The sequence below is a fragment of the Rhizobiaceae bacterium genome (assembly GCA_023953845.1).
Classification (GTDB): Bacteria; Pseudomonadota; Alphaproteobacteria; order Rhizobiales; family Rhizobiaceae; genus Arvimicrobium.
Genome location: JAMLJC010000001.1, coordinates 452,136 through 563,690 on the forward strand (window position 1 = coordinate 452,136; position 111,555 = coordinate 563,690).

Annotated in this window: 112 protein-coding genes, 1 tRNA gene and 1 pseudogene (2 of these 114 running past the window's edge); 50 read left to right on the forward strand and 64 right to left on the reverse strand. The window is 65.3% G+C overall.

Translation table 11 applies throughout. The features are described 5' to 3' along the window. On the reverse strand, positions 1-111 hold the 5' portion of the coding sequence (locus tag M9955_02275) for a hypothetical protein (GenBank protein ID MCO5080466.1). Its footprint begins 84 nt before the window's first position; only the first 111 of its 195 coding nucleotides appear in the window; it begins with the start codon at positions 109-111; the stop codon falls past the left edge of the window. 234 nt (positions 112-345) lie between these two features. Here M9955_02275 and M9955_02280 point away from each other — a divergent pair, with 234 nt between their 5' ends. Further along, on the forward strand, positions 346-1,143 hold the full coding sequence (locus M9955_02280) for a response regulator (protein MCO5080467.1): 798 nt from the start codon (positions 346-348) through the stop codon (positions 1,141-1,143). 82 nt (positions 1,144-1,225) lie between these two features. Further along, complete coding sequence (locus tag M9955_02285; protein ID MCO5080468.1) at positions 1,226-1,393, forward strand: DUF1328 domain-containing protein; 168 nt, start codon at positions 1,226-1,228, stop codon at positions 1,391-1,393. A gap of 117 nt (positions 1,394-1,510) precedes the next feature. Here M9955_02285 and M9955_02290 read toward each other — a convergent pair whose 3' ends face one another. The 6 genes from M9955_02290 to rsfS form a co-directional block, all read right to left on the reverse strand. After that, positions 1,511-2,050 (reverse strand): RNA pyrophosphohydrolase, encoded by a 540-nt coding sequence (locus tag M9955_02290; GenBank protein ID MCO5080469.1) that lies wholly within the window; start codon positions 2,048-2,050, stop codon positions 1,511-1,513. A 4-nt stretch (positions 2,051-2,054) separates the two neighbouring features. Next, complete coding sequence (locus tag M9955_02295; GenBank protein MCO5080470.1) at positions 2,055-3,251, reverse strand: divergent polysaccharide deacetylase family protein; 1,197 nt, start codon at positions 3,249-3,251, stop codon at positions 2,055-2,057. 115 nt (positions 3,252-3,366) lie between these two features. Further along, positions 3,367-4,692: a S41 family peptidase gene (locus M9955_02300; protein MCO5080471.1), complete on the reverse strand. Its 1,326-nt coding sequence runs from the start codon at positions 4,690-4,692 to the stop codon at positions 3,367-3,369. Then, positions 4,682-5,995, reverse strand: coding sequence for a murein hydrolase activator EnvC (locus M9955_02305; GenBank protein ID MCO5080472.1), 1,314 nt, complete (start codon positions 5,993-5,995; stop codon positions 4,682-4,684). The genes M9955_02300 and M9955_02305 overlap by 11 nt, the downstream gene beginning before the upstream one ends. A 170-nt stretch (positions 5,996-6,165) precedes the next feature. Next, a complete protein-coding gene (rlmH, locus tag M9955_02310; GenBank protein ID MCO5080473.1) occupies positions 6,166-6,648 on the reverse strand; it encodes a 23S rRNA (pseudouridine(1915)-N(3))-methyltransferase RlmH in 483 nt (160 codons plus the stop codon). 51 nt (positions 6,649-6,699) lie between these two features. After that, positions 6,700-7,077, reverse strand: a complete 378-nt coding sequence (gene rsfS, locus M9955_02315; GenBank protein MCO5080474.1) for a ribosome silencing factor — start codon at positions 7,075-7,077, stop codon at positions 6,700-6,702. A 191-nt stretch (positions 7,078-7,268) separates the two neighbouring features. On the opposite strand from rsfS, the gene M9955_02320 reads away from it, so the two are divergent. Further along, complete coding sequence (locus tag M9955_02320; protein ID MCO5080475.1) at positions 7,269-8,192, forward strand: mechanosensitive ion channel; 924 nt, start codon at positions 7,269-7,271, stop codon at positions 8,190-8,192. 3 nt (positions 8,193-8,195) lie between these two features. Here M9955_02320 and M9955_02325 read toward each other — a convergent pair whose 3' ends face one another. From M9955_02325 to rplU, 8 genes are all read right to left on the reverse strand, one after another. Next, a complete protein-coding gene (locus M9955_02325) occupies positions 8,196-9,470 on the reverse strand; it encodes an MFS transporter (protein ID MCO5080476.1) in 1,275 nt (424 codons plus the stop codon). A gap of 100 nt (positions 9,471-9,570) precedes the next feature. Further along, positions 9,571-10,173: a nicotinate-nucleotide adenylyltransferase gene (locus M9955_02330; protein MCO5080477.1), complete on the reverse strand. Its 603-nt coding sequence runs from the start codon at positions 10,171-10,173 to the stop codon at positions 9,571-9,573. 49 nt (positions 10,174-10,222) lie between these two features. Then, positions 10,223-11,509 carry a glutamate-5-semialdehyde dehydrogenase gene (locus tag M9955_02335; GenBank protein ID MCO5080478.1) on the reverse strand — a complete coding sequence of 429 codons (1,287 nt, stop codon included), beginning with the start codon at positions 11,507-11,509 and terminating at the stop codon, positions 10,223-10,225. A 69-nt stretch (positions 11,510-11,578) separates the two neighbouring features. Further along, complete coding sequence (proB, locus tag M9955_02340) at positions 11,579-12,721, reverse strand: glutamate 5-kinase (GenBank protein MCO5080479.1); 1,143 nt, start codon at positions 12,719-12,721, stop codon at positions 11,579-11,581. Beyond that, a complete protein-coding gene (obgE, locus tag M9955_02345) occupies positions 12,718-13,728 on the reverse strand; it encodes a GTPase ObgE (protein MCO5080480.1) in 1,011 nt (336 codons plus the stop codon). Before obgE ends, proB begins: the two co-directional genes overlap by 4 nt. 127 nt (positions 13,729-13,855) lie before the next feature. Further along, a complete protein-coding gene (locus tag M9955_02350; protein MCO5080481.1) occupies positions 13,856-14,443 on the reverse strand; it encodes a GNAT family N-acetyltransferase in 588 nt (195 codons plus the stop codon). Positions 14,444-14,562: 119 nt separating this feature from the next. Beyond that, the gene (gene rpmA, locus M9955_02355; GenBank protein ID MCO5080482.1) at positions 14,563-14,832 is read right to left on the reverse strand and encodes a 50S ribosomal protein L27; all 270 of its coding nucleotides are present in this window, start codon (positions 14,830-14,832) and stop codon (positions 14,563-14,565) included. An 81-nt stretch (positions 14,833-14,913) separates the two neighbouring features. Next, a complete protein-coding gene (gene rplU / locus M9955_02360) occupies positions 14,914-15,519 on the reverse strand; it encodes a 50S ribosomal protein L21 (GenBank protein ID MCO5080483.1) in 606 nt (201 codons plus the stop codon). Positions 15,520-15,866: 347 nt separating this feature from the next. On the opposite strand from rplU, the gene M9955_02365 reads away from it, so the two are divergent. After that, positions 15,867-15,956, forward strand: a tRNA-Ser gene (locus tag M9955_02365). 964 nt (positions 15,957-16,920) lie between these two features. After that, on the forward strand, positions 16,921-18,408 hold the full coding sequence (locus M9955_02370; GenBank protein ID MCO5080484.1) for a hypothetical protein: 1,488 nt from the start codon (positions 16,921-16,923) through the stop codon (positions 18,406-18,408). A 51-nt stretch (positions 18,409-18,459) separates the two neighbouring features. Here the strand turns inward: M9955_02370 and M9955_02375 are convergent, their stop codons facing one another. The 6 genes from M9955_02375 to M9955_02400 all read right to left on the reverse strand — a co-directional run bounded on the left by M9955_02375 (position 18,460) and on the right by M9955_02400 (position 24,608). Beyond that, a complete protein-coding gene (locus tag M9955_02375; GenBank protein MCO5080485.1) occupies positions 18,460-19,857 on the reverse strand; it encodes a coniferyl aldehyde dehydrogenase in 1,398 nt (465 codons plus the stop codon). A 301-nt stretch (positions 19,858-20,158) separates the two neighbouring features. Beyond that, complete coding sequence (iolE, locus tag M9955_02380; protein ID MCO5080486.1) at positions 20,159-21,058, reverse strand: myo-inosose-2 dehydratase; 900 nt, start codon at positions 21,056-21,058, stop codon at positions 20,159-20,161. A 75-nt stretch (positions 21,059-21,133) separates the two neighbouring features. After that, complete coding sequence (locus M9955_02385) at positions 21,134-22,114, reverse strand: NAD(P)-dependent oxidoreductase (protein ID MCO5080487.1); 981 nt, start codon at positions 22,112-22,114, stop codon at positions 21,134-21,136. A gap of 37 nt (positions 22,115-22,151) precedes the next feature. Further along, on the reverse strand, positions 22,152-22,724 hold the full coding sequence (locus M9955_02390) for a DUF1349 domain-containing protein (protein ID MCO5080488.1): 573 nt from the start codon (positions 22,722-22,724) through the stop codon (positions 22,152-22,154). A gap of 20 nt (positions 22,725-22,744) precedes the next feature. Then, a complete protein-coding gene (locus tag M9955_02395; protein MCO5080489.1) occupies positions 22,745-23,911 on the reverse strand; it encodes an MFS transporter in 1,167 nt (388 codons plus the stop codon). 157 nt (positions 23,912-24,068) lie between these two features. Continuing rightward, positions 24,069-24,608, reverse strand: a complete 540-nt coding sequence (locus M9955_02400) for a cytochrome b (GenBank protein MCO5080490.1) — start codon at positions 24,606-24,608, stop codon at positions 24,069-24,071. Positions 24,609-24,722: 114 nt separating this feature from the next. Here M9955_02400 and M9955_02405 point away from each other — a divergent pair, with 114 nt between their 5' ends. The 5 genes from M9955_02405 (at position 24,723) to M9955_02425 (ending at position 29,781) form a co-directional block, all read left to right on the forward strand. Beyond that, positions 24,723-25,451, forward strand: coding sequence for a CDP-alcohol phosphatidyltransferase family protein (locus M9955_02405; GenBank protein MCO5080491.1), 729 nt, complete (start codon positions 24,723-24,725; stop codon positions 25,449-25,451). Continuing rightward, on the forward strand, positions 25,448-26,269 hold the full coding sequence (locus tag M9955_02410; GenBank protein ID MCO5080492.1) for an FkbM family methyltransferase: 822 nt from the start codon (positions 25,448-25,450) through the stop codon (positions 26,267-26,269). Before M9955_02405 ends, M9955_02410 begins: the two co-directional genes overlap by 4 nt. Beyond that, positions 26,209-27,939 (forward strand): sulfatase, encoded by a 1,731-nt coding sequence (locus M9955_02415; GenBank protein MCO5080493.1) that lies wholly within the window; start codon positions 26,209-26,211, stop codon positions 27,937-27,939. Before M9955_02410 ends, M9955_02415 begins: the two co-directional genes overlap by 61 nt. Beyond that, a complete protein-coding gene (locus M9955_02420; GenBank protein ID MCO5080494.1) occupies positions 27,936-28,799 on the forward strand; it encodes a RibD family protein in 864 nt (287 codons plus the stop codon). Before M9955_02415 ends, M9955_02420 begins: the two co-directional genes overlap by 4 nt. Before the next feature lie 94 nt (positions 28,800-28,893). Further along, positions 28,894-29,781: a DMT family transporter gene (locus M9955_02425; GenBank protein MCO5080495.1), complete on the forward strand. Its 888-nt coding sequence runs from the start codon at positions 28,894-28,896 to the stop codon at positions 29,779-29,781. A 45-nt stretch (positions 29,782-29,826) separates the two neighbouring features. Here M9955_02425 and serA read toward each other — a convergent pair whose 3' ends face one another. After that, a complete protein-coding gene (gene serA / locus M9955_02430; protein MCO5080496.1) occupies positions 29,827-31,425 on the reverse strand; it encodes a phosphoglycerate dehydrogenase in 1,599 nt (532 codons plus the stop codon). Positions 31,426-31,618: 193 nt separating this feature from the next. Further along, positions 31,619-32,788, reverse strand: coding sequence for a phosphoserine transaminase (locus M9955_02435; protein ID MCO5080497.1), 1,170 nt, complete (start codon positions 32,786-32,788; stop codon positions 31,619-31,621). Positions 32,789-33,005: 217 nt separating this feature from the next. Here M9955_02435 and M9955_02440 point away from each other — a divergent pair, with 217 nt between their 5' ends. Genes M9955_02440 through nadE form a run of 5 tightly spaced genes read left to right on the forward strand, consistent with a single transcriptional unit; the run spans position 33,006 to position 38,912 of the window. Further along, a complete protein-coding gene (locus tag M9955_02440; GenBank protein MCO5080498.1) occupies positions 33,006-34,127 on the forward strand; it encodes a hypothetical protein in 1,122 nt (373 codons plus the stop codon). Between the two features lie 5 nt (positions 34,128-34,132). After that, positions 34,133-36,085 (forward strand): asparagine synthase (glutamine-hydrolyzing), encoded by a 1,953-nt coding sequence (asnB, locus tag M9955_02445; GenBank protein ID MCO5080499.1) that lies wholly within the window; start codon positions 34,133-34,135, stop codon positions 36,083-36,085. A gap of 26 nt (positions 36,086-36,111) precedes the next feature. Beyond that, a complete protein-coding gene (locus M9955_02450; GenBank protein MCO5080500.1) occupies positions 36,112-36,384 on the forward strand; it encodes an acyl carrier protein in 273 nt (90 codons plus the stop codon). 7 nt (positions 36,385-36,391) lie between these two features. Beyond that, a complete protein-coding gene (locus M9955_02455) occupies positions 36,392-37,912 on the forward strand; it encodes an acyl--CoA ligase (protein MCO5080501.1) in 1,521 nt (506 codons plus the stop codon). 16 nt (positions 37,913-37,928) lie between these two features. Then, positions 37,929-38,912: an NAD(+) synthase gene (gene nadE, locus M9955_02460; GenBank protein ID MCO5080502.1), complete on the forward strand. Its 984-nt coding sequence runs from the start codon at positions 37,929-37,931 to the stop codon at positions 38,910-38,912. 198 nt (positions 38,913-39,110) lie between these two features. On the opposite strand, the gene M9955_02465 is transcribed toward nadE, so the two are convergent. From M9955_02465 to ybgC, 12 genes are all read right to left on the reverse strand, one after another. Next, on the reverse strand, positions 39,111-39,803 hold the full coding sequence (locus tag M9955_02465) for an outer membrane beta-barrel protein (protein ID MCO5080503.1): 693 nt from the start codon (positions 39,801-39,803) through the stop codon (positions 39,111-39,113). 180 nt (positions 39,804-39,983) lie between these two features. Beyond that, the gene (locus M9955_02470; protein MCO5080504.1) at positions 39,984-40,826 is read right to left on the reverse strand and encodes a porin family protein; all 843 of its coding nucleotides are present in this window, start codon (positions 40,824-40,826) and stop codon (positions 39,984-39,986) included. Positions 40,827-41,008: 182 nt separating this feature from the next. After that, a complete protein-coding gene (gene glmM / locus M9955_02475; protein MCO5080505.1) occupies positions 41,009-42,361 on the reverse strand; it encodes a phosphoglucosamine mutase in 1,353 nt (450 codons plus the stop codon). Positions 42,362-42,566: 205 nt separating this feature from the next. Then, entirely contained in the window at positions 42,567-44,507 is a 1,941-nt protein-coding gene (ftsH, locus tag M9955_02480) for an ATP-dependent zinc metalloprotease FtsH (protein MCO5080506.1), read from the reverse strand. A 103-nt stretch (positions 44,508-44,610) separates the two neighbouring features. Continuing rightward, positions 44,611-45,933: a tRNA lysidine(34) synthetase TilS gene (gene tilS, locus M9955_02485; protein MCO5080507.1), complete on the reverse strand. Its 1,323-nt coding sequence runs from the start codon at positions 45,931-45,933 to the stop codon at positions 44,611-44,613. Beyond that, positions 45,927-46,928, reverse strand: coding sequence for a tol-pal system protein YbgF (gene ybgF / locus M9955_02490; GenBank protein MCO5080508.1), 1,002 nt, complete (start codon positions 46,926-46,928; stop codon positions 45,927-45,929). The genes tilS and ybgF overlap by 7 nt, the downstream gene beginning before the upstream one ends. Before the next feature lie 184 nt (positions 46,929-47,112). Beyond that, the gene (gene pal / locus M9955_02495) at positions 47,113-47,619 is read right to left on the reverse strand and encodes a peptidoglycan-associated lipoprotein Pal (protein ID MCO5080509.1); all 507 of its coding nucleotides are present in this window, start codon (positions 47,617-47,619) and stop codon (positions 47,113-47,115) included. A 200-nt stretch (positions 47,620-47,819) separates the two neighbouring features. Continuing rightward, positions 47,820-49,136 carry a Tol-Pal system beta propeller repeat protein TolB gene (gene tolB / locus M9955_02500; protein ID MCO5080510.1) on the reverse strand — a complete coding sequence of 439 codons (1,317 nt, stop codon included), beginning with the start codon at positions 49,134-49,136 and terminating at the stop codon, positions 47,820-47,822. A gap of 32 nt (positions 49,137-49,168) precedes the next feature. Next, on the reverse strand, positions 49,169-50,317 hold the full coding sequence (locus M9955_02505) for a TonB family protein (GenBank protein MCO5080511.1): 1,149 nt from the start codon (positions 50,315-50,317) through the stop codon (positions 49,169-49,171). 7 nt (positions 50,318-50,324) lie between these two features. Continuing rightward, complete coding sequence (gene tolR, locus M9955_02510) at positions 50,325-50,786, reverse strand: protein TolR (GenBank protein MCO5080512.1); 462 nt, start codon at positions 50,784-50,786, stop codon at positions 50,325-50,327. Between the two features lie 3 nt (positions 50,787-50,789). Continuing rightward, positions 50,790-51,500 (reverse strand): protein TolQ, encoded by a 711-nt coding sequence (gene tolQ, locus M9955_02515; protein ID MCO5080513.1) that lies wholly within the window; start codon positions 51,498-51,500, stop codon positions 50,790-50,792. A 265-nt stretch (positions 51,501-51,765) separates the two neighbouring features. Then, positions 51,766-52,233: a tol-pal system-associated acyl-CoA thioesterase gene (ybgC, locus tag M9955_02520; GenBank protein MCO5080514.1), complete on the reverse strand. Its 468-nt coding sequence runs from the start codon at positions 52,231-52,233 to the stop codon at positions 51,766-51,768. Positions 52,234-52,292: 59 nt separating this feature from the next. On the opposite strand from ybgC, the gene M9955_02525 reads away from it, so the two are divergent. Both M9955_02525 and M9955_02530 read left to right on the forward strand, forming a co-directional pair. Further along, complete coding sequence (locus tag M9955_02525) at positions 52,293-53,549, forward strand: glycoside hydrolase family 5 protein (protein MCO5080515.1); 1,257 nt, start codon at positions 52,293-52,295, stop codon at positions 53,547-53,549. Positions 53,550-53,573: 24 nt separating this feature from the next. Further along, positions 53,574-54,104 (forward strand): hypothetical protein, encoded by a 531-nt coding sequence (locus M9955_02530; protein ID MCO5080516.1) that lies wholly within the window; start codon positions 53,574-53,576, stop codon positions 54,102-54,104. A gap of 39 nt (positions 54,105-54,143) precedes the next feature. Here the strand turns inward: M9955_02530 and ruvB are convergent, their stop codons facing one another. The 6 genes from ruvB to M9955_02560 all read right to left on the reverse strand — a co-directional run bounded on the left by ruvB (position 54,144) and on the right by M9955_02560 (position 57,729). Further along, on the reverse strand, positions 54,144-55,181 hold the full coding sequence (ruvB, locus tag M9955_02535; protein ID MCO5080517.1) for a Holliday junction branch migration DNA helicase RuvB: 1,038 nt from the start codon (positions 55,179-55,181) through the stop codon (positions 54,144-54,146). Then, a complete protein-coding gene (locus tag M9955_02540; GenBank protein MCO5080518.1) occupies positions 55,178-55,576 on the reverse strand; it encodes a type II toxin-antitoxin system VapC family toxin in 399 nt (132 codons plus the stop codon). Before M9955_02540 ends, ruvB begins: the two co-directional genes overlap by 4 nt. Further along, positions 55,573-55,836, reverse strand: coding sequence for a type II toxin-antitoxin system PrlF family antitoxin (locus M9955_02545; protein ID MCO5080519.1), 264 nt, complete (start codon positions 55,834-55,836; stop codon positions 55,573-55,575). Before M9955_02545 ends, M9955_02540 begins: the two co-directional genes overlap by 4 nt. 63 nt (positions 55,837-55,899) lie before the next feature. Further along, positions 55,900-56,520: a Holliday junction branch migration protein RuvA gene (gene ruvA / locus M9955_02550; GenBank protein MCO5080520.1), complete on the reverse strand. Its 621-nt coding sequence runs from the start codon at positions 56,518-56,520 to the stop codon at positions 55,900-55,902. A 122-nt stretch (positions 56,521-56,642) separates the two neighbouring features. Next, positions 56,643-57,149, reverse strand: a complete 507-nt coding sequence (gene ruvC / locus M9955_02555) for a crossover junction endodeoxyribonuclease RuvC (GenBank protein MCO5080521.1) — start codon at positions 57,147-57,149, stop codon at positions 56,643-56,645. A gap of 49 nt (positions 57,150-57,198) precedes the next feature. After that, positions 57,199-57,729, reverse strand: coding sequence for a DUF1465 family protein (locus M9955_02560; GenBank protein ID MCO5080522.1), 531 nt, complete (start codon positions 57,727-57,729; stop codon positions 57,199-57,201). A gap of 489 nt (positions 57,730-58,218) precedes the next feature. Here M9955_02560 and M9955_02565 point away from each other — a divergent pair, with 489 nt between their 5' ends. Then, positions 58,219-58,770: a DUF2269 family protein gene (locus M9955_02565; protein MCO5080523.1), complete on the forward strand. Its 552-nt coding sequence runs from the start codon at positions 58,219-58,221 to the stop codon at positions 58,768-58,770. A gap of 40 nt (positions 58,771-58,810) precedes the next feature. Here M9955_02565 and M9955_02570 read toward each other — a convergent pair whose 3' ends face one another. Both M9955_02570 and M9955_02575 read right to left on the reverse strand, forming a co-directional pair. Next, positions 58,811-60,448: an acyl-CoA synthetase gene (locus tag M9955_02570; protein ID MCO5080524.1), complete on the reverse strand. Its 1,638-nt coding sequence runs from the start codon at positions 60,446-60,448 to the stop codon at positions 58,811-58,813. A gap of 57 nt (positions 60,449-60,505) precedes the next feature. Continuing rightward, positions 60,506-61,282: a sulfite exporter TauE/SafE family protein gene (locus M9955_02575; protein MCO5080525.1), complete on the reverse strand. Its 777-nt coding sequence runs from the start codon at positions 61,280-61,282 to the stop codon at positions 60,506-60,508. Positions 61,283-61,424: 142 nt separating this feature from the next. Here M9955_02575 and M9955_02580 point away from each other — a divergent pair, with 142 nt between their 5' ends. The 5 genes from M9955_02580 to M9955_02600 all read left to right on the forward strand — a co-directional run bounded on the left by M9955_02580 (position 61,425) and on the right by M9955_02600 (position 65,506). After that, a complete protein-coding gene (locus tag M9955_02580; GenBank protein ID MCO5080526.1) occupies positions 61,425-62,078 on the forward strand; it encodes a thiamine phosphate synthase in 654 nt (217 codons plus the stop codon). 3 nt (positions 62,079-62,081) lie between these two features. After that, complete coding sequence (locus M9955_02585; GenBank protein MCO5080527.1) at positions 62,082-63,236, forward strand: sel1 repeat family protein; 1,155 nt, start codon at positions 62,082-62,084, stop codon at positions 63,234-63,236. Between the two features lie 104 nt (positions 63,237-63,340). Further along, positions 63,341-63,907 (forward strand): elongation factor P, encoded by a 567-nt coding sequence (gene efp / locus M9955_02590; protein ID MCO5080528.1) that lies wholly within the window; start codon positions 63,341-63,343, stop codon positions 63,905-63,907. 17 nt (positions 63,908-63,924) lie between these two features. Beyond that, a complete protein-coding gene (locus tag M9955_02595; GenBank protein ID MCO5080529.1) occupies positions 63,925-64,722 on the forward strand; it encodes an inositol monophosphatase in 798 nt (265 codons plus the stop codon). A 91-nt stretch (positions 64,723-64,813) separates the two neighbouring features. Continuing rightward, positions 64,814-65,506: a hemolysin III family protein gene (locus tag M9955_02600; protein ID MCO5080530.1), complete on the forward strand. Its 693-nt coding sequence runs from the start codon at positions 64,814-64,816 to the stop codon at positions 65,504-65,506. A 31-nt stretch (positions 65,507-65,537) separates the two neighbouring features. Here M9955_02600 and chrA read toward each other — a convergent pair. Next, a pseudogene (gene chrA, locus M9955_02605) lies at positions 65,538-66,749 on the reverse strand (chromate efflux transporter). 260 nt (positions 66,750-67,009) lie between these two features. Between chrA and M9955_02610 the strand changes: the two are divergent. From M9955_02610 to M9955_02635, 6 genes are all read left to right on the forward strand, one after another. Further along, a complete protein-coding gene (locus M9955_02610) occupies positions 67,010-68,032 on the forward strand; it encodes a MotA/TolQ/ExbB proton channel family protein (protein MCO5080531.1) in 1,023 nt (340 codons plus the stop codon). Further along, on the forward strand, positions 68,032-69,063 hold the full coding sequence (locus tag M9955_02615) for a peptidoglycan -binding protein (GenBank protein MCO5080532.1): 1,032 nt from the start codon (positions 68,032-68,034) through the stop codon (positions 69,061-69,063). The genes M9955_02610 and M9955_02615 overlap by 1 nt, the downstream gene beginning before the upstream one ends. Before the next feature lie 78 nt (positions 69,064-69,141). After that, on the forward strand, positions 69,142-70,626 hold the full coding sequence (locus M9955_02620) for a carboxypeptidase M32 (GenBank protein ID MCO5080533.1): 1,485 nt from the start codon (positions 69,142-69,144) through the stop codon (positions 70,624-70,626). Beyond that, a complete protein-coding gene (locus M9955_02625) occupies positions 70,619-71,662 on the forward strand; it encodes a 2-dehydropantoate 2-reductase (protein ID MCO5080534.1) in 1,044 nt (347 codons plus the stop codon). The genes M9955_02620 and M9955_02625 overlap by 8 nt, the downstream gene beginning before the upstream one ends. 90 nt (positions 71,663-71,752) lie before the next feature. Next, complete coding sequence (locus tag M9955_02630; protein MCO5080535.1) at positions 71,753-73,441, forward strand: FAD-binding dehydrogenase; 1,689 nt, start codon at positions 71,753-71,755, stop codon at positions 73,439-73,441. 2 nt (positions 73,442-73,443) lie between these two features. Beyond that, a complete protein-coding gene (locus M9955_02635) occupies positions 73,444-74,592 on the forward strand; it encodes an amidohydrolase (protein MCO5080536.1) in 1,149 nt (382 codons plus the stop codon). Positions 74,593-74,608: 16 nt separating this feature from the next. On the opposite strand, the gene M9955_02640 is transcribed toward M9955_02635, so the two are convergent. Further along, positions 74,609-76,420, reverse strand: a complete 1,812-nt coding sequence (locus M9955_02640; GenBank protein MCO5080537.1) for an ABC transporter transmembrane domain-containing protein — start codon at positions 76,418-76,420, stop codon at positions 74,609-74,611. A 184-nt stretch (positions 76,421-76,604) separates the two neighbouring features. On the opposite strand from M9955_02640, the gene rpmE reads away from it, so the two are divergent. Further along, entirely contained in the window at positions 76,605-76,826 is a 222-nt protein-coding gene (rpmE, locus tag M9955_02645; protein ID MCO5080538.1) for a 50S ribosomal protein L31, read from the forward strand. Between the two features lie 185 nt (positions 76,827-77,011). On the opposite strand, the gene M9955_02650 is transcribed toward rpmE, so the two are convergent. Together M9955_02650 and M9955_02655 are read right to left on the reverse strand one after the other, a co-directional pair. Continuing rightward, entirely contained in the window at positions 77,012-77,467 is a 456-nt protein-coding gene (locus M9955_02650) for a cyclic nucleotide-binding domain-containing protein (protein MCO5080539.1), read from the reverse strand. Positions 77,468-77,805: 338 nt separating this feature from the next. Then, positions 77,806-78,489, reverse strand: a complete 684-nt coding sequence (locus M9955_02655) for a response regulator transcription factor (GenBank protein ID MCO5080540.1) — start codon at positions 78,487-78,489, stop codon at positions 77,806-77,808. A gap of 214 nt (positions 78,490-78,703) precedes the next feature. Between M9955_02655 and M9955_02660 the strand changes: the two genes are divergently transcribed. Continuing rightward, positions 78,704-79,168 carry a L,D-transpeptidase family protein gene (locus M9955_02660; protein MCO5080541.1) on the forward strand — a complete coding sequence of 155 codons (465 nt, stop codon included), beginning with the start codon at positions 78,704-78,706 and terminating at the stop codon, positions 79,166-79,168. Here M9955_02660 and M9955_02665 read toward each other — a convergent pair whose 3' ends face one another. Continuing rightward, positions 79,169-79,402: a DUF1127 domain-containing protein gene (locus M9955_02665; GenBank protein ID MCO5080542.1), complete on the reverse strand. Its 234-nt coding sequence runs from the start codon at positions 79,400-79,402 to the stop codon at positions 79,169-79,171. It abuts the gene before it with no gap. 96 nt (positions 79,403-79,498) lie between these two features. Between M9955_02665 and gcvA the strand changes: the two genes are divergently transcribed. Beyond that, positions 79,499-80,437 carry a transcriptional regulator GcvA gene (gene gcvA, locus M9955_02670; GenBank protein MCO5080543.1) on the forward strand — a complete coding sequence of 313 codons (939 nt, stop codon included), beginning with the start codon at positions 79,499-79,501 and terminating at the stop codon, positions 80,435-80,437. Positions 80,438-80,486: 49 nt separating this feature from the next. On the opposite strand, the gene M9955_02675 is transcribed toward gcvA, so the two are convergent. The 5 genes from M9955_02675 to tsaD are packed head-to-tail and all read right to left on the reverse strand — an operon-like array spanning position 80,487 to position 84,034. Continuing rightward, on the reverse strand, positions 80,487-81,143 hold the full coding sequence (locus M9955_02675) for a methyltransferase (GenBank protein MCO5080544.1): 657 nt from the start codon (positions 81,141-81,143) through the stop codon (positions 80,487-80,489). Beyond that, the gene (locus tag M9955_02680) at positions 81,140-81,571 is read right to left on the reverse strand and encodes an EVE domain-containing protein (protein ID MCO5080545.1); all 432 of its coding nucleotides are present in this window, start codon (positions 81,569-81,571) and stop codon (positions 81,140-81,142) included. Before M9955_02680 ends, M9955_02675 begins: the two co-directional genes overlap by 4 nt. Before the next feature lie 25 nt (positions 81,572-81,596). Further along, on the reverse strand, positions 81,597-81,893 hold the full coding sequence (locus M9955_02685; GenBank protein ID MCO5080546.1) for a YciI-like protein: 297 nt from the start codon (positions 81,891-81,893) through the stop codon (positions 81,597-81,599). A 45-nt stretch (positions 81,894-81,938) separates the two neighbouring features. Further along, positions 81,939-82,928, reverse strand: a complete 990-nt coding sequence (locus M9955_02690; GenBank protein ID MCO5080547.1) for an NAD(P)-dependent glycerol-3-phosphate dehydrogenase — start codon at positions 82,926-82,928, stop codon at positions 81,939-81,941. Beyond that, positions 82,925-84,034, reverse strand: a complete 1,110-nt coding sequence (gene tsaD, locus M9955_02695; GenBank protein ID MCO5080548.1) for a tRNA (adenosine(37)-N6)-threonylcarbamoyltransferase complex transferase subunit TsaD — start codon at positions 84,032-84,034, stop codon at positions 82,925-82,927. The genes M9955_02690 and tsaD overlap by 4 nt, the downstream gene beginning before the upstream one ends. An 80-nt stretch (positions 84,035-84,114) precedes the next feature. Here tsaD and hemC point away from each other — a divergent pair, with 80 nt between their 5' ends. From hemC to M9955_02725, 6 genes are all read left to right on the forward strand, one after another. Then, complete coding sequence (hemC, locus tag M9955_02700; GenBank protein MCO5080549.1) at positions 84,115-85,056, forward strand: hydroxymethylbilane synthase; 942 nt, start codon at positions 84,115-84,117, stop codon at positions 85,054-85,056. After that, positions 85,056-85,778, forward strand: coding sequence for a uroporphyrinogen-III synthase (locus M9955_02705; GenBank protein ID MCO5080550.1), 723 nt, complete (start codon positions 85,056-85,058; stop codon positions 85,776-85,778). The genes hemC and M9955_02705 overlap by 1 nt, the downstream gene beginning before the upstream one ends. A gap of 74 nt (positions 85,779-85,852) precedes the next feature. Continuing rightward, positions 85,853-87,310: a phage tail protein gene (locus M9955_02710; GenBank protein MCO5080551.1), complete on the forward strand. Its 1,458-nt coding sequence runs from the start codon at positions 85,853-85,855 to the stop codon at positions 87,308-87,310. 17 nt (positions 87,311-87,327) lie between these two features. Further along, complete coding sequence (locus M9955_02715; protein ID MCO5080552.1) at positions 87,328-88,995, forward strand: heme biosynthesis protein HemY; 1,668 nt, start codon at positions 87,328-87,330, stop codon at positions 88,993-88,995. Between the two features lie 107 nt (positions 88,996-89,102). Next, on the forward strand, positions 89,103-89,567 hold the full coding sequence (locus M9955_02720) for a TerB family tellurite resistance protein (protein MCO5080553.1): 465 nt from the start codon (positions 89,103-89,105) through the stop codon (positions 89,565-89,567). Between the two features lie 10 nt (positions 89,568-89,577). Further along, positions 89,578-90,315: a glutamine amidotransferase gene (locus M9955_02725; GenBank protein ID MCO5080554.1), complete on the forward strand. Its 738-nt coding sequence runs from the start codon at positions 89,578-89,580 to the stop codon at positions 90,313-90,315. Here the strand turns inward: M9955_02725 and M9955_02730 are convergent. Together M9955_02730 and M9955_02735 are read right to left on the reverse strand one after the other, a co-directional pair. Beyond that, positions 90,290-91,531 (reverse strand): MFS transporter, encoded by a 1,242-nt coding sequence (locus M9955_02730; protein MCO5080555.1) that lies wholly within the window; start codon positions 91,529-91,531, stop codon positions 90,290-90,292. The two genes, M9955_02725 and M9955_02730, sit on opposite strands and share 26 nt — an antisense overlap. 131 nt (positions 91,532-91,662) lie before the next feature. After that, complete coding sequence (locus M9955_02735) at positions 91,663-92,004, reverse strand: winged helix-turn-helix domain-containing protein (GenBank protein ID MCO5080556.1); 342 nt, start codon at positions 92,002-92,004, stop codon at positions 91,663-91,665. 193 nt (positions 92,005-92,197) lie between these two features. Here M9955_02735 and M9955_02740 point away from each other — a divergent pair, with 193 nt between their 5' ends. The 11 genes from M9955_02740 to ugpC all read left to right on the forward strand — a co-directional run bounded on the left by M9955_02740 (position 92,198) and on the right by ugpC (position 102,831). Next, the gene (locus M9955_02740; protein ID MCO5080557.1) at positions 92,198-92,488 is read left to right on the forward strand and encodes a DUF2934 domain-containing protein; all 291 of its coding nucleotides are present in this window, start codon (positions 92,198-92,200) and stop codon (positions 92,486-92,488) included. Between the two features lie 157 nt (positions 92,489-92,645). Continuing rightward, on the forward strand, positions 92,646-94,859 hold the full coding sequence (locus M9955_02745; GenBank protein MCO5080558.1) for an EAL domain-containing protein: 2,214 nt from the start codon (positions 92,646-92,648) through the stop codon (positions 94,857-94,859). A gap of 76 nt (positions 94,860-94,935) precedes the next feature. Next, positions 94,936-95,139, forward strand: a complete 204-nt coding sequence (locus M9955_02750; GenBank protein MCO5080559.1) for a hypothetical protein — start codon at positions 94,936-94,938, stop codon at positions 95,137-95,139. Positions 95,140-95,150: 11 nt separating this feature from the next. Next, positions 95,151-95,390, forward strand: coding sequence for a DUF2188 domain-containing protein (locus tag M9955_02755; protein ID MCO5080560.1), 240 nt, complete (start codon positions 95,151-95,153; stop codon positions 95,388-95,390). Positions 95,391-95,497: 107 nt separating this feature from the next. Continuing rightward, entirely contained in the window at positions 95,498-96,997 is a 1,500-nt protein-coding gene (locus tag M9955_02760) for a carbohydrate kinase (GenBank protein ID MCO5080561.1), read from the forward strand. Positions 96,998-97,051: 54 nt separating this feature from the next. Next, a complete protein-coding gene (locus M9955_02765) occupies positions 97,052-97,801 on the forward strand; it encodes a GntR family transcriptional regulator (GenBank protein ID MCO5080562.1) in 750 nt (249 codons plus the stop codon). Further along, the gene (locus M9955_02770; GenBank protein MCO5080563.1) at positions 97,798-98,535 is read left to right on the forward strand and encodes an SIS domain-containing protein; all 738 of its coding nucleotides are present in this window, start codon (positions 97,798-97,800) and stop codon (positions 98,533-98,535) included. The genes M9955_02765 and M9955_02770 overlap by 4 nt, the downstream gene beginning before the upstream one ends. A gap of 43 nt (positions 98,536-98,578) precedes the next feature. After that, a complete protein-coding gene (locus tag M9955_02775) occupies positions 98,579-99,862 on the forward strand; it encodes an extracellular solute-binding protein (protein ID MCO5080564.1) in 1,284 nt (427 codons plus the stop codon). Between the two features lie 178 nt (positions 99,863-100,040). Continuing rightward, positions 100,041-100,913 (forward strand): sugar ABC transporter permease, encoded by an 873-nt coding sequence (locus tag M9955_02780; protein ID MCO5080565.1) that lies wholly within the window; start codon positions 100,041-100,043, stop codon positions 100,911-100,913. Next, positions 100,910-101,737, forward strand: a complete 828-nt coding sequence (locus M9955_02785; protein MCO5080566.1) for a carbohydrate ABC transporter permease — start codon at positions 100,910-100,912, stop codon at positions 101,735-101,737. Before M9955_02780 ends, M9955_02785 begins: the two co-directional genes overlap by 4 nt. Positions 101,738-101,745: 8 nt before the next feature. Continuing rightward, a complete protein-coding gene (ugpC, locus tag M9955_02790; GenBank protein ID MCO5080567.1) occupies positions 101,746-102,831 on the forward strand; it encodes a sn-glycerol-3-phosphate ABC transporter ATP-binding protein UgpC in 1,086 nt (361 codons plus the stop codon). A 24-nt stretch (positions 102,832-102,855) separates the two neighbouring features. Here ugpC and M9955_02795 read toward each other — a convergent pair whose 3' ends face one another. The 8 genes from M9955_02795 to M9955_02830 all read right to left on the reverse strand — a co-directional run bounded on the left by M9955_02795 (position 102,856) and on the right by M9955_02830 (position 110,062). Next, positions 102,856-103,491 (reverse strand): GNAT family N-acetyltransferase, encoded by a 636-nt coding sequence (locus M9955_02795; protein MCO5080568.1) that lies wholly within the window; start codon positions 103,489-103,491, stop codon positions 102,856-102,858. Continuing rightward, positions 103,488-104,258 (reverse strand): SDR family oxidoreductase, encoded by a 771-nt coding sequence (locus tag M9955_02800; GenBank protein MCO5080569.1) that lies wholly within the window; start codon positions 104,256-104,258, stop codon positions 103,488-103,490. The genes M9955_02795 and M9955_02800 overlap by 4 nt, the downstream gene beginning before the upstream one ends. A 9-nt stretch (positions 104,259-104,267) precedes the next feature. Then, on the reverse strand, positions 104,268-105,263 hold the full coding sequence (locus M9955_02805; GenBank protein MCO5080570.1) for an ABC transporter permease: 996 nt from the start codon (positions 105,261-105,263) through the stop codon (positions 104,268-104,270). A gap of 75 nt (positions 105,264-105,338) precedes the next feature. Beyond that, positions 105,339-106,379 carry a sugar ABC transporter substrate-binding protein gene (locus M9955_02810; protein ID MCO5080571.1) on the reverse strand — a complete coding sequence of 347 codons (1,041 nt, stop codon included), beginning with the start codon at positions 106,377-106,379 and terminating at the stop codon, positions 105,339-105,341. A 44-nt stretch (positions 106,380-106,423) separates the two neighbouring features. Continuing rightward, positions 106,424-107,188, reverse strand: coding sequence for an ATP-binding cassette domain-containing protein (locus M9955_02815; GenBank protein MCO5080572.1), 765 nt, complete (start codon positions 107,186-107,188; stop codon positions 106,424-106,426). Further along, positions 107,185-108,339 carry an ROK family transcriptional regulator gene (locus tag M9955_02820; protein ID MCO5080573.1) on the reverse strand — a complete coding sequence of 385 codons (1,155 nt, stop codon included), beginning with the start codon at positions 108,337-108,339 and terminating at the stop codon, positions 107,185-107,187. The genes M9955_02815 and M9955_02820 overlap by 4 nt, the downstream gene beginning before the upstream one ends. A gap of 112 nt (positions 108,340-108,451) precedes the next feature. Then, complete coding sequence (locus tag M9955_02825) at positions 108,452-109,222, reverse strand: ABC transporter ATP-binding protein (protein MCO5080574.1); 771 nt, start codon at positions 109,220-109,222, stop codon at positions 108,452-108,454. 6 nt (positions 109,223-109,228) lie between these two features. Next, complete coding sequence (locus tag M9955_02830; protein ID MCO5080575.1) at positions 109,229-110,062, reverse strand: ABC transporter permease; 834 nt, start codon at positions 110,060-110,062, stop codon at positions 109,229-109,231. Between the two features lie 334 nt (positions 110,063-110,396). Here M9955_02830 and M9955_02835 point away from each other — a divergent pair, with 334 nt between their 5' ends. After that, positions 110,397-111,401, forward strand: coding sequence for a DUF808 domain-containing protein (locus M9955_02835; GenBank protein ID MCO5080576.1), 1,005 nt, complete (start codon positions 110,397-110,399; stop codon positions 111,399-111,401). A gap of 43 nt (positions 111,402-111,444) precedes the next feature. Here the strand turns inward: M9955_02835 and M9955_02840 are convergent, their stop codons facing one another. Then, positions 111,445-111,555, reverse strand: the final stretch of a protein-coding gene (locus tag M9955_02840) for a PfkB family carbohydrate kinase (protein ID MCO5080577.1). 783 nt of this gene lie beyond the right edge of the window; only the last 111 of its 894 coding nucleotides appear in the window; its start codon lies off the right edge, out of view; the stop codon is at positions 111,445-111,447.

Consider the following 111,555-nt stretch of genomic DNA (forward strand, 5'->3'; position numbering starts at 1 on the left):
ATCGTCGTAATATTGCTTGAGTTTCCGGCCGATCTCGCTGTTGGCCCCAAGCGGGTCCGCGTTTTTGCTTGCGCGCGCGGCCCTTGTTTCCGCATCCTGCGGTTTTTGCATTATATCCATCCGCCCTGTCCGACGCCCTTTCGGCAACCATCCGCTTCAGTCGTGCCGGCCATGTTCTTCTTGACGCCGCCGGCTTCGATCCGCGGCAGAAAACGCCTTCCGATAAATTTAGTTCCGTCCGACCGGAACTTTTTTTCGGTCTGCTGGTTTCTGCCCCGGTGGAGTGTGGCCGATATCCGCTCACGCTGGCTGCCATATAGATGTCCATTGAGGGAGACACTTTCTATGAGTTTGTCAGCACGAATCGCGCCGCACATTCCGTTCTTGAGACGATTTTCGCGGGCGGTGTCGGGTTCGCAGACAAGTGGCGATGCGCTCGTCGCCGCGACGCTGGAAGCGATAATCGCAGATATTTCCGTATTTCCCGAGGCGTCCAGCGAACGTGTCGCCCTCTACAAGCTCTATGCGAAACTCTTCACGTCTGTGGCGGTTCGCATCCCGCAGGAGACGCCGAGCGCCCTGTGGGAGCAGCGGGCTGCCGCCAATCTCGGATCGCTCGCCCCGCGCCAGCGTCAGGCCTTCCTGCTGATCGCCGTCGAGGGTTTCACTGAAGAGGAGGCCGCCGATATCCTTGATGTGCCGCAGGAGGAATTCGCCAATCTGCTGTCCCAGGCGAGCGCGGAAATCTCGCGTCAGGTGGCCACCGATGTCATGATCATCGAGGATGAGCCGCTGATCGCTATGGACATCGAGGAAATGGTGGAGAGCCTCGGCCACAGGGTCGTAGGCACCGCGCGGACGCATCGCGAGGCGATTTCCCTGTTCGACAAGACCCATCCGAAGCTGATTCTCGCCGATATCCAGCTCGCCGACGGCAGTTCCGGCATAGACGCGGTCAACGAGATCCTGACCTCTACCGCCGTGCCGGTCATCTTCATTACCGCCTTCCCGGAACGCCTGCTGACGGGCGAACGTCCCGAGCCGGCATTCCTCGTCACCAAGCCGTTCAATCCGGAAATGGTGAAAGCGCTGATCAGCCAGGCGCTCTTCTTCGATCGTCAGGCGCGCGCGGCGGCGGCCTAGTCGAATTCGTGAAGAAACTGACGCCGACAGGGAACAAGTCCTGAAAAACGGCGTTATAATTTACGAACGAGGGAGATTTTCGATGCTTTACTGGACACTTGTTTTCCTGGTGATCGCCATCATTGCCGGAGCACTTGGATTTGGCGGAATTGCCGGAACATCTGCGGGTATCGCGCAGATCCTGTTCTTCATCTTCCTGGCATTTCTGGTGATCTCGCTGCTTGCCGGCATGTTCCGGCGCACGTCCTGAGATAGTTCCGACCGACGTCGGACTTCGAAACCGGGAGCCGCACCCCTCAACCGGCTTTCGGTGGCCGCCGGGCTCCTGCTTCTTCGGAAGCGGAGGCCGGCGGAACCTTTTGAGGGCCTATCGAACGCTTGCGGGAACGGTCGAGAGAGCGGCGAATTCGGCGATCACCTGCTCATAGACCGCGCGCTTGAAGGGAACGATCAGTTCCGGCAGTTCCGCCATCGGCTTCCATGCCCATTCCTCGAATTCCGCCTTGTGTCCGCCCGGCGGGGGATCGATCGCGATCTCGCTTTCCGGCCCCATGAAGCGGAATGCGAACCAGCGCTGGATCTGGCCGCGGTACTTCCCCTTGAACGCGACGCCGACCAGATGCGGCGGCAGGTCGTACTTTATCCAGCGGCTCGCCTCGGCGACCAGCTCGATCGACTGGATTCCCGTTTCCTCGTATAATTCCCGGCGCGCGGCCGCGAAGGGATCCTCTCCGTCGTCGATGCCTCCCTGCGGCATCTGCCACAGTCTGTCGGTGCCGGTGAACTCGCTGTCAGGCTCGGCGATGCGACGCCCGCACCACACCAGCCCGCGCTGGTTCAGCACCATCATTCCCACGCAGGGGCGATACGGAAGGCTCTCGGGATCGATCGTTCCGGTTTCAGGCATAACCTCACCCACGCTCCGGATCGGCCGCGACGGCGGAAACCGGCACGATCTCTATGCCGCGTTTCCGCGCCTCCGCAACCCATGCTGCCACGGCGCCCACCGTCACGTCGAAAGCCGATCCGGTGCCGAGCGCGAAGCCCTTGGCGCGGGCGATGCGCTCCAGCTCGTCGAGCTTCTTCAGGATCGAGCCGCGATCGCGGGCGCCGTCGATCGTGGCGTCGGCGGCGGCGAAAGGCACGCGGTTCTTTACCGCGAGTTCGGGCGCAGCCGTGCGGGCGGAGGTCCCGTCGTCCAGATAGAGCAGGCCGCGCTCGCCGAGTTCCGCCATGAGCGTTTCCATGGCGCCGCCATCCGCCGTGAAACGCGCGCCCATATAGTTCATGACGCCCGTGTAGTTGGTGATGCGCGCGAGCGACTTGTGCAGGCGGACGGCATTGTCGCCGGGCGATGCGTCCACCGTCAGCGTGTTGCGTCCCGGATCGACATTGGGATAGTCGAACGGCTCCATCGGCACCTGCAGCACCAGCTCGTGCCCCTTGTGTCGCGCCGCCTGCATCCAGCGGTCGAGGCTGTTGCCCTGCGGCGAAAAGGCGAGCGTCACCTCCGGCGGAAGTTTTGCGATGGCGTCCTGCGTTCCGGTCTGCGACAGGCCGAGGCCGCCGATGACGATGGCGACGCGCGCTCCCCGCGCGCCAGACCAGGGGCGGGCATAGACGTCGAAGGGACGCCGGCCGTCGGCGGCACGGGCCGGCAGCTTGCCGTCGGCCGAATCCTCGATGAGAGCCTTGTCCGGGAGATGCGCCACACGCAGATCCTGCCCGACGGCCGACGGGTCGCGAATGACCACGACGCCCTTGCTTGCAGCACCGCCATCGTCGGGATTGACCTTGATGATGGACGGCCCGGCGGAAGGCTCCGAACGGGCGATGGAACCTACGACCTTTGGCTCCGCCGGCGCGGCCGCGGCGACAGGCTGCGGAGCCGGCTCCGGAACGGCTGCCGGCGTCGCCACCACGACCTTTGCGGGATCACGAAAACCGCGGTCCCTCGTGGCCACGAAGCCTGAAGCCACAACCAGCGCCACGCCCGCAAGCACCGCGAAGACCGTCGTGCGCGCTGGCAGGACACGTGTCCGGGCTGGCTTCAACGGCATCGCCGGCTGGCCGAGCGGACGGTCGATTTCCTTGTTCACTGACGACAAACCGCATCCTTTGTCGGCGGGAACGGAATCCTCTCAAAAACTCCGCCGAAGCTTCTGCTTCGGCGGATACACCTTTTTCCTTGCGTGAGGCCGTCCCCGTTCGGCCGCGCTGGAATTACTGATTGAAAACGGCCTTGTCGGGATTCGGCGGGAAGGCCGGGTCCGTCTTCACGCCACGCAACAGGTCTTCCGCGTAGGTGAGCTGGATATCGTCCTTCGGGTCCGGCGGCACGTAGGCGGCGGAGCCGGAGCCGGCGTCGCTCTCCTCCACGCCCTTGATATGGCCCTTGAGGTCCGATTCGCCGCGGCTGACGTCGCGTCCCTGCAGATCGGCCGGCAGCGGCTGCTCCACCTTGATATCAGGCGTGATGCCCTTGCCCTGGATCGACTTGCCCGACGGCGTGTAATAAAGCGCCGTGGTCAGGCGCAGCGCGCCGTTCTCGGGCAGCGGGATGATGGTCTGCACCGAGCCCTTGCCGAAGGACTGCGTGCCCACCACCGTCGCGCGGCGATGATCCTGCAGCGCGCCGGCCACAATCTCCGAGGCGCTTGCCGAACCGCCATTGACCAGGACGATCAGCGGCTTGCCGTCGATGTCGTCGCCGGCCCGCGCGTCGAAGCGCGAGATGTCCTTCGGATCGCGGCCGCGCGTGGAGACGATCTCGCCGCGGTCGAGGAAGGCGTCGGACACGCCGACCGCCTGGTCGAGCAGACCGCCCGGATTGAGGCGGAGATCCAGCACGTAGCCCTTCAGCTTGTCGGAAGGGATCTGCGCCTTGATCTTGGTGATCGCGTCCTGCAGGTCGTCATAGGTCTTCTCGGTGAAGGACGTGATCTTCATGTAGCCGATGTCTTCCTCGACCCGGAACTTCACCGCCTTCACCTTGATGATGTCGCGGACGATGGTGATGTCGATCGGCTTGTCGGCGCCTTCGCGCAGGATTTCCAGCTTGATCGGCGTGTTGACGAGGCCGCGCATCTTCTCGACGGCGTCGTTCAGCGTCAGTCCGCGAACCTCTTCGCCGTCGATCTTCGAAATATAGTCGCCGGCCAGCACCCCGGCCTTGGCGGCGGGCGTGTCGTCGATCGGCGTGATGACCTTGACGAGTTCGTTCTCCATTGTCACTTCGATGCCGAGGCCGCCGAATTCGCCCTTGGTCTGAACCCGCATGTCCTTTGCGGCTTCCTGGTTCAGATAGGAGGAATGCGGATCGAGCGAGGTGAGCATGCCGTTGATAGCGTTCTCCACCAGCGTCTTCTCGTCGGGCGGCGTCACATATTGCGCGCGCACGCGTTCGAAAATGTCGCCGAAAATCGCGAGTTGACGATAGGTCTCCGAGCCCGCGGCATTGGCGGAAATCCCGGGCGCGCCGTAGATCACGCCCATCGCCGTCGCGCCCATTAGCGCGCCGGTAAGCAGAAGAGACAACTTACGTATCATTTCCTGTCCTTCCAGAGAGGCGTCTTGCCCACCAAGGCGCCGGGTCGACGGGCTTTCCGTCTTTCCGGAACTCAATATAGAGTTCGCGGCCGGCCGTTCCAATCGCGCTTCCAGCGGCACTCGCCACCTTGGCATCTCCCATTGCTCCGACCGGCTCTCCCGCGAGCACGGCCTGCCCAGGGGACACGTTGATTCTGTTCATCCCGGCGAGCACGACATGATAGCCACCGCCGACATTCAGGATCAAGAGTTGTCCGTAAGAACGGAAAGGCCCCGCATAGAGCACGTTCCCATCGGCCGGAGCCGTGACTATCGCGTCCGATTGTGTCGCAACCGTGTCGCCGAGCATCACTCCGCCGTTACCGTCCGGCTTGCCGAAACGCTTGACGAAGCTACCGGAAACCGGCGTGGCGATCTGCCCCTGGAGCGTGTCGAAGGACTGCGGGCCGAGCAGCATGTTGATGTCGGGCAGCGGCATCGCAACCTGTCCGGCCGGCGCCTCGGGTGGTTGCGCGGCGGCCGGCGGCGGCGCCTTCTGCGCCTCCTTTTCCAGCGCCGCGAGCAGCCCCTTGAGACTGGTCGCCTGCGACGCCAGTTCTGCCGCCTTCTTGCGCTCCTCGATGAGGCTCGCTTCGCTGTCGTGACGGAGCTTGCGCTTCTCTTCGACGAGGATTTCCAGCCGCTTGCGCTCGACCGCCTGCTGTGAGACGGCCTCGGCGAGGCTGTCGCGCTCAGCCGCGATGGACGCCGTCAGCCGGGAGATCTTCTGGAGATCGGCCAGAAGCAGATCGGTCTTGGCGCGCATTTCCGGCACCACCGCCCCGAGCAGAATGGCGCTGCGCACCGAAGAAAGCGCGTCCTCGGGCCGGACCAGCAGGGCCGGCGGCGGGTTCAGCCCCATGCGCTCCAGCGCGCCCAGCACGTCGGCCATCACGTCCTGCTGGGCGATAAGCGACAGGCGGGCAGAAGCCTCCTGCTCCTTCAGCGTCACAAGGCGCTGCTCGATTTCCGTGATGTCCTCGGAGAGCTTCTTTTCCGTCTTTGCCGACTGGATCAGAGCCGCCGTCAGCGTCACGCTGTCCTTCTTCACCGTGGCGATGTCGGCCGCGAGTCTGGCAAGTTTCTCGTCCGTCAGCGTGATTTCGCGCGTGACGCGCTCATATTCCTCCAGACCCGACTGACGGCGCGTCTCGATCGACGAGGTCTGGTCGGCCTCCTGCGCCGCGACCGGCCAAGCGCCGGCCGCCGCCGGCAGCGCCAGCAGCAGAAGAAGGCCAAGCCTGCATTTCGATCGGGTCAGCAAGCGCGCATGCACCGGAACAAGAAGACCGCCGATTCTAGCGGCCCGTTCGTTAACGAACCATCAACCATAGCTTCCCGTCGTGGGCCTCAATACGGCAAGCTGCGCACTCAATGTGTCCGAAATCCGCCCGCCTGTCAGCATCCCGCCTCTCCGTTCGGCATGTCGGCCATTCAGGCGCGATGATAGGGATGTCCCGACAGGATCGTTGCAGCCCGATAGAGCTGCTCGCCGAGCATGATGCGCGCCATCTGGTGCGGCCACGTCATCGCGCCGAAGGACAAGAGGAGTCCCGCCCGCTGCCGAAGCGTCTCCGAATGGCCGTCCGGGCCGCCGATCGCGATGGCGAGCGCCTTCGTGCTCTCATCGCGCAAAGCGGCAAGACGGTCGGCAAACTGCTGCGAGGAGAAATTCCGGCCGCGTTCGTCGAGCAGGACAAGCGCCGCGCCGGCGGGAACCTGCGCGACCAGGCGTTGCGCCTCGTCATCCTGCCGCTCACCGGTAGAACTGGCCCGGCTTTCCGGAAGTTCGGCCACGCCGGCGAGTTCCAGCCCGAGCGACGCTCCCGCTCTGGCGAAACGGTCGAAATAGCGGTCCGCAAGTTCCTTTTCGGGGCCGGTCTTCATCCGGCCCACGGCACATATGTGGATCTTCATCCGCGTCCGCCTGCACCCTTCATCCGGGGCTTCGGCCGCGCGGGCTTCCGCCTAGTGGATCGTCTCTTCCTCGAGATCCGGAGCCTGCCACATCTTCTCGATGTTGTAGAACTCCCGAATCTCCGGCCGGAAGATATGCACGATCACGTCGCCGGAATCGATGAGCACCCAGTCGGCGCCCGGCAATCCCTCGACGCGCGCCTGGCCGAACCCCCCATCCTTGAGGGCCTGCATCAGATGCTCCGCGACCGCCGCGACATGACGGTGCGATCGACCGGAAGCGATCACCATATAGTCGCCGAGGCTGGATTTGCGTCGAATGTCTATGGAGACGATGTCTTCGGCCTTCGAGTCCTCGAGACTGGCCAAGACGGTTTCGATGGCTTGAGACGAAGCGATGTCTCGGTTCATCTCCGCCGGCGAAGGCAGAATTTCCGCCTTCTTCCGCAGTGCTGTTCTCAGTGTCTTTCCTTTCGATCCGGAACAACCAAATCACCGCGACGATCACGATGCACAATGAAGATAGGCACGGTTCCTTAACACTTTCAAGACGCCGCCTTTCTGCGGAACCCTTCCGTAGCGGACCTGTTTAGGAACCGCCGACCAATGAGGAAAGTTCCATGCAGCTCGACGACGCCTGGGCCAGGATAGAAAGCGGGTGGGGTGCGCTCACCGCGCTGGCGGTCACCTACTCCTTCTCCGTCATCGGCGCGATTCTGCTGATGATAGCCGGCTACATCGTCGCCGGACTGGTCGAACGCGGCGTCAAGGCGGCGCTCGGCCAGGTGCACGGTTTCGACAGTACGCTGCGCCACTTCTTCTCCCAGACGGCCCGGTACCTGATCCTGGCGCTGGTGCTCGTCATGGTGCTCGGCCAGTTCGGCGTCCAGACTGCATCGATCATCGCCGCCATCGGCGCCATCGGCCTGGCCATCGGGCTCGCGCTGCAAGGCACGCTGCAGAACATCGCAGCCGGCATCATGATTCTCATCCTGCGCCCCTTCCGCATCGGCGAGTCGATCAAGGTCGGCTCCATCGACGGCGACGTGGAGGAAGTGGGGCTTTTCGCGACGCGGCTGCGCGCCGTGGACGGCACCTACATCCTCGCGCCCAACTCCAAGCTGTGGAACGAGCCCGTCTACAACACGACCCGCAACCACATGCGGCGCAGCGACATCACCTTCAACATCGCCTACACCAATCACGTCGACTGGGTACGCCAGATGCTGCTCGATCTCGCCACGGCCGATGAACGGGTGAAGAAGGAGCGCCCTCCCGTCGCCTTCGTCAGCGCCCTCTCCGACGCCTCGATGACGCTGACCCTGCGCTACTGGACGCACGACAGGGATTTCCTCAAGACCAAGATCGATCTCACCCACGCGGTGATGAAGCGCTTCCGCGAAAAGGACATACGCTTCCCGCCGGCGGCCTTCGCTCCGACCGAACATCCCGATGCGGGCGAGGATGACGCGCCTCGGCTCGCGGAGCCGCCGCATCGGGCGCCCGCCGCCGCGCAGGCGAACCTTCGGTCTCCACGTCAGTAACGGCTATCTTCGCGGGGTCTCTCCGTCCGCTGGAAAGGCCAGATCGACGGCGGGCGGCGCCTGCGCGCTCATCGGAGCGAATGTGCCGGTGTCGTCCTGCGGCACGGGCGGCACCCTGAGCACCCGCCAGAACACAAAGGCGCAGAACGCCGCGGCCACCGCGATGGCGACATGGATGAAGGACTGCGTTCCGTAGAGAACCGTCAGCATCGTTCCGAGACCCGGGGCGATGAGGCCCGAAATGGACCATGCGAAAAGCATGGAGCTCGACAGCGTCACGAGGTCCTTCTTGCTGGCGCGGTCGTTGGCATGGGCGCTGGACAGCGAGTAGATGGATTCGGACGCCCCGCCCCAGATCATGTAGACCGCGATGACGACCAGCAACGTCGCGCCGTCGAAATGAAGGGCAGCGAACCCCATCAGGACCACAAGCAAAGACGTCGCGATGAGCACATAGCGCCGGTCGGTGCGATCCGATATCCACCCGAACGGAATCTGCAGGAGCAGCGTGCCGAGCGGCATGGCCGACATCAGCATGGCGACTTCCTGCTGGCTGAAGCCTTTCGCCGTGACATGGATCGGCGCAAAGCCCGAGATGAGCATCGACAACCCGCCGACCGCCAGCATGCCTGCAACCCCGACCGGCGAAATCCGCCAGGCTTTTGCGAGCGCGACGGAAGCAGCCTCCGGCGGGGGCGGCTGCGCGAGACGGGTCAGCCCGACGGGCAGGATGGAACAGGCCGTGAAGACGATGGCGAGTATTGGCGCCTCGGCGCTCCCGATATCGGCGAAACCGAGCAGGAAGGCCCCGACGCCGAGGCCGACGATATAGGATACGTAGAAGATCGCCATGACGCGGCCGCGAACGGCGTTCCCCACAGCGTCGTTCAGCCAGCTTTGCGCCACGATGAAAAGCGCCGAGATGGTGAAGCCGTAGAGAGCTCGCGCGAAGATCCACATGACGGGATCGACACGGAGCGCAACGATCGCGTTTGCCAACACGATCAGCGCCGTGAACAGCATGTAGCTGCGTGCATGCCCGACGCGGCGGACGATCGCTCCGGTCAGGAGGCAGCCCGCCAGACCGCCGGCCGAAAGCCCTGTGAGGATGGCGCCGGCCCACAATGGCGGAAAGCCTTCCGCCCCGAGCCGCACCGGGATGTAGGTGAAGAGCAGGCCGTTGCCGACCGCCGTCAGCGCCATGGACACGATGACGCTCGCCACCGCGGCTATCCGCGTCCCATGGGCGGGGATATTCTCGCGCCGAGCCGAATCCATCAGTGCAGAATGCGCCCAAGGCAGCGACGGGGCGGCGGTAAAAGCGACATTGGCGAGTAACCGCACGTCGCCGTGATCGGCCGGCTTTGGCGTCGCATTGTCATACTGCGGCGTCGGAGCCTTTTGCGATCTGCCGCAGGGCCGTCGAGGAGAGCGAGGATCGCGGCCCGTGGATGAATGTCCAGGCTGGCGGCTTCATCCGAGCGAGCCGCGGTGCGTCGCCCTCATCGATGCGCGCATAGTCGAACGTCTTGGCCACCAGCGACGACAGGAAGGAGAGCGTCGAGCCCGGCCGGTCGATCACGGCGATGGGAAAGGTCATCGCGATCTTGCGCCAGCGCTGCCAACGGTGGAAGTCGCGCAGATTGTCGGCGCCCATGATCCAGACGAAGTCGACGCCGGGATTGAGCCGCTTCACCAGCGCCAGCGTGTCGGCGGTATAGCGGACGCGATAGCTCGCCTCGAACGCAGTCACCTTGATGCGCGGATCTTCCGCGACCGCCTCCGACAGGCGGATGCGCTCGGCGAGCGGCGCGAGTTCGCGCGTGCTCTTCAACGGATTGCCGGGCGTGACCATCCACCAGAGCTGGTCGAGGGCCAGCCGCCGTAAGGCGATCTCGGCGACGAGGCCGTGCCCGGCATGCGGCGGATTGAAGGAGCCGCCGAACAGCCCCACCTGCATGCCCTTCTCGACATGCGGCATGCGGAAATATTCGTCCGCGACCGTTTCCCCCCCGCGCGCCAAGCGAAACCTATGGCCTGACCTGGCCGGAGCCGCGCACGCGATACTTGAAAGACGTCAGTTGCTCGACGGCAACCGGCCCACGCGCATGCATCTTGCCGGTCGCGATGCCGATCTCCGCGCCCATGCCGAACTCACCACCGTCGGCGAACTGCGTCGAGGCATTGTGCAGCAGGATCGCGGAATCGATCTCGTTGAAGAAGCGCGCCACGACTTCCGGGTCCTCCGCGATCACCGCCTCGGTATGGTGCGAGGACCACGTCTCGATATGCGCGATCGCCTCGCCGATGCCGTCGACCAGCTTCACCGAGATGATGGCGTCGAGATATTCGGTGCGCCAGTCCTCCTCGCTCGCCGGTTTCGCGGCCGGAAACGCCGCGCGCACCTCTTCCGTGCCGCGTATTTCGCAGCCGGCCTTGGCCAGCGCGTCGAGGATCGGCACGAGATGCGTCTCCGCCACGGCGCGATCGACCAGCAGCGTTTCCGCAGCGCCGCAGATTCCCGTGCGGCGCATCTTGGCGTTGACGACCACCTTCACCGCCATATCGAGCCCCGCCGAGCGATCGACATAGACGTGGCAGATGCCTTCGAGATGCGCGAAGACCGGCACGCGCGCCTCGTTCTGCACGCGCTCGACCAGGCTGCGGCCGCCGCGCGGCACGATGACGTCGAGATTGCCCGAGAGCCCCTTCAGCATCTCGCCGACGACGGCGCGATCGGTCGTGGGCACGAGCTGGATCGCGTTCTCCGGCATACCGGCGGCACGCAGGCCCTCGACCATGCAGACGTGGATCGCCAGCGACGAGTTGAGGGAGTCCGAGCCGCCGCGCAGGATCACTGCATTGCCCGCCTTCAGACAGAGCGCCCCGGCATCCGCCGTCACGTTCGGCCGGCTTTCATAGATGACGCCGATGACGCCGAGCGGCGTGCGCACACGCTCGATATGGAGGCCGTTGGGGCGATCCCATTCGGCGATCACGTCGCCGACCGGATCGGAGAGTCCGGCAATCGTCTTGATGCCCGCGGCCATGTCGCGGATGCGCGCGGGCGTCAGCTTGAGCCTGTCCATCATCGCGGCGGAGAGCCCCGCCTCCTCGCCGTTCTTGAGGTCGATCGCATTGGCGTCGAGGATCGCCTGCTCGGCGGCGAGCAGGGCCGCGGCCATCGCGCCAAGCGCTGCGTCCTTCTGCGCGGTCGTCGCGATCGCCAACGGCCGCGCGGCGGCCCGGGCCTTACGGCCGATTTCGGCCATCAGAGGAGCGGTGTCTCCGCGCGAAGTCTCGTTGGTCGTCAGCATCCTCGCCTCGTCGGCTTTGTCAGATCGGTTGGATACACCGCGCCGCCGATCGCGGCAACTCGCGCGGTTTCATGACTCGGCGGCGGTCTCCGCCTTGATGTCGGCAAGAACCAGATCGTCGCGATGGATCATCGCGGAACGCGGCTGATAGCCGAGGATGGCTTCGATCTCCGCCGTCCGCAGCCCGGCGATACGCACCGCGTCGGCCGCATCGTAGGCGATAAGGCCCCGCGCGATCTCGCGCCCTTCGGGCGCAAGGACGGCGACCGTGTCGCCGCGCGAAAAGCTGCCGCTGACCAGTCTGACGCCGGCCGGCAGCAGCGACTTGCCGGACATCAGCGCCCCGACGGCGCCCGCATCGACGGTCAGCCGGCCGGCGGGTTCGAGGTTGCCGGCGATCCACGTCTTGTAGCCCTTCACCGGCCGGATGCTCGGCTTGAAGAAGGTGGCGCGCTCGCCCTGCTCGATGGCCGACAGCGGGTTAAGCCGCTTGCCGGAGGCGATGATCATGGCGGTGCCGGCCAGCGTCGCGATCTTGCCCGCGTCGAGCTTGGTGCGCATGCCCCCGCGCGAAAGTTCCGACGCCGCGCCGCCGCCCATCGCTTCGATTTCCGGCGTGATGCGCTCGACGACCGGGATAAATCGCGCCTTGGGGTCGACGGCCGGCGAAGCCGTATAGAGCCCGTCTATGTCGGAAAGCAGCACGAGCAGGTCCGCACCCATCATGGTCGCCACGCGCGCCGCAAGCCGGTCATTGTCGCCATAGCGGATTTCCGTCGTCGCCACCGTGTCATTCTCGTTGATGATCGGCACGGCGTCCATCTTGAGCAGGGTCGAGATGGTGGCGCGCGCGTTAAGGTAGCGGCGCCGCTCCTCCGTGTCGCCCAGCGTGACGAGGATCTGGCCGGAGCGGATACCCTTGCGTCCGAGCTCGTCCGACCATGCGCCGGCCAGCGCGATCTGCCCGACCGCCGCCGCCGCCTGGCTCTCCTCCAGCTTCAACGCGCGTTTGCCGAGTCCGAGTATCGTGCGCCCGAGCGCGATCGCGCCCGACGACACGACCAGCACCTCCGCGCCACCCTCGACCAGCCCGGCTATGTCGTCCGTCAGCGCCGTCAGCCACTCCCGCTTCAGGCCTGTCGAACGATCGACGAGCAGCGCCGAGCCGATCTTCACCGTGATGCGGCGGTACTTCTGCAGGGAGAGGGTCATTGCGACACCGCCTCGCCACGCGCTTCCTTCACCACCGCCATCAACGCACGAAGCGTCTCCTCGACGCCCTCGCGCGTGACGGCCGAAAGCAGGATCGGCGTCCTGCCGGCAGCGCGCTTCAGCGAGGCCGCCTTTTTCTTGCGCTGATCCGCGTCCAGCGTGTCGATCTGGCTCAGCGCCACGATCTCCGGCTTGTCGGCAAGCCCATGACCGTAGGCGGCCAGTTCCGCCCGCACCGTCTTGTAGGCCTTGCCGGGGCTCTCCTCCTGCGCCGAGACGAGATGCAGAAGCACGCGCGTGCGCTCGACATGGCCGAGGAAGCGGTCGCCAATGCCCACACCCTCATGCGCGCCCTCGATCAGGCCGGGAATGTCGGCCAGCACGAATTCGCGCCCGTCGATGCGCGCGACGCCAAGGCCGGGATGCAGCGTCGTGAAGGGATAGTCCGCGATCTTCGGCTTCGCCGCCGTCACCGCCGCCAGGAAGGTGGACTTGCCCGCATTCGGAAGGCCTACCAGCCCGGCATCGGCGATCAGCTTCAGCCGCAGCCAGATCGTCTTTTCCACGCCCGGCAGGCCGGGATTGGCGCGGCGCGGCGCCTGATTGGTCGAGGTCTTGAAATGCTGGTTGCCGAAGCCGCCATTGCCGCCCGCCGCCAGCCGCACTCTCTGGCCGACCTCGGTCAGATCGGCGATCAGCGTCTCGTTGTCCTCTTCGTAGATCTGCGTGCCGGCCGGCACCTTCAGCGTCACATCCGCGCCTTTTCCGCCGGCGCGGTTTCGGCCCATGCCGTGCACGCCGGTCTTGGCGCGGAAATGCTGCTGGTAGCGATAGTCGATCAGAGTGTTGAGCCCATCCACCGCCTCGGCCCACACGTCGCCGCCGCGCCCGCCGTCGCCGCCGTCCGGCCCGCCGAACTCGATGAACTTCTCGCGCCGGAACGAGACCGAGCCGGCGCCCCCGTCGCCGGAGCGTATGTAGACTTTGGCCTGATCGAGGAATTTCATGGTCGGCAGTACGCGGTTTCGGTTCGGACGGCGTTTCCTGTAGCGCAAGGCGGCTCCCGGCGCGAGGCCGCATTTCAGCCGGCACGAAGACGGGCGGCCGCAATGTCGCCCGTCCTGATGGCATATGTCAGAATCGCGGCCAGTTCCGGAGGCTCGCCCACGCCTTGCGGTCCAGCCGGTAGCGCTCGACCGGCACGCGGCCGGCGACGATGGAATCGATCATCCCCTGCCCCGCATACTGGAAGCCGCACTTGTGCACGACCCGCCGCGACGCCGGATTGATGACGCGGCAGGCGACGTGCAGCACCTGGATGTCCGTCGCCCGGAAGGCGAGGTCGACCAGCGCATGCGCGGCCTCGGTGGCATAACCCTTGTTCCAGTAGGGTTCGCCGACCCAGTAGCCAAGCTCCAGCCCGCGCTCTGTCGCGCTGAGGCCCGCGCAGCCCACCAGCGTATTGTCGGCCAGTGTCAGCGCATAGATCACGCCGGCGCGGTCGGCTTCAGTGGCCATCGCGACGAAGGCGCGCGCTTCTGTCTCGCCGTAAGGATGCGGCATCCGCGCCACCATCTCGGCGATCGACCGGTTGTTGGCGAGCAAGGCAAGCGACGGAATGTCGCCGGCATGGGGCGCCCGCATCACCAGTCTTTCGGTCCTGAGGACGGGACGGTCGATCCTCAGACTTTCGTCCTCGACGTCCTGCTTCTCGGCAACCATGTGATCCTCCAGTCAAAGAAAAAGGGGAGATGGCGACCCATCTCCCCTGATCCTTTCTGGATTTCAGCTCCAGACACCGGTCCCGAGATGGGGCGCCGGTGTTGAAGTGCGGATACCGGCTATTCCGCTGCGTCCATGATCGGGTTGACCGATACGTAGGTTCGGCCGTTGGCTTTCTTGTTGAAGGCGACTGCGCCCTGCGAAAGCGCGAAAAGCGTATGATCCTTGCCCATGCCGACATTGACGCCGGGATGCCACTTGGTGCCGCGTTGACGGATAAGGATATTGCCGGCGAGGACCTTCTCGCCGCCGAACTTCTTCACGCCAAGGCGCTTGGATTCGGAATCGCGACCGTTGCGCGACGAACCGCCAGCTTTCTTGTGTGCCATTTCACTACTCCTTTGCGCCTTCGAGGCGCGTCACATTCCCTATGGTCGCATTCGCGACCGAATTCAACCCTCGGACGGCGCTTACTTCGCCAGATCCTTGGCCTGAGCCTGCCAGTCCTTGATCTGATCGGTGCTGAACGGCATGTTCGCGTCGATCCTGGCGATGTCCTCCTCGGTCAGCGCGGCGAGCTGGGCGAAGGTCGTGATGCCCTGTTCCTTGAGCTGGCCGGCGGCCACCGGGCCGATGCCCTTGATGACCACGAGATCGTCGCCTTCACCGGCCGGAGCCGTGAACAGCGGGGCGGCGGTGGAAGCCGCAGCCTCGGCTTTCTTGGCCGGCTTCGCCTCGGCAGCCTTCTTCGAAGGCTTGGCGCCGCCCGTCAGGATCTCGGTGATCCGCACGGTGGTCAGAAGCTGGCGATGGCCGCGCTTGCGGCGCGAATTCTGCCGGCGGCGCTTCTTGAAGGCGATGACCTTCTCGCCGCGGCCCTGCTCCACCACCTCTGCGGCGACGCTGGCGCCATCGACGAAGGGAGCACCCAGCGTGGCGCTGTCGCCCTCGCCGAAGGCCAGGACCTGGCCGAACTGCACGATCTCGCCGACTTCGCCGGCGACTCTTTCAACTTTCAGGACGTCATTGGCGGCGACGCGATACTGCTTGCCGCCCGTTTTGATGACTGCGAACATTTTTTGGCCTTTCGCTGTTCGGTCGGCCTTGTGGAACGCCCCGTGAGCGGTCCGGCCGTCTTTTTGTCAGTCGTTGCGGGTTACGTTAAAAACGAACCGGCGCGGATTCCTCCACGCCGTTCGGGCGCGTGCCTAACCTATGTGCGGCGTCCAGTCAAGGTTTCCGGGACGACGCGCCGGCGCAAGCTGCGGCAAAGCTTGTCATGGTGACATATTTTTGCGCCTGCCCGCATTGTCGTGCCTGCCGCGACGGCGCTCCACTGCACCGGCCGAAATTTTCCCGGAGAATGGCCTTGTAAGGTGAGAGTCGAGCCGTTATCTAGTCGCCGCTCAACCAAGGCACCTGTGGAGAGGTGGCAGAGTGGTTGAATGCACCGCACTCGAAATGCGGCATACTCGCAAGGGTATCGGGGGTTCGAATCCCTCCCTCTCCGCCATTTCAAGCGATCAGCATCTGAGATCTCATCGGATTTTCTAACGCCATCCGATTTATGGACAATTCGATGGACATTCAGAGCCACGCTTGGCTGCTTGAAAGCTCCGGTTCACGTTGTCATGTCCAAATCGGCATTGTAGCGTGGTGGCCGGGGCGTATCGGCTGCGTCAAAAGCGGCTTCGCCGAGATACCCGAAAGCTACGAAGTAAGCGCCTCGCGCCGGAAGGCGGCGCGGATGATACGTTTGTTTGCGACGAGATGGACAGTCATCTCCATGAACAGCGTACCGTCTCTCAGAAGAGTGAAGCGCGGTAAAAGGCTTTCCAGAGTAGGTTCTGCGCGTATTGGGTGCCAGTCACCTCTGCCACTTAGCATCGAGCCGTTCGCTATCGGTCTGACGATGGCCTTCCAATCGTTATTCGCCTGAACGGCAAGCTCCGGCCCTGGCCCCGAGATTGCGATCTGGCAGCCCGGACACTGCCCGGCGTTCGAGCCGATCTGCCGCCACATGCCATTGAAGTCGCCAGCCCATGCGGAACCGCCGAACGTAACGAAGGAGACAAAGTATATCGCGACGGCTAACGCCCGCATCCTGACACCTCAAGGCGAGAGTGTGGACGCCGACGATGAGGGATTGCTTGATTCTGACCGTCTCAATTCACTGACACGGTATCCCCCTTGATCTCGCCGGGGGTCTGCAAAAGAAAAGCCGAGCGTTAGCCCGGCCAGGTGGAAGGCTGTAGCCTCCAGAGGGGAACGCGGGCCACAATGGGAGGAAAGCGCCCGCACAGATTCAGGTAGGCCGACTGGTGCGACTTACCTTGTGGCAGCACGCTTATCCCATAGGGCCACTCGTCCTACGATTAGTGTTGCCCGATCGCCAACGTCGTTGAATGCGATGGCTTTCGCCCGACATCGCGTTGAGCTAGGATAAACCATAGCGCTCATGACATCCGGGGAATGTCATGGTGGATTTCGTTATCGGGTCCGGCGAATGGATTCTGGCCAAGCCGAAGGCATTCTGGCGGCCAGATCCGCCCTTCGTTGCGCTGAAAATCAATTTCGACAGCCGCACGGGAACTGCGGAAACCGGTACAGGCATCGGTCGGCAGCCGATCACCTCGCCACTTGCCAATCTCGTCGCGCCGACGCCCACGTCGTTTCGCGCCAATTACACGTTCGGCGCCAATAACGGGAAGATTGAGGCGACGATCGACGACTCTCGCCGTCTCGACGTGACTTTCACCGGTACGCTGGATACGTCGGTGATGGCGGAGCCGATACGCACGGGGCCGCCGGGGCGCGTCATCCGGGCGTTGGCGGAACTTCAGCAGGCGAACCGGCAGTTTGCCGACGCCGTGATGCAGGAGGACCCCAAGACCAAGCGGGAGTACCTCTCGAACAGCGATAAATACGGCGCCGCCATCCTCACGGAAATAAAGCAGAAACGCCTCTCCCAGGAGGAGGCCGTACGAGAGATAGAAGCCCTGCACAGGGCCGTGGCAGGGCTTTTGCCCGGAGGCAGACTTCTGGAGCGGATGGCGCAGGCCGCCGCCGAAGCATCAGCCGGTGCGGCGGCCTGGGGCGGCAAGGGCACGATGACGGTCATCGAAGCTTTCGGACGCCCGAATCTGCCGGACAGCGCGTGGGTTCATTTCGCGCCGTCGCAAGCGACGCAAAGTATTCGGGGAAACGGCGTCACCACCACTTCGCACTCCTCATGGGCACGATGGGGCGAGATCAAGAACGTCACCTACGGCGAGCTTGTTTTCAGAATTGGCCCGATGAGCCAGAGTTCGATGTCCGATCTCGCAGTCATGGGTGTCGCGGCGGAGAGCGCGCCGATCCGCGAGGTCAAGGGTCTCTACGGCTTCAAGGTGGAAGGAGCGGCAACCGAGACAATCAGGGTGCAGGTCATCGAATCCGGTTACGCCAGATCACTTGCCGAAGCGCAGCGTGCCGCCGGCAAGACGCTCACCGAGCTTGAGGAGACTTTCGCCGCGCGCCGTTTCGGCGAGGCCTTGCGGACCAGACCCGGAGGAGCCGGGAAGCGACTCTTCGAGCGCCTTGCGCCCACCGAGCAGGCGCAGGTGCGTCTGGATATCGTCGACTCGGTGAACCCGAACCGCGCAACGGCCAAGCCGCCCGCCGCGGGACGTTGGGCAAAGATCGGGCGCGGCCTGCTGGTGGTCGCAATCGCCGTCTCGATCTACAAGGTGGCCACGGCGGAAGACAAGATGAAACAGGCCGCCCGTGAGGCGATCGGCTTCGCCGGCGGAGCGGCCGGGGGATTTGTCGCCGGCAGCGCCCTGAGTTCCTACGCACCGAACCTGTCGCCCATCATCATAGGCCTGACGACATTCGTCGGAGGGCTGCTGGGCGCTCTCGGGGCCGACTTCGTCTTTGAATGGCTCGATAGTTTGGGCGAAGGCGACGTTTACGAACACTTCTAGGCAGCCTTCGTGTCGCTGAAGGCACTTCAGTTCTTCCGGAAGCATCCGGGCTTAGAGCCGCGAGAGAAGGCGGCCGACCATCCTGCCGAGGCTGCCCCATGGCGGACCGAGGCGTTCGAACAGGTTGACGGGGCCGACCTGATGGACGGCGCGGGCATGGCTGAAGCGTTCGAAGCCCGCATGTCCGTGATAGGCGCCCATGCCGCTGGATCCTACGCCGCCAAAGGGCAACGCCTCCTGCCCCATATGCAGGAGCGTGCCGTTCAGCGTTACTCCGCCGGAGATCGTGCGGGAAAGCACCTCCTCCCGTATCGCTCTGTCGTTCGAGAACAGATAGAGCGCCAGCGGCCTGTCGCGCGCGGCGACGAAGGCGATGGCTTCCTCCAGTGTGCCATAAGGCACCACCGGCAGGATCGGGCCAAAGATTTCCTCGGTCATGAGCGCCGAGCCGGCCGGCGCGCCGATCACCACCGTCGGCGCAAACCGCGCCGTATCGTTGCCCGTTTCCCCGCTCGCGAGCACGGTCGCCCCGGCGGAGCGGACTTCCGCCACCGCCGCTTCCAGGCGCGCACGCCGGCGCTCGTCTATGATGGCCGTATAGTCGTCATTCCCGGCGATGGCGGGATAGGCGCGTTCGGCCTGCGCCAGCACGGCGCGCGCGAATTCGTCGACCTTGCCGGCCGGCACCAGCGCATAGTCCGGCGCGATGCACGTCTGTCCCGCGTTGAGGAATTTGCCGGACGCGATCGAGCGGGCTGCCTTGTCGAGCGGATAGTCGGGATCGACGATCGCCGGAGACTTGCCGCCGAGTTCCAGCGTCACCGGGGTGAGGTTCTGGGCTGCAGCCTTCATCACCTCCCGGCCCACAGCCGTGGAGCCTGTGAAGACCAGATGATCGAAAGGCAGGGCCGAAAAGGCGCGGGCGGTCTCCACGCCGCCCGTCACGACCGCGACCTGGGTCGTATTGAAACAGGTGCTCACCAGCCGCTCCAGGAAAGCGGAAAAAGCCGGCGTGAGTTCCGACGGCTTCATCATCGCGCGATTGCCTGCCGCGAGCGCATCGCACAGCGGAATGAGCGCCAGTTGAAGCGGGTAGTTCCATGGCGAGATGATGCCGATCACCCCGAGCGGCTCGCGGCGCACCCATGCGCGGGAAGGCTGGAAGACGATGTCCACCGGCCGCCGCTGCGGGCGCATCCAGCGGGCGACCCTTCGACGCGCATGGCGTATTGCGCGTACCGTCGGCACGATCTCCAGCAGTTCCGTCTCCGCCCGCGCCCTGCCCCTGAAATCCTGCGCGATCGCCGAGACGATGGCGTCGGCATTGTCGAGAACCATCCTCTCCAGCGTCGAAAGCGCCGTCCTGCGCGCCGCAGCGTCCGGAGCAGGCTGCGCGCGGGATGCGGCGAACTGCGCCTCGAACAGGGCCTTCATGTCGTCGGCGGTCATCGTCCTCCCGCAGGGAACTCGATCATCTGGGCGACAGGTTCTCACCGAAAGGCGGCAACTCCAAATATCCGCTCGCGATCAGGAGGTATCCGGCAGCGCACAACACGCAGGCGGCAAGCACCGTACGCGCCATCCGCCGGCGCTTCGCCTGCCGGCCGCTCCAGTCATAGCCGCGTCCGCCTCGCCGCTCGTCCTCAAGAAACACGGGACCCTCCACGCTTACAGAATCAGCGAGAAGGGTCGTCGTCCGCTTACCTTCGGTCAAGCTACCCGTGCTGCCCGCCTGTGGATCGCCGGCCGCTCACGCCTCGACGGTGTACCCTGCCGCGGCCATGACGCGCAGCAGTTCCTTATGGCCGATCTGCGCCATCCTGAGCGGGGGGCTCTTCACCGGGTCCTGTTCCGCCTCCACCACGAACCAGCCTTCGTAGCCGTAGCCCGCAAGCCGCTTCACGATCGCCTCGAAGTCCAGCGAGCCATCGCCCGGCACGGTGAAGGCGCCCTTCACCACCGCGTCGAGAAAACTCTCCCTCGTGCGATCGATACCGTCGATCACCCCCTGCCGCACGTCCTTGGTGTGGACGTGGCTGATGCGCGTGTGGTGCTTGTCGATGACGCGCAGCACGTCGCCGCCGGCGAACGCCATGTGTCCGGCGTCGTAGAGCAGCGGCAGCGCCTCGCCGGAATGCTTCATCAACAGGTCGACGTCTTCCTCGCTCTCGATCGCCGCCGCCATGTGGTGGTGATAGGAGATCGGCATGCCCTGCCCGGCGCACCATTCGGCGAAGGCCGTCATCTTGCGGCCGTAGACCTCGATCTGCGCCTCGTCCAGACGCGGACGCGTCGCCAGCGGCGCGTTGCGGTCGCCCTGAATGGTGCGCGCCGTCTCTCCATAGACGATACAGGGCGCATCCGTCGCCTTGAACAGCGCCATCTGCGCGGCGATCCGGTCCTTCTCCTCTTCGATATCGCCATCGAGCAGGCGGCCGGAGAACCAGCCGCCGCAGACCTGGATGCCGTAGGACTTGAGGATAGGCCCGAGCACGGCCGCGTCCATCGGAAAGCGGCGGCCGGTCTCCATGCCGGTGAAGCCCGCCTCGCGCGCCTGCCGCAGGCATTCCTCCAGCGAGACGTCGTCGCTCAGCTCCTTAAGGTCGTCATTCCACCAGGCGATCGGGGCAATACCCAGTTTGGCTTTCATCATTGGCTCCGCGAGGGAAAGATCGACCCGGTTTAGCGGACTGCATGATACAAGTCATCCGCCACGACTGCGGGCCTATCCGGGATACCAGACCTTGCGCGGATCGTCCGGCGGCCGCTGATAGTCCCACGCGGCATCGATGAGCTTGCGCAGGTCGTAGCGCGGGCGCCAGCCGAGTTCGGCCCTGGCCCGTGCATTGTCCATCCAGTTGCCGACATAGGGACCGCGCACCGGTATCGTCGGCAGGCCGCGCGTGGCGGCGAGGTAGGCCCCGACCTCGGCATAGTCGACGGGTTCGTCCATGCAGATGTTGTAGAGGCGCTGGCGCGCCCTGACGGCCGTGAGCGCCAGCGCGATCGCCTCGACGAGATCCTCGACATGCACGAAATTGCGCTTCACCGGCGTGCCGTCCGCCTCCAGGAGGATCGGCACCGCGCCGCTGCGGCAGGCTTCCTCGGCGGTCTCCGGCGGCACCATCGTCTTCCAGTCCGGACCGCCGAAGAGATCGTCGCCGAAGGAGAGCGTGTAGCGGAAATCGTCCTTCTCCATGATCCACGGCGCGCGCAGGCAGGTCCAGTCGATGTCGTACTGGATGCCGTATTGCTCGACCATCACCTCCTCGAGCACCTTCGACAGCGCGTAGCAGCCCGGATAGGCCATGTGCGGCGCGGCCTCGGTGATCGGCGCTGGATGGCGGTGGAAGAAGTGCCCGATCGCGGCGTCGCCGCCGATCAGCACGAAGCGCTGCGCCGTCAGGCTGGCGCGGAACTCCTCCAGCAGCCAGAAAAGACCCTTGACGGCGACGTCCATGACGTCGTCCGGCGTCTCCTTGCAGGTGGCGAGGTGCACGACATGCGTGATGCCGTCGAGCGCCGCCTTGCAGGTCTCACGGTCGGCGATCGATCCTTTGACCACCGACAGGCCCTCCTGCTCGGGCAGAACGCGATTGTGGCACAGCGCCCTGATCCTCGGCCGGCTCGCCGGCGGCTCCGCCATCAGGCGCGCGATCAGCGCCCGCCCCACCTTGCCGGTGGCTCCCGTCACCAGTACGAACATCGGCCATCCTCCCTCGAAGCCGTTGAACTCGTCTCAGCTAGGCATGCAGAGTGCGCGCGATCGGCGGACTCAGCATCACGTCGCGGAACCGAACCTTGAAACCGCCCCGCTCGGGAGAGCACGCCATGACGCCGATGCGTGCGGCACTGTCGCTGAAGGGGCAGAGGCGCGCCATCCTCCAGATATCCCCGCCCACGGCATACTGGATGCGGACGGCGTCGCCATGACGCGTCAGCCTCATGCGGACCTCGTCGGCCGGCTTCGCATCCGGCAGCGGAATGACGGACCAGTCCGACCGCTCCCGCGTCGCCACCACGCTGAAATGCATCAGCCCGTCCGTATATTCGATGCCGGTCTTGATCCAGTTGCGGCCGTCGAGCCGCAGCATCAGCCCCGCCTGGTCGTAAAGCTGTTCATAGCCTCCGATGACGGTCGCCTCGAATGAAAAGTCTCCTTCGACGGCTTTCAGAAAGGCATGGCCGGAATCCCGCTCGAAGCCGTAGAAGGTCGATTGCCAGAAGTCGGTAGCCTCGTCCGTCTCGGTCGTGAGGCCGGAAGCCTCGGCCCGCCATCGCGCCGGCTCGTTGAGCCATTCGAATCCGTCGAACATGCCCCCTTCGTCATCCACTGCTAGCGCTTTCCCACCAGCCGCGCTCCATAGGCCACTATGCAGGCGAAGACCACGATCGTCACGAGGCTGATCGTAAGCGACGTCGCCTCGGCGAGAAAGCCGATCAGGGGCGGGCCGACGAGAAGCCCGGCATAGCCCATCGCGGTGACGCGCGACATCGCCGGACCGGCCGCCTCCCCGCCGATGCGGCCGGCTGCGGAAAAGACGATCGGCACGACGTTGGCGATACCCACCCCGCAAAGCGCAAGCGCGACATAGGTCGCGGCATGGCTGTTCAGCACGAGCGCGACGCCGAGCGCCAGCGCCGTCATGCCTGCACCGTACCGCAAGAGCCGCGCAGGCCCGAGAGCATGCGCGGCGAAATCGCCCAATCCGCGGCTGATCGCCATGGCGGCGGCGAATATGGCGAAGCCGAGCGCGCCGGCGCTCTCGGAGGTGCCGACCGCGCTGACCAGATAGATGGCGCTCCAGTCCATCAACGCCCCTTCGCTGAGCAGTCCCAGGAAGGCGACTCCGCCAAGCAGCCAGAGCAGACGGTTCTGGTCGCCATCGAATTTGGGAGCAATGCGGACGCTTTTCTCGCGCGTGCCGCCGCCATGCCTGACCGCGGGCGCCCAGCGCCACGCGAACACAGTCAGGACGAAGACCGCTATGGCCCCCGCCGTAAGACAGGTGTCCATCGTCCCGCCTGCGCGCAACAATTGCGCCGAAGCGCCGGCGCCGATCAGGTTGCCGAAGCTGAAGACGGCATGGAACGACGACATGATGTGGCGGTTCACCTGCCGTTCGAGAAAGGACGCCTCGGTGTTCATGGAAACGTCCAGCGCGCCGAAGGCGCCGCCTCCGATGAAGATCAGCGCCATCAGTCCCCAGAAGCTCGACGCCACGAGGGGAACGGCGAGCAGAACGGCGCCGAATGTCAGCGCGCCGGGAATGCACACGAAAGCCGTGCCATGCCGGGCGACGATCCGGCCCGTATTCGTCATGGCGATGATCGCGCCCGCGGCGAAGGAGAGCAGCACGATGCCGAGGTCGCCCTTGTCGAGGTCGCCGCGCACGCTGAGCGCCGGCAGGCTCGCCGCCCACGCCCCGAGCCCGACGCCGCCGGCGAGAAAGTATGCCGACACGGCGACGCGCGGCGTCCGCTTGAGCCTCATGCCTGTCATGACGGAATTCTCCCCGATCGTGTGCGTCCGAGCGCCGCCGCAGCGATCCGGGACGAAGTCGGGGCAAGAAGTATTCGAAAGAGCGCGCAGGACAAGGCCGGCCAGACGGAAAAGAGCCGGTTTTCCGTGGATTTATCCTGAAACGATTGCGGCCTTCCTATCTGGATGCGCGTGAAAAGGGCGGCCACATGCGCGAGAACACGCCGTCGCGCAGCACGATGCCATGGAAAGCCGCCGCACCGATATGCATGAGGAGCAGGATGATCAGCCCGAACTTCGCGGTGGCGTGAACACCCTCCGCGACATCCGCGACGCCTTCGGAGCGAGGCAGGAGCGGCGGGATGCCGATCGCATTGAGCAGTTCGATCGGGAAGCCCCCCGTCGTGACCCGCACATAGCCGCTCACCGTCATCACCACCAGGAAGAAATAGAGCCCGATATGCGTTGCATGAGCGGCGAACTGCTGAAGCGGCGGCACGGACGCGGGCAACGGCGGAGCCGGATGACCGATGCGCCAGACGATGCGGAAGGCGACGAGCAGAAGAAGGATGACGCCGGTGCCCTTGTGGAAGATGAACAGACGGTCCTGCATGGCGCGGTCGACGTCGCTGGTCATCGTCATCCCGGCGGCGATCATCAGAATGACGAGGACGGCCATCGTCCAGTGCAAGACGCGCGCGGTTCTGCCGTATCCCATACTGTCCTCCCTCGTCAGATGCGAATCATGACCCAGTTCCGTTTGATTGAAAAGCCGCTTGCTTGCCGGCGGCTGCAAACCGGCGGATAGTAGCTTTCGAGGGGAACGGCGACCATGGCCGACACGGCCGCTTCGATCGGGTTCGTCAACGCGGCGCAACGCAACGGCGCTCTGGCGTCGGTGTCTTCCGTGGGCGCACTGCTTGCCATGGCGTCCATCTCGATCGATCTCGGTGCAGCCACCGTTGCCGTAGCGCTCTATGCCCTCATAGCGGCCATTGTGATCTTGCGGCTCGCCATGTTCCATCCGTTTCCGGCCTTCGGCATCGCCAATCTGGTGACGCTGGTCAGGGCGGCGATGCTCAGCTTCATGACGCCGTTCGTCTTTTTCGACGCCTTGCGCGAGACTGGCGGATCGGTCGTCTTCGGCGTGACCATAGCCATCCTGCTGCTGGACGGCCTTGACGGATGGCTGGCGAGACGCCTGCACACCGTTTCGCGCTTCGGGGCGCGCTTCGACATGGAGGTCGACGCGTTGCTGATCATGGTGCTGGCGTGCTTTGCATGGCTCGCTGGCAAGGCGGACGTCTGGGTTCTGATGCTCGGCCTGATGCGCTATGCCTTCGTCGCGGCCGGATTCCTGTTTCCCGCGCTCGCAGCCGAACTGCCCCCTTCCCTGCGCCGGAAGCTGATCTGCGCGGTCCAGATCGTCGTCCTGGCGGCGCTTTCGCTCCCCGCCTTCGTGCAGCCGCTTTCCGGCATGCTTGCGTTCGGCGCACTCATGCTTTTGTCGTGGTCCTTTCTCATCGACATATTCTGGCTCGTGAAGGCACGCACGCCGTGACGGATCTGCGCAGCCTCGCCGGACTCGCGCGCTCGCTGGCGATCTATTACGGCCGCCCGTGGCGCATCGGCCGATGGAGCCGCTTCTATTCCCGCTTTCTCCAGCCGGGCGAACTGGCCTTCGACATCGGCGCGCATGTCGGCAACCGTTCCCGCGCTCTGGCCAGCGCCGGTGCGCGCGTCGTCGCGCTTGAGCCGCAGGCTCTTTTCTATTCCTTTCTCCGCCGCACAATGCCTTCAGGCGTGACGACGCTGCCGCTGGCGGCGGGCGCGCGATGTGGCAAGGCGTCCATGTCGGTGTCGCGGCTGCATCCTACCGTCTCCACCGTCGCCGAGGATTTCGCCCGGTGCGTCGCTGCTTCCCGGAGCTTCGCGACGGTGACATGGGACCGTTCCCAGCCTGTCGAAATGACCACGCTCGACGCGCTGATCGCGCAATATGGCGAACCGGCTCTGGTCAAGATCGACGTCGAAGGCCTGGAAGCCGAGGTGCTGGCGGGACTTACCCGCCCCGTCCGCACCATCGCCTTCGAGTTCCTGCCCGCCATGCCGGATGCGTCCCGCGCCTGCATCGCGCGTATCGAACAATTGGGCCGCTACCGCTACAATCTCATACGCGGAGAACGGCTGGACTTCGAGTTGCCGGAATGGGTCGCTGCCAGCCGCATCGTGGAGCGGCTGTCCCGCATCCGGCCGAACGAGCGTTCGGGCGACATATACGCTTGTGTCGACACAGGCGCGGGGAATATTCGGCCGCCATGCTGCGTTGGCTCGGAAAGGACGTTGCGGCGGCGATGGTCGGAAGCGGTGGGGGAGTGACGGCGTCGAGCAATCCCGGATCTTTGCCGGACGCACCGGCATCGCGCCGGCGCTGGCTTTTCGTGCCGCTGGGGCTGGCCGTTCTTCATGCCGCGCTGTCGCTTCCCGACCATCCCGACGCTTTGTCGCCGGCCGTCCTCGCGACGATCCCCGTCGAACTCCCCGTGATAGCGACGCTTCTTCTGGGGGCCGACCTGATAAAGGCCACCGCGACGCCATTGCGGCTCGCCGTCACCGGCTTTATTTTGGTGTCGCTCGTCGTCAAGCTGGCTGATATCGGCCTCTTCGCCGCTTTCGGCCGGCCGTTCAATTTCGCCTATGATCTGCCGCTCGTTCCGGCCGGCCTGAACGTGCTGTACGGATCGAGCGGCCTGCTGAAAACCGGCGCATACATTGTCGGCGCGGGCGCGGCCTTCGCCCTCGCCGCGCTCGCCGTCTGGTGGGCGACAGGCGCCGTCGCGACCCGTCGCGGCGGCATCGCCGCCACGTTTGCGGCACTGGCGATCGCCGCGCTCGCAGCGGCTGGCGCGAACGGTGGAATTCCGACCTCGAACCTGACGACGCGATCCCTGGCCTCCCATGTCGAATCGGCGGCACAGGCACGCGCCGAGATCGCGGCGCTCGCGCGCGAAGCCGGCGAGGACGCCTATGCCTATCTCCCGGCCGGCAGCCTGCTCCAGCGGCTGCGCGGGCGCGACGTGATCTTTGCTTTCGTGGAATCCTACGGCCGCTCGTCCATCGACAATCCGACCTATGCGCCGACCACCGTCGCCGCGCTCTTGGAGATCGGCTCGAAGCTGGAGGCCGGCGATCTCGTCGCGCGCTCGGCATGGTTGACGTCGCCGACCGTCGGCGGCCAGAGCTGGCTGGCCCATTCGACGCTGCTGTCGGGTCTGTGGGTCGATTCGCAGGGCCGTTACGGCGCGCTCATGTCCAGCCGGCGCAAGACGCTGCTTCGCCTCGCCGCCGAGAACGGCTGGCGCAGCGTCGGCGTCATGCCCGCCATCACGCAGCCCTGGCCCGAGGCGGGCTTCTACGGCTACACCGAGGTGCTCGCCGCGAAGGATCTCGGCTACAAAGGCCTGCCTTTCAACTGGGTGACGATGCCCGACCAGTATACGTGGTCGGCCTTCGAGCGCATGGAACTCGCGCCGGCGGATCGCACTCCCGTCTTCGCTGAAGTCGCGCTCATCTCCTCCCATGCGCCGTGGACGCCGATCCCGTGGCTCGTGTCATGGGAAGCCGTGGGCGACGGCGGTATCTTCGACATGCAGGCGTCGGCGGGAGATACGCCTGAAAAGGTCTGGAGCGACCACGACCGCGTGCGCGACCAGTTCCGGCAGGCAGTCGACTACGCGCTCCGTACCATCGGCGAGTTTGCGTTGCGTCGGGCGGACACCGCGCCGCTGATCGTCGTGCTCGGCGATCACCAGCCCGCGCCTTTCGTTTCCGGCACCGACGCCAACCGCGACGTTCCGGTCCATATCATCGGCGACGCCGCAACCATTGCCGCGCTCGACGGTTGGGGGTGGGCGGACGGCATGGTGCCGGACGCCGTGTCGCCGGTGTGGCGTATGGATATGTTCCGCGACCGTTTTCTCTCCGCTTTCTCCGGTCCGCCGGACCGCGAGACCGGAAACGCTCCATTGGTCAGAGAGCCTTCGTCATGAGTCCGAGCCGAGCCCGCCTGTCCCGCCAGCCGACACCGGACAATGACGACGGTCGCGCCGGCGAGCAGCCGGCATTCCATCGCGCGGAGATGTCCGATGCGGTATGGTCCCAATTGCTGCGCCTCAAGCGCGAGGGCCGCGCCGAACCGGACGGTGCGTGGAGCGCCGAGCAGAGGGCCGCCTGGGCGCTCTATTCGCCGCTTGCCGCCGCGACGCACCGGTCCATCGTCTTCGCCCAGATCGGACAATCGCTCGACGGCCGCATCGCGACGGAGAGTGGCGACGCGCGCGACATCTCCGGCAGCGACGGGCTGAAGCACCTTCATCGCTGCCGCGCGCTTGCCGACGCCGTCGTCGTGGGCGTCCGTACCGTTCTGGCGGACCGGCCCCGCCTCACCGTACGGCTGGTCGACGGCGACAATCCCACACGCGTCGTCATCGACCCCAGAGGACGGCTCTCCGGCGACGTTGCCCATTTCCCGCGCACCGCCCGCAACGTCGTCATCCGCCAGTGCGACGGGCCGTGCCCGCCCGGCGTGGAGATCATCCGTCTGCCCGCCGGCGATCCGATCGATCCGAACGGCATAGCGGCGGCGCTCCATCAGCGCGGCTTCCGGCGGATTCTGGTCGAGGGAGGCGGCATCACCATCGGCCGCTTCATGGATGCCGGCGCGCTCGACCGCCTGCATGTCGCGGTGTCGCCGCTGCTGATCGGCGCCGGGCCTGCGGGGCTCACCCGGACGCCGGTCGCCCGCCTGTCGCAGGCGACGCGCCCGCGCACGGGCGTTTACGGCCTCGGCACCGACATCGTCTTCGACTGCGCGCTCGACCGGATGGCCGTTCCCCTCGCCGCCGAATGATCAGGCGGCGGCCAGCACCAAGCGGTTCCGGCGTTCTGCGCATTTACATCGGCGATCCGCGCCTTTAACCCCGGCCGACCCACTGGATCGGATCGTGTCCGCGAGAATCGCCTACATCCTGCTGTTCCTGACCTGCCTTTTCTGGGGCGGCAATTCGGTTGCGGGCAAGCTCGCCGTCGGCAACGTCTCCCCCATGCTGCTGACAACCCTGCGCTGGGGGCTGGCCTTCGTCATCCTGCTTGCGCTCGGCTGGCCGCGCATTCGCGTCGACTTGCCAAAACTCCGGGCGAGTTGGCTCTTCCTGCTGGTCGCCGGGATGTTCGGCTTCACCGTGTTCACGGTGGCGCTCTACGGCGCCCTGCTCTTCACCACGGCGGTGAACACCAGCATCGAGCAGGCCGCCATCCCGATGGTGATCTTCCTGGCGAACTTTCTCCTGTTCGGCCTCAGGGTCACGGCGACGCAGGTCCTCGGCTTCTTCATCTCCATCGCCGGCGTGCTGGTCGTCGCCAGCCATGGCGATCCCTTCCGCCTGCTGGCGCTGGACGTGAATGTCGGCGACGCGATCATGCTCGTCGCCGTGCTCGTCTACGGCCTCTACAGCGTGGTCCTGCGCTGGAAGCCCCAGGTCCATTGGCAAAGCCTGATGGCGGGACTGACCTTCTCGGCCTTCGTCACCTCCGTACCTTTCGCGCTCGCGGAGGCCGCCAGCGGCGGGATGATCCTGCCGAATGCGACCGGCTGGGGCATCGTCGCCTTCACCGTCGTCTTTCCCTCGATCCTCTCACAGATCTTCTACATCAGGGGCATAGAGCTGATCGGCAGCAACCGCGCCGGCCTGTTCATCAATCTCGTGCCGATCTGCGGCACATTGCTGTCGCTGGCGATCCTGCGCGAGCAGTTCCACCTCTACCATGCGGTCGCGCTCGGCATGGCGCTCGGCGGCATATGGCTGGCGGAAAGGCGCGCCGCATCGGCGTGATGCGGACGGGGAACCGCGCCGCGCGATCTCCGTCCGGAATGCGGCTTACGCCTCGGCCACGTCGAACCGAAGCTTCTTGGCGGACTGGATCGCCTGGTGCGCACGCACCTTGGCCAGCACGTCGTCCGGGAACGGCGCGTCCAGATAGAGCAGCGCGATGGCGTCGCCACCCGGCCGGTCGCGACCGAGCTGGAAGTTGGCGATGTTGACGCCGTTCTCGCCGCAGACCGTGCCCAGGAGGCCGATGATGCCCGGCGCGTCGGCATTGGTCGTATAGAGCATGTGCCGGCCGACCTCCGCGTCGAGATTGATGCCCTTGATCTGGATGAAGCGCGGCTTGCCGTCGGAGAAGCAGGTTCCGGCGATCGCACGCGTCATCCGCTCGGTCTTGACCGTCAGCTTGATATAGCCGTCGAACACGCCCGATTTGTCGCGCTTGACTTCCGAAACGATGATGCCGCGCTCCTTCACCATGATCGGCGCGGACACCATGTTGACGTCCGCCACCTGCGGCCGGATCAGGCCCGCCAGCGCCGCCGAGATCAGGGCGCGCGTGTTCATCGTCGCGGTCGAGCCGTCGAACAGGATCTCGACCTCCTTGATCGGCTCCTCCGTCACCTGCCCGACAAAGGCGCCGAGCACTTCCGCGAGCTTCACGAAGGGCTTCAGGCGCGGCGCTTCCTCCGCCGTGATCGACGGCATGTTGATGGCGTTGGAGACGGCGCCCTTGATGAGGTAGTCCGACATCTGCTCGGCGATCTGCAGTGCCACGTTTTCCTGCGCTTCCGAAGTGGATGCGCCGAGATGCGGCGTCGCCACGACATTCTCCAGGCCGAAGAACGGGCTTTCGGTCGCCGGCTCGGTCTCGAACACGTCGAGCGCCGCGCCTGCCACCTTGCCGCTCTTCAGCGCCGCCAGAAGATCCGGCTCCACGATCAGGCCGCCGCGCGCGCAATTCACGATCTGCACGCCCTTCTTCATCCTGGAGATGGCATCGGCGTTGATGATGCCCTTGGTCTTCTCCGTCATCGGCGTGTGCAGCGTGATGAAGTCCGAGCGCTTGAACAGTTCGTCCAGTTCCACCTTTTCGACGCCGAGTTCCTCGGCGCGGCTGTCGGAGAGGAACGGGTCGTAGGCGATGACGTGCATCTTGAGGCCCACGCCGCGTGTCGCCACGATCGAGCCGATATTGCCGCAGCCGATCACGCCCAGTGTCTTGCCGGTGATCTCGACACCCATGAAGCGGTTCTTCTCCCACTTGCCGGCATGGGTGGAGGCGTTCGCCTCCGGCAGCTGTCGCGCCAGCGCGAAGATCATGGCGATGGCGTGCTCGGCCGTGGTGATCGAGTTGCCGAAGGGCGTGTTCATCACGATGATGCCGCGGCGCGAGGCGGCGGGGATGTCGACATTGTCGACGCCGATGCCGGCGCGGCCGATGACCTTGAGGTTGGTCGCGGCGTTGATCAGCTTTTCCGTGACCTTGGTGGCCGAGCGGATGGCGAGGCCATCATACTGCCCGATCACTTCGAGCAGCTTGTCCTTGTCCTTGCCGAGATCGGGCAGGTAGTCGACTTCGACGCCGCGATCCTTGAAGATCTGCACGGCGGTCGGGGAGAGTTTGTCTGAAACGAGTACGCGGGGCATGGGTTCGTCCTTGGCGATTGGCTATCCCTCCCCCTTGCGGGGAGGGTGGCCGCGAAGCGGCCGGGTGGGGTAGTTGCGGCAGTGCTCGACCCAATCCGAGATGCCGCGCGGTGATTTGTTTTGGGTTGTGCAGGTGGAGGCGACCCCACCCGGCCGGACTGCGTCCGGCCACCCTCCCCGCAAGGGGGAGGGATCAGGCCGCCGCCTTGAGCGCGGCCTTCTGGTTCTGGAAGGCCCATTCAAGCCAGGGCATCAGCGCTTCGAGATCGGACGTCTCGACCGTTGCGCCGCACCAGATCCTGAGGCCGGGAGGCGCGTCGCGATAGGCGCCGATGTCGAAGGCCACGCCTTCCTTGTCCAGCGCCGCGACGATGCCCTTGGCGGCCGCCGCCTGCGCATCCGAGTCGAGCGCCGGATCGACGATCGACAGGCAGACGGAGGTGTTCGAGCGCGTCGCCGCATCGACCGCGAGATTGTCGAGCCAGCCGCTCGCATCGGCGAATTTCTGGATCACCGCCGCATTGGCATCCGCGCGCGCCGCAAGCGCATCCAGCCCGCCGATCGACTTCGCCCAGTTGAGCGCGTCGATATAGTCCTCCACGCAGAGCATGGACGGCGTGTTGATCGTCTCGCCCTTGAAGATGCCCTCGATCAGCTTGCCGCCCGAAGTCAGACGGAAGATTTTCGGCAGCGGCCATGCCGGCTTGTAGGTTTCCAGCCGCTCGACGGCGCGTGGGCTGAGGATCAGCACGCCATGCGCGCCCTCGCCGCCCAGCACCTTCTGCCAGGAGAAGGTGACGACATCGAGCTTGGCGAAGTCGAGCTTCTGGGCAAACGCCGCCGAGGTCGCGTCGCAGATGGTCAGGCCGGCACGCTCCGTGGGGATGAAATCGCCGTTCGGCACGCGCACGCCCGAGGTCGTGCCGTTCCAAGTGAACACCACGTCGCGGTCGAAATCGATCTGCGCGAGATCCGGCAGATGGCCGTAGTCGGCCTCGATGGTGCGCACGTCGGTGAGCTTGAGCTGCTTGACCACGTCGGTCACCCAGCCCGCGCCGAAGGATTCCCAGGCCACCATATCGACGCCGCGCGCGCCGAGCAGCGACCACAGCGCCATCTCGACGGCGCCGGTATCGGAGGCCGGCACGATGCCGATGCGATAGTCAGCAGGAACCTGCAGAACCTCGCGCGTCAGCGCGATGGCCTGCTCGAGCTTGGCCTTGCCGATCTTGGCGCGGTGCGAACGGCCAAGCGGCGCATCCGCCAGCGCTTCTGGCGACCAGCCGGGTCGCTTCGCACAGGGTCCAGAGGAGAAATTGGGGTTTGCCGGACGGAGTCCGGGCTTGGTGGCGATCGCCGTCATGCTGTCTATCCTTCCAGATAGTTGGCCTCTCGTTGGGGAGAGGTGTCCCGCTGCGGCCATTACGCTTGCGCCGGAAAAAGCGCAAGCCCCGTTCGCGCTATCGCGCCGCGACAGCCTGCCGCCGTCGCCGTCAACCAGATTTAAAGGCGCGTGGGCTAGGCATTCTCCGGTCGCGCCACCACGCGCGCCACCGACCGATGAAATGGGGCATCAGCCCGTGAGCATTGTCAGAGCCCTGAGGGAGGACGACCTTCCGTCCGTAGCGCGGCTGTTCCAGACCATCCTGCGCAAGACGCACGAACCGGCCACCCCGGCGCTCGAAGCCTATCTCGGAAGCCTGTTCCTCAAAGGGCCTGATCACGATCCGGGAATCACGTCTCACGTGCATCTGCGCGACGACGGCGGCGTCAACGGCTTCATCGGCAACCTGCCGCTACCGATGTCTGTCGGGAGACATACCGTGCGCGGCGCGCTTTGCGGCTCGCTGATGGTGGAAAACCATGCGGAGGACCCGTTCGCCGGCGCGCGCCTGATGCGCGCCTTCCTCGCCGGCCCGCAGGACATCTCGCTGACCGAGACCGCCAACGACATCTCCACCGCCATGTGGCGGAAGCTCGGCGGCACCGTATTGCCCGACCACAGCCTCGAATGGCTGCGCGTCATCCGGCCGGCCGGCTTCGTCGCCGAGATGGCAGCCGCCGCCTTCAAGCCATTCCGCATCCTGAAGCCGCTGGTGCGTCCCGTCGATGCCCTCATGCGCCGCCGCGAACCGGGCTGGTCGCATCTCGGGACAGATGCTCCTGCCGGAACGCCCGCCAGCGCCGACATGGACGACAGCGAGACCGTCGAACTGCTTCAGGCGCTGGCTCAACCTTTCGCGGCCAGGCCGCTCTGGCGTCCGGAAAGCCTCGCCCGCATGGTCGCGGAATCCCGCCGCAAGGCGAATTACGGCGCGATGGTCCGCCGCAAGGTGACAGGTCGCGACGGGCGGCCTCTCGGCCTCTTTGTCTACTATGGCGAGCCGGGCCGCATCGGCCGCGTAGGGCAGGTGCTTTTCCAGCCCGGCTGCGCCGGCGCGGTGCTGGACAGCATGCTCGTCCACGCCGCCGAACGCGGCATGGTGGCGCTGCGTGGCCGCACCCTTCCTGCCCTGCTCGAAGCCATGCTCGGCCGCCGTTTCGTTTTCCTGCACGCCTCGTCCAGCATCGTCCACGCCCGCGACGCTTCTCTTCTGGAGCCATTCATCGCGGGCAAAGCCTTCTTCAACGGTTTTGCGGGAGAGTCCTGGTCGCGGCTGATCGGCGACCGTTTCGACGAGCCCACGGCCGGGAGGGTTTGAGCGCGATGTGCGGCATCGTCGGTTATGTCGGGACGGAGGTGCGCGCTGCCGGGGCGGCGGCGCTGCTGCGCCGCATGTGCGGCGCGCTCGCCCATCGGGGGCCTGACGGCGAAGGCGTGCATGTCGGCGTCGGCATGGGGTTCGGCCACCGCCGCCTTTCTGTGATTGACCTGTCCGCCGGGGCCGCCCAGCCGATGGCGAGCGCGGACGGTGCGCTCTGCATCACCTATAATGGCGAGATCTTCAACCACGTCGAGCTGCGCGACATGCTGGAGGCGCGCGGCCGGCGTTTCCGCTCGACATCAGACACGGAAGTCGTGCTCCAGCTCTACGAGGAGTTCGGCACGGATTTCGTCACGCATCTCAACGGCGATTTCGCCCTCGCCATCTGGGACGAGCGCAGGCGATGCCTCGTGCTGGCGCGCGACCGCATGGGCGTGCGTCCGCTGTTCCACGCATGGCGGGGCAACACGTTCTATTTCGCCTCCGAAATGAAGGCGCTGTTGCAGGTGCCGGGCATCGACGCGGAAATCGACCCGCTGGCTCTCGACCAGATCTTCACGCTGTGGGCGCCGGTTTCGCCCCGCACCATAATCAGGGGCGTTTCCGAACTGCCGCCCGCGCATATCATGATGATCGAGAATGGCGAGGCGCGTTCCCGGCGATACTGGTCGCTCGACTTCCCGGATGCCGATGAGCGAGCCGACGGGCGTTCCGAAGCCGCGATCGCCGAGGAAGTGCTCGCCCTTCTGGAAGACGCGACGCGCATTCGCCTGCGCGCCGATGTCGAGGTCGGCTCCTTCCTGTCGGGAGGACTGGATTCCTCGGCGGTCTCCGCACTCGCCGCGCGGCTGGCTCCCGGCCGTCTGCGCACCTTCGCCGTCGCCTTCGACGATCCGGAATTCGACGAGAGCGACTGGCAGGCCGCGATGGCCGCAGCGCTCGGCACCGAGCACCACACAATCCGCTGCGGCGCGGACGGCATAGCCGCCGTCTTCCCGGACGTCGTGCGCCATGCCGAGCAGCCGATCCTGCGCACCGCGCCCGCGCCTCTCTACCGGTTGGCCGGGCTGGTGCGCGAAACGGGGCTGAAGGTTGTCTTGACGGGCGAAGGCGCCGACGAGATTTTTGCCGGCTACGACCTTTTCAAGGAAGCCCGCATACGCCGCTTCTGCGCGCGCCAGCCGTCCTCCGCCATCCGGCCACATCTTTTCCGGCGCATCTACCCCTATCTGCCCGGCCTGCAACAGCAGACGCCGCAATACCTCGCTGCTTTCTTCGGCGTCGGGACGGACGATCCGGCCGATCCGCTCTTTTCCCACCGCCCGCGCATGCAGACGACCGCCGGTGCAAAACTTTTCTACTCCGACGATCTGCGGGCCGCCCTGCGCGGCTACGACGCGGCGGAGGAGTTCGCCGCCTGCCTGCCGTCCGCCTTCACGAGATGGCACCCGCAGCATCAGGCGCAGTATCTGGAAACCAGCCACCTCCTGCCCGGCTACATCCTGTCGAGCCAGGGAGACCGCGTGGCCATGGCGCACTGCGTCGAGACGCGTTTTCCCTTTCTCGACCATCGGCTGATCGAATGCGCGGCGCGCATCGCGCCCGGCCTGAAGCTGCGCGGCTTGCGCGAAAAACACATATTGCGGGAGGCGGTCGAAGGCCTTCTTCCCGGTGAAATCAGGGGACGGCCGAAGCAGCCCTATCGCGCGCCGGACAGCGCCGCCTTCCGCGACCAAGCCGCCGCCTATGTCGACGATCTCCTGTCCCCGGCGAGCGTCGGAGCGGCCGGCCTGTTCAATCCCGTAGCCGCCGCGCGCCTTCTGGCAAAATCCCGGCGTGCGCCGCTTGCCGGGTTCCGCGACAACGCCGCCTTCGCCGGCATCCTCTCCACGCAGCTCTGGGTGCGGGAATTCGCCGCCGGAGCAACGCGCATGCGCGCCCAGCCGGCGGCCTGACCACCGCGTTCAAGAAAGGCTCAACCATGTCCCAATCTGTCCAGAGCGAAATCCGGGCCTTCATCGTCGAGAACTTCCTGTTCGGCGACGACAGCCAGCCGCTCGACCCCGATATGTCGCTGATCGACAACGATCTGGTCGATTCGACCGGCATTCTCGAACTGGTTTCTTTTCTGGAACAGCGCTTCGGTATCGCCGTCGCTGACGCCGAGATCGTTCCGGCCAATCTCGACACGATCGGCCGCATCGCCGCCTATGTCGGGCACAAGCGGGCCGACGGAACTCGGCTGGCCGGATAGCAAAGCCATGCGCGTCGAGGATCTTCTGGCAGGTAGTGCCGCGACCGATCCGGCGAAAACCGCGATCGTGGTCGATGGTGCGCGCCTTACCTATGGCGAACTCGACGCCATGTCGGATGCGCTGGCCCGGAATCTCGTCGCACGCGAGGTCCGGCGCGGGGACCGCGTGATCGTCCTGATGGACAATGTGTGGGAGGCGGCGGTCGCCATCTTCGGCGCGCTCAAGGCCGGCGCCGTGTTCTGCCCGGTCAATCCCGCCCAGAAGGCGGACGGCCTTCGCTTCGTCATCGAAAGCTGCCGGCCGCGCGTGATCCTGACGCAGGCGCGTCATGTCGCCATGTGCGGCGCAGCTCTTGCCGACCTGGCGGAAACGCCGATCATCATCGCGTCCGGCGCCGCGATTCCGCCGGGCGGCGTCATCGAGAGCTTCGAGGCCTGCCTCGCCGCGCCGGGCACCCTGTTGCCGCAGACAGACTCCGGCGACGATCTGGCGATGCTCATCTACACGTCCGGATCGACCGGCTGGCCCAAGGGCGTGATGATGAGCCATGCCGGCATGGATTTCGCGTCCGCCGCCATCGCCTCCTATCTCGGAAACACCGCCGGCGATGTGGTGCTGAGCGCCCTGCCGATTTCCTTCACCTACGGCCTCTACCAGCTTCTGGTCGCTGTCCGCGTCGGCGCGACGCTGGTGCTGGAGAAGAATTTCGCCTTTCCCGCCGCCGTTCTTGAAACGGCGCGCATAGAGCGCGTCACGGGCCTGCCGCTGGTGCCGACCATGGCCTCGCTCGTGCTTTCCATGAAGGATCTGCGGCCCGGCGCGCTGCCGTCGCTGCGCTATGTCACCAACGCCGCCGCGCCGCTGCCGCCCGCCCATGTCGAGGGCCTGCAAAGGCTTTTCCCCGGCGTGCGCCTCTATTCCATGTACGGAATGACCGAATGCGCCCGCGCCGCCTATCTGCCGCCGGAGGAGATCGGGCAGCGGCCCGGATCGGTCGGAAAGGCGATGCCGGGCACGAAGGTTGCGATCGTCGACGAGGCCGGCCGGCCGGTGCCGGAAGGCGAGACGGGCGAACTTCTGGTGCAAGGTCCCCATCTCATGCGCGGCTACTGGCAGGACGAGGCCGCGACCCGCATCGCGCTGCGCGAGAACCCGCAGCTCGGCGGGACATGGCTGCACACTGGCGATCTCTTCCGCGCCGACGACGACGGATTCCTCACCTTCGTCGGCCGGCGCGACGACATGCTGAAGGTGCGCGGCGAAAAGGTCGCGCCGAAACAGGTGGAGGCGGTTCTCCACGATTGCCCCGGCATTGCCGAGGCGGTCGTGATCGGCCGTCCGGACCCGGTCGCGGGCCATCTCCTGCACGCCGTCGTCGTGCGCAACTCTCCCGCCTTGACGGAGCGCGAGGTGATGCGCCACTGCGCCGCCCGCCTGCCGGATGTGATGGTGCCGCGCTCTGTCGAGTTCCGCGCCGAACTGCCGAGGACGGCAAGCGGCAAGGTCGCCCGCCGCCTCGTCGCCTGAACAGGAGCAGAACCCGTTGCAGGATCATCCAACCCGCTTTTCGGCCGAGACGCTCGCCATCGACGCGGATGCCGAGATCGAGCGCATGGCGGCATGGCTGCGCGAGCAGCTTCGCGTTTCGCTGCGCCGGCGCGGTCTCGTTCTCGGCCTGTCGGGCGGCATCGATTCCAGCGTCTGCGCCGGGCTGGCGGCGCGCGCCGTGGGGCCGAAGAACGTCTTCTGCCTGTTCATGCCGGAAAGCGATTCCGATCCTGAGAGCCTGCGCCTCGGCCGGCTGGTCGCGGAGACGTTCGGCCTTGAGAGCGTGGTGGAGGACATCGCGCCCGCGCTCGCCGCAATGGGCTGCTACGAGCGCCGCGACGGCTTCATCCGGCAGGTCGAGCCGGCCTATGGCGCGGGATGGAGCTCCAAGATCGTCATCGACGGCCCGCTGGTCACAGGCGGCTACAATGTCTCCTCGCTGGTCGTGCGCGACCCGGATGGCGAAACGCGCAAGCATCGCCTGCCCGCGCCCGTCTATCAGGGCATCGTCGCGGCCACCAACATGAAGCAGCGCACGCGCAAGCAACTGGAATATTACCACGCCGACCGCCTGAACTACGCCGTCGTCGGCACGCCGAACCGGCTCGAATACGATCAGGGTTTCTTCGTCAAGAACGGCGACGGTGCGGCCGACATCAAGCCCATCGCCCATCTTTACAAGTCGCAGGTCTATCAGCTCGCCGAACGTCTCGGCGTGCCGGAGGAAGTGCGCCGGCGACCGCCGACCACCGACACCTACTCCCTGCCGCAGACGCAGGAGGAGTTCTACTTCGCGCTGCCCTACGACAAAATGGACCTTTGCCTCCACGGTCTCGACCACGCGCTGCCCGTACGCGAGGTCGCACATGCGTGCGGCCTGAGCGAGGAGCAGGTGGAGAGGGTGTGGACCGACATCGCGGCCAAGCGCAAGGCCGCGCGCTATCTGCACCTGCCGCCGCTTCTCTGCGGCGCGCTATAGCATGTTGCCCGAAAGCGGGAATCGTTTCGGGACAACGACATGCGAAAAAACAAGAACTTGAAGCGTGTCGCCTGATTCCGCTTCGATGCGACACGCTTTATAGCGCCCCGCGGCTTTCCGTCTTCATCTCGGGCCGCCGGCGCGCAAACGAAAAGGCGGACCGAAGCCCGCCCTGTCGCCGTCCCTTCCCTCGAACCGTCACCAGAGGTCGTAGCGCAGGCCGACCCTGACCTGATGGTAGTCGACACCGTCTTTGACCGTCATGGTTTCATAATCCAGATACTGCGCATCCGGCGAGCTGAGATACTGATAGCCGACATCGACGGAAACGTTGTTCCTGAGGCGATAGGCGATGCCCGCATTGGCCGAGTAGGCGAAGTTCGTCTGGTTGTCGACGAGGCCGAATCCCGGCGCGCCGACATCGAGCCTGGTATTCGAGACCAGCGCACCCGCGCCGACGCCGACATAAGGCGTGAAGCCGGCAACCGTTCCGAGATCGAGATAGACGTTCGCGAGCGCGGTCCAGTCCGTGTTTCTGAACTTCACGTCGCCGAACGGCGATGCGAACGTATAATCATCATAGGAGACATAGGCCAGGTTGATGTCGCTGCGGAAATAGTCGGTGAAGTGGTAGCCGACGCCGCCACCGAAACCGAAGCGCGTGTGCTCGCCCTCGACGCCCGGCAGGCCGATGTCCACGTCATAGACGCTCTTGTTGACGTTGTAGCTGAGATCGCCGCGCAGATACCATCCCGACCCGACCTCGACCGGGACCACCTCCGGCGCCTCGTCGATGACGATGGGTGGCTCGTAGTCCGCCGCGATCGCGACATGAAACGGAACCGCTGCGGTTGCCAGCAGCGAGAATACGATGCGCCTTGCGAACTTCATCTCACCAACTCCCCGGAAGCGGCGCCAGAAGCATGACCGCCATTCCGGCCATTGTTAACCATAGTGGTTAAGTCGCAGTTAAGGATAACGGATGGTTAGCGATGTTTCTTGAGCATGGGCGCCGGCGCAAAAGAAAACCGCCCGGCTTTGGACCGGGCGGCTGATCGGGAGACGGACGGCTTACTTGTAGACCGGCACATCGGCCGGCGGCTCGTACGCCACCGGTTGCGCGCAGTTCTGGTTGCCGCCGAAATTGTAGCGCAGGCCCGCCCGCACTTCGTGGATATTGAAGCCCTTGTCGAAGCCCGGACCGGCGCCCAGCGACACGCCGGCGGAGGAATATTCCTCGAACATCCGCCCGCCCTCGATGTGGCTGTAGCGATAGCCGCCGTCCAGGGTCAGCCTGTCGGTGAGGCAGTAGGAACCGCCCGCCATGAGCGCATAGGCGAAGCGCCAGCCGCTCGCGCCCTTGTGGTAGTTGTCGATGTTGGGTTCGATCGTGTTGCGCAGATCGTCCCACTTCACATGCGCGCCACCGATACCGAAACCGACATAGGGGGTGAAGCCGCTATAGGTGCCGAGATCGGCATAAGCGTTGGCCAGCAGCATGAATGCGGAATAGGATGAGCGGTCTACCGACACCGAGAAGGCGTCCGAGGTCTGGCCCTTGAAGTCGGAATCGAAGAAGTAGTCGCCGGTCAGGTCGGTGCGGAAATACTTCGTGACCTGATAGCCGACGCCGCCGCCGAACGACATGGCGCCCTTCAGATCGGTCTTGTCGAACGATTTCTCGCCCGGAATGCAGCCGAAGCCGCAGCCGCCATAGGTGATGTAGTCGATGCCGCGCAGATCGGACCACCGGTAGCCGACATCGCCGCGAATATACCAGCCGTTGTAGGCGGGCGCCTCGACCACCGGTGCCGGCTCATAAGGGATCGGCTCCACGATATCCGCGGAAAATGCCGGCGCGGCCACCCCCGCGAACAGGGCGGCCATCAGAAGCCGCGAGGCGAATTTCGACATGACGTGACCCTCTGCAGTTCCCGCCGGCCGGCGGGACTGGTTGCTCTTCGGCATGGATAATGAAATGCAAAGGTTAAAGGCCGCTTAACCCTAAGCCTTAACCACGAATCTTTAGAAACGCGCGAAAAGAAGAAGCCCGCGCGGGGCGGGCTTCGGACTGGACGGGATGTTGTGGGAGGTCGCTATGCGGCTGATTTCAGCTCCGCGATCACGCCGACGATTTCGTCGACGACCGCCTCCACCAGCGCCGGATCGTCCGCCTCGGCCATGACGCGGATCAGCGGTTCTGTGCCCGACGGCCGGATAACGAGACGCCCCGAGGAGCCCAGACGCGATCGCGCGTCCTCGATAGCCGTCTTGACCAGCGGATTCTCCAGCGGCTTGCCGCCCGAGAAGCGTATGTTCTTCAACACCTGCGGCACCGGCTCGAACTTCTTGGCAACCTCGCTCACCGGCTTGTTCGAGCGCTTGATGCAGGCAAGCACCTGCAGCGCGGAGACGAGGCCGTCGCCGGTCGTCGAGAAATCGGAAAGCACGATGTGGCCGGACTGTTCGCCGCCGACATTGAAGCCGTGCGCGCGCATGTGCTCGACGACGTAGCGGTCGCCGACCTTGGTGCGCTGCAGCGAGAGCCCCATGTCGCCGAGGAAGCGCTCGAGGCCAAGGTTGGACATCACCGTCGCGACGATGCCGCCGCCGGCCAGGCGGCCGCTCTGGTTCCAGGCCTCGGCGATCATCGCCATGATCTGGTCGCCGTCGACCAGATTGCCGTTCTCGTCCACGATCACCATGCGGTCGGCGTCGCCATCCAGCGCGATGCCGATGTCGGCCCGCACCTCGTGCACCTTCTTCTGCAGGCTTTCGGGATGCGTCGACCCGCACTCCTGATTGATGTTGAAGCCGTTCGGCTCGTTGTTGATGGTCACCACGTCCGCGCCGAGCTCCCAGAGCGCCAGCGGCGCAACCTTGTAGCCGGCGCCGTTGGCGCAATCGACGACGATGCGCAGGCCAGACAGCGACATGGAGCGCGGCAGGGTGCGCTTGGCGAACTCGATATAGCGGTCATGCACGCCGTCGACGCGCTTGGCCCGGCCGAGCGAATCCGTATCCGCCAGCTTGATGTCGATCTCCTCGTCGAGCATAGCCTCGATGCGCGCCTCGATCTCGTCGGAGAGCTTGTAGCCGTCGGGGCCGAACAGCTTGATGCCGTTGTCGTAATAAGGATTGTGCGAGGCGGAGATCATGACGCCGAGATCGGCGCGCAGCGAGCGCGCCAGCATGGCGACCGCCGGGGTCGGGATCGGGCCGAGCAGGAACACATCCATGCCCGCAGCGCAGAAGCCCGCCACCATGGCGTTCTCGATCATGTAGCCGGAAAGCCGCGTGTCCTTGCCCAGCACCACGCGGTGCCTGTGCTTGCCGCGCTGGAACGACATGCCGGCCGCCATGCCCACCTTCATGGCGACTTCCGCCGTCATCGGGAATTTATTGGCCTGGCCGCGGATGCCGTCCGTTCCGAAGTAGCGCTTCGACATGAATGCTGTCCCACCGATTCTCAGCTTGCGCATATGCCATATCGAACACTGCGACTGGCATCACTTTGTGTGAGTATTTATTACGAATGCTTAGGGAATCGTGCATTTTTGGCGTGTTTAGTGTCCGGACAAAGACCTCCGAAGCTTGCCGGCAAAAAAACGCCGGGCATCAGCCCGGCGTCTCCTTGAGTTATAGGGAAGCGAATCAGCCTTGCGGCTGCGGCTCCATGCCACCTTCGGGTTCGCCGCCGCTCTTCTTGCGGCGGCCGCCGGTCGCGCCGGCCTTCGGCACGGCCGAACCGCGTGACGGCGGCGTGTCGTCGCCCATGTCGCGCGACGGCTTGTTGCCGGCCAGAAGCTGCTTGATCTCCTCGCCCGAAAGCGTCTCGTATTCGAGCAGCCCTTCGGCAAGGGCGATCCAGTCCTTCTTCTTCTTGGTCAGGATCGTCTTCGCCGTGTTGTAGGCCTCGTCGATCAGGCGGCGCACCTCGGCGTCGATGATCTGCGCGGTCTCTTCCGAGACGTTCTGCGTGCGCGCCACCGAATGGCCGAGGAAGACCTCTTCCTGGTTCTCGCCATAGGCGACGTGGCCGAGCTTGTCGGAGAAGCCCCAGCGCGTCACCATGGCCCGCGCCAGCTTCGTCGCCTGCTCGATGTCGGACGACGCGCCGGAGGTGATGTTCTCCTTGCCGAACTTGAACTCCTCGGCGACGCGGCCGCCCATCATGATGGCGAGGCGCGAGATCATGTATTTGTAGCTCATCGAGTAGCGGTCGCCTTCCGGCAACTGCATGACCATGCCGAGCGCGCGGCCGCGCGGGATGATGGTCGCCTTGTGCAGCGGGTCGGCCGTCGGCACGTTGAGCGCAAGGATGGCGTGGCCGGACTCGTGATAGGCGGTGAGTTCCTTCTCCGCCTGCGTCATGGCGGTGGAGCGGCGCTCCGCGCCCATCATCACCTTGTCCTTGGCGTCCTCGAACTCGGCCATGGTAACGAGGCGCTTGTTGCGCCGCGCCGCCATCAGCGCCGCCTCGTTGACGAGGTTCATCAGGTCCGCGCCGGAAAAGCCGGGCGTGCCGCGCGCGATGACCTTGAGGTCGACATTCGGCGCGAGAGGCACGTTGCGGACATGCACCTTCAGGATCTTCTCGCGGCCGATGATGTCGGGGTTCGGCACCACGACCTGACGGTCGAAGCGGCCGGGCCTGAGCAGCGCAGGGTCGAGCACGTCGGGGCGGTTGGTCGCCGCGATCAGGATGATCGACTCGTTCGGCTCGAAACCGTCCATTTCGACCAGAAGCTGGTTCAGCGTCTGCTCGCGCTCGTCATTGCCGCCGCCGAGGCCGGCGCCGCGATGGCGGCCGACCGCGTCGATCTCGTCGATGAAGATGATGCAGGGCGCGTTCTTCTTCGCCTGGTCGAACATGTCGCGGACGCGGCTTGCGCCGACGCCGACGAACATCTCGACGAAGTCCGAGCCGGAGATGGTGAAGAAGGGCACGTTGGCTTCACCCGCGACGGCGCGCGCGATCAGCGTCTTGCCGGTGCCGGGAGGGCCGACGAGCAGCACGCCGCGCGGGATCTTGCCGCCCAGCCGCTGGAATTTCTGCGGATCGCGAAGGAATTCCACGATCTCCTCGAGGTCTTCCTTGGCCTCGTCGACGCCCGCCACGTCCTGGAAGGTGACGCGGCCATGCGCTTCCGTCAAAAGCTTGGCCTTCGACTTGCCGAAGCCCATGGCGCGGCCGGAGCCGGACTGCATCTGGCGCATGAAGAAAATCCACACGCCGAGGATGAGGATCATCGGCAGCCACGACAGCAGGTAGCCGAATAGGGTGTTGGAACCATCCGTCTCGGGCCGCGCGTTGATCGTCACGTTCTTCTGTTCGAGACGCGAAACGAGCGTGGAATCTCCCGGCGAATAAGTCTGGAAGCCGCTCGCATTGTCGGCATAGGTGCCGGTTATGCGGTCGCCAGCTATGGTTACGGACTTGATGCGGCCGGCGTTGAGTTCGGTGAGGAACTCCGAATAGGCGATCTCTCGCGAGGCGCCCCGCTGCTGCGGCGTCTGGAACAGGTTGAACAGGGCGATCAGCAGGACGGCTATGATCGCCCAGAGCGCCAGATTGCGGTAGTTCGGATTCATCGATTGTCCCGTGGACGCGCCCGGCCGCGCCCGTGCTCAAGGTTTGGTTATGCCTAACATAGGCAGGGCCCCTGCCCTTGCCAAGCATTAGACCATGCGGCGGTTAAGCTTCTTCCCTATTGTGGCCGGCAAATGGCGGTTCGGGAATTTCTGCCGCGCCGGCTAGCGCAGCCACGGCCCGTGCAAGAGCGAGATCGAAGGACGGCAGGAAGAGCCGCCATGGCGCGAGGACGGGAACGGCGTCGAAAGCCGCTTCAGGGGGTTCGGCGGCACGGACAGCCTTGAGGATCGCCGCTGGCACGGTTTGTGGTCCCGGGACGGTAGGCTCCGGAACCCGCCGGGGTGGCGAAACGGGAAAAAGCGCCACCGAACCTTCTCCGTCGCCGACATCCGCGATCCGGTAGCGTCCGTCCCAGATCGTGCCGGGAACGGGCTCTTCCGTCGGCAGCCCTCGCTTCTCGCGATAGAGAAACACGCCGTTGCGGCGCCGGTCTGCGACCGTGCGCGAAAGTGTCGCGCGTCTCACGCACCCTTCCCGCATGTCCCGGAAGAGGTTCAACGCCCTTCCCGCATCGGGAAACTGTGGCGCGCCTCCGCAGACAGCCAAAAGCGCGCGGAAGGCCGGCACGGCCGCCGCCTCTGCTTCGCCGAAAAAGTCTGCCCTCAATCGCACAAGCCCCCTGACCGGACGTTCGGCATGGCGCGAAACGAGCCGCGCGGCAGCCTCCGCGATATGCTCGCGCCCGCGGCCTGCCTCGGCGGCCCGGGCCAGCAACGCATCCCGCCCGTAATCGCCCTCCCCGGCATCCGTCAGCGCCGCCCGTATCCGGGGCCGCTCGTATTTCCGGTCGAGATTGGCGGGGTCCTCGATCCATGCGATCCGTTCCGCGCACAGAAAGCGCCGCAGCTCGGCGCGTCCGGTCGCCAGCAGCGGCCGGACGATCCAGACGCGCCCGTCGAACAGCGTTGCGGGCGCCATGCCTGCGAGCCCCCGGCCATCGCCGCGCGCCTGGCGCATCGCGACCGTTTCGGCCTGGTCGTCGGCCGTATGTCCGGTAACGACGATGTCACCGCCTTCGGCCTCGGCCGCGCCGGCCAGCAGTCCGTAGCGTGCCAGCCGCGCGGCTTCGGAAACGCCGCTACGCGGCTTTTCGCCTGCCCACGTCGTTATGTGATGGGGGATGCCGCGCGCGGCGCAAAAATCATGGACCTCTCGCGCCTCGGCGGCGGAACTGTCGCGCAGGCGGTGATCGACCGTCACGGCGACCAGTCTTGTCGGCGAGGCCCGGCGCTCCAGCCAGCGCTGCAGCAACAGCAGCATGGCGAGCGAGTCGCTGCCGCCCGACACGGCGGCGATGACCGCCTCGCGGCGCGTCAGATCGAAGGGAGAGAAAAGGGAATCCGGATCGGGCCTGCCGCTCAGCACGCCGCGAGCGCCTGTTCCTGCTTGACGCGCTGCTTCAGCGCATCGGAGACGTTGGGGTAGCGCTTTGTCACTTCGCCGAAGGTGGCGCAGGCGACGTCCTTCTGGTTCATGCCGACAAGCGACACACCGAGCTTGAGCAGCATGTCCGGAGCCTTCTTGGCTTTCGGAAACTGCTTGCTGCCGGCCAAAAACACTTCCGCCGCCTCGCGGTATTTCTGCTGGCCGAGCAGCGATTCGCCCAGCCAGTAGTTAGAATCCGCCGCCTTGCTGTCGGACGGGAAGCGCTTGAGATGATCGCGGAATCCGGCCTCGGCATTCGCGTAGTCTCCGGACAGGACGTACTGGTAGGAGTTGCGATAGAGTTCCTCGGGATCGTTCGTCGCCGGCAGCGCCGCGACCTCCGCACCGCCGGTGGCGGGAGCCGTCTTTTCGGGCAGAAGGTCGACGGGCGGTTCGACGGTCGAGGAGACCACGTTGCCGTCCTTGTCGACGGTGATCGTGCCGAAATCACGCGGCGGCTGGCCCTTGGCCTCCGTGTTTCCGGTGGCCGCTGTCGTCTCCTGCTGCGTCGGCGCGGGATGGTTCTCGGCCAGCGCCGTGTCGGAGCCGGCGGTCGCCGCCGGCTCCTTGTTGTCTTTGGCCTTTTCGGCGACGTTCTGGTTCGCGGAGCCGCCGCCGGCCTTCTTCTCGAGTTCTTGCAGGCGGAACTCGTTGTCCTCCTGAATCTTCCGCATCTGCTCCTGCATCTGCAGGATCTGGAAGTTCAGCTCCTCGATCTTGCCGTTCAGCGCCCGCACCTGCTCCTCGAGCTGGATCAGCCGCGGGTCGCTCGCCTGCGCCACCCGCACCTCGTCCGTCTTCTTCTGGAAGATGCCGAAGATGCCGGACTGCTGGGGCGGCATGGAATCGGTTGCGTCGCCGGGAGCGGCGATCGTCACCGAGCCGGAAACAAGCAGCACGGCGAGCGTGCCGCTCAGGATTGATCGAAAATGCATTCGTGTCTCACTGCCAGGGTTGCGTGAATGGATTGCGGCGCGCTGAAACGCCCGACGGAGCGCGCCAAGTCACGAATAACAGGCCGCGAGACTTCGGCCAAATTTTGTTTCTACCGTCGCCATGGCCCCAAAACGCAAAACGGCGGCCCGAAGACCGCCGCCAGCGAGACGAATGTGATGGCGATCAGCTTCCGGCGCCGTTGAGCACGGTGACCGCGCGACGGTTCTGCGACCAGCAGGAGATGTCGTCGCAGACCGCGACCGGGCGCTCCTTGCCGTAGGAAATGGTCTTCATGCGGTTGCCGGCCACGCCCTGTCCGATCAGGAAGTCGCGCGTGGCGGCGGCGCGCCGGGCGCCGAGCGCGATATTGTATTCGCGCGTGCCGCGCTCGTCGGCGTGGCCTTCGATGGTGATGCGGTACTGGCCGTATTTGTTCAGCCACTGCGCCTGCTTGGAAAGCGTCGACTGCGCGTCGGCGCGGATCGCGGACGAGTCCGTATCGAAGAAGATGCGGTCGCCGACATTGACGGTGAAGTCCTGCGCGGAGCCGGGCGTCGCCGCGCCGGCGCCGCCGAGACCGAGATCGGCGGCGTTGTTCGGGGTCTTCTTGGAGGCGCAGCCGGCAACGGTCAGGCCGACCACCAGCGCCACGACTATGGGGTTAGAGGCAAATTTTGCGATGCGGCGCATCCCCGCTCTCCTTCGCATTTTAATGGTTTCGTTGAGCAATGAGTAACCACGTTGCGGTTAACCGCGGCTCAAGAAACATGGTTAAGCATTGGTTTCCGGCCACCCGTCCCCGGCCGGATTCGTTTGAACACCCCTAGGCGGAAATGCGGCGCAAACGCGGCATTTCCGCCATTTTCATCGCGGGGTGCGCGCATTTGCCCTCATTCGAGCAGCGGCGACCACGCCGGGTCGGAAGCGAAGTTCTTGGAGGGAATCGACTGCTCGTTGCGGCCGGTCAGGTCGATAGTCTTGAGTTTCGGTCCGCCCGCGCCTGCACCCTGGGTGAAGAACATCAGCACGCGGCCGTTCGGCGCCCAGGTCGGCCCTTCCTGCGCGAAGCCCGACGAGAGGATGCGCTCGCCCGACCCGTCCGTCTTCATCACGCCGATCTGGAATTCCCCGCCCGTCTGCTTTGTGAAGGCGATGAGGTCGCCGCGCGGCGACCATACCGGCGTCGAATAGGAACCGCCGCCGAAGGAGATGCGGGTCTGGCCCGAGCCGTCAGCGCCCATCACGTAGATTTGCGGTTGGCCGCCCCGGTCGGAGGTGAAGACCACGCGGCTGCCGTCCGGCGAATAGGAGGGCGAGGTGTCGATGGCGCTCTCGTTGGTCAGCCGCGTCGTGTTACGGCTTCTCAGATCCATGGCGAAGATGTTGGAATTGCCATCGTCGCGCAGCAGGCTCATGATCACCTTCTGCCCGTCCGGCGAGAAGCGCGGGGCAAAGGTCATGCCGGGAAACTTGCCGACGAGTTCGCGCTGGCCGGTCTCGATCTGCAGCAGGTAGACCTGCGGCTCGCCGCTCTCGTAGGACATGTAGGTGATTTCCTGACGCGTCGGCGAGAAGCGCGGCGTCAGCACGATGGAGCGGCCGTCGGACAGGTAGCGCGTGTTGGCGCCGTCCTGATCCATGATGGCCAGCCGCTTCTTGCGGTCGTTCTTCGGGCCGGATTCGTCGACGAAGACGATGCGCGTGTCGAAATAGCCCTTCTCGCCGGTCAGCCGCTCGTAGATGGCGTCGGCGATCTGGTGGGCGATGCGGCGCGAATGCTGCGGATTGGCGAAGAACTGCTCGCCGATCATCTGCTGGCCGCCAAACGTGTCCCAGAGGCGGAATTCGGCGCGCAGACGGCCGTCGCCCTCCTGGCTGACCCGGCCCACCACCAGAGCCTGCGCATTGATGACCTTCCAGTCCTCGAAGCGCGGGGCCTGATCGCTGTTGGTGATCTTCTCGATGAAGGCGCCCTTGTCGATCGGCGCGAACAGGCCCGAGCGCTTGAGGTCCGCCGCCACGATATCGGAGATTTCCGTGCCGATGCCGCCGGACGAGATGAAATCCGTGATGGCGATCGGCAACGGCTCGACATTACCCTTGTTCACGTCGATCTCGACCAAAGCGTGGGCGGGCGGCGTGATCGCGGTGCTGAAACCGCTGATCACCGCGCCGAGCAGCAGGATGGTCCTGACAAAGTTCTTCATCGCAATTCCTTGTGTGCAGCGGCCGGACGGCGTCACATCCCCATCTCGGTGGGATCGAAATTGACAACCACTTCGGCCCAGATGTCTTCCTTGCCGGCGGGCAGGATCAGCCCGTCGCGGTCGCATTTCTGGACGGCGCGGACAGCGCTTTCGTCGAAGGGACGGTTGCCGCTCGAAGATTCTATCTGCGGACGTCCGTCGAGCTTGCCCTGCGCGTTGAGCTGGAACTTCACCGAAACGCGCAGCTCGCCGCCTTCCGCGCCTGCCGGGATCGACCAGCAGCCGCTCAGTTGATCGGACAGCGCGCCCATCTCGCTGTTGGTCAGCTTCTCGCCGGTCTTCTTCTTGCCGCCCAGCGCGGCGGTTTCGGTGGAGCGCTTGGCGCCGCCGCCCGAGGGCTTTTGCTTGTTGAGCAACTCGGCGACCTTGTCCTCCACCGATTCCTCGGTACTGTCGGATTTCGGCTTGGAACTCGCTTCCGAAACCGGCTTCTCGGCCGCCTTGCGCTCGGGCGCCTTGGCGGTCTGCGCCTCGGCCGGGCGCGGGCGCGCCTCGGGCGCGGGCGCAGACGTCGGCAGGTCGACGCTCTGTTCCGCCGGCGGCTGGGCCTCGATGGCCTCGGCAACGGCGTCAGGCTTGGGGCTGGGATCGATCGCCGCAGTCTTCTGCACCGGCTCCGGGGCAGGCTTCGGCTCGGGCTGCTTCACCGGCTCCGGCTTCGGTTCTTCCTTCACCGGTTCGGGCTTCACCTCCTGACGCGGCGCCGGCGTCGGCGCGGCCTCGGTGGCGGGCACCGGCTTCGGCTCCTCCGGCGGCTTGGGCGTGTCCTGCTTCAGCGGCTTCTCGACAGGCTTCGGCTGCGGCGCGGGCGCGTTGGCGGCCTCGACGGGGCGAGGTTTCGCCTCCGGCGTCACCGGCGCCTCCGTGTCGACGGAGTTCTCACCCACCTTCTGCACGTCCGCCAGGACGTCGGGCCGCTTCGTCGGCAGCGGCGCGGACTTCTCCTTCACCGGGGCCTTCTCATCGCCCTGGTCGTGCTGCGCCAGATCCTCGATCGGAATGATCGAGACCGGCAGCGACTCCGGCGCCGGAGGCAGCGGATCGGGCGCACCCAGTGACACCAGGCCGAAGCCCAGGATCACTGCGTGCATCACCACCGATGTCGTGAAACCGGCTTTCATCGACGCGTCACTGGGTGCTCTGTTCCTGGAGGGTGACGAGGCCGAGGTTCTTGAAGCCGGCGGCGGACACCCGCGCCATGACCTTCATCACCGTGCCGTAGTCGGCATCCTTGTCGCCGCGCACGAAGATGCGCTCCTCGTAGCCCGTCTTGGCGATTGCCTGCAGCTTCGGCACCACCTCGTCGATCACCACTTCCGTCTCCTGCAGATGGATCTGGCCGTCGCGGTTGATCGATACGGTGATCGGCTGCGTATCGGCGTTCATGGCGTTCGCCTGTGTCTCCGGCAGCTCGATCGGCACGCCGACGGTGAGCAGCGGCGCAGCCACCATGAAGATGATGAGCAGGACCAGCATGACGTCGACGAACGGCGTCACGTTGATCTCCGACATCAGGCCGTGATGCCGTCCGCGCCGCCTGTGGCCGCGCCCACCGCGGCCTGAGCCGCCTGCACTAACCGACATGCCCATCGATCAAACCTTCTGCGCGACTTTCTCATCGATTTGGCGCGACAGTATGGCGGAGAACTCGTCCGCGAACCCCTCCATGCGCACCGCCAGCTTGCCGGCGTCCGATGACAGCTTGTTGTAGGCGATGACCGCCGGGATGGCCGCGAGCAGGCCGATGGCGGTGGCCAGCAGCGCCTCCGCGATGCCCGGCGCCACGACCGCGAGGCTGGTGTTCTTCGACCCGGCGATCGCCTGGAACGAGGTCATGATGCCGATGACCGTGCCGAAAAGGCCGATGAACGGACCCGCGGAGCCGATGGTGGCGAGGAAACCGAGCCGGCCCTCGAGCCTTTCCATCTCGCGCGTCAGCGCGAGGTCCATCGCCTTGTCGATGCGCGTCTGCAGCCCGAGCGGCGATTTCGCGCCCTTCTCGAAGCTCTTCTTCCACTCGCGCATGGCGGCGACGAAGATCGAGCCCATGCCGCTGGTCGCCCGATCGGCAAGGGTACGGTAAAGCTCTTCCAGCGATTGACCCGACCAGAACACCTGCTCGAAGCGATTGAGCGACGCGCGCATGCGCTGATAGGCGATGATCTTGTCGACGATGATGGCCCAGGTCCAGACCGAGGCGAAGAGCAGCCCGATCATGACCAGCTTGACGACCCAGCCCGCCTGCCAGAACAGGTGCCAGATCGACAATTGCACGCCCGGTTCGGCGAGTGCGGTTGTTTCCATGGAGTGCGTCCCTAAACATCGGTGGGCCGGTCGGCCGGCCCACGCATGCGCTTTCCGTCGCCGGAGCCCCGACAACACCAGACATGTCCCCGAAAAGCGCGTATCGCGGCCTTTTCGGGGCGAAATTTGGTGAAACGAAGGCGTCCGCGATCCGGTCCAATTTGCATGACCTCGTTCATGGACTGTTATGGTTAAGGATGGGTTAGGAATCGTGCCCCGCAGCGTGTTGCCGCCCCGTGCAACCCGGTCTGGCGAGGCCGGCCATTCACTTTCGCGGCATGAAGGCCGCGATCCATTCCTTTGGGAAACGGCGGGGACGCCCGTTTTCGGCGACGATCGCGGCTTCGACCCGCGCCTCCACCAGCACGTCCTCGCCACGCCTGAGCTGTTGCGCCATGACGATGCGCGCGCCGGAAATCTCCTCGGTGCGTGTGTCGACAGTAAGAATGTCGTCGATCCGGGCCGGCGAGCGGAAGTCGATTTCCATGCGCCGCACCACCCATACCAGCTTCTCGCCATGCTTGCCGTCGGCGAGCTCGGTATGGTGCACGCCCGCCAGGCGCAGGAAGTCCGACCGCCCCCGCTCGAAGAATTCGAGATAGCGCGCATGGTAGACGACGCCGGAGAAATCGGTGTCGGCATAGTAGACGCGCGCCATGATGCGATGGCCGAACGCGGTCAGTTCGCCCGAAATGCCCGAAAGCAGCCGGTCGGATTCACCATGATCGGTCATGTCGCTTTCCTTTTGTCCGCGCGGCTGACAGTGACATTCCGGAGCCGGAGACCAACCGGATGGCACTATTGACCGCGACGATCAAGAATCTGCTGGCCCTTTTCCTGCTTGCGGTCCTTGTCGCGCAGCCGGCCGCCGCCGCGACCTTCTCGATGAAGCGCGGCATCAATCTCGACAACTGGATCACCTGGCCGGGCGAGGACAGATGGGGCGATCCGTCCGTGATCCTGCCCTTTCCGGAATGGCGGCGCTCGATGGACAGCGCACAGCTAAAAGCCCTGAAGGACGCGGGTTTCGACTTCGTGCGCATGCCGGTCGACCCCGCGCCGCTGATGTCGGCGGAAGCCGCCGCGTTGCGCGACGAGCTTTTCGCCGGCGTGCTGGAAGCCGTGAAGACGGTCGACGCGGCCGGTCTGAAGGTGGTCGTGGACATGCACACCCTGCCCTGGGGTAACGACCGTTCCATGAGCACCGGCAAGCTCATGGACGACGAAGCCGTCTTCGACCGCTATGTCGAGACCGTGCGCCGCATGGCGCGTCTCCTCGCCGGTCAGGACCCGGCCCGCGTCGCGCTCGAACTCATCAACGAACCGACCGCGGATTGCGCCCCGGGCGACCGCGCATGGCCCGACAGGCTGAAGCGTCTCTTCGCCGCCGCCCGCGCTTCCGCGACCCGGCTGACGCTGGTGCTTCAAGGTAGTTGCTGGAGTTCGGCCACGGGCCTCAGCCGCATCGATCCGTCGGAATTCCCGGACGACAATCTCATCTGGACGTTCCATTCCTACGAGCCCTTCCTGCTCACCCATCAGGGCGCGACATGGGCCGGTGACTTCATCCCCTACGTCACCGGCATTCCCTATCCGCCGGCCAGCATCGCGAAGGAGGAGATGGACGCCATTCTCGGGCGCATACGGGAGAAGATGCGCGACGAGGCGCCGCTGCTGCGCCGCGACGGCCTCATCGCCTATCTCGGCGAGCAGTTCGCCGAGATCGACACGCCGGAAAAGCTGACAGCGACGATGGAGAAGCCGTTCGGGACCGTCACCGCATGGGCGCAAGAACACGGCATCGCGCCCGAGAACATCTTTCTCGGCGAGTTCGGCATGATCCGCCAGGAATACGGCAACCCGTTCGTGATGAAACCCGAATGGCGCGCCGCCTATGTCCGCGACATGATCGGGCTCGCCGAAAAGCATGGTTTTTCGTGGTCGATCTGGTCCTATGGCGGCGCCTTCGGCGTCGTCGAGGAATTCGACAACCGGCCGGCTGAGCCGGACGTCATCGACATGGTGCGCGGTCTGGAAGGATCGCGTTAACCGGCATTTGCTAGATTTGGGGCGATGAACACATCGCTCCTGACCGCCGTCTCGCTGGTCTCCCGCGTTCCCCGCCTCGCCGCGAAAAGCGGCGCGGCGAGCTTTGCCGTGCTTGGCGGCACCGCCGGTCTGCGCCCCGACACGTTGTCGCGCACGACGCGCGGGCAGAGCGGCCTCTTCAGCGTTAACAACTCCGACGTGACCCGCCAGAAGATCCGGCTGATGGAGCGCGTCGGAAAGGAATTCGGCCTGAAGATGGACGACTTCAACGACATGCGGTCATTCGGCCGCGCGGTGCGGGAGAAGATGTCCCAACTCGACCCCGCCACCATCAAGATCATAGAGGTCAAGCTGGGCCTGACCAAACTCGGCGTGACGATGCTGGACATGGTCGAGGCCATGGAAGACCCCGGCGGCGGCGCCGGCGACAAGCTCGAAGCCGCCCTCCGCAAGGACCTGGGCAAGGAAGACGATGACGACGGACGCACGTCGCTCGTCTTGATCGACGACATCGGGCGTTACGGCCCATCCGGAGCCGCAAAACGGATCAGATAGCGCTCGCGGCCCTCGCAGGTTCTGGGCATCGGGACCGCCTCAATCCTCCTGGAACAGATTGATCTGCTGTTGTGCCAGATCCTTCGGCGCATCCAGCCCGAGATGTTTCCATGCATTCGCCGTAAGCACCCGCCCGCGCGGCGTGCGCTGGATGAAACCCTGCTGGATCAGATAGGGCTCGATGATGTCCTCGATGGCGTCGCGCGGCTCCGACAGGCCCGCGGAGATCGTCTCGATCCCGACCGGCCCGCCGCCGAAATTATGCGCGATCATGGTGAGGTAGCGCCGGTCAAGCTGGTCGAGGCCGAGCGCGTCCACCTCCAGCCGCGACAGCGCCTCGTCGGCGATCTTGCGCGTCACATGCTCGGCCCCGGCCACGGCCGCGAAATCGCGCACCCGCCTGAGCAGCCGCCCCGCGATGCGTGGCGTGCCGCGCGCCCGCCGTGCGATCTCCGTCGCGCCGTCGTCGCCAAGCGGCATGCTGAGGATGCGCGCGCCGCGCCTGACGATCTGCTCCAGTTCCTCGACCGTGTAGAAGTTGAGCCGCACCGGGATGCCGAAACGGTCGCGCAGCGGATTGGTGAGCAGGCCGAGCCGCGTCGTCGCCGCCACCAGCGTGAAGCGCGCCAGGTCGATCTTGACCGAGCGCGCCGCCGGCCCCTCGCCGATGATCAGGTCGAGCTGGAAATCCTCCATCGCCGGGTAGAGGATTTCCTCCACCGCCGGGTTGAGACGGTGGATCTCGTCGATGAACAGCACGTCGCGGTCTTCGAGATTGGTGAGCAGCGCCGCCAGATCGCCCGCCTTGGCGATCACCGGGCCGGAGGTCGAGCGGAAGTTCGAGCCTAACTCCTTGGCCATGATCTGCGCCAGCGTCGTCTTGCCGAGACCGGGCGGCCCCACGAACAACACATGATCCAGCGCCTCGCCACGCCCTTTCGCCGCCTCGATGAACACCTTGAGATTGGCCCGCGCCGCCTGCTGCCCGACGAATTCGGCAAGCGACTGCGGCCGCAGCGTCTGGTCGACATCCTCGCCGCGTTTTTCCGACGAGATGAGGCGGGGTGCGGTGGTCACGACAGCAATTCCATCGAGGCGATCTTCTTGCAGGCGGATCGGTCGAAAGACATCGTCTTGGTGCATCCAGCCGCTTCGTTTCTGATCGCGATCATAAGATCCGCGAAATCCGCTTTCGATTGCACGGCGACGTCGAGCGCATGCTCGACCAACTCCTCCTGCTCAAAAACAATATCGGCCGAATTGAGCAGACCGGAAACTGCCGCAGTTGTCCTTTCCCTCGTCAACCCGATACGCCCACGAAGCGTCCACACAAATTCCGCCAACACCAACGTGTTGATGAAACCGGGATTATCGACATCAAGGGATTCGATCAGCGCGCGCGCCTTTGGGCTCTCTTCGGGATCGTCCTGAAGGACAAGACGCAGCAGGATATTCGTATCGAGGCCGATCATCTTCTTGTTGAAGTGTGATCTGCGATCGCCTGCGCCATTCCGATCTCCATATCCTCCACGGACAGCGGCTTACGTTCCGGATCGTAGAACATACCCGCCAAATCCACGGCACGCCCGGTCTTGGCGCGCAGTTCAATAATTCCATTATTGCGCACATAGCGAAGGCGATCGCCCGGCTTCAACTTGAGATATTCGCGCACTTCGATGGGCACGGTGGTCTGCCCCTTCGCGGTAATTTTGCTGGTAGCTATCATTTCCATGGCAGCATCTCCTTGCATCCAATCATAAGTAAGGAGTTCGGATTAATCAAGGAATCCATCCCCTCACCGCGCCAGTTCCTTCAGGCCCAGCCGTATCAGCTTCGCCGAATCCGCACCGTCCCCGGCCGATTTCAACGCCGCCGCCACCGCGTTTGCAGCTATGTCGCGCGAGTAGCCGAGATTGGTGAGGGCCGAGACCGCATCCGCCACCGGCGCGGGCGCGACGCCCTCGCCGATCTCCTGCTTGAGGCCTATGGCGCCGGCCGCCTCGCCGGCGAAGGCCGGCGCCTTGTTCTTGAGTTCCGTGACGATACGCTCGGCGACCTTCTTGCCGACGCCCGGCGCGCGGGAGACCGTGGCGATGTCGCGCAACGCGATGGCGTTGGCGAGGTCGGCGGGCGTCAGCGTCGACAGCACCGCCAGCGCCACCTTGGCGCCAACGCCCTGAACATTGTTCTGCAGCAGCCGGAACCACTCCCGCTCCAGCGCCGTCTGGAAGCCGTAGAGCCGGATCATGTCCTCGCGGACATAGGTTTCGATGAACAGCGTGACGGCGACGCCTTCGCCCGGCAGATTGGCGAGCGTGCGCGCCGAGCAGTAGGCGACGTAGCCCACGCCGTGGACGTCGACGACGCAAAAGTCCTCGCCGATCTCGTCCACCACGCCCTTCAGCTTGCCGATCATCGATGCGCCCGAAGTAGAGAAGTCTGCGGCGGAACAGTTCTCGCGCTCCCATGCAGAACCGCGCCGCCTCTTTTGTCAGCGGTAGTTCCCCGATGGGAACAAGTCAAGAACATCCGGGAAAACTACACAGCGCGCGCCAGCCGCGCCGCGCTCTGGCGATGGTGCGCATGGCAGATGGCGATGGCCAACGCGTCGGCCGCGTGCTCGCTGTCGAAGACGGCCCTCGGCATCAGCACCTTTACCATCATGTGGATCTGCTGCTTCTCGCCATGGCCGACGCCGATCACTGCCTTCTTGACCGCGTTGGGCGCATATTCGCCGACCGGGAGCCCGGCCCGCGCCGGCACCAGCATGGCGATGCCGCGCGCCTGCCCGAGCTTCAGCGTCGCCACCGCGTCCTTGTTGACGAAGGTCTGCTCGACGGCTGCTTCGTGGGGCATGAAACGTTCGATCACCGCGACAAGCCCGTCATGGAGCTGGCAGAGCCGGGTCGCCAGTTCCGCCTTGTCGTCGGATTTCAGCGTGCCGGCATCAATGAAGCGAAGCGAATTGCCGAGCGTCTCCACCACGCCCCAGCCGGTGCGGCGGAGGCCCGGATCGATGCCGATGATGCGAATCGCGTCTGCCATCGCGCGACACTATCGACGTGCGCGCGATCCGGCCATATGCCGGCCCGTGTCAGCCGCGGGCGAAAGCGGTGTTGAGGAGGCGTATCTGTTCGTTGACGGGGTTGCCGTGGCGCGCCGTGTGAAGCTGCGTGACTTTCCCGGCGCCGTAGATCTCCTCGTCCATGCGCCGCACGCGGGCCTGCAGCCTCAGCGAGCGCTTGACCAGATCGCGGAATTCTTCCGGCAATTCGCTCCAGCCCGCCACGTCCTCGCTGGCCGAGGCCGTGTCGAGGCGCACCTTGACCTTTTCCGAAGCGACCTGATCGCGGGTCATCTCGCCCGAATTCGCGGCCCGCTGGAGCAGCAGCCAGGAAGCGAGTTGCATGAGGCGTGTGGTCAGCCGCATGGATTCGGCCGCGTAAAGGGTGGCGGCGACGCGCGACAGCTTCTTGGCTTCCGCCCGGCCTGGCCCGTCGAGATAGGTCGCCGTCTGTTCGACCAAGCCCATGCCCTCATTGTAGAGGGGCTTGAACGATTCCGAGAATATACGCCGCTCCGCCAGCTTTACGGTCTTGCCGGCTTCCGCATGGAGCTCACTCATACACCAACCTCACCCCTCGTGCCGACCGCCATTTCCGCTTCGCCCGGCGTCGGCGCACCCCAAAAGGATTGCGCCCGGCAAGATGCGCCGCTCCCATGACGAAGGCAAGCTTATGTTTAACGGAAGGTTAACGCCGGCGCTTGTCCACCGGTAAATCGCGGCGGGTAGCGTGCGGGCAAAAAAAGAGCCGCGGTTTGGGCGGCTCTCAGGAGTTAACAGGGAGGCGTCAAACAGAGTGGCTCCACCACTCGGTAAGAATCCAGATCACTGGATGCCCATAGTAAACACCCGTAAAGCTTAATGAGAGGTTAACGCTAACCAAGATTCTTATGAAAAATGTGAAACAGATCGGAGCGTCCCGCCCGTTCTGTACGGCCTCGCCCTCCTCGAAACAATCGGCGCCCCCGCGCGACACAGTCCCGAAACAGGCCCGGTGATAAACGCCCGCCCCTCGAAGGCAACGCAGCGGAAACGCTGGAGGAGAATGGAATGGATTGGTTCACACTCGTCAAGCTGGCGCACATCGCCTGCGCCGTCGTCTGGGTCGGCGGCGGCTTCGCGCTGATGCTGGCGGCGGCGCGTGCCGATCGGGCGGGCGACATGGCGGGCACGCTGCAGATCATGCGTATGATCGGCGATCTCGGCAACCGGCTCTTCATGCCGATGTCGATGCTCACGCTGTTGTTCGGCCTCGTCATGTGCTGGTTCTGGGTCGGCTTCACGGACCTCTGGATCGTGCTCGGCCTGATAGGCTTCGCGGCGAGCGCGCTCATCGGCATGACCGTTTTCAAGCCGACGGCGGACCGCATGAACGCGATGATCGCCAAGGACGGCGTGACGCCCGCCGCGATGGCCGAGGGACGGCGCATCCTGAACATGGCGCGTCTCGACTATACGATCATGCTGCTGGTGGTCGCCGATATGGTGCTGAAGCCGTCGGCCGACCAGGCCGGCCTTCTGGCGGTGATGGCCGTCGTGCTGGTCATCGGGGCGGCATCGGCTTTCGCCGGTCCCGGTCGCGCCGCTGCCGCCGACGCCTGAACAACGGTCACGCGGGTGGCGGCTTCGCGCCGCCGCCCTGTCAGCCCTTCGCCATTTCGCGCAGGCGGAACTTCTGGATCTTGCCGGTGCTGGTCTTCGGGATCTCGACGAAGATCACCGCCTTCGGACACTTGAACCGTGCCAGCAATCCCCGGCAATGCTCGATGATCTCGGCCTCGGTGGCCGTCCTGCCGGGCTTCAGCTCGACATAGGCGACGGGCACCTCGCCCCACTTGTCGTCGCCGCGCGCGACCACGCCGCAGGAGGCCACCGCCGGATGTTTGTAGAGTGCGTCCTCCACCTCGATCGACGAGATGTTCTCGCCGCCGGAGATGATGATGTCCTTGGAGCGGTCCTTGAGCTGGATGTAGCCGTCCGGATGCATCACGCCGAGATCGCCGGAATGGAACCAGCCGCTGGCGAAGGCTTCGTCGGTGGCCTTCCTGTTCTTCAGATAGCCTTTCATGACGATATTGCCGCGGAACATCACCTCGCCCAGCGTCTCGCCGTCGGCCGGTGTTTCGACCATCGCCTCCGGGTCCATGACGGTCAGGCCTTCCAGCGCGGCGTAGCGCACGCCCTGCCGCGCCTTCTTCGCCGCGCGGCCGCCCCGGTCGAGATGGTCCCAGTCGGAATGCCACTCGTTGACGACGGCCGGGCCGTAGGTCTCGGTCAGCCCGTAGAGATGCGTTACGGCGAAACCCGCGTCGGCCATGCCGGACAGCACCGCTTCCGGCGGCGGCGCAGCGGCCGTGTTGAAGGTCACGGTCTGCGGGAAGTCGCGCTTTTCCGCCTCCGGCGCGTTGATCAGCGTCGACATGACGATCGGCGCGCCGCACAGATGCGTGACGCCGTGGTCGGCGATCGCCGCATACATCGCCTTCGCCCGCACCCAGCGCAGGCAGACATGCGTGCCGGCCTGCACGGCGAGCGTCCACGGAAAGCACCAGCCGTTGCAGTGGAACATCGGCAGCGTCCACAGATAGACCGCGTGTTTCGGCATTTCGGCATGGATGGTGTTGGTATAGGCCATCAACGCCGCGCCGCGATGATGGTAGACCACGCCCTTGGGGTTGCCGGTCGTGCCGGAGGTATAGTTGAGCGAGATGGCGTCCCACTCGTCGTCAGGCATGGACCACGCGAAATCCTCGTCGCCGGAAGCGAGGAAATCCTCGTAGTCGAGTTCGCCCAGCCGCTCTCCCTTGGGATAGGGCGCGTCGTCGCCATATTCGGGATCGTCGAAATCGATGATCAGCGGCTTCACGCTGGTTTGCGCCAGCGCCTCCCTGACTACGCCGGAAAACTCCCGGTCGACGATCAGCACCTTCGAATCGGCATGGTCGAGCTGGAAGGCGATGATCGGGGCGTCGAGCCGGGTGTTCAGGCTGTGCAGCACGGCCTTCACCATCGGCACGCCGAAATGCGCCTCCAGCATCGGCGGCGTGTTGGACAGCATGACGCTCACCGTGTCGCCCTTGCCGATGCCGCGTTTCGCCAGCGCCGAAGCCAGCCTCAGCGACCGTTGCCAGAACTCCCGATAGCTGGTCCGGCTGCCGCCATGGATGATCGCGACCTGGTTCGGGAAGGTTTTCGCGGCGCGCTCCAGATAGGTGAGCGGCGTCAGCGGCTGGTAGTTGGCGGCGTTCCTGCCGAGATTTTCGTCGTATGGATTGACCAAGCTGTCCTCCAGAGATGTCCGCGGCCGTCGCTGCGCGTCGACGGGCCGGCTGCGCCGCTATCGTACAAAAAACTCGGCGCCGCTGTCATAGATCAGCTTCAGCGCGATGATGCCGACCGTAATATAGGAAAAGTTGTAGAAGAACTCCGGCCGAACGCGCCGCACCAGCCATGCGCCCGCCAGCGTCGACAGCGGCGCCAGCGGAAGAAGGACGGCCGCGGCGAGCAGGTTCGTGCGGTCGAACTCGCCCAGCAGGAAATACGGCACCAGCTTGATCGCGTTGACGATGGCGAAGAAGATGACGCTCGTGCCCACGAAGACGCCGGGCTCGAGCCTGAGCGGCAGCGCATAGACCTGATAGGGCGGCCCGCCGACATGCGCCACGAAGCTGGTGAAACCGGAGACCGTGCCCCAGAAGGCGGCGGCGATTCCGTTCGGCTTGGTCGGCACGATCACGCTGTCGCGGAACTTCGCCGCCAGCCAGCGGCCGACGAAGACGACGGCCACCGCGCCGACGATGAACTTGATCATCGTTTCCGTGACCACGGCTGCCGTCAGCCATCCGATGGCGACGCCGAGGATCGCTCCCGGCAGAACGGAGAACAACAGCGGACGGTCATATGTGCCGCGCCAGCTCCACAGCGACACGATGTCCATGAGGCACAATATCGGCAGCAGGATCGCCGCCGCCTGGACCGGCGGCACCGCCAGCGCCAGAAGCGGCACGCCGACGAAACCCATCGCGCCGCCAAAGCCGCCTTTCGACAGGCCGACGAGGATGACAGCCGGCACTGCGGCGGCGTAAAAGATTGGGTCCGTGATGAGCAAAGTCATGGCAGGAACGTTGAACCGGCCTGCTCATAGCGTCCGCCGCCGAAAATTGCGAGGGGCGCACGGGTTCATTTCCGGGACGACAGGCGCTATGCCGCAATGCAAACATGATCGCCCCGCATAGCCCCGGGAACTGGACCAGAGAATGACCGCAGAACCCAACCGCTGCCGTATCGTGCTCATCGCGCCCGCCGGCCTTTCCGCCGAGCGTTTCGCGACGCGCCTGCGACAGGTGGTGGAGGCCGGCGACGTCGCCTCCCTCATCCTGCCGGTGAACGGCATGGACGACGCCTCCTTCCAGCATTTTTGCGAGCATGTCGTGCCGATCGCGCAGGAGGCGGGCGTCGCCGCCATCGTCGAGCGCGACACCCGCGTCGCCGGCCGTGTCCATGCCGATGGCGTGCATCTGGAAGCGTCGGTCGAGGAGATCGCCGGCGACATCGAGCGGCTCCAGAACCGCATGATGGTTGGCGTCGGCGGCATAAAGACCCGCGACGATGCGCTCGACCTCGGCGAACTGCGCCCCGACTACGTGTTCTTTGGCCGCTTCGGCTACGACAACAAGCCGGAGCCGCATGCACGCAACCTGTCGCTCGGCCGCTGGTGGGCGGAAGTCATCGAAATCCCCTGCATCGTCATGGCCGGTTCGGACATCGGCTCGGTGGTCGAGGTCGCCGCCACGGGCGCGGAATTCGTCGCGCTTTCGGCGGCGATCTTCGCCGCCGAGACCGACCCGCGCGCCGCGATCGCCCGGGCCAACGCGCTGCTCGACGAGCACGCACCCCGGTTCGAAGGCTGAACGATGCGGCCGGGACCGAGGCTTTACGCGTGGACATTGGCGTCGCTTCTGGCGGGGCAGTGCCTCGCCGCCTCGGCCGGGGCGGAGGAAACGCCCGCCATGCCGACGCCGCTCGTGCCGTTCGAGGTGCTGCCCGGTCCGGTGGAAGCACCCGCGCCGACGGTCGATCCATCGCGTTTCGGCACACCGGCCGCAGAGTCGCCGACGCCCGCCGCGCCGAAGATCACCATCCTCAAGTCCCGCGATGTAACGCCCCGCGCCATCGAGCCCGAGGCTGGCGCCACGCAATCGCGGCCTCACACCGGGGTCGATCCGCAGCGCTTCGGCGGGAGGCCGGCGGATGCCGCCTACGGCGCGTTCCAGCGCGGCCTCTACAAGACCGCCTACAATCTGGCGCTGGTCCGGGCCGAGGCCGGTGACGCGGCGGCCCAGACCCTGGTCGCGGAGATCCTTTCGCGCGGCCTCGGCATGCGCCGCGACGACAGGTCGGCGGCTGGCTGGTACCAGCGCGCCGCCGAACAGGGCATACCCGAGGCACAGTTCCAGTACGCGCTGATGCTGCTCGACGGCAAATATGTGCCGAAGGACGTCAAGCAGGCGCATGCGCTGATGGAAGCGGCGGCCGAAGCCGGCAACCGTCTTGCCCAGTTCAATCTCGCGCAGCTCATCATCGATCGGGAGGTCGACGACGCCGGCATGGCGAGGGCCGTAAGCTACTACGAGCGGGCGGCGAAGGCGGGGCTGGCCGACGCGCAATACGCCATGGCGCAGATCTACCTCAACGGCTTCGGCGGCAAGAAGGCCGATCTACACCAGGCCCGCAACTGGCTGACGCTGGCGGCCCGTCAGAATTTCGACACCGCCGAGGTCGATCTCGGCACCTGGCTGATCGAGGGTCGCGGCGGCGAGCGCGATCTCAGGTCCGGCTTCAACTGGATCAAGCGGGCGGCGGACGGCGGCAACGTCGCCGCCCAGAACCGTCTGGCCAAGCTCTACATGAACGGTCTCGGCACCGAGCCGGACTCCGTCCTGGCCGGCGCCTGGTACATACTGGCGCGACGCTCGGGCCTTATCGATCCCGAGATGGAAGACTTCATGGCCGGCCTTACCAACGAGGAAATAAAGACCTCCCTCGAACGCGCCAACCGCCTGCGCTGAACGCCCTCCGCTTCAACCCCGCCCTTGCCTCGCCACGCGATTTGTGGTCTTGGGAGCCCCGATATCGGCCCGTTCGGGCCTAATTCTCTTCCGGAAGAACAATCATGGCCAAGATCAACGGCAACGAAATCCGTCCCGGCAACGTCATCGAGCATGATGGCGGCCTCTGGGTGGCGGTGAAGACCAACGCGGTGAAGCCCGGCAAGGGCGGCGCCTATAACCAGGTCGAACTGAAGAACCTCATCAACGGCACCAAGCTCAACGAACGCTTCCGCTCGGCCGAGACGGTGGAGCGCGTCCGCCTTGAGCAGAAGGACTTCACCTATCTCTACGAGCAGGGCGATAGCCTCGTCTTCATGGACGACGAGAGCTACGAGCAGCTCGAGCTGCAGAAGGATTTCGTCGGCGATCGCGCCGCCTTCCTGCAGGACGGCATGAAGGTGACGGTCGAGCTCTACGAGGAGAAGCCGATCGGCATCTCCCTCCCCGATCAGGTGACGCTGACCATCGTCGAGGCCGATCCGGTGGTGAAGGGCCAGACGGCCGCTTCCTCCTACAAGCCGGCGGTGCTGGAGAACGGCATCCGCATCCTCGTCCCGCCCTTCATCGCCTCGGGCGAGCGCGTGCTGGTCGACACCAACGAGCTGACCTACCTGCGCCGCGCCGACTGAACGCCGGATCGCCCAGCATGGCCTATTCAGCACTCATGAAGGTGATGGTGGACGCCGTCCGCAAGGCCGGGCGGTCCCTGTCGCGCGACTTCGGCGAGGTGCAGAACCTCCAGGTCTCGCTGAAGGGACCGGGCGACTATGTCAGCCAGGCCGACCGCCGCGCCGAGGACATTCTTTACACCGAGCTGAGCAAAGCCCGCCCGGGCTATTCCTTCCTGATGGAGGAGCGCGGCCCGGTCGAGGGCGACGACGGCCAGCATCGCTGGCTGGTCGATCCGCTCGACGGCACCACCAATTTCCTGCACGGCATCCCGATCTTCTCGATCTCGGTCGCGCTGGAGCGGCAGGGCCAGCTTGTCGCCGGCGTCGTCTACAATCCGGCGATGGACGAGCTCTATACCGCTGAGCGCGGCGGCGGCGCCTTCATGAACGATCGCCGCCTGCGCGTCTCCGCCCGCTCCAGGCTGTCGGACTCCGTCATCGGCACCAGCGTCCCGCATCTCGGACGCGGCCACCACGGCAATTTCCTGATCGAGCTGCGCAACGTCATGGGCGAGGTTGCCGGTATCCGCCGCCTCGGTTCGGTCGCGCTCGATCTCTCCTATGTCGCCGCCGGCCGCATGGACGGTTTCTGGGAAGCCGGCCTCAGCCCGTGGGACCTCGGCGCCGGCATCCTTCTGGTGCGCGAGGCGGGCGGCTTCGTTTCCGACATGTCCGGCGGCCAGAAGATGCTGGACGACGGCTCGATAGTGGCCGGCAACGAAGCGATCCAGGGCGCGCTCCTGAAGACGCTGAAGAAACCGCTGCCGCGCTGAGCGCAGGCGGTTTCCGGAATATTGCCGGCGTCCACAAAATTTGACCGCCTGTCTCCATCGGCCTGTCACACAAAGGTGCGATAGTGGCGGCATGGCAGCGCGCGAGCTGGATACGCAGGAGATCGAGGTGCCGTTTATCGGGCGCTTCGTCTTCTCGCGGGCCGAAATGATCGCCGACGGCGTCGTCCACATCGTCGGCATCGTGCTGGCCATAGCGGCCGGCTCGGCCCTGCTCAGCCTCGCCGCGTTCAGCACCGGATCGGGAGAATACATCGCCGCGATCTTCTACGTCGTGTCGCTGCTCACCGCGCTCTCCATCTCCTGCGCCTACAATCTGTGGCCGCTGACGCCGGCCAAATGGATTCTGCGCCGCTTCGACCATGCCGCGATCTATGTGCTGATCGCCGGCACCTATACGCCTTTCCTCGCGCAGCTCGACGACACCGCCATTGCCGGCACGCTGCTGGCGCTGATCTGGAGCGCGGCAGCGGCGGGCGTGGCGATCAAGCTGTTTCTGCCGGGTCGCTTCGACCGTTTGGCGATCGTCTTCTACCTCGCCATAGGCTGGAGCGGTGCGGCGATCTTCGGCACCCTGCTTTCCGACCTGCCGGCGACGACGCTCTGGCTCATCGTGGCGGGCGGCATCGTCTATTCGTCCGGCATCGTCTTCTTCATCTGGCACCGGCTGAAGTTCCAGACGGCGGTCTGGCACGGCTTCGTCGTCGGCGGCGCGGCCCTTCATCTCGCGGCGGTTTTCGACACGCTGGTCATAACCCGCTTGTGACCCCGCTCGCGGGAAACAGGCCTGCCTACCTCTACCTGATCAGCGCCAGACCTATTCCCCCGAAGGCTGAAAGACCGACGACCAGCCAGTACGGAATCCTCCAGACTATCAGCGCAACGAAACAGGCGAGCGCCAGGGCGAGGTCGCGCAGATCGGCAATGGCCGTCGTGAAGACAGGAGAATAGAGCGCCGCGCCGAGGATGCCGACGACGGCCGCATTGGCGCCTTGCATCAGCGATTGCGCCGCAGCCATGGCCCGGAACCTGTCCCAGAACGGCAGGATGCCGATGAGCAGCAGGAAACCCGGCAGGAACACCGCCAGAAGGGCGAGACCAGCGCCTGCGATGCTGTTCGACTCCGGCTCCAGAATCGCGCCGAGATAGGCCGCGAAGGTGAAGAGCGGCCCGGGCACGGCCTGAGCCGCGCCATAGCCTGCGAGGAATGCATCGGGCGTGACCCAGCCGCTGCGCACCACCTCTGCGTCCAGAAGCGGCAGCACGACATGGCCGCCGCCGAACACCATCGCCCCTGCCCGGTAAAAACTGTCGATGACGGCGAGCGCCTGCGACTGACCGGCCAACATGGGCAGCAAGGCAAGCAGGCCGAAAAATACCAGCATGGCCGCAACACCCGCCCCCTGCGAAACGGGCACCGCGGCGTGGCCGCATGCCGGCTTTGCCGTGCCGCGACCAAGAACCAGCCCTACCGCCGATCCTGCGCCGATGGCCGCGACCATGCCGAATGCGCCCGGCGTGAAAGCCAGCACCGCCACGGCAAGAACCGCGATCGCGGAGCGCTCCCGGTCCGGGCAGAGAGTCTTTGCCATCCCCTAGACCGCCTGCGCAACGATAGCGACGGCCACGATCTTGAGGCCGTGCAGGGCGCCGGTTCCCAGCGGCCCGGTGATCGTCGACGCAGTCAGCGCAAAGGCGATCAGGATAAGCGCGGAAGGCAGCGTGAAAGCCGCGAAGGCCGCGAACGCCCCCGGCCATCCGGCGCGCATCAGCCCCAGCGCGAAGCCGACCTGGCTGGATGCCGGGCCGGGCAGGAACTGGCACAGCGCGACGAGATCGGCATAGGCATGATCGCCCAGCCAGCGCCGCCTCACCACCAGCTCGTCACGGAAATATCCCAGATGGGCGATGGGTCCGCCGAAAGACGTCAGGCCCAGCTTGAGAAACGTGGAAAAGACCTCGGCCGCGCTGCCGCGCTGCGTTTCGGCCTCGGAAATCTGGTCGGTCATCACTGTCGCTCTTTGCCACAGACGTGCATTCGGAGACCTTCTATGACCAAGCCGGACTACAAGAAGACGACTTCGGGCGCCGACGGAGATGACCGGCAGAGGCTCGATGGCGCATTCGCAGCAGGATTTCGGGCAAACTGCAAATCTTAATGACGGGAATTCGCACCGGGACACGACCCGGCCTTCGCGTCTTTCAATTTCGTCACAATTCCGTTTAGACTCGGCGCCAAAATCGCAGCGGGCTGGGAAGAGGCGAGCGGATGGCGGCAACGGTGAGTTCCGGACCGGAGAGAACGGTCGAGGACCAGTATTACGATCCAGGCAAGCTCTCCAGTCCGCAGGTGTTCCTGCTGTCCATGCTGATCTTTCTGGCGATCGCCGGCTTCATCGCGGCCATCCTCTACCGGCAGATCTCTTCGGCATTCTCCACGAACCCCGGCCTCAACGGCCTGATCCTCGGCGTGCTGGTGGTCGGAATCCTGCTCGCCTTCGCGCAGGTCGTTCGGCTGTTCCGCGAGATCCGCTGGGTCAACTCCTTCCGCGCCGGCGCGCCGTCGTCCGAGCCCGTGCTGCTGGCGCCGATGAAGGCGCTGCTCAGCCGGTCGTCGGCCATGTCGCTGTCGACCAACACCATGCGCTCGATCCTCGATTCGATCGCCAACCGGCTGGACGAGACGCGTGACATCACCCGCTATCTGGTGGGCCTTCTGGTTTTCCTCGGCCTTCTCGGCACATTCTGGGGCCTGCTCGCCACCATCGGCTCCATTGGCGAGACGATCCGGTCGCTCGATCCCGGCTCCGGCGACGCCAACGACGTGCTGAATGCGCTGAAATCGGGGCTGTCCGCGCCGCTTTCCGGCATGGGAACGGCGTTCTCATCTTCGCTTTTCGGCCTCGCCGGTTCGCTGATCGTCGGCTTCCTCGACCTTCAGGCGGGCCGCGCCCAGAACCGCTTCTACACGGAACTGGAGAACTGGCTGTCGTCCCTAACCGACGTCTCCTCCGACGTTCTTGTCGCCGATCCCTCCAAGGCGCAGTCGGCCGAGGAAATCCGCGTGCTCTCGGAACGGCTGCGCAGCCTTCAGGAGACGGGCGGCTCCAGCCCCCGCGTCGCCACCGCCATGGCTAACCTCGCCGACGGCATTTCCGGTCTGGTCAAGAACATGCGCAACGAGCAGCAACTGATGCGCGACTGGGTCGAGGCCCAGGCCGAGGAGCAGAAGGCCATGCGCGCCACGCTCGACAAGCTGACTGACGCGCTGAAGCAGCGGGAGCGCAACTGATGGCTCTGGCCCGCGCTCGCCGTCCGCAACGCACGATCGATTACTGGCCGGGCTTCGTCGATGCCTTGTCGACGCTGCTGCTCGCCATCATGTTCCTACTGTCGGTCTTCGTGCTGGCGCAGTTCCTGCTGAGCCGCGAGATTTCCGGCAAGGACGAGGTGCTGACGCGCCTCAACTCGCAGATCAACGAGCTGACCCAGTTGCTCGCGCTGGAGCGTTCCAACACACAGGACGCTCAGGACCAGCTCGCCAATCTTCAAGCCTCCCTTTCCGTTGCGGAAACGGAGCGCAGCCGTCTCGAACAGCTCCTCGCCCAAGGTTCCGGCGCCAGCGACGAGGCGACCCAGCGCATCGGCTCTCTCACCGGCGAACTGGACAGCGAGCGCCGCATCAGCCAGCAGGCGTTGAGCCAGGTCGAACTGCTCAACCAGCAGATCGCCGCACTGCGCAAGCAGATCGGCGCGCTGGAAGCCGCCCTCGACGTCTCCGAGCAGCGCGACCGCGAATCGAACACCAAGATCGCCGATCTCGGCCGCCGCCTGAACGTCGCGCTCGCCCAGCGCGTGCAGGAGCTGAACCGTTACCGCTCCGACTTCTTCGGCCGCCTGCGCGAAATCCTCTCCGACCGCGAGAACATTCGCATCGTCGGCGACCGTTTCGTCTTCCAGTCGGAGGTCCTGTTCCCCTCCGGCTCGGAGGAGATCAACGAGGCCGGCCAGGGCGAGATGAAGAAGCTCGCCGACGCCATCATCGAGCTGCAGCGCGAGATACCGCCCGAGATCAACTGGGTGCTGCGCGTCGACGGCCATACCGACAACCGCCCGCTGTCCGGCACCGGCCGCTACCGCGACAACTGGGAGTTGTCCTCGGCGCGCGCCACCTCGGTGGTAAAATTCCTCATCGCCAACGGCGTGCCGGCAAACCGTCTTGTCGCCGCAGGCTTCGGCGAGTATCAGCCGCTCGACCCCGCCGATACCGACGAGGCGCGCAACAGGAACCGCCGCATCGAGCTCAAGCTGACCGAGCGCTGAAGCCGACGCGCTGACGGCGGCCCTTGCCAATCCGGGCGACATCGTATCCTCTCCGGCCCCGCATCCATCGGAGTCGCAATGTCCTTCCAGAAACTCGACGAACTGTGCCGCAAGCTCGAAGCGCTGGAGCATGCGCTGTCCATCCTCGGCGCGGACGAGGCCACCCACATGGCGGTCGGCGGCGGCGAGAAGCGTGCCGAGGCGATGGCCGCGCTCGCTGGCATGCATCATCGGCAGGCGACCGCGCCTCATATCGCCGACTGGATAGACGCCGCCGAAAACGAGGCGCTGGACGAGGAGCAGACGGCCGCGCTGCGCGAGTTCAGGCGGCAATATATCAACATGACCTGCCTGCCGACCGAGTTCGTCGAGCGGCAGACCGCCGCCCGCATGCGATCCGAACAACTCTGGCGCGACCTGCGCGCCAAGGGCGACTGGGCGGGCTTCATGCCGGCGCTGGACGGCGTTATAGCGCTGGTCCGCGAGGAAGCGAACCTGCGCGCCGAAAAGCTCGGCCTCGATCCCTACGACGCGCTGATGGAGCAGTTCGATCCGGGCAACCGCGCCGCCGACATCGAGCCAGTCTTCGACGAGCTGAAGACCTTCCTCAAGGATTTCGTCCCGCAGGCGCTGGCCGTGCAGGAAGCGCGTCTCGCGAAACGCCCGCTGAAAGCACTGTCCGGCACCTATCCGGTCGAGCGCCAGCGCGAGCTCGGTCTCGCCATGATGGTGGCGGTCGGCTTCGACCTGACGCATGGCAGCCTGTCCGTCTCCCACCATCCTTTCTGCGGCGGCGTGCCGACCGACGTGCGCATCACCACACGCTATAAGACGACGGAGTTCCTGTCGGCGCTGATGGGCGTGCTGCACGAGACCGGCCATGCGCTTTACGAGCAGAACCTGCCGAAGAAGTGGGCGCATTGGCCGCTCGGCCGCGCGCGCGGCATGGCGGTGCATGAGAGCCAGAGCCTGTTCGTGGAAAAGCAGATCGGCCGCAACCCGGCCTTCTGGCATTGGGCGCTGCCGACGGTGGAGAAGCATCTCGGCGAGGACTGGTCGCTGGACGATATCCTGCCGCATGTCCATCACGTCAACCGCGGCCTGATCCGCGTCGATGCTGACGAGGTCACCTATCCGCTGCATGTCATCCTGCGCTTCGAGCTGGAGCGCGAGCTCATCTCCGGCCGCATGGCGACGCGCGAAATACCGGAAGCGTGGGACGCCAAGATGCGGGAATATCTGGTGCTCTCCACCATCGACAATCCGGCCGACGGCCCGATGCAGGACGTGCACTGGCCCGGCGCGGCCTTCGGCTATTTCCCCTCCTACACGCTCGGCGCGATGATGGCGGCGCAGCAATGGGTGGCGCTGACGAAGAAGCATCCCGAGGCCGACGACGAGATCGCCGAGGGGAAATTCGACACGGTCAATGCATGGCGGCGCGATAATATCTGGTCGCAGGGTTCCCGCTGGTCGACGCCGGAGCTTCTGGAACGCGCCACCGGCGAAAGGCTCGACGCACGCTATTTCATCGATCACCTGAAGGCCCGCTACGGTGCCTGAGCCCGCTGCCGGCTCGAACGGCAGGCTGATCGCCGTCTTCGGCGCCGGCAGCATCGGCTGCTATATCGGCGGCCGTCTTGCCGCGACCGGCACGAAGGTGCGCTTCATCGGCCGCGAAAGGCTCGCCAAGGCGATCGCGGCCGATGGCCTGCGCCTCACCGACCACAAGGGCGGCGACCTGCGCATTGCCCCCGGCGAGGTCGATTACCGCACGGACCCGATGGGCCTCACCCGCGCCGACCTGATCCTCGTCACCGTCAAGGCGGGCGACACCGGATCAGCGGCGCAAGCGCTGGCGCAATATGCGCCGCGCGAGGCGGTGGTCGTCTCCTTCCAGAACGGCATCGGCAACGAGGACATTCTGCGCGGAAAGCTGCCCGGCCGCACGGTCCTGCCCGGCATGGTGCCGTTCAACGTCGTCCAGCTTCCCCACTCCACTTTCAAGCAGGCGAGCGGCGGCGCGCTGGATATCGAGAAATCCGACGCCCTCGCCCCCTATCTCGACGCTTTCGCGCGAGCCGGCCTGCCGCTCACCCAGCATGCGGATTTCCGCCCCGTACAGTGGGGCAAGCTCCTGATGAACCTCAACAACGCCATAAGCGGCCTGTCAGGTCTCACGCTGCGCGAGGAACTGTCGCAGCGCGACTACCGCCGCTGCCTAGCCTTGGCACAGGAGGAGGCACTCGCCGCCATGGACGCCGCCGGCATCCGCCCCGCGAAACTGACCCCGCTGCCGCCGCACTGGCTGCCGCATCTTCTCCGCCTGCCGGACTGGATTTTCCTGAAGCTGGCCGGAGGCGTCATGGCGATCGATCCGGCCGCGCGCTCCTCCATGATCGACGCGCTCGACAGCGGCCGCAGGACCGACGTGGACTGGCTGAACGGCGAGATCGTCAGGCTGGCCGAAAGACACGGCCTCACCGCTCCCGCCAATGCAGCGCTGGTGGACCTCATCCACCGCTCCGAAGCCGGCCCCCGCAGACGCTGGTCCGGCGCGGACCTGCTTCGGGAACTCCTCCGGCGAAGTGATAGCTGAGCGGAACAGCAGGGAAGAGCCGCCTCCCGCAGACACATCACCCGGCGTCATCACGCGCGACAATGCCTTTGCTTGCCTTGACCACGCCGCATGGCATTCTGGCAAGACGCGGGAGAGGAGGAGCCGGTGGTCGAGCATGCGGACGCCATCATCGTGGGTGCCGGACTGGCGGGGCTTGTCGCTGCCTGCGAGCTCGCCGATTCCGGCAAACGCGTCATCATTCTGGAACAGGAGAACGAGAACTCGCTCGGCGGTCAGGCTTTCTGGTCACTTGGCGGCCTCTTCTTCGTCGACAGTCCCGAGCAGCGCCGCATGCGCATCCGCGACAGCCGGGAACTCGCGCTTCAGGACTGGATGGGCTCCGCGCAGTTCGACCGCCCGGAAGACTTTTGGCCGCGCAAGACGGCGGAAGCCTTCGTCGATTTCGCCGCCGGCGAGATGCGGCCGTGGCTCCACGGCATGGGCATGCGCTGGTTCCCGGTCGTCGGCTGGGCTGAGCGCGGTGGCGCGCTGGCGAACGGCCATGGCAATTCGGTGCCACGCTTCCACATCACATGGGGCACCGGACCGGGCGTGCTGGAGCCGTTCGAGAGACGCCTTCGCGTGCATGTCGACGCCGGCCGCGTGGCGCTAAAGTTCAGGCATCGGGCGGGTTGTCTCATCAGGAAGAATGGCGCCGTCACCGGTGTCAGCGGCGAAATCCTGGAGCCATCCCCTGTCGAGCGCGGTCGGGTTTCGTCGCGTACGGTGGTCGGCGATTTCGAGGTTTCCGCCCCGGCCGTGATCGTCACCTCCGGCGGCATCGGCGGCAATCATGAGCTTGTCCGCAAGAACTGGCCGGTCGACCGGATTGGCCCGCCGCCGGCTAAAATGGTCTCGGGCGTGCCTGCCCATGTCGATGGCCGCATGGTCGGCGTCGCGCAGGAGGCTGGCGCCGCAGTCATCAATGCCGACCGCATGTGGCACTACACGGAAGGCATCGAAAACTGGTCGCCGATCTGGCCGAATCACGGCATCCGCATCCTGCCGGGACCGTCCTCGCTATGGTTCGACGCGCTCGGGCAGAGGCTCGAACCGCCCTTCATGCCGGGCTTCGACACGCTGGGCACGCTGAAGCGCATCCTGTCCACCGGCAGCGACTACTCGTGGTTCATCCTGACCCACGACATCATCCGCAAGGAGTTCGCCCTCTCGGGTTCGGAGCAGAACGCCGACCTGACCTCGAAAAGCTGGCTGGCCGTGCTGAAAAGCCGGCGCGGCAAGGGCGCTCCGCCGCCGGTCCGCGCCTTCATGGAAAAGGGCGCGGATTTCCTCGTGCGCAACGACTTGAACGACCTCGTTGCCGCGATGAACGCGCTTGCCGGCAACGCCCTGCTCGATACAGCGCATATACGCGCGCAGATCGAGGCGCGGGACCGCGAGTTGCAAAACCCGTTCTCCAAGGATGCGCAGGTCACAGCCATCCGCGGCGCGCGAAAATATCTCGGGGACCGGCTGGTGCGTGTCGCCAAACCGCACGCGGTTCTCGATCCGGCGGCCGGCCCGTTGATCGCCGTGCGGTTGAACATCCTGACCCGCAAGACGCTCGGCGGACTGCATACGGATATTGACGGACAGGTACTCGATAGTGCGGGCGACCCGGTTCCGGGCCTCTACGCAGCCGGCGAGGTGGCGGGTTTCGGCGGAGGCGGCTATCACGGCTACAATGCGCTGGAGGGTACGTTCCTCGGCGGCTGTATCTTCTCAGGACGCAATGCAGGGCGAAAGGCGGCAAAATAGCGATGCAATTCTCGAACAGCGACATTGCCGAACTCACCGCATGGCGGCACAAGCTCCACCAGTTCCCGGAGATTTCCGGCGAGGAGGAAAAGACCGCGCAGGAGGTGGTCGCGTTCCTAGCCGACACCGGCCCGGATCGTGTGATCACCGGACTGGGCGGGCACGGCGTCGCCGTGGTCTTCGACAGCGGCAAGCCGGGGCCGACGCTGCTGTTCCGCTCGGAGCTCGACGCATTGCCGATCGAGGAGATCGGAGACGTGCCCTATCGCAGCCGCGTGCCCGGCAAGTCGCATATGTGCGGCCACGAGGGGCACACGACTATTCTGGCGGCGGTGGCGCGGCAATTGGCGCGGCGGCGTCCTGCGAAAGGCCGTGTCGTGCTGATGTTCCAGCCGGCCGAAGAGACGGGCGCGGGCGCTGCCGGGGTCGTCGCCGATCCGCGCTACGAGGAAATCCTGCCGGACTATGCGTTCTCGCTGCACAACCTCCCCGGCGTGCCCTTCGGCCAGGTCCGCCTGAAGGAAGGCGTGGTCAATTGCGCCTCGCGCGGGATGCGCGTCGTCCTCACCGGCAAGACGGCGCATTCGTCCATGCCGGAGACCGGCACCTCGCCCATGCTGGCAGTCAGCGAACTCATGCCGAAACTGGCGGCGCTCGGCGGCGGCCATTTTTCCTCGGAAGACTTCGCCATGGCGACTGTCACCCATGTCTCCATGGGCGAGGCGGTTTTCGGCGTCGCTCCGGGCAGGGCCGAGATCTGGACGACGCTGCGCACGCGCCTCGACGAGCGCATGGACGGTCTTGTCGCGGACGCCGAGAAGCTTGCGCGCGACGCCGCCGGGGCGCATGGGCTCGGCTGCGCTTTTGACTATCACGAAATCTTCGTCGCGAGCCTCAACGCTCCCGAGGCCATCGCCCATCTGCGCGCGGCCCTGGACGCGGAGGGCGTCCCGCACGACGAAAGCGGCCTGCCCATGCGCGCATCGGAGGATTTCGGCACGTTCGGCCACAGGGCGAAATCGGCGATGTTCTTCCTCGGCGCGGGCGAGAACCACCCTGCCCTGCACAATCCGGACTACGATTTTCCGGACGACCTGATCGCCATCGGCGCGCGGGTGTTCCTGCGCATCGTGCGGAACATGCTCGGGTGACGGTTTGGCCGCGCGGCTACTCTGCCGCCTGGAACGCGCTTGCGCCGGTCTCGAACTGCAGCTTGGCGAGTCGCGCATAGATGCCGCCCTTGGCGACGAGGCTGGCATGCGTGCCCTCCTCCACGATGCGGCCCTCGTTCATGACGAGGATGCGGTCGGCCTTGAGCACGGTCGCCAGCCGGTGCGCGATGACCAGCGTTGTGCGATGCTGCATCAGGTGCTCCAGCGCCTGCTGCACCAGCGTCTCGCTTTCGGCGTCCAGCGCCGAGGTCGCCTCGTCCAGAAGCAGGATCGGCGCGTCACGCAGCACGGCGCGGGCGATGGCTATGCGCTGGCGCTGGCCGCCGGAAAGCGTCATGCCGCGCTCGCCCACCACCGTATCGTAGCCTGCCGGCATCTTTTCGATGAAATCCGTCGCCAGCGCGGTCCTCGCCGCCGCCACGATCTCTTCCCTGCCTGCGCCCGGCCGCCCGAAGCCGATATTGTCCGCGACGCTTGCGGCAAAAACGGTCGGGTCCTGCGGCACCAGCGCGATACGCTTGCGGATCTCGGCGGGATCGGCGTCGCGCACGTCGACGCCGTCGATCAGGACGGACCCCGCCTTGGCGTCGTAGTAGCGCAGCAGCAGCGAGAAGATCGTCGTCTTGCCGGCGCCCGAGGGTCCGACGATGGCGACCGTCTCGCCGGGCGCGATACGGAAGCTGAGATCGTGGAGGGCGGACCTGTCGGACTGCGCCTCGTAGGAGAACGAAACGCCGCGAAATTCGATGGCGCCGCGCGGCGGAACAGGCAGCGCCTTTGGCTTCACGGGCGCCGCTATGGCCGGCTTCTCGGCCAAAAGCTCGGTCAGCCGTTCGGCCGCGCCCGACGCCTGCGCCAGTTCCGCCCAGACCTCCGAAAGCGCGCCCAGCGCCCCGGCGGCCATGACGGCATAGATGAGATATTGTCCCAGCGTGCCGGCGGACATGGCCCCGGAGAGCACATCCTGCGCGCCCAGCCACAATATGCCGACGATCGAGCCGAATATGGCGAAGACGCCGAAGAAGGTCAGCACCGTACGCGCCAGCGTCGACCGGCGAGCCGTCTGGAGGGCGGCATCGACGGACTGCGCGAAGCGGTCCGTCACCAGGCTTTCATTGGTGAAGGCCTGCAAGGTCCGCACCGAGGAAATCTGCTCGCTGGCGTAGGCCGTCGCGCCGGCCAGCATGTCCTGCGCCTTGCGGGAGCGCTTGCGCACGCTGCGGCCGAAGCCGATCAGCGGCAGGAGGATGACGGGCATGGCCGCGATCGCCACGGCCGACAGCTTCGGGCTGGTGTAGATCATCATGCCGAGCGAGCCGACGGCAAGGATCGTGTCGCGCAGCGCGATCGACACCGAAACGCCGACCGCCGACTTGATCTGCGTCGTGTCGGCGGTGAGGCGCGAGACGATCTCGCCGGAGTGCGACCGGTCGAAGAAGGCCGGCGAGAGCGTGACCACATGGGCGAACACGTCGCGCCGCACATCCGCGACGACGCGCTCGCCGATCATGGTCACGAAATAATAGCGGGAGGCGGAGGCGAAGGCGAGAACGCCGGCAAGCATGACCAGCATCGAGAAATACTGGGTGATGAAGGCTGAATCCGCCGCCGAGAAGCCATGATCGATCATCCGGCGGACAGCAAGCGGCAGCGACAGCGTGGTGCCCGACGCAAGCAGCAGGAAGAACAGCGCCGCGGCCAGCATGACACGATAGCGCAGCACGTAGGGCCACAGCCGGCTCAGCGGGCGGAGCGACCTTTGACGGCCGTCGATCTGTCCAAGCGGCTCTCTGGCCATGCTCACCATTCCCGCACCGTTCGAAAATGTCCGGGGCGCGGCTCTTGTGCTCGAATTTCGGCTGATGTATAGGCCCAGCCGACCGTTTTGAAGCCGTAGCCTCAGACGGAACGGCCTTCAAGTTGAAAGCGTGGGTGACATCGCCGCAGGTGGCGTGAGCGAGCCGCGCGCCACCAGATGCAGGAATTTCGTCATGAGAGAAAAGATCCATCCTGACTACCACACCATCAAGGTCGTCATGACCAATGGCACCGAGTACGAGACGCGCTCGACCTACGGCAAGGAAGGCGACACGCTGAACCTCGACATCGATCCGTCGACCCATCCGGCCTGGACCGGCGGCCAGCAGCAGCTCGTCGACCGTGGCGGCCGCCTGTCGAAGTTCAAGAACAAGTTCGCCAATCTCGGCATCTGAGCCGGCGCGCATACCGTTCCCGAAACCCCGCTTCGGCGGGTTTTTGCGTTTCTGGGCCAGTTTTCGGATTGGACGGTATGGCGAGAGCATTTCCAGCAAGAGCGTGAAGCGGCTTTGCTTCCGGAAATGCGGCTAAAACAAAGAGATAGAGCGGTTCCAGCGATTCCGTAGAAACCGGAACCGCTCTAGCCGGCGAAACGCGGCGACAGCCTCTCGATCCGCCGCAGCATGGTCTGGAGATCCTCCGCGATCCGCCGCTGCAGAAGCCGGGCGAGATCCGGATATTCCTCCAGGATACGCCGGAACTGCTTGCGGTTGAGCCGCATCACCGACGCATCGGAAACCACCTCGGCGCTCGTCAGCCAGCGTGTCGGCGCGATCAGCGCCAGTTCGCCGAGCAGCGTGCCGGGCCGCGCTATGTCCATGTCGACCCGCTCCTCGCCGCGTTCCCGATAGAGGCGGATGCCTCCCGACACCACGACGAAGGCCGAGTCGGCAGGCGCTCCCTCGTGATAGAGATCGCGGCCGGCCGACAGATGCAGGGTTTCCGCACCGAACGCCAGCAGTCTCAGTTGGTCCGGGCTGAAGCCGTGGAACAGCCGGACGCCCGACAATATGCGGACGTCATCATCGAGCGCCATGAGTCACAATCCGCTCGATCCGCGAAATGACCATGCCGAAGCCCGGGCGCGCCGACAGACCGAGCGCCTCGGCAACGGACCGGCCATGCCGACCGAGCCCGTCCCTCTCGTCCCCAATCCGTCTCGCCGCCCCCGAAACCGAACTGATCCTGGCAAGGCGGATCATGGTCCATGTCCCCGGTTCACGCTGCTGATTCTGTCCCTCCAGCAGCGCCACTGTCGCGCAATATGGTTAAAAGGCTATACCGAAACCGGGCAGCGTGGCGAGAAACAATGGTTTATAAGGTTAAGCACGCAGATTTTTCCGCGCGGGAAGCGCGGACGAAGGCGGCCCCGCATCAGGGAATGAGTTTGTAGCCGCCGCTCTCCGTGACCAGTATCTCCGCATTGGAAGGGTCCCGCTCGATCTTCTGCCGCAGGCGATAGACATGGGTTTCCAGCGTGTGCGTGGTGACGCCGGAATTGTAGCCCCATACCTCTTCCAGAAGCACGTCGCGCGTCACCACCTTGTGGTCGGCCCGATAGAGATACTTGATGATCGAAGCTTCCTTCTCGGTAAGGCGGATCTTGCTGCCGCGCTGGTCGATCAGCAGCTTCTGGCTAGGCTTGAAGGTATATGGTCCGACCGTGAAGGTGGCATCCTCGCTCTGCTCGTGCTGCCGCAATTGCGCGCGGATGCGGGCAAGCAGCACCGCGAATCGGAACGGCTTCGTCACATAGTCGTTAGCGCCCGCCTCCAGCCCGAGGATGGTATCCGAATCGGTGTCGTGGCCGGTCAGCATGATGATGGGCGCCTTGTAGCCGCCCTTTCTCAAAACCTTCACCGCCTCGCGGCCGTCCATGTCCGGAAGCCCGACATCCATGATGAGAAGATCGACCAGGCCATTTCGGGCGGCGTTGATGCCCTTCGTGGCCGTAGCCTCTTCCAGCACGTCGAACTCCTCGTAGAGCGCAAGCTGCTCGACCAGCGTGCTGCGCAGGTCGTCATCGTCATCTACAATCAGGATGGTGCGCGAGGTCATGGACAATCCGTTGTTCTGAAATGAAATTTTTCAGGTTGACGCTCTAGCCTTTATGCGGAACCTGCCGCCAGGATAAACCCACTTCACAGCGATTTGTTCGGCAATGCGATCATACTCGAAAAATAGTGAGCGCAAACGCCTCTCTCCAGCGCATCCCGGCGCCCTGCGTGAGATCATCGTCCGGGCAAAGCCCGGAGACAGGTCCAAAGGCCTGATGAATGTCGAAGGGACGGTGTTTCCCTGCGCGCTCGGTGGTAGCGGTATCGTCACGGACAAGCGCGAAGGCGACGGCGGAACGCCGCGGGCCAGGATGCGCATCCTCGGCGGCTACCACCGCCGCGATCACTTTCCGGTGGGTTCGACGCGCCTGCCACTCAAGCCCATCACGCCGACGCTGGGCTGGTGCGAGGTGCCGGAGGACCGCAACTACAACCGGCCGGTACGAATGCCCTATGCCGCCAGCCATGAGACCATGCGGCGGCAGGACAGGCTCTACGACATGTGTCTGGTGCTGGACTGGAACATCAGGCCGCGCCTTCGCGGACGCGGCAGCGCGATCTTCTTCCATCTGGCGCGGAGCGGTTTCACGCCGACGCAGGGGTGCGTGGCCGTCACCGCAAGGGTGATGGCGCGGCTTCTGCCCTATCTCTCCACACGCACCGTGCTGACGGTGCGCTGATCAGCAAAGACCCATCCGGCCGAGGCGCTGGAGATTGATCTTTGCCATCTCGCTGTCGACGCGCGCGGCTATGTCGTTTCGCTCCACGCCGATGTCGAGCAGCCGCTGGTCGGTCAGCGCCTCCAGTTCCTTGAGCGCCTGCCGGCGCTCCCGTTCTTCGGAAACGAACCCCAATATCGAGGTCAGCCATGAGTTCCTCCGTGGATGCGGAGCGGTCACGAGGTCGATTGCCATGATGCACACCTGATAATTCTTCTTGATCTTCCCTTTTCTACGCCGTTGAGCAAAAAATCTAAAACGAGTAGTCTTCATCATATCTGATAGGAAAATTTGAAGATGAACATTCCCGGCACACGCGGCCTCCGCAGCTTCGATGCGGCCGCGAGGCACCTGAATTTCAGCCGCGCCGCAGCCGAAATCGGGGTAACACCGGCCGCGATCAGCCATCAGATAAAGGAATTCGAGGATCAGCTCGGCCTGGAACTCTTCACGCGCACAAGCCGCGCGATGCGGCTGACGCAGGCCGGCGCGCTTCTGCATCAGGCCACCTCGGAGGCGCTCGATCTTCTCGGCCATGCCGTGTCCCGCGCCAAGAAGCTGTCGAGAGGCGTGTCGCAGCTCCGTCTGTCGCTCGATCCCGTGCTGGCGACGAAGTGGATGATGCCGAAGCTGGAGCGCTTCCGCCGGGCCTGTCCGGACATCGACCTGCGTTTCGACGTGTCCTTCGAGCTGGGCGAGTTCGGTTACGACGACATCGACATCGCCGTGCGCTACGGCACCGGCAAATATCCGGGACTGCTGGCCCATCGGCTTTTCGAGAACGAGATCATACCGGTATGCAGCCCGCGCCTGCTGCGATCCGGACCGCCGCTTCAGGAGCCGCGTGACCTGCTGAAGCATACGCTGGTGCATATCGAATGGACGCGCGATGGCGTAACCTGGCCGAACTGGCGAACCTGGATGGCGGCGGCCGGCGTCGAGGATTTCGATGCCGACCGGTGCGTGGTGCTGAGGGAATCATCCCACGTCATCCAGGCCGCGATAGAGGGCAGCGCGATCGCGTTGTGCGATTTCGCCATGGTTGCAAGCGACCTGTCCGAAGGACGGCTCGTCCGTCCTTTCGAACTCGGCATCAAGGTCTCGGACGAATTTGCCTACCATCTGGTCTACCCGGCCGAGTCCCGAAACGATCCCAGGATCGTCGCCTTTCGCGACTGGCTTCTGGACGAGGTGCACAATCCGCAGATGGACCCTCTCCTGCTGGGTTGAGCGGAACGGGATTGCGGTTCCGGAAGCGGTGCCCGAGCCTTTCAGAGCCCTAGGCGAATCGCCAGACGACCGTGCGCTTCACCTCGGCGTCCTCAAGGGCACGCGTCACCGGCACGCGATACTCCGCAAGCTGCTCCAGCCGGTCCTTGGGCAGATAGGCGCGGCCGGGATCGCCGACGATGATCTCGCAGCCCCGCATCCGCAGCCGCGTGAACCACGGCACCAGACGGTCGACAATGTCCTTCTGGTAGAAGATGTCGCCGGCGAGCACAACATCCCAGCCCATATCGGAGTCGATCAGGTCGGCGACGAGCGGTTCGAGGACGACCCCGTTCGCCGCAGCGTTGAGCCGCATGGCGATCTGGCTGAAAGGATCGATGTCGGCGGACTCCACGCTCGCGGCGCCCGACTTCTTCGCGGCGATGCCGACAAGACCGGAGCCTGCCGCGAAATCCAGCACACGCCGGCAGGCGACACATGCCGGATGGTCCAGCACGTAGCGGGCAAGACCCTGTCCGCCCGCCCAGGCGAAGGCCCAGAAGGGCGGCGGCAAGCCGATCTCGACCAGTTCCTCCTCGGTCCTCTCCCAGAGCTCGTGCGCCTCGTCCGCCAGATGCAGCCGGATTTCCGGCACATGGGGCGGCGCGCCGAGCGTCGTGTTGGCGAGGATGAAGCGTTCGGCCTCCGCCGGCGAGAGACGTTTCAAGGCGCGGGATCAAGTTCAGCCATGCGGCAGACCTCTTTCCACTCCTCCGCCGTCACCGGCTGGACGGAAAGGCGACCGAGCCGTACCAGAGCCATATCCTGCAGCTTCGGGTTGGTCTTGATCTCGGCCAGCGTCACGGGTTTCGGCACCGGCCTGACGGCGCGGATGTCGACACACTCCCAGCGCGGGTCGTCGCTGGTGGAATCGGGATGCGCCAGCGCGCAGACCTCGGCGAGGCCGACAATCTCCAGCCCTTCATTGGAATGGTAGAAGAAGCCGAGATCGCCGATCTGCATCGCACGCATGTTGTTGCGCGCGGCATAGTTGCGTACCCCGTCCCACTCCGAGCCTTTGTTTCCCTTGGCCTCGAGATCGTCGTAGGAAAAGACGTGCGGTTCGGACTTGAAGAGCCAGTAGTTCTTCGGCATCTGACGTTCCACTGTCGGTTCCGCGTCAGGCGCTAGCCGGGTTGTTGAACACCCAGTTCCAGGCGATGACCTCCTTCGTCTCGAACAGACCGGCCTTGTCGTAGGGATCTCCGGCGAGGATCTCGCGGGCGGCGGCGATGTCGGCGGCCTCCACGACGACGAGGCTGCCGCACGGCTTGCCATCCTCGCCAAGGAACGGGCCGGCGAACCGCAGCGTACCCTTGGCGTTGAGGCCGTTCAGGAACTCGACATGAGGCGGTCGCGTGTCAAGCCTGAGCTGAAGATGGCCGGGCTTGTCCTTGCCGATGAATGCGAAAAGCATGTGTTTCCTACTCCCTTGGTCCGATGGCCTGATGCCGTCTGCCTGTCATTCGTCTTCGCTGCGCAGCGGCCGCGTCATGAGGGCCGAAACAGCTTCTTCCACGGTCAGTTCGTCCCGCAGCAGCATGTCGACCGCCGTGATGATCGGCGCCTCGACGCCGCGTTCCTGTACAATTTCCGCGGCGATGGACGCCGTCGCCACCCCCTCGGCCAGAGGCAGATGCGCGCGCGAAGCGCCCTCGCCGAGAGCCACACCGTAGGCGAAATTCCGCGATTGGGAAGAGCCGCAGGTAAGCATCATGTCGCCGAGCCCGGACAACCCCATAAGCGTTTCCGGCCGCGCACCGAAACTGCGTGCGATGCGCCGCAACTCGACGAAGCCGCGCGTCACCATGGCGGCCTGCGCGCTCGCGCCCAGCCTCGCGCCGACCACCGCGCCGGCGGCGATGGCGAAGACGTTCTTCAGCGCCCCGCCGATCTCGACCCCGATAATGTCGTCGGTCGAATAGCAGCGGAAGCGCGGAGAAGACAGCGCCTGCGCCAGTTCCGCCGCGAGCGCGGCATCTTGGGCCGCCACGACAACCGCCGTCGGCAGGCCGCGCGCCACATCCGCCGCGAAACTCGGGCCGGAAAGGGCCGCGACAGGATTCTGCGGCATGATCTCCGCCGCTATATCCGACAAGAGCAGGCCCGTGCTCCGCTCGATGCCCTTGGCGCAGAGCACGAGCGGCATGCCCTCGGCAACCAGATCGTCGATCTGCCGCAGCACGACCCGCAGACTCTGCGCCGGCGTCACGACGAGCACCGTGTCGGCTCCTGCGAGGGCGTGTCGGAGACTGGTCGTCGCCTCGATTCGATCCGCTATGGCGATGCCCGGCAGATAACGCGCATTGCCGCGGCCCGCATTCAACGCGTCGACGATCTCGCCGTCTCGCGCCCAGAGCCGCACCTGACTGCCGGCCCGATGCGCGGCAACCGCCAGAGCCGTGCCCCACGCGCCGCCGCCCAGAACGGCGATATTCCGTCCTTCGCTCATGCCTTCGCCCCCCGTCGCCCCGAGCCGATCACCGGCGCCGACGACGTGTCCAATGGCCAGCGCGAACGCGGCGCGAAATCCATGGCGTCATCCGCGGCGACGCCCGCCCTCATCCGCTCGATGCCGGCCCACGCGATCATCGCGGCATTGTCGGTGCATAGCTTCAGCGGCGGCGCCACGAAGCGGAAGCCATGCGCGTCACAGAGACGCTGGAGCGCGCCGCGAATCTGCGCATTCGCGGCCACGCCGCCGGCCACCACCAGCGCCGGAACGCGCACATCCGGAAAACTCTGACGAAAACGCGAAAGCGCCTTCGCGACGCGGTCGGCGAGCGAATCGGTCACGGCCGCCTGGAACGAGGCGGAAATGTCCGCTACATCCTGGTCGGACAATGGTGCGATGGCCGTCGCCGCCTGCCGCACGGCAGTCTTCAGGCCCGAAAACGAGAAGTCCGGCCGTGCCTCGCCTTTCAGTGGACGCGGAAAGGGAAAGCGATCCCGGTCGCCCCGCCGCGCAGCCGCCTCAACGCTGGGACCGCCCGGATGCGGCAGGCCGATGAGCTTGGCCGTCTTGTCGAAGGCCTCGCCGAGCGCGTCGTCGATCGTGGTCGCCCAGCGCTCGTAGTCGCCGACGCCGCGCACCAGCACGATCTGCGTATGCCCGCCGGACACCAGCAGGAGCAGATAGGGGAAATCCAGCCCGTCCGTCAGCCGCGCGGTGAGCGCATGGCCTTCGAGATGATTGATCGCAAGCAGCGGCAGGCCGGACGCCGCCGCCATGGCCTTGGCCGTCATCAGGCCGACGATCAGCCCGCCGACCAGTCCGGGCCCCGCCGTCGCCGCGACGGCGTCGATATCCGCCAGACCGACACCGGCATCGTCAAGCGCCGCCTCGACAATCCCGTCCAGCGCCTCGACATGGGCGCGCGCCGCGATTTCCGGAACGACGCCGCCAAAGGCGGCATGCTCCTCGATCTGCGAGAAGACGATGTTCGAGCGGATCGACGGCGCGCCGGCGACCGGCAGCGTCACCACGCTGGCGGCCGTCTCGTCGCAACTCGTCTCGATGCCGAGAACCGTTATGCCGCTATGCGTCCCTTGGCTCATTGCCCGGTTGCGAACTCGGATGTTAGGAGGACCGGAACTCTGGCCCGCGATGGCGGGCGGGTTAGCACGGACAGGGAAGGATGCAAACAGTGGCCGAACAAGCCGTCCTGCGCATCGGCACGCGCGGCAGCGCGCTGGCGCTCGCACAGGCTCACGAGACGCGCGCGCGCCTCATGGCGGCGCATGGCCTCCCTGAAGCCGCCTTCGCCATCGAGGTGATCGCCACCAGCGGCGACCGCATCCAGGATCGCCCGCTCTCGGAGGCGGGCGGCAAGGGCCTGTTCACCAAGGAGATCGAGGAGGCGCTTCTCGACGGTCGCATCGATCTCGCCGTGCACTCCTCCAAGGACATGCCGACGATGCTGCCGGCCGGGCTCGAACTGGTCGCCTTCCTGCCGCGCGAGGACCCACGCGACGCCTTCATAGGGCGCGCGGCAGCGTCCATCGAGGCGCTGCCGTATGGCGCGACGGTCGGTTCTTCCTCGCTGCGGCGGCAGGCGCTGATCCGTCGCATGCGGCCGGACCTCGCCGTCATCGTCTATCGCGGCAACGTCCAGACTCGGTTGAGGAAGCTGGACGAAGGTGTCGCGGCAGGCACCATCCTCGCGCTTGCCGGCCTGAAACGCCTCGGCCTTGAACATATCGCGACCGACATAATGCCGCTGGAGAAATTCCCGCCGGCTCCCGGTCAGGGCGCCATCTGCATCGAGGCCAGGAGCGACGACGCCCGGACGCAGGCCATGCTCCGGCCGGTCAACGATCTGCCCACCGCCGCAGCGCTCGCCTGCGAACGCGCCTTCCTCGCCGCGCTCGACGGATCGTGCCGCACGCCGATAGCCGGATATGCGCGGATCGACGGAGATCGGCTGGCCTTCCGGGGCAGAATCCTGACGCCCGACGGAAGCGAGGCGCACAATATCTCGCGCGAGGGCAATGCTTCGGACGCCGCCGCGATCGGTCACGCGGCGGGCGAGGACATCCGCGCCCGGGCAGGCACAGCCTTCTTCGACGGCTGGGCCTGATGCGCGTTCTGGTGACACGGCCGGAACCGGGCGCGTCGCACACCGCCGAACGCCTGTCCGCGCTTGGGCATGAGCCTGTTCTGCTGCCGCTAACGGCAATCGCGCCGTTGCCGACGCCCGCGATTGCCGCCGCCGACTTCGATGCGGTCGCAGTCACCAGCGCGAACGCGCTCCGCAACGCCGCGGAGCATGTCATCGTGCAGGCTGCGCGGCTGCCCTGCTTCGCGGTCGGTGACGAAACCGCGCGCCTCGCCGGAGAAACCAGCTTCGCCAATGTCGCAAGCGCTGACGGAGACGCGGACGATCTGGCGACGCTGATGATTCAGCGCCTGCCGGGCGGCTCCCGCATCCTCTACCTTTGCGGGCGGCTGCGGCGGCCGACCTTCGAGGCGGCGCTCTCGGACGCCGGTTTCGAAGTCGCGGCGCTCGAAACCTACGAGACGCTGCCGGCCGATTACGCGCCGGAATCGCTGGCTGCCCATCTTGGCGAAAAGACGATCGATCTGGCGCTGGTCTATTCGGCCGAAGCGGCAATCGCGCTGGTCCGGCTCATGCATTCGGAAACGCAGGTAAAGCTCTCGCCGGCGGCTATATTTCTGTGCATTTCGACGCGGGTGGCCGCGATCCTGTCGAGCGAACGGCACAAAACCCTTGTCGCGTCGGAACCGACGGAACCCTCGATGCTTTCAGCGTTGCGCGACATATCGTCGGCCGAGCCATAAGCCGGCCCATTTTCATGGATTGATGATATGCTGGGCCGGACTTCGGCACGGCGCGTCACCAAACGGAGAAACGCATGGTCAAGACTCCCAGTGTGCGGCATTCGAAATCGCGCAAGGACCCTGTGACGATCGATCTCGAAGCGTCGCCCGTAAACCGCGATTCCGATCCGCAGTCTACCGGACGAGCGTCGCCAGAACCGTCGTTGCTCGGCGACACGTCTGCTACGGAAGATGCGCAGCCGCCTGTGGTGGAAGGCGCGGGGTTCACCATGACGGAACCGGTCAGCAAGGAGATACCGGTCAGCGAGTCTCCCACCGCCTCCGACGAAGCGCTGCTCGCCGGCGACGAGTCGAAGAATTTGTCCGCGGAAAGCACGCCCACTGGAAAAGAGCCGGAGAATACTTCCGAGAAGCCGGACATGAAACATGCCGACGAAGCGCCGAGGCGGGGAAGCCCGGTTGCGCCGGTCAAATCCGAGCCCCGACGCAACGGCCTCTCCGCAATAGCGGCCGGCATCATCGGCGGCGTCGTCACGCTCGTCGGAGCGGGAGCTCTGCAATATGGCGGCCTGCTGCCGGCTCCCGGCGGCAGCGGCGGTGACGCAGTTGCTATAGAAGGCCTGCGCGCCGAGATCGCGAGTCTGCAGACGGAACTGGCAACGCTGAAAACCGCCGGAAGTACGGGCATCGATGCACAGGCTGTCGCGGACCTACAGGCGAGGATAGCGACGCTCGCGGACGACGTCGGTGCGCTGAAATCGGCAGTGGAATCCGGCGGTGCGGGCGAGAATGCCGGTCTGGCGGCGCTGGATTCGAAAATCGCGGAGCTTCAGACCCAACTCTCCGCCGTCAGCCAATCGGCGGGCGGCGCGGCGGTCGATCTCACGCCGCTCAACGACAGGATCGCCGCTCTGGAAGAAGGGATCAAGGCGGCGACGGATGAGCTAAACGCCGGCGATGGACGGTTGGCGACGCTGGAAGAGACGGTGGCCTCGCTATCCGGGAAAATCGACGCGCAGGCGAACCAGCCGAAGATCGCGCTCTCCATCGCCGCTTCGGCATTGAAGGCGGCCATAGAGCGCGGGCAGCCCTTCGCCGCGGAACTGGAAACGCTTGCGGCCATCAGCCCCGACGTGCCGCAGCTTGCCGGCCTGCGCGCCCGTGCCGAGACGGGCGTCGCCACGCGCGACGACCTGCTGGCGGAGATGGATGGTGCGGCAAACGCCATGATCGCCGCAGCCGATCCGGCCGACCCGAATGCCGGCTATCTCGACCAGCTTCTGGAAAGCGCCGCCTCGCTGGTCACGGTGCGGCCCGTCGGAAGCGTCGAGGGCGCGGGCGTGCCGGAGACGGTCGCGCGCATGGAAGCCGCGCTGAAGGCCGGAGACCTTGCCAAGGTTGTTGCCGAATACGACACGCTTCCCGAGGCGGCGAAAGCTGCGGGCAGCGGCTTCGCGGCCAGGATCAAGGCACGACTCGATGTCGAGGCGCTGGTCGATCAGGCCATCGCCGAGGCCATGAAAACCGTCTGACGAGGATCGGAGCCTTCATGATCCGCATATTGCTTTTTCTGATCGTCGTCTTCGCGCTGGGGCTCGGCTTCGCCTGGCTGGCCGACAGACCGGGCGACATGGTCGTCACCTTCGACGGCTACCAGTATCAGGTGAGCCTGATGGTCGCCGCGGTCGCCATCGTCGCCATTGTCGCCACGGTGATGATCGGATGGTGGCTGCTGCGCACCATATGGAACAGTCCATACCTGATATCGCGCTATTTTCGCGTGCGCCGCCGCGACCGCGGCTATCAGGCGCTCTCGACCGGCATGATCGCGGCCGGAGCGGGGGACGCGGTGCTGGCGCGCAACATGAGCAGGCAGGCCGCCAAGCTCATCAATGCCGATCAGGAACCGCTTATCCACCTGCTTGAGGCCCAGGCGTCGATTCTCGAAGGCGATCACGACGCCGCACGCAAGAAATTCGAGACGATGCTCGACGACCCGGAAATGCGGCTGCTAGGCCTGCACGGCCTGTATCTGGAAGCCGAGCGGCTTGGCGAACGCGACGTGTCCCGGCACTACGCCTCCCGCGCCGCCGAACTCGCGCCTCAGCTCGGCTGGGCGGCGGACGCCACGCTGGACGACAAGGCCGCGCAGGGCGACTGGGACGGCGCGCTGCGCCTCGTTGATGCGCAGCGCACTGCGAAGCAGGCGGACAAGGCTGCGACCGACCGCCGCCGCGCGGTGCTTTTGACGGCAAAGGCGATCGCGCTGGCCGAAAGCGACCGCAACGCGTCTCGCGCCGCCGCCATCGAGGCCAACAGGCTCCAGCCGAACTTCGCGCCGGCAGCCGTCGCGGCCGCGAAGGCCTGTTTCCAGCAGGACGATGTGCGCAAGGGCGCGAAGATCCTCGAAACCGCATGGCGCGCCGAACCGCATCCGGAGATCGCCGATCTCTATATTCATGCGCGCAGCGGCGACGCCGTCGGCGACCGCCTGCATCGGGCAAGACGCTTGCAGTCAATGCGCAGCAACAACGCAGAATCCTCGCTCGCCGTCGCCCGTGCCGCACTCGACGCCGGTGACTACCGACTGGCGCGTGCCGAGGCCGAGACGGCGGCGCGGCTACAGCCGCAGGAGCGCGTCTATCTGCTGCTCGCCGATATCGAGGAAGCCGAGACGGGCGATCAGGGCCGCATCCGGCAATGGCTGTCGAAGGCGGTACGTGCGCCGCGCGACCCGGCATGGGTGGCCGACGGCTATATTTCCGAGCGCTGGGCGCCGATCTCGCCCGTGACCGGCCGTCTGGACGCCTTCGAATGGAAAGTCCCCGTCGAACGCGTCGGCCAATTGATCGAGCAGGAAGGCCCGCAGGAGGCGGTGGTGCCGACCGCCCTGCCGGGCGCTGCACCCGTAGTCCGGCAGGAGCCTGCGGCTGTCGTCGTCACGGAAACGCAGGCGGCCGCTGCCGAGCCGGAAAAACCGGCCGTCGTCGAGACAGAACGTCCGAAACCGGCGGCAGCACAGGAAACCGAAACGGTCGGGCAACAGCCTCCGCAATTGCAGCCCGCAGCCCCTTTACCCGCAGCGCCGAAAGTGCCGGACGCGGCGAGCAATCTCGCCAGACCTTCGTCCTTCGATCCGTCACGCCCGCCGGATGATCCGGGCGTCGATCCCTCCGAGGCGAACGACAACGAACCGCGCCGGTTTCGTCTGTTCTGACCACAGCACACGGCGGCCCTCGCCTTTCGGGTGAGTTGCACCTATCTGGGAATCGCAGTTAGGTTGAACGGGGCACGGCGGCTTTCCGGCCGGCGAAGGGCGGTGAAATGTTCGAACGGTTGATCAGTTTCCTGAAAGAGCTTCCCGGCGACTCGCACGAAAGCGAGACCGAAGATCCACGCGTCGCCGCGGCTGCGCTGCTCTTTCATGTGATGGACGCCGACGGCAGCCGTCAGGACGTCGAGCGGGAGCGCATCAGGGCCCTGCTGGCGGAAACCTACAATATCGGAGGCAACGCTCTCGAAAAGCTGCTGTCCGACGGCGAGAAGGCAGACAGCGAGGCGATCGACCTCTATGCCTTCACGAGCGTGCTCAAGCGGAATCTCGACGAGGCAGCACGCAACGACTTCGTCCGCCTCATGTTCGAGGTGTGCTACGCGGACGGCGAGTTGCACGAACTCGAGGACAACACGCTGTGGCGCATCGCGGAACTGCTGGGCGTCGGCGGCAGGGAACGCGTCGTGGCCCGGCAAGCGGCCCGGAACCACGCCGGATCGAAGACCATCAATTAAACTTTCGGCAATGGCGGCAAACGGAAGACCCAAGATATTGACCGTCCTGCATCAGGAGCGGTCCTCGCCGGGGCGGGTCGGGCAACTTCTCGTCGAAAGCGGTTTCGATCTGGATATCCGCCGGCCGCCGCTCGGCGACCATCTTCCCGAGACGCTGGTCGATCACGCGGGCGCGGTCGTCTTCGGCGGCCCGATGAGCGCCAACGATCCCGACGAGTTCGTGAAACGGGAAACCGACTGGTTGTCCGTGCCGTTGACGGAGAACCGGCCTTTTCTCGGCATCTGCCTCGGCGCGCAGATGCTGGTCAATCACCTCGGCGGCAAGGTCGAGGGGCATTCGGACGGCGTCGTCGAGATCGGCTGGTACGGGCTGAAGCCGACGGCGGAAGGCGAGGCGATGATGAAATGGCCGGAAATGGTCTACCAGTTCCATCGCGAGGGCTTTTCGCTGCCAAGGGATGCAAAGCTCCTCGCCACGGCCGACGCCTATCCCAATCAGGCGTTCCGCTACGGCGACAATGCCTGGGGCATCCAGTTCCACGCGGAACTGACGCGTGTGATGATGCAGCGCTGGGTCGTGCACGGCGCCCATCGCTTCGAACTGCCGAACGCCCAGCCCGGGCGCGATCATCTCGGCGGGAGGATGATCTGGGACATGCATCTGAAGCGCTGGCTGACCGAGTTCCTCGGCATCATCTTCGGAACGCCCAAGGACGGCGGCACTAGGTCCGGCCGTCAAGCCTCCTGACTTTCCGTAACGCCGGGAAGAGCACCGCCCACAACCCCGCGACGGCGATCGCGCCGACACCGCCGAACACGACCGCCGGCACGGTGCCGATCAGGGCCGCCATGGTGCCGGCGCGGAATTCGCCGAGTTCGTTGGAGGCGCCGACGAACACCATGTTGACCGCGTTGACCCGCCCGCGCACGCGGTCAGGCGTCCAGAGCTGGATCAGGGTTTCGCGGATGTAGACGCTCACCATGTCCGTGGCGCCCAGCATCGCCAAAGCGAAAATCGACAGCCACGGTATCTCGGAGACGCCGAAGACGATGGTGAACGCGCCGAACAGCCCGACGAAGAACAGCATCACCAGGCCCGCATGGTCGCGGATCGGATGGCCCGTGAGCCAGATCGCCACGGCGATGGCACCGATGCCGGGCGCGGCGCGCAGGAGACCGAGGCCCCAGGGTCCGAGTTCCAGTATGTCACGCGCATAGACCGGCAGCAACGCGACGGCGCCCGACAGCAGCACGGCGAACAGGTCGAGCGAGATCGCGCCGAGCACGATCTTCTCGCCCCAGATGTAGCGGAAACCCGCGAACAGGGTCTCCAGCGACGGCTTTTCGGTCTCGCTGCGCTGAACAGGCTTCGGAATGGAGAAGATCAGGATCGAAGCAACCGCCATCATTGCTACGGCGACACCGTAGGCCACTTCCGGCGCGACGCCGTAGAGCAGGCCTCCCGCCACCGGGCCGACTATGGTCGCGGTCTGCCAAGCCGACGAATTCCACGCGACCGCGTTCGAGAAAATCTCTGCGGGAACCAGATTCGCGACCAGCGAGGCGGATGCCGGACCGAAGAATGCGCGCGCCACACCGAACACTGCCAGCACGGCGAATACGGGGAGCGGCGTGCTCAACCCGTGCAGGGTGAGCAGCAGGAGCGCCAGAGCGCACAGCGCCTCCAGGACGACGGCAAGCCCCATGATGAGCCGCCGGCCGAACCTGTCGGCGACAACGCCGGTGACGAGAACCAGCAGGAGCGACGGCAGAAACTGGACCACGCCGACGAGGCCGAGGTCGAACGGATCGCGCGTCAGATCGTAGATCTGCCAGCCGACAGCGACGGAGACGATCTGCGCGGCGAACGTCGTGAAGAAGCGCGCGAGCCAGAATCTCAGGAAGGCGCCGTGCCGGAAGGCGGCATAGCGCGCGGAGGAATCGGGAGTGCCGGGAGTATGCATCGAAGCTCGGATGTTGTCGGCACGCCATAGCGCATATAGGGCCCGGACGCGCGCGCCAATTTGCTCTCAGGCGTCTTGGCCATTTGGGCCAGATCGGTCTGGCCTTCACTGACGGACGGTATCCCGCCCGATCACTCTCCCGCGACCTCCTTCTGCAAGGCGGCGAGATGCGGTTCCGCGGCAGACTGCGCGGCGCGCTCGATGGCGCGGAAGCGGGCGACGACGGAAAGACCGGCGGGTGTGAGTTCGGCACCGCCGCCTCGCCTGCCGCCCGTCTTGGCCGAAACCAGCGGCTTGGGAAAAAGCCGGTTCAGTTCCTCGACCAGATCCCAGGCGCGTTTGTACGACATGTCCATGCCGCGTGCCGCCGCCGAGATCGAGCCGAAGGTGGCTATGTTCTCGAGTAGATCGATCTTGCCAGGCCCGAGACGGCCTTCGGGGTCGAGGTTTATTCTCAGGCTGAGCGAAGGCATGACGATCCGCGGGCGAAATGGCTGGCTGCGGAAGCATGGTCGCACTTTTCGGCCGACGCAAGCGCGATCCGCCTTCGCCGGCCGCGTCCATGTCTCGCACCTGCGAAATGACGCTTGAGTGGCATGGGGAATGCGATACAACTGCGACGGTAGATACTGCATCCACCGAACAAAGCCGCTTCAGGAGGCAACAATGTCCGGCAAGGAAGACAGAATTCGTGCCCGCGCCTACGAACTCTGGGAACGCGAGGGGCGCGCCCACGGCAACCACGAATACCACTGGCAGGAAGCAACGAGGCAGGTGGAAGCGGAGATAGCCGGTGAAGCCGTTGCCGCTCCCTTGAAGGCGACGCGAAAGATCAGCGCCAAGACCGCCACGCCGCGCACACCCAAATCCGCGGCCGTCCTGTCCACCACCCCGGCGGGCGATGCGGCGTCAAAACCGGCACGCGCTTCGCGCGCTGCAAAGCCGAAACCCGCCTGACAACGACTGGAAGACACCGTATCCCGAAACCTTTCGGACTCCAGCGAGAGGGCTCGCGTTTACGTCCTCTTCACCCATTTCAGTGCGATCTTCCGCAATCTGCACCGGGCCTTAACTGGTCTCCCCTATAGCAGCGGGACGATCAGATGGGACGGCCATGCAACGGTTGCTGAAGCGTGTCGGCAACACGCACGTGTTGCACAAATATGTCCTGCCTGTCGCCGTGCTGTCCGCGGCGATGCTGGTGGCCGTCATCGTTCCGTTGCTCTGGTCGACCTGGCAAGCAGACCGCACGGCGTTCGAGCGTCAGGAAAGACTCGTCAATCTGGCCGTCACCAGACTTCGCACGTCGATCGCCCACGATCAGGAGAGTTCGGCGGTATGGGACGACGCCGTGCGCAACGTCGCCAAGCGCGACACCGGCTGGATGGACGCGAATCTCGGCGTCTGGATGCACACCTATTTCGGCCATGACGGGGCCTTCATCCTCGATCCGCGCGACCGGCCGATCTTCAGCTCCTTCGACGGGACGGTGATCGACAACAGTCAGTTCGCCAACCTCGAACCGGCCATATTGCCGATGGTGGCGGCGCTGCGGGACAAGCTGCGCCGCTCGGACATGAGCGACGTTAACGACCGCGTCCTTACGCCCGGCGTCTCCGACATCAGCCTGTTCTGGGGCCGGCCTGCCATCATCAGCGTCAAGCCGATCGTATCCGACACCGGAAAGATCGAGCAGACGCCGGGCGAGGAGTATCTTCACATCGCCGTCAGATTGCTGGACGGCGACGTGCTGAAGGATCTCGCCAAGGAATATCTTCTGGACGGACTTCGCTTCGCTCCGACCGAGGACGCGGTCAACGGCGAGGCGAGCATCGCCTTGCATACGTCGGGCGGTGAAACACTGGGTTATGTCGCGTGGCGTCCGCATCGCCCCGGCAGCGAGGTGGCCGGCCGGATTACTCCTGTTCTTGCTGCGGTCTTCGTGGTTGTGGCGACCATCCTCGGCCTGCTGCTGGTAGCTGTCCGGAAAAGATCGCTGAAGCTCGTCTCCAGCGAGTTCACCATTCGCCATCTGGCGTTCCACGATACGCTGACCGGCCTGCCGAACCGCGTGCACTTCGAGGAAACGCTCGACCGCGAGATCGGCCGCGCGCGCAACGGGCAATCGCAGCTCGCCGTGCTCTATCTCGATCTCGACCGCTTCAAGCAGGTCAACGACTCGCTCGGCCATCCGGCGGGCGACCAGTTGATCGTGCAGTTTGCCAACAGGCTGAAGCTGCTGACTGAACCCGGCGATTTCGTTGCCCGGGTCGGAGGCGACGAGTTCACCATTATCCTGCCGAGAGCGACCAACAGCGAGCGGCTGTCCGGCTTCTGCTCGCGCATCATAGACGCGGTGCGCAGACCTTTCGAGGTCGACGGCAGCCAGGTCTTCATCGGCATCAGCGTCGGGGTGGCATGCGCGCCGACGGATGGCTTCGATCGCATAGAGCTGACGCGCAAGGCCGACATCGCGCTCTACCACGCCAAGAGCGCCGGCCGCAGCCGCTACGCGATCTTCTCGGAAGGCATGGATGCAGCCATCCAGCGCCGTCGCACCGTGGAGCGCGACCTGCGCGCAGCGCTCGTGTCGGGAAACCAGCTCGAAGCCTACTTCCAGCCGATCTGCGCGGCGGAAAGCGGGACAATCGTCGGCGCCGAAGCCCTGATGCGCTGGATTCACCCCGAATCCGGCTTCATTCCCCCGGATGTCTTCATCCCGGTCGCGGAGGAAAGCGGTCTGATCGAGAAGATAGGCGAGGTCGTGTTGCGGCAGGCCTGCGACGCCGCGTCGCGATGGCCGATCGAAACCGTCGCGGTGAACGTATCGGCAATCGAATTGCGCAATCCGGGATTCGCGACGCGCGTCGCCGCAACGCTGATGGCGACCGGTCTGCAACCGCATAGGCTGGAATTGGAGGTCACGGAAAGCGCGATCGTCGACGATTCCGGTTCCGCGCAGGAAAATATCGCCGCGTTGCGGGAACTCGGCGTGGCGATCGCCATCGACGATTTCGGCACCGGCTTTTCCTCGCTGGCCCGGCTTCAGCATCTCGATGTGGACCGCATCAAGATCGATCGCAGCTTCATCAACGGCTTCGGCAAGTCGGGAAGCAACGAGGCCATAGTCAAGGCGATCGTCGATCTCGCCCGCGCCGTCGGCCTGGCGACCACGGCCGAGGGGGTGGAGACCCCGGCGCAGCAGGAACGGCTGATGGAAATCGGCTGCGACCACTTGCAGGGCTATCTGCTCGGCAAGCCAATGCGTAGAGCCGACATGGAGCAATTGCTCATACCACCCCGGGTGATCGACGCCCACTGGGCGTGAATCTGGCCGGACCTTGACCTTCTCCGCTCACCCGCCATGTAACCCGGGAGATCGAACGAAACGAGGAGAATGGTCCATGGGCATTCGCTGCCGCGTCTCGCCGGACATGACGTCCGAGGCCTTCGATATGGATTTCGCGGTCGTGCCGCGCATCGGCGAGCATGTCACAGTTCCGAATGGCGACGGCGTCGAGGAGTTTCGCGTGACGCGCGTGGTTCACGCCGCAGCCAGCGACGTCGATGCCTCGATCACCGTCGAAGTCACAGACAAGCTGCTGTAGACGAGGCGACCATGACACGGATCACATATGAAATCGTCGAGCACGATGGCGGCTGGGCCTACAAGGTCGGAAACGTGTTTTCTGAGACGTTCGCGTCACGCGACGAGGCACACCGCGCCGCCGAGCAGGCGGCGGGCGAACAGCGCGTCGCGGGCGCCACGGAAGGCATCGAATATCAGACCAGCGACGGTTCCTGGCATCAGGAAGTGGTGAAAGGCGACGATCGCCCGGAGACGGACGTCAAGGACTGACCGCCCGCTGGCTGCAGAGGCGCGGGGCCCTGAAACCCGTTTCCACGTCGGGAGACATGCGCTAGGGAGCGGCGGATAGGCAATCCCGCCGCACCTGATGGATTGAAATGCCTCGCTATCTCCTCGGCATAGACGCCGGGTCGACGCTCACCAAGGCCGCCATATTCGACATCCAGGGACGCGAGCTGGCGCGAGCAGCCGAGCCCGTGCCGCTTGATCGCCCGCATCCGGGATGGGTGGAATGCGACCCGGAAACGGCCTGGCATGCAGCAAGAGGCGCGATCCGCGAGGTCATAGCGAAGTCCGCTGTCGCGCCGACGGACATCGCGGCCATCGGTATTTCCGCAGCCATGGTCGGCGCATGGCTGGTGGACGCAGAAGGCAACGCCTTGCGCCCCGGCATCAACTGGGAAGACAGCCGCACGCAGGACATGCTCGACCAGAGGCTTGCGCAAGATCCTGATTTCTATTGCCGCATCTTCCGCGCCGACGGCTGCGTGATGCAGCAGGGCTGCAGCCTGCCTGTCGCCGCGTGGCTCCGCGAGAACGAGCCCGATACCTTCGCCCGTGCGGCGCATGTCTTCAGCTACAAGGATTTCCTGCGCATGAAGCTGACCGGCCTCGCCGCCGCCGACCGGACCGAGGCGGCCGTGGCGCCCGGCGACGCGCGCGGGAGGAGCCGCAGCCCGGAAATGTTCGCGCTGTTCGGACTCACGGATGTCCTCGACAAGTTCCCGAAAGCGCTGGATTCCGAGAGCCTGGCTGGCGCGCTCGCGAGAGAGGCCGCGCAGGACCTCGGCCTTGCCGAAGGCACGCCGGTAGCCATCGGAGCCGGTGACGTTCCCTCAACCATCGTCGGTGCGAGCGCGCTTCAGGCGGGCACGGCGCTTGTAGTGCTCGGCACCACCTGCATCGCGGGCGTCGTTTCGGACGAGCCCGTCTTCACGCCGCCCGACCTCGGTCTTCTCTTCACCTTGCCCGACCGCGCATGGTTCCGGTCCATGGTCAACGTCGCCGGCACGCTCAACCTCGACTGGGCGATCGCCAACATCCTCGGCGAGACGGAACGCAGCGCCGATCTGTTCGTCCGCCTCGACGCCATGGTTTCCGCCGTATCAATCGGCTGCGACGGCGTCGTCTATCTGCCCTACCTCTCCGAGAGCGGCATCATCGCGCCCGTCTTTGACCAGCGCGCCCGCGCAGGCTTCTTCGGACTGACGCCGCGCCACGGTCGCGCCCACATGATGCGCGCCGTCTATGAAGGCGTCATCCTCGCGATCCGTGACCTGCTGCAGCATCTGCCTACGGTCGAAGGCGATATCCTGCTTACCGGCGGCGGCGCGAACAGCCGCGTCTGGACACAGATGCTGGCGGATGCGACCGGCAAGCCGATTGCCGTGCCCTCGGGATCGGAGTTCGGTGCGCGCGGCGCGGCGCTTCTGGCCGCAACCTCGATCGGCCTTTATCCCTCCGTTCGCCACGCATCCGTTTCGACGCGGGAAATCGCCCGCCGGCAGGAACCGTCTCGCGGCTTGCAGGGCGCATGGGACCGGGCCTTCGCCAACTATGCACGCCAGCGCGACATGATTCTGCAACGCCCCGATTGACGCCGTTAGCCGACGTGGTACATACCACTGGAAATAGCGGGATATACCGCCGGCATGGCAACCGAACTCACGCTCGAGGCTGACGCTCCGCTCTACCAGCGCATCGCGCGCTGGCTGGAGGAACAGATCGGTTCGGGCGCATTGCAGAGCGGCGACCGTGTTCCCTCCGAAAGACAGATCGCCGACGAGCTCGGCGCCAGCCGCATGACGGCGCGTCAGGCGCTGAAATCGCTTGAAAAGCGCGGACTGGTCGAAACGCGCGTCGGGCGCGGCGTCTTCGTCGCCCATCCCGTCATCGAGAAGGAATCGCGCACTCTCCACGGTTTTACGGAGGAGATGCAGCGCGGCGGCAGGAAAGTGTCGAGCGTCGTTCTCGATGCCGGCATCGGTGCGGCGGATGCCGAAGTGGCGCGCGGCCTCGACATCGCGGAGAACACGCTGGTCCACCGCCTCGTGCGCGTGCGTCTGGTCGATGCCGAGCCGCTCGCCATGGAACGCACCGAAATCCCCGTTTCGCTGGCGCCGGGTCTGCTCGAAAAGACGGACTTCTCCAAGGATTCGCTCTATCGCGTCCTGCGCGACGTCTACGGCGTCATTCCCACAGAGGCCGAGGAAACGGTGCGCGCCGACCTCGCCGACACGGCGGCGATTTCCGCGCTCCACATACCCGCCACCGCTCCGGTTCTCCGCTTCACCCGCCGCACCTTCGACAGCGCCGGGCGGCCGCTGGAATATGTGCGCTCCGTCTATCGGGCCGACTGCTTCACCATGCGGGTCAAACTCAGTCTGACGAAGGCACCATGACCGACGCTCCCACAGCACAGGCCTATCTGACCGAACTGACCGCCCGTATCGGCGCGCTCTTCGCCGCCAATGCTGACGCGATCGCAAAGGCGGCCGACGCCGTCGAGGCTACGGCGAAGAAGGACGGGCTCGTCTATATCTTCGGCACCGGCCACAGCCATGTGCTGGCCGAGGAGGCGCATTATCGCGCCGGCGGTCTCGCGCTGACCGTTCCCATCCTTGCCACGGCGACCATGCTGCATGAAGGAGCGATCGCCTCGACCGCCTTTGAACGCATGTCGGGCGTCGTCCAGCCGATCTTCGACCGCTATCCGGTCGGGCCGAACGACGTGCTCTTCGTCGTCTCCAACAGCGGCGTGAACGCCGCACCGGTCGAAGCCGCGAAGATCGGCAAGGAGCGCGGCGCAACCGTGATCGCCATCACCTCGGAGACATATTCGCGGGAAGCTGCCCGAGGTCGCACACGGCTTGCAGATGTCGCCGACATCGTCCTCGACAATGGCGCGCCTTCCGGAGACGCGACGATTCCCGTTTCGGGCAGCGAACTCAAGGTCGGGCCGGTGTCGACGTCGATCGGCGCGGCGCTGATGAATGCCGTGCTGGTTGAAGCTGCGGCGCGCCTGCAATCCTCCGGCGCGAGCGCGCCCATCTATCTCAGCGCCAACATGCCGGGCGCGGCGGAAAACAACGCCGAACTGGTCAAGCGCTACAGACCGCGCAATCCGCATCTTTGAAGCATCGCCGCGCGTGGAACCGCGGCAAACAGGGAGCAAGAAAATGAAGTCCAGACTTTTCGCAGTCGCAGGTTTCGCCACGCTTCTGATGGCCGGCACCGCCTGGGCGGAGCCGGTGAGCATCACGCTCTGGCACATGGAGCAGCCGCCGCATCGCGTGCAGCGGATGCAGGAACTGCTCGACGAGTTCAACAAGGCGCATCCGGATATCGCGGTGAAGCAGGAGCCGCAGAGCTGGGGCGAGGTCTATGCCAAGGCGCCGGCCGCCTTCGCCGCCGGCACCGGGCCGGACCTGCTGTTCGGCATTCCGGACTTCACCACAGTCATCAAGGGCATCGACGCGGTCGTGCCGGTGGACGATCTCGCCAAGGATCTGGAGGCAAAGCACGGCTTCGTGCCGGCGACCATCGCGCCCTATCAGTATGACGGACACACCTGGGCCATCCCCGCCTACAACATGGCGATCTCCATGTGGTACCGGAACAGCGCGCTGAAGGAAGCCGGCATCGAGGTGCCGAAGACCTGGAGCGAGTGGAAAGCAGCGGCCGAAAAGCTCTCCGTCGATGGCAAATACGGCGTCGGCCTGCCTGCCAACAAGCAGCTCTACACCGACCAGACCGTCTACGCGCTGATGGTCAACAGCGGCGCGCAGGATATCTATGCCGAGGATGGCGCGATCACCTTCGACAAGCCGGAGACGGTCGCCGCCTTCGAGACCTATGGCGCGCTGCAAAAGCTTTCGCCGCCGGATTCCACGAGCTGGACCTGGGGCGAGGCCGAGGCCTGCTTCGCAAGCGCTGCCTGCGGCACCATCCTCCAGTTCAGCGTTATCAACACCTACGAGACGCAGGCGGAGGCCGATGCCGCCGACCTCGGCGTCGCCCCGGTGCCGCACGCCGACGACAAATCGGAGTCGGGCACGATCTCCTACTCCAACGCCATCATGCTGACGACCAAGGACGAGGCCAAGCAGGCCGCCGCAAAGACCTTCCTGGCCTGGCTGCTGGAGCCCGCGAATTACGGCCGCTTCCTGACCATGGAGCCGGGGCTTTTCCTGCCCGTCACCAATGATGGAGCGACCGCGGAATCGTTCTGGAGCGATCCGGTCGTGACCAAGTACAAGGCCCAGGTCGAGACGATGATCGCCAACTCCAAGAACGGCAAGCTGTTCGGCTTCACCACCGGCAAGGTCTTCCCGTCCATCGGCGCGATCTCCGGCCAGAACGTCATCGCCGAGGCGCTTCAGAAAATGGTCGTCGATGGCCAGAGCGCGGCCGATGCGGTGAAGTTTGGCCAGACCCGGATGAGCGAGATCGCGGGGAAATAGCCCGGGAGCGTGGCGGTATGAAGATACCCCCACCCCCAACCCCTCCCCACAAGGGGGAGGGGGACAATGTCGGCGCCTCCTCCTCCAGTGCCGGAAATGTTGGCGCTGCCCCTTCAGTATCCCCCTCCCCCTTGTGGGGAGGGGTTGGGGGTGGGGGTATCCTTCCAGTGCACCAACTATGACCTCCCATCGCCTCGCCTTCCTCTTCGTCACGCCGGCGCTCATCTTCCTCGCCGCAGTGCTCGGCTGGCCGCTGGTGCAGGCGATCATCCTCTCGTTCCAGAATGTCGGCGTGATCGGCACGGCCGGAAGCTGGGTCGGCTTCGACAATTACGTCTCGGTCCTTGGCGGCGCCGGCTTCTGGAACGCCTTCGGGCGCAGCGTACTGTGGGTCGTCGCCAATGCCGTCGTGCAGACGGCGCTTGCGCTTGGCGTGGCGCTGATCCTCCACCAGAAATTCCCCGGCGTGCGCATAGCCCGCACCTGGATCATCCTCACCTGGATCGTGCCCACCGTGGTCGTCGTCATCATCTGGCGCTGGCTGTTGTCGACATCCGGCGGCATGGTCAATCCGCTGCTGATCCAGTTCGGGATCATCGACCGCCCGGTCGGCTTCTTCGCCACCCGCGAAGGCGCCATGGCCTCGCTGGTCATGATCAACTCCTGGCGCTGGTTCCCCTTCACCGCGCTGATGATGCTGGCCGGGCTGACGCGCATTCCCGCGGACCTCTACGAAGCTGCGCGCATAGATGGCGCGAGCGCGGTCAGGCGTTTCACCCGCATCACCTGGCCATTGCTCCAGCCGACGCTGATGGTTCTGGGCGTGGTCGGCACGCTGCTTTCCTTCAACGTCTTCGACGTGATCTGGCTGCTGACGGCGGGCGGCCCCTCACAGGCGACCCAGACGCTGCCGGTGCTGATCTACGAGACGGCCTTCAAGGGCTACAGACTCAGCGAGGCGGCCACCGTCTCCGTGCTCACCAGCCTGCTCCTGATGGGTTTCGCCCTGCTCGCCACGCGCGCCATGACGGCCAGCGAGGAGGCGAGATGAAACGCACGCTGCCACAATCCCTTGCGCTCTATGGCGGGCTGGCGCTGCTCGTCCTCGTCATCGGCCTGCCCTTCTGGTGGGTGGTCACCGGCTCGATCAAGCTGCCCCGCGAAATCATCAGCCGCATACCGACGATGGTGCCGCATTCCTTCACGCCGCAGCATTTCGAAAAGCTGTTCCAGTCGACGGATTTTCCGGCCTATTTCGTCAACAGCCTCGTGGTGGCGCTGTTCTCGACCGCCTTCACCATCGCTCTGGCGCTGCCGGCGGCCTACGCCTTCTTCCGGATGGAATTTCCGGGTCGCGCCGCGCTCTACCGCGTCATCCTGCTCGCCTATGCCTTCCCGAGCGTCGTCGTGCTCATCCCGATCTACGGGCTGTTCGCTCGGCTCGGTCTGATCGACACGCGCACCAGCCTCGTCATCGTCAACATCGCCTTCGCGCTGCCCTTCTCGATCTGGATGATGCGCTCCTTCCTCGCCTCGGTGCCGCGCGAGATCGAGGAAGCGGCCGTCATCGACGGCGCGCCGCCGCGCGTCATCCTCCTGCGCATCCTGACGCCGCTGATCGCGCCGGGCATAGCCAGCGTCGCCATCTTCACCTTCATCGCTTCGTGGACAGAATATCTGTTCGCTTCCGTCCTCATCGTATCGGATGCGAAACGAACCGTTCCCGTCGGCTTCGCCGGCATCATCGGACAATACCAGATCGACTGGGGCCTGCTGCTCGCGGGCGCTACCGCCGCGACGATCCCCGTCGTCATCCTCTTCGCCTTCGTCGGCCGCTGGTTCGTCTCCGGCCTCACCGAAGGCGCGGTCAAATAGGGTCGCCCATGGCAGGTCTCTCCCTCCATTCCGTGAAGAAGCGCTTCGGCGAAACCGAAGTCATCACCGGCGTCGATCTGACCATCGAGGATGGCGAATTCGTCGTCTTCGTCGGTCCTTCGGGCTGCGGCAAGTCCACGCTGCTGCGCATGATCGCCGGGCTGGAAAGCACGACAGAGGGCCGCATCGAGATCGGCGGTAAGGACGTCACGCATGTCGATCCGGCCAGACGCGGCATCGCCATGGTCTTCCAGACCTACGCTCTCTATCCGCACATGACGGTAGCGGCGAATATGGGTTTCCCGTTGGAAATGGCCGGCCTGCCGCAGGCCGAGATCGACGCGAAGGTGGCCGAGGCCGCGCGCATCCTGCATCTCGAACCCTATCTCCAGCGTAAGCCGCGCGCGCTTTCCGGCGGCCAGCGCCAACGCGTCGCCATCGGCCGCGCCATCGTGCGCCAACCGGAAGTGTTCCTGTTCGATGAGCCGCTTTCCAATCTCGATGCCGAACTGCGTGTGCAGATGCGCATCGAGATCGCCCGGCTTCACCAGCAACTAGGCTCGACCATGATCTACGTCACGCACGATCAGGTGGAGGCAATGACGCTGGCGAGCCGCATCGTCGTGCTGCGCGCCGGCCATATCGAGCAGGTCGGCGCACCGCTGGAACTCTACCGCAATCCGGACAACATGTTCGTCGGCGGCTTTATCGGCTCGCCTCGCATGAACTTCGTCAAGGCAAGGGTCGTGGGTAAGGAAAACGATAGCGTGGCGGTAAGCGCGCCGGCGATCGGCCTCGCCCGCCTTGTCGTCACGCCGCGCGGCAAGGCGCCCGCCGAAGGCACGGAGGTCACGCTCGGCATCCGGCCAGAGCATTTCGTTGCGCCGGATACCTCCGGGGCGGCGCTTGCCGGCGAGGTCAGCGTGATCGAGCGCCTGGGCGGCGTGACCTATGTCCACGCCAACTTGTCCGACGGCAGCCTGGTGACGGTCGAAAGCCGTACCGACGAGCCGTTCGAAACAGGTGCGAAAGCCCGTTTCGGCATAGATGCGGGCAAGGTCTTTCTGTTCGATGCCGAGGGGCAGCGGGTGTAGCGGAACCGGCGAAAAAGGGGCGCCCTACCCGAACCGTTTCGCCATGAATACCGAAGTCTGCGGCAGTCCTTCACCGCATACGACGTCGAAGCCAAGACTTCTATAGAACGCCTGCGCCTTCAGGTTTTGCGGGTGGACATCGAGATACATGCCACCCGATCCGGCCTCCGCCAGCCTTGCCTGAAGGAACCGCATGCAGGCAATCCCGATCCCCCTGCGCCGTGCTTGCGACAGCAGATCGATATGGCCATGGGATGCATAGGGTTTTAGAGCCGGCGGAATCGAGAGGTCCGGGTGATGGACGATCCGCCGCGCCCAATCGCTGCCGCGCCAAAGGTTCTCGTCCGGCCCGGGATCGGATATGCGCAGCCGAAGCCACGGATACCATTCGTCGGCGAGCCACGCATTGAAGGCTGCCGTGTCAGGCATGCCGAACAGGTAGCCGGCAACGCCTTCCGGTCCTTCAATGGCAAAGGCAAAATCCGGCGCGCAGACCTGATAGGGCACGGCATAGATCATGCCCATCAGGTCGGGATCGTCCTCACGGCTGGTCGCGTCCCTGCCGGCGTCGCCGGTTTTCAGGCAGACCCCGCAGAACGCCGCATGATCGTCGTTCGTCGCGCGGCGCAGGAAGAATCCTTCGCCGAAATCGAGGATCATGAAGGCAGGATGCGGAAGTCCGCGCCCTCCGGCAGAAGCTGCCCCCCATCGACAACGATCGTCGTGCCGGTAATGTATTCGGCGTCGTCGGAAGCCAGGAATAGAAAGGCGTTGGCGACGTCGCGCGGGCTGCCCAGCCTGCCGAGCGGAATGGCGTCCTCCATGCTCTTGATGAACTCCGGCCCGCGCTGCTCCCGGATCGCCTCCGTCATGATGTTGCCCGGCTCGACGCCGTTGACGGTGATGCCATAACCGGAAAACTCCAGCGCGGCCGAACGGATGAAACCGTTGATTCCGCCCTTGGACGCCGAATAATGGCCGTGGCCGGGGCTCGTCACGTGCGGCCCGGTGATCGACGAGGTGAACAACATGCGGCCGTAGTGCTGTGTCTTCATCGGCGCCAGCGCGGCGCGCGCCGCGTTGAAGCTGCCACGCAGGTTGACGCCCATGACGCGATCCCAGTCTTCCGGGCTGGTGTTCTCGATCAGCTGCCAGGGATAGATGCCAGCGTTCTGGACGACGATGTCGAGCCGGCCATGCTCCTTCAGGGCCAGCGTCACCGCGGCCTCGGCATCCGCCATCTGCGAAATGTCGGTGCGTATGAACGGCACACCGAGTTCGGCGGCGGTCGCCTCGCCGGACGCCGCCTCGAAATCCGCAAGCACCAGCTTCGCCCCTTCTTCGGCGAAACGCAGAGCGATGCCCTTGCCGATCCCACGCGCCGCGCCGATGATCAGCGCGACCTTGCCCTCGAGCCTCCCTGCCAAGTTTCTCTCCTAATTCAGCTTCTGTCTGATGGTCTGCTTGAGCGTATCGAGCAGGACGGCTGCCAGCACCAGCAGGCCGTGTATGACCTGCGTGAAGTTCGCCGGAAGGCCCATCAGGTTGATGGCGGTGTTGATCGACGAAAGCAGCAGCACACCGGCATAGACGCCCGGCAACGCGCCGACGCCGCCCTTCAGGCTGACGCCGCCGATGACGACTGCGGCGAAGGCGTTGAACAACAGGCCGACGCCGAGATTGGCCGTCGCGCCGGAGGTGCGGATGGTGAGCAGCCAGCCCGCCATGCCCGCTATGGCGCCGGCCATGATGAAGGCTATGATCAGGTTGCGCGTCACCCGGATACCGGCGCGATAGGTCGCCTGTTCGTTGCCGCCGATCATCTTGAGATGCCGGCCGAACGGCGTCTTGGCCATGATAAGCGAGAAGACCACGAAGCAGGCGATGGCGATCCAGGCCGTCAGCGGCAGGCCGAGCACGCGCTGGATGCCGAACCAGCGGATCGACGGGGCGAGGTCCTGCGCGGAACGCCCGCCGGAAACGGCGACGACGAGGCCGCGCACCCAGATATAGGAAGCAAGCGTGATGATGAAGGCGTTCATCTTCACCTTGACGATCAGAAAGCCATTCAGCGCGCCGATCAGCCCGCCGACGGTCAGAGCGATCAGAAGCGATACCGGCACCATCAGCCATTCGGGATAGAGCGTCACGCCGATGCCTATGCCGGCCGAACAGAAGAGGATGCCGACGGTCATGGCCGCCAGCGCGGCGACCGATTCTACCGACAGGTCCATGTTGCCGGTGATGATGACGAGCGCCAGACCGATCGACATGACGCCGAGCACGCTGGAGGCCTCGACGATGTTGGCGAAGATGCCGAGCTGGAAGAAGTTCGGCACGAAGATCGAGAAGATCGCCAGCACGAAAAGCAGCATGAACCAGACGAGATTGTCGAGGACAAGCTCAAGGATACGGCGGGTGCGAGGACTCATGCGCTAACCAATGGAGATCAGGTTCAAATACGGCCGGAGAAGAAGCGCCCCGCAGCTTGCGGGGCGCGTCCGATGTCACTCCACCGACTTCACCGTATCTGAAGGCGGCTTCATGTTGCCCCAGAACTTGGGATCATCGACATTCGACTTGTCGATCGCAGCGCCCGGGATCTTGAGGTTCGGACCCCAGGATTCGATCGTCAGGATCGAGTTGAGGCCGAGCACGTCATATTCGCCTGCCTTGATCTCCTGCTTGTTGACGACCTTGTCCATGAACATGGCGACCGCCGCCGCCTGCGCGTAGAGCGGCTGCTCCACCTCGACGTTCAGCCAGCCCTTGCGGATCAGGTCGAGGCCGACGGGGGCGCCGTTCGAGCTCATCATCAGGATGTCGCCCGGCTTCTTGCCGGCAGCTTCGAGCGACGCCACGGCAGCCACCGAAAGATGCGCGGCGTGGCTGAAGATCAGATCGATGTCGGGATTGGCGACGATCGAGTCGGCCACGATCGTGCCGGCATTCGAGGCTTCCCACTGCATGGCGGGCTGCGAGATGATGGTGACCTCCGGGAAGGCTTTCATCTTCTCCTCGAAACCCTTCTGGATGTCGAGCGTGTAGGGATCGCCCGGATCGCCCAGCACCTGCAGTATCTTGCCCTTGACCGAGCCGTTCTTCTCTGTGAGCAGCTTCTGCGCCTGCTCCGCCGCGACATAGCCGATCTCGATCGTGCCGGCGACCGACGTGAAGTCGGACGGCGTCGACGTGATCTGGCGGTCGAATTCGACCACGGGAATGCCGGCCGCGCGCGCCGCCTCGATGGACGGCTTCAGCGCGTTGAAATCGACGGCGGCGAGCACGATCGCCTGCGGCTTCAGCGCGATGACGTCGTTCATCTGGCTCTGCTGGGCGTCGGTCTTGTTGTCGGCGTTGAGCGTCTTCATCTCATAGCCGACCTGCTTCAGGAACATTTCCAGAGCGCTCACCGAGCCGGTCTGGAATTCGTCAAGCAGCGTCGGCACCATATAGTAGACCGTGCCCTTCGACTGCGCGAAGGCCGGCGTCAGCATCGTCATGGCGAGTGCCACGATGCCGAATACGCCCATGAGTATCCGTTTCATTTCGTTCGCTCCTGTTGCACCGGAACCCCTTTTCTGTCCGCCCCTCAGCCTGCCGGTCCGGCACCGGCAAGCGTTTCGCCCGTGATCATCCTGATCACCGCGTCGGGACTGGTTTCCTTTGTCGGCACGTCGCCAGCCACCACACCCTGGCGAATGACGACGATGCGGTCGGCGACCTGGAATGCCTGCTGCATGATATGCGTGATGATGACGACGCCGATGCCCTTGTTGGCGACGTGGCGGATCATGTCGAGGCCGCGCCGCGTCTGCTCGACGCCGAGCGCCGCGAACGGCTCGTCGAGCAGCACCAGCTTGCCGCCCCAATGGACGAAGCGGTTCAGCTCGATGGCCTGCCGCTGGCCGCCTGAGAGGTGCTCGACATTGGTCCTGAGCGAGGGAATGCGCGTTCCCGCATTGGCGAGCGCCTTGGCGACTTCGCGCTCCATCGCGGCCTCGTCGAGGATCGGGATGCCGAGGAAGGAGCGCGTGATCTCGCGGCCCATGAAGAAATTCGCGACCACGTCGACATTAGTGCAGAGCGAGAGGTCCTGATAGACCGTCTCGATGCCGGCCGCCTTGGCTTCCGCAGGCGATCTGGCGAGGAATTCCTTGCCGTCGAAGAGCATGCGGCCCGAAGTCGGATCGAGGCCGCCCGAAATGATCTTCACCAGCGTCGACTTGCCCGCTCCATTGTCGCCAAGAAGCGCCACCACCTCGCCCTTGCCGATGGAGAAGCTGATCCCCTTGAGCGCTTCGATGGCGCCATAGTTCTTGCGGATGTCCTCAAGGACGAGAAGCGGCTCCCTCATGCGGCGATCTCCCGTCCGGCTGGCGCTTCGGTCCGTTCCGCGAACATCTGGCCGAAGCGCGGCGACAGGACGCCGGAAACGGCCAGAGCGGCAGCGCCGCGCAACACGGAATGCTCGCCTCCCCGCGCCACCATCAGGCGCGGCACGGCGCGATCCCTGCGCGCCGATACGGAATTCGGCAGTTCGCTTCCCAGATCGGCAAGGCGCTGCAGCAGGCCGCCCGGCGCGAGGCCGCCGAGCACCACGGTAAGTGGATCGAACAGGTTTTCGATCGTCGCGATCGCATTGCGGAAGATCGGTGCGATCTGCGCGACCCAGTCGGCTTCCCCGCCATGCCAGCGGCCCAGCGCATCGAGCGAGACATAGCGCTCCAGACAGCCGCGATTGCCGCAGGGGCACGACTCTCCGTCGAGAACGACGGGAATATGGCCCACTTCTCCCGCATTGCCCCAGGCGCCGCGCAGGACGGCACCCTCATGCACCATGGCGCCTCCGAGACCGACGCCGAAGAACAGATAGTAATATTCGGAAAGCTCGGTGCCGAGGCCGTAAAGATGCTCGCCCAGCGCCGCGGCAACCATGTCGGTGTTGAGGAATGCCGGCAGTCCGGTCAGTTCCGCAAGGCGCTCCCGCAGCGGAAAGCCCTCCCATCCGGCCATGGTCGTCGGGCCGACGAAGCTCATGGATTCCACGCCGAACGGCCCGGGCAGCGCCATGCCGGCCCCCAGAATGCGCCCGCCGGGGCGCAGGGCCTTGAGTTCCGGCACCATGCGGCCGATCACGGCAAATGCATCGTCGGGGGATGCGTTGGCGGCCTCCTCGTGCAAGCCACCCACGACATCGCCGCTGAGATCGATCAGCGCGGCGTCGATGCCGCGCGGCGTCACGTGGATGCCGATGGCGAAACCGCCCTCGGGATTGATGCTGAGCATCGCCGGCGGCAGCCCCCGTCCCTTGGGCTCCTCCCGAAGCGAGAGCAGATAGCCCTGCTCCTCCAGTTCGCGGACGATGGTGGAGACGGTTTGCACCGTGAGGCCGACGCGTTCGGCGACATCGCCCCGCGTGACCGGGCCGTGCAACCGGATCGATTCAAGCACGATACGCCGGTTGTAGGGCCGTCCGAATTCCTGATTTGTCCCCTTCAGCGCCATGTCCTGCGCCCCATTGATGGGCGTAGAGTTGCATCGCCATGGCATTCAGTCAAATGGTTTTCAAAAATCGCTCGCAGCAGGCGGGTGAAACGTCTCGCCGACATGAAAATGGTCAGGCCGACGCTGCCGCCGCTGCCTCCACCGATGTGCGATAGTGCCACAGCACCTCGGCCACCGGGCCGATCATGCGCGCCTTGCCGTGCTCCATCCAGAGCCCTTGCGTACACCAGTCCATGACGAGCTGATCCGAATGCGACGCCAGCACGAGCAGACCCGCTTCCTCGATCATCCTGTTGGTGCGCTGCTTCGCCTTGTTGATGAACGACGCGTCGCCCGCGCCGATCCCCTCGTCGATGAGCAGCACATCGGCCTTCACCGAGGTCGAGATGGCGAAGGCAAGGCGCGCCGACATGCCGGCAGAGTAGGTGCGGATCGGCATGTCGAGGAAGTCGCCGAGTTCGGATACCTCCGCGATCTCGTCGGTCGAGGCGCGGATTTCGTCCAGCGAAAGCCCGAGCGCGATGCCGCGCAGCACGATATTGTCCCAGCCGGTGCTGTCGGGGTCCATGCCGAAGCCGAGATCGAAGATCGGCGCGATGCGGCCCTCGACGCGCACGCTGCCTTCGCTCGGCGGGTAGATACCGGCCATGACCCGCAGCAGCGTCGATTTGCCTGCGCCATTGTGCCCGATCAGCGCCAGCCTGTCGCCGCGCTTCAGCGACAGCGACAGGTTGTCTACGGCGCGCACGGACAGCTTGTAGCCGTCGCGCACCTTGATCGTGCCGCCCGTGGCGGCCGAAAGCAGGCTGTTCTTCAGCGAACGGGTTCCGGCCCCGAGAATCGGGATGTCGACCGTGACGTTTTCAAGGACGATGCTCGACATGTCTGATCAGGCCCAATAGGCAATCTGCGCGCGGTAGCGCGCAAAGAAGATAAAGGCGATGACGGCGACGAACAGCGTCGTCGAACCGGCCACGATCCAGCTGAGATCGCTGGGAATGCCGCCCATCAACGGCCGCCGAACCAGTTCCAGATAGTGATAGAACGGATTCACATGGACGAAGTAGGCCCGGTCGGAAAGCACCTCCGCGCTCCAGAAGATCGGCGTCAGGAAGAAGAATATCTGCATGATGCTGCCGACGATCGGGGGGATATCGCGGAAGCGCGCGGCGATCGGCCCGATCAGCAGCGCGGCGAAAAAACCCGAAATCAGGATCAGCATCAGGCCGGGAATCGCCAGGAGAACGCTCCAGCCGAGCGGGATCGGGAAGATGAGCCAGACGATCACGTAGATCGCGAAATTGTGCACGAAGGCGATCACGTGCCGCGAGAGCAGCTTGAACACATAGAAGCTCAGCGGCAGTTGCGACTGCTTGATCGAAGCGGCGGCGCCGGAAAAGACAGTGCAGGATTCGTTGATGATCGCCGAGATCAGCCCGAAGACCATGAAACCGAGCGCCACATAGGGCAGGAACGTATCGATCGCCTGGCCGAACACGCCGGCATAGAACCAGCCCAGCGCGCCGACCAGAATGCCCATGTTGAGGGTCAGCCAGAACGGGCCGAGCAGCGAGCGCTGGTATTGCCGGCGGATGTCGTGCGACGACAGATACGTCCATGTGCGCCAGCGCGACAGGCCGTCGACGATGTCGAGGTAAGCCAGCCGAAGCATCTTCGGCCAGCCGAGACCGCTGCGGACCTCGAGAATGGTTGACGATGACAAGGAGAAACTCCCATGTGGACGAACACGCCGTCGTGTTCCGTGGGCCAGCCTCATATTACACGCCGGCCCCCTTAGTCCACCTCGCCAGAATACCGACGATCCATGCCGACTGCGACCAATCCGCCCCCGGAACGGCCGAATCATTGGATCAATCGCATCGCAAAAGGGTGAAACAAGGGCGGAACGGTCGCGTTTCGGCAACCGCTCCCTGCCCATCCTGTGGAACCAATACGAACCCATACGATTGCCCATCCCGCCAGCGGCATTGTTGTTCTAAGAGGCCGTGGGGATCGTGGCGAAAGAGCCGCGGATTCTAAAAGGAAACGGATTTCGGATGAGTGTCGGCCTTATCGCGCTGCTGGACGACGTGGCCACGCTCGCAAAGGCGGCGGCCGCGTCTCTCGACGACGTCGCCGCGCAGGCGACGAAGGCCGGCGCCAAGGCCGCCGGAGTGGTGATCGACGACACCGCCGTCACCCCGCGCTACGTCACCGGACTGTCGGCCGCGCGCGAATTGCCCATCATCGGCAAGATCGCCGTCGGATCGCTGAAGAACAAGCTGCTGATTCTGTTGCCGGCAGCGCTGCTGCTCAGCCTGTTCCTGCCGCAGGCGATCACGCCGCTTCTCATGATCGGCGGCATCTATCTCTCCTATGAGGGAACGGAGAAGGTTTTCGAGCTTCTCGTGCCGCATGCCGCCCACCAGCACGTGTCGGAACTCGAGCCGATCGCTCCGTCCGCCGATTCCCTGGAGGACCGGACAGTCGCCGGCGCGATCAAGACCGACTTCATTCTGTCCGCCGAGATCATGGCCATCACTCTCGGCGCGGTGCCGCAAAGCGGCTTCTGGACACAGGCGATCGTGCTGGCGATCGTCGGCCTGGTCATCACCATCGCCGTCTATGGCGTCGTCGCCCTGATCGTCAAAGCCGACGACGCCGGCGTGGCGCTGGCGCGCACCGAATGGCCGAATCTGGCCGGAAGGATCGTCCGCCGGACCGGGCGCATGCTGGTCTCGGGAATGCCGTTGTTCCTCACCGCGCTGGGCGCGGTCGGAACCGCCGCGATGATATGGGTTGGCGGCGGCATCGTCCTGCATGGGCTGGAAGTGTTCGGCATCGAAGGGCCGAGCCATCTCGCACACGACCTGTCCGAATGGGCCGCGCATGCGGTGCCGGCCTTCGACGGCTTCGTCTCGTGGGTCGCCCAGGCCCTGTTCTCCGGCCTTGCCGGCCTGGCCATCGGCGCTGTGGCTATACCGCTGACCGGCTACGTGCTTTCTCCGGTCTGGCGACGGCTCCGGCCGTTCCTTCGCCGGAAACGAAAACCGACGGCGTGAATCCGGACAGAGCACGGCCAGTCAGGCATCTGAATGCGGTCGGTCAACGCCCGTCCTGACCGGGTAATGGCGACGATACATGCGCGGCCGCTGCCACATTGGCTGCTTTGAGACAGTCGATGAAGGGAGACCCCGCGACGAGAGCAGCCGCGAA

What these genes read in the sequence shown, in the direction of transcription:
- ugpC (MCO5080567.1), top strand. Translation starts at nt 101,746, where the DNA reads ATGGCAGGTCTCTCCCTCCATTCCGTGAAGAAGCGCTTCGGCGAAACC.
- M9955_02300 (MCO5080471.1), bottom strand. Translation starts at nt 4,692, where the DNA reads ATGATACGTAAGTTGTCTCTTCTGCTTACCGGCGCGCTAATGGGCGCG.
- M9955_02685 (MCO5080546.1), bottom strand. Translation starts at nt 81,893, where the DNA reads ATGCTTTTCGCATTCATCGGCAAGGACAAGCCCGGCCATCTTCAGCTC.
- M9955_02580 (MCO5080526.1), top strand. Translation starts at nt 61,425, where the DNA reads ATGACCGCAGAACCCAACCGCTGCCGTATCGTGCTCATCGCGCCCGCC.
- M9955_02560 (MCO5080522.1), bottom strand. Translation starts at nt 57,729, where the DNA reads ATGAGTGAGCTCCATGCGGAAGCCGGCAAGACCGTAAAGCTGGCGGAG.
- M9955_02660 (MCO5080541.1), top strand. Translation starts at nt 78,704, where the DNA reads ATGAATGTCGAAGGGACGGTGTTTCCCTGCGCGCTCGGTGGTAGCGGT.
- glmM (MCO5080505.1), bottom strand. Translation starts at nt 42,361, where the DNA reads ATGTCGAAGCGCTACTTCGGAACGGACGGCATCCGCGGCCAGGCCAAT.
- M9955_02825 (MCO5080574.1), bottom strand. Translation starts at nt 109,222, where the DNA reads ATGTCGAGCATCGTCCTTGAAAACGTCACGGTCGACATCCCGATTCTC.
- M9955_02400 (MCO5080490.1), bottom strand. Translation starts at nt 24,608, where the DNA reads ATGGGATACGGCAGAACCGCGCGCGTCTTGCACTGGACGATGGCCGTC.
- M9955_02620 (MCO5080533.1), top strand. Translation starts at nt 69,142, where the DNA reads ATGTCCTTCCAGAAACTCGACGAACTGTGCCGCAAGCTCGAAGCGCTG.
- M9955_02815 (MCO5080572.1), bottom strand. Translation starts at nt 107,188, where the DNA reads ATGAGGGAGCCGCTTCTCGTCCTTGAGGACATCCGCAAGAACTATGGC.
- pal (MCO5080509.1), bottom strand. Translation starts at nt 47,619, where the DNA reads ATGCGCCGCATCGCAAAATTTGCCTCTAACCCCATAGTCGTGGCGCTG.
- M9955_02530 (MCO5080516.1), top strand. Translation starts at nt 53,574, where the DNA reads ATGAACACATCGCTCCTGACCGCCGTCTCGCTGGTCTCCCGCGTTCCC.
- rpmA (MCO5080482.1), bottom strand. Translation starts at nt 14,832, where the DNA reads ATGGCACACAAGAAAGCTGGCGGTTCGTCGCGCAACGGTCGCGATTCC.
- M9955_02730 (MCO5080555.1), bottom strand. Translation starts at nt 91,531, where the DNA reads ATGCATACTCCCGGCACTCCCGATTCCTCCGCGCGCTATGCCGCCTTC.
- M9955_02370 (MCO5080484.1), top strand. Translation starts at nt 16,921, where the DNA reads ATGGTGGATTTCGTTATCGGGTCCGGCGAATGGATTCTGGCCAAGCCG.
- M9955_02750 (MCO5080559.1), top strand. Translation starts at nt 94,936, where the DNA reads ATGGGCATTCGCTGCCGCGTCTCGCCGGACATGACGTCCGAGGCCTTC.
- M9955_02435 (MCO5080497.1), bottom strand. Translation starts at nt 32,788, where the DNA reads ATGACGGCGATCGCCACCAAGCCCGGACTCCGTCCGGCAAACCCCAAT.
- M9955_02350 (MCO5080481.1), bottom strand. Translation starts at nt 14,443, where the DNA reads ATGGTTGCCGAGAAGCAGGACGTCGAGGACGAAAGTCTGAGGATCGAC.
- M9955_02280 (MCO5080467.1), top strand. Translation starts at nt 346, where the DNA reads ATGAGTTTGTCAGCACGAATCGCGCCGCACATTCCGTTCTTGAGACGA.
- M9955_02725 (MCO5080554.1), top strand. Translation starts at nt 89,578, where the DNA reads ATGGCGGCAAACGGAAGACCCAAGATATTGACCGTCCTGCATCAGGAG.
- ybgF (MCO5080508.1), bottom strand. Translation starts at nt 46,928, where the DNA reads ATGCATTTTCGATCAATCCTGAGCGGCACGCTCGCCGTGCTGCTTGTT.
- M9955_02615 (MCO5080532.1), top strand. Translation starts at nt 68,032, where the DNA reads ATGGCTCTGGCCCGCGCTCGCCGTCCGCAACGCACGATCGATTACTGG.
- M9955_02795 (MCO5080568.1), bottom strand. Translation starts at nt 103,491, where the DNA reads ATGATCCTCGATTTCGGCGAAGGATTCTTCCTGCGCCGCGCGACGAAC.
- M9955_02680 (MCO5080545.1), bottom strand. Translation starts at nt 81,571, where the DNA reads ATGCCGAAGAACTACTGGCTCTTCAAGTCCGAACCGCACGTCTTTTCC.
- M9955_02720 (MCO5080553.1), top strand. Translation starts at nt 89,103, where the DNA reads ATGTTCGAACGGTTGATCAGTTTCCTGAAAGAGCTTCCCGGCGACTCG.
- M9955_02630 (MCO5080535.1), top strand. Translation starts at nt 71,753, where the DNA reads ATGGCATTCTGGCAAGACGCGGGAGAGGAGGAGCCGGTGGTCGAGCAT.
- M9955_02450 (MCO5080500.1), top strand. Translation starts at nt 36,112, where the DNA reads ATGTCCCAATCTGTCCAGAGCGAAATCCGGGCCTTCATCGTCGAGAAC.
- M9955_02770 (MCO5080563.1), top strand. Translation starts at nt 97,798, where the DNA reads ATGACCGACGCTCCCACAGCACAGGCCTATCTGACCGAACTGACCGCC.
- M9955_02835 (MCO5080576.1), top strand. Translation starts at nt 110,397, where the DNA reads ATGAGTGTCGGCCTTATCGCGCTGCTGGACGACGTGGCCACGCTCGCA.
- M9955_02705 (MCO5080550.1), top strand. Translation starts at nt 85,056, where the DNA reads ATGCGCGTTCTGGTGACACGGCCGGAACCGGGCGCGTCGCACACCGCC.
- M9955_02540 (MCO5080518.1), bottom strand. Translation starts at nt 55,576, where the DNA reads ATGATCGGCCTCGATACGAATATCCTGCTGCGTCTTGTCCTTCAGGAC.
- M9955_02710 (MCO5080551.1), top strand. Translation starts at nt 85,853, where the DNA reads ATGGTCAAGACTCCCAGTGTGCGGCATTCGAAATCGCGCAAGGACCCT.
- tolB (MCO5080510.1), bottom strand. Translation starts at nt 49,136, where the DNA reads ATGAAGAACTTTGTCAGGACCATCCTGCTGCTCGGCGCGGTGATCAGC.
- M9955_02455 (MCO5080501.1), top strand. Translation starts at nt 36,392, where the DNA reads ATGCGCGTCGAGGATCTTCTGGCAGGTAGTGCCGCGACCGATCCGGCG.
- M9955_02810 (MCO5080571.1), bottom strand. Translation starts at nt 106,379, where the DNA reads ATGAAACGGATACTCATGGGCGTATTCGGCATCGTGGCACTCGCCATG.
- ruvA (MCO5080520.1), bottom strand. Translation starts at nt 56,520, where the DNA reads ATGATCGGCAAGCTGAAGGGCGTGGTGGACGAGATCGGCGAGGACTTT.
- M9955_02595 (MCO5080529.1), top strand. Translation starts at nt 63,925, where the DNA reads ATGGCCTATTCAGCACTCATGAAGGTGATGGTGGACGCCGTCCGCAAG.
- M9955_02610 (MCO5080531.1), top strand. Translation starts at nt 67,010, where the DNA reads ATGGCGGCAACGGTGAGTTCCGGACCGGAGAGAACGGTCGAGGACCAG.
- M9955_02585 (MCO5080527.1), top strand. Translation starts at nt 62,082, where the DNA reads ATGCGGCCGGGACCGAGGCTTTACGCGTGGACATTGGCGTCGCTTCTG.
- ruvC (MCO5080521.1), bottom strand. Translation starts at nt 57,149, where the DNA reads ATGGCAGACGCGATTCGCATCATCGGCATCGATCCGGGCCTCCGCCGC.
- hemC (MCO5080549.1), top strand. Translation starts at nt 84,115, where the DNA reads ATGCAAACAGTGGCCGAACAAGCCGTCCTGCGCATCGGCACGCGCGGC.
- rplU (MCO5080483.1), bottom strand. Translation starts at nt 15,519, where the DNA reads ATGTTCGCAGTCATCAAAACGGGCGGCAAGCAGTATCGCGTCGCCGCC.
- ybgC (MCO5080514.1), bottom strand. Translation starts at nt 52,233, where the DNA reads ATGACCGATCATGGTGAATCCGACCGGCTGCTTTCGGGCATTTCGGGC.
- M9955_02385 (MCO5080487.1), bottom strand. Translation starts at nt 22,114, where the DNA reads ATGTTCGTACTGGTGACGGGAGCCACCGGCAAGGTGGGGCGGGCGCTG.
- M9955_02785 (MCO5080566.1), top strand. Translation starts at nt 100,910, where the DNA reads ATGAAACGCACGCTGCCACAATCCCTTGCGCTCTATGGCGGGCTGGCG.
- efp (MCO5080528.1), top strand. Translation starts at nt 63,341, where the DNA reads ATGGCCAAGATCAACGGCAACGAAATCCGTCCCGGCAACGTCATCGAG.
- tolR (MCO5080512.1), bottom strand. Translation starts at nt 50,786, where the DNA reads ATGGGCATGTCGGTTAGTGCAGGCGGCTCAGGCCGCGGTGGGCGCGGC.
- rpmE (MCO5080538.1), top strand. Translation starts at nt 76,605, where the DNA reads ATGAGAGAAAAGATCCATCCTGACTACCACACCATCAAGGTCGTCATG.
- M9955_02545 (MCO5080519.1), bottom strand. Translation starts at nt 55,836, where the DNA reads ATGGAAATGATAGCTACCAGCAAAATTACCGCGAAGGGGCAGACCACC.
- M9955_02565 (MCO5080523.1), top strand. Translation starts at nt 58,219, where the DNA reads ATGGATTGGTTCACACTCGTCAAGCTGGCGCACATCGCCTGCGCCGTC.
- M9955_02690 (MCO5080547.1), bottom strand. Translation starts at nt 82,928, where the DNA reads ATGAGCGAAGGACGGAATATCGCCGTTCTGGGCGGCGGCGCGTGGGGC.
- M9955_02285 (MCO5080468.1), top strand. Translation starts at nt 1,226, where the DNA reads ATGCTTTACTGGACACTTGTTTTCCTGGTGATCGCCATCATTGCCGGA.
- M9955_02655 (MCO5080540.1), bottom strand. Translation starts at nt 78,489, where the DNA reads ATGACCTCGCGCACCATCCTGATTGTAGATGACGATGACGACCTGCGC.
- M9955_02805 (MCO5080570.1), bottom strand. Translation starts at nt 105,263, where the DNA reads ATGAGTCCTCGCACCCGCCGTATCCTTGAGCTTGTCCTCGACAATCTC.
- serA (MCO5080496.1), bottom strand. Translation starts at nt 31,425, where the DNA reads ATGCCCCGCGTACTCGTTTCAGACAAACTCTCCCCGACCGCCGTGCAG.
- M9955_02390 (MCO5080488.1), bottom strand. Translation starts at nt 22,724, where the DNA reads ATGTTCGACGGATTCGAATGGCTCAACGAGCCGGCGCGATGGCGGGCC.
- M9955_02745 (MCO5080558.1), top strand. Translation starts at nt 92,646, where the DNA reads ATGCAACGGTTGCTGAAGCGTGTCGGCAACACGCACGTGTTGCACAAA.
- M9955_02760 (MCO5080561.1), top strand. Translation starts at nt 95,498, where the DNA reads ATGCCTCGCTATCTCCTCGGCATAGACGCCGGGTCGACGCTCACCAAG.
- ftsH (MCO5080506.1), bottom strand. Translation starts at nt 44,507, where the DNA reads ATGAATCCGAACTACCGCAATCTGGCGCTCTGGGCGATCATAGCCGTC.
- M9955_02420 (MCO5080494.1), top strand. Translation starts at nt 27,936, where the DNA reads ATGAGTCCGAGCCGAGCCCGCCTGTCCCGCCAGCCGACACCGGACAAT.
- M9955_02780 (MCO5080565.1), top strand. Translation starts at nt 100,041, where the DNA reads ATGACCTCCCATCGCCTCGCCTTCCTCTTCGTCACGCCGGCGCTCATC.
- M9955_02755 (MCO5080560.1), top strand. Translation starts at nt 95,151, where the DNA reads ATGACACGGATCACATATGAAATCGTCGAGCACGATGGCGGCTGGGCC.
- asnB (MCO5080499.1), top strand. Translation starts at nt 34,133, where the DNA reads ATGTGCGGCATCGTCGGTTATGTCGGGACGGAGGTGCGCGCTGCCGGG.
- M9955_02775 (MCO5080564.1), top strand. Translation starts at nt 98,579, where the DNA reads ATGAAGTCCAGACTTTTCGCAGTCGCAGGTTTCGCCACGCTTCTGATG.
- M9955_02465 (MCO5080503.1), bottom strand. Translation starts at nt 39,803, where the DNA reads ATGAAGTTCGCAAGGCGCATCGTATTCTCGCTGCTGGCAACCGCAGCG.
- M9955_02335 (MCO5080478.1), bottom strand. Translation starts at nt 11,509, where the DNA reads ATGCTGACGACCAACGAGACTTCGCGCGGAGACACCGCTCCTCTGATG.
- M9955_02640 (MCO5080537.1), bottom strand. Translation starts at nt 76,420, where the DNA reads ATGGTGAGCATGGCCAGAGAGCCGCTTGGACAGATCGACGGCCGTCAA.
- iolE (MCO5080486.1), bottom strand. Translation starts at nt 21,058, where the DNA reads ATGAAAGCCAAACTGGGTATTGCCCCGATCGCCTGGTGGAATGACGAC.
- M9955_02325 (MCO5080476.1), bottom strand. Translation starts at nt 9,470, where the DNA reads ATGGATTCGGCTCGGCGCGAGAATATCCCCGCCCATGGGACGCGGATA.
- M9955_02470 (MCO5080504.1), bottom strand. Translation starts at nt 40,826, where the DNA reads ATGTCGAAATTCGCCTCGCGGCTTCTGATGGCCGCCCTGTTCGCGGGG.
- proB (MCO5080479.1), bottom strand. Translation starts at nt 12,721, where the DNA reads ATGACCCTCTCCCTGCAGAAGTACCGCCGCATCACGGTGAAGATCGGC.
- M9955_02820 (MCO5080573.1), bottom strand. Translation starts at nt 108,339, where the DNA reads ATGGCGCTGAAGGGGACAAATCAGGAATTCGGACGGCCCTACAACCGG.
- M9955_02600 (MCO5080530.1), top strand. Translation starts at nt 64,814, where the DNA reads ATGGCAGCGCGCGAGCTGGATACGCAGGAGATCGAGGTGCCGTTTATC.
- M9955_02525 (MCO5080515.1), top strand. Translation starts at nt 52,293, where the DNA reads ATGGCACTATTGACCGCGACGATCAAGAATCTGCTGGCCCTTTTCCTG.
- M9955_02415 (MCO5080493.1), top strand. Translation starts at nt 26,209, where the DNA reads ATGCTGCGTTGGCTCGGAAAGGACGTTGCGGCGGCGATGGTCGGAAGC.
- M9955_02740 (MCO5080557.1), top strand. Translation starts at nt 92,198, where the DNA reads ATGTCCGGCAAGGAAGACAGAATTCGTGCCCGCGCCTACGAACTCTGG.
- rlmH (MCO5080473.1), bottom strand. Translation starts at nt 6,648, where the DNA reads ATGAAGATCCACATATGTGCCGTGGGCCGGATGAAGACCGGCCCCGAA.
- M9955_02735 (MCO5080556.1), bottom strand. Translation starts at nt 92,004, where the DNA reads ATGCCTTCGCTCAGCCTGAGAATAAACCTCGACCCCGAAGGCCGTCTC.
- M9955_02765 (MCO5080562.1), top strand. Translation starts at nt 97,052, where the DNA reads ATGGCAACCGAACTCACGCTCGAGGCTGACGCTCCGCTCTACCAGCGC.
- M9955_02395 (MCO5080489.1), bottom strand. Translation starts at nt 23,911, where the DNA reads ATGACAGGCATGAGGCTCAAGCGGACGCCGCGCGTCGCCGTGTCGGCA.
- M9955_02665 (MCO5080542.1), bottom strand. Translation starts at nt 79,402, where the DNA reads ATGGCAATCGACCTCGTGACCGCTCCGCATCCACGGAGGAACTCATGG.
- M9955_02575 (MCO5080525.1), bottom strand. Translation starts at nt 61,282, where the DNA reads ATGACTTTGCTCATCACGGACCCAATCTTTTACGCCGCCGCAGTGCCG.
- tolQ (MCO5080513.1), bottom strand. Translation starts at nt 51,500, where the DNA reads ATGGAAACAACCGCACTCGCCGAACCGGGCGTGCAATTGTCGATCTGG.
- M9955_02375 (MCO5080485.1), bottom strand. Translation starts at nt 19,857, where the DNA reads ATGACCGCCGACGACATGAAGGCCCTGTTCGAGGCGCAGTTCGCCGCA.
- M9955_02320 (MCO5080475.1), top strand. Translation starts at nt 7,269, where the DNA reads ATGCAGCTCGACGACGCCTGGGCCAGGATAGAAAGCGGGTGGGGTGCG.
- tsaD (MCO5080548.1), bottom strand. Translation starts at nt 84,034, where the DNA reads ATGAGCCAAGGGACGCATAGCGGCATAACGGTTCTCGGCATCGAGACG.
- M9955_02290 (MCO5080469.1), bottom strand. Translation starts at nt 2,050, where the DNA reads ATGCCTGAAACCGGAACGATCGATCCCGAGAGCCTTCCGTATCGCCCC.
- obgE (MCO5080480.1), bottom strand. Translation starts at nt 13,728, where the DNA reads ATGAAATTCCTCGATCAGGCCAAAGTCTACATACGCTCCGGCGACGGG.
- M9955_02635 (MCO5080536.1), top strand. Translation starts at nt 73,444, where the DNA reads ATGCAATTCTCGAACAGCGACATTGCCGAACTCACCGCATGGCGGCAC.
- M9955_02330 (MCO5080477.1), bottom strand. Translation starts at nt 10,173, where the DNA reads ATGCCGCATGTCGAGAAGGGCATGCAGGTGGGGCTGTTCGGCGGCTCC.
- M9955_02405 (MCO5080491.1), top strand. Translation starts at nt 24,723, where the DNA reads ATGGCCGACACGGCCGCTTCGATCGGGTTCGTCAACGCGGCGCAACGC.
- M9955_02505 (MCO5080511.1), bottom strand. Translation starts at nt 50,317, where the DNA reads ATGAAAGCCGGTTTCACGACATCGGTGGTGATGCACGCAGTGATCCTG.
- M9955_02715 (MCO5080552.1), top strand. Translation starts at nt 87,328, where the DNA reads ATGATCCGCATATTGCTTTTTCTGATCGTCGTCTTCGCGCTGGGGCTC.
- M9955_02650 (MCO5080539.1), bottom strand. Translation starts at nt 77,467, where the DNA reads ATGGCGCTCGATGATGACGTCCGCATATTGTCGGGCGTCCGGCTGTTC.